Genomic DNA, 115,343 nt, shown 5'->3' on the forward strand with positions numbered 1-115,343 from the left:
GAACCCGGAATCTCGAGATTCCGGGTTCGGCTCTTCGAGCCGCCCCGGAATGACGGGAGAAAGTCCGGCGCCTTTTTCAATGACGCGCCAGCGCGGGCGCGTCAACCGCGAGGCTGCTCTGCGCAATCTGACACGCAAGCTCGGCGACGCGCTGCACCGCCACGACGTCGGGCGAGGCGAGCCAGCTCGCCGTGAATGTCAGCGGCGCAATCTCCAGGTCGGTGTCGAGCAATTGCAGCCGGCCGTCGGCGAGTTCGTTCTCGACGATGGCGTCGGGGATCACGGCGATGCCGAGGCCTTCCACCGCCATGTGGATGACGGTGGCGAGCGAAGCCGATGCATGGAGACGGATCGGCGGCAACTCCGGCCGGTCGAACACCTCGCGCACCACCTCATAAGGCCTGGTCTTGCGCGGGAAGGTGATGATCGGAAACCGCGCGATATCGGCTGAAGTCACCGGGCCATGGCCGAGCCCCAGGGACGGGCTCGCGAGAAAGCCGATCGGATAGTCGGCGAGCTTGCGATTGTGCACGCCCGAGGCCGAGAGGGGGCCGACCACGAAAGCCAGCTCGATCTCCTGCGCGAGCAATCGCGCGGTGAGGTTCGGCGTGATGTCGACCTCGATCTCCAGCGACAGGTTCGGATAGATCTCGTTGACGCTCTTCACCAGCCGCGGCAGCCAGGTATGCACGATGGTCTCGGCGACGCCGAGCCGCATCACACCGCGCATCGCCGAGCGATCGCCGATCTCGGCCATCATCGCGGCGCGCAGGCCGATCAGCTTCTCGGCGTAGACCATCATCTGCCGGCCGCTCGGGGTCGGTGACGCCACACGATGATCGCGGTTCAGAAGCTTCACGCCCATCTCGCGCTCGAGCTGGGCGATGCGCTGGGAGATTGCCGGCTGGGTCGTATTGAGCCGCGCCGCGGCGCCTCGGAAGCTGCCAAGCTTCACAACCCAGAGGAAGGTTTCGATCGACCTGAAGTCCAGCATTGGAAGGTTTTTCCCGATCGATAAAGTGATTTTATCGATATCGATTAAAAAGGACGATTAGACTTTATAGTATGCTTGATGTTGGCTGGGCTTGTCGAGTTCATAGGCAGGTCGATGAAATGACTGTTTTGGTGGCAGCGCAGCAAACTGAAACGCCGCACACGCTCCCGAGCCGCCAGGCGCGGCTTGCCTATCGCGGCGGTGAGGTCGGTTCGACCGCGGGGGTCGCGCCCGGTTTCGTCCAGGGCAACCTGGCGATCCTGCCGGCCGAATATGCCGGCGCCTTCCACCGGTTCTGCCAGCTCAATCCGAAGCCGTGCCCGATCATCAGCATGTCCGATGTCGGCAGCCCCTACATCCCCTCGCTTGGCGCCGATCTCGACATCCGCACCGACGTGCCGCGCTACCGCGTCTGGCGCGACGGCGAGGTCGTCGATGAGCCGACCGATGTGACCAATCATTGGCGCGACGATCTCGTGACCTTCGTGCTCGGCTGCTCGTTCTCGTTCGAGGAGGCGCTGCTCGACGAGGGCATGCCGATCCGTCATATCGAAGAGAATGTGCGCGTGCCGATGTACCGCACCAACATCGCCTGCGGCGTGTCAGGTCCGTTCGCGGGGCCGATGGTGGTCTCGATGCGTCCGTTCAAGCCGGCCGATGCGATCCGCGCGGTGCAGATCACCTCGCGCTATCCGGCGGTGCACGGTGCGCCCGTGCATCTCGGCCACCCGCATCTGATCGGCATCAAGGACATCGCCAAGCCCGACTATGGTGATCCCGTGCCTGTCGCCGATGACGAGATCCCGGTGTTCTGGGCCTGCGGCGTGACGCCGCAATCGGTGATCAACGCCGCCAAGGTACCTTTCGCAATTACGCATTCGCCCGGCCTGATGCTGGTGACGGATTTGAAGAACAGGAACATGGCCGTGATTTAGTGCAGCGCTTGCCATTTCTTCGGGCTTTACCGCGTGCAACATTCGCTCCATTCGATAACAACTATTCCTGGGAAGGGGATTGAGATGACGATGAACCGCCGCGAACTGATGCTGGGTGCAACGGCTGCTGCCGCGTTGATGCCGATCGCGGCGCGCGCGCAGACGAGCGAGGTGGTGATCGGCCTGACCTATCCGATGTCCGGCGCCAGTGCGCAGATCGGCGTCGATGCGCAACGCGCGTTCGAGACTGCGGTCGATATCATCAACAACGATCAGGATTTCGATCTGCCGCTCGCCAAGGGCACCGGCCTGCCAGGCCTCGGTGGCGCCAAGATCCGCCTCGTCATGGCGGACCATCAGGGCGATCCGCAGAAGGGCCGCGCCGAAGCCGAGCGCCTGATTACGCAGGAAAAGGTCTGCGCCATCCTCGGCACCTATCAGAGCGCCGTGGCGGTGACCGTCAGCCAGACTTGCGAACGCTACGGGATACCATTTATGTCGGCGGACAATTCCTCGCCGAGCCTGCATCGCCGTGGCCTGAAATTCTATTTCCGCGCCGCGCCGCACGACGAGATGTTCTCCGGCGCGATGTTCGACTTCCTCGATGCGATGAAGAAGAAGGGCGCCAAGGCCAACACGCTGGCGCTGTTCCACGAGGATACGATCTTCGGCACCGACTCCGCCAACGCCCAGATCAAGCTCGCCAACGATCGCGGATACAAGATCGTCGCCGACATCAAGTACCGCGCGAATTCACCGTCGCTGTCGGCCGAGGTCCAGCAGCTCAAGGCCGCCAATGCCGACGTGCTGATGCCCTCGAGCTACACCACCGACGGCATTCTCCTCATCAAGACCATGGCCGAGCTCGGCTACAAGCCGAACGCGATCGTGGCTCAGGCCGCCGGCTTCTCCGAGAAGGCACTCTATGATGCGGTCGGCGACAAGCTCGACGGCGTCATCACCCGCGGCAGCTTCTCGCTCGATCTCGCCGCCAAGCGACCGATGGTCGGCAAGATCAACGATCTGTTCAAGGCCAAGGCCGGCAAGGACCTCAACGACAACACCTCGCGCGAGTTCTCGACGATGATCGTGATGGCCGACGCCATCAATCGCGCCAAGTCGACGGACGGCGAAAAGATCCGTGCTGCGCTTGCTGCGACCGACATGCCGGGCGAGCAGACCATTATGCCGTGGAAGCGCGTCAAGTTCGACGATATGGGCCAGAACAACGACGCCGATCCGGTGCTGCTGCAGTATATCGGCGGCAAGTTCGTCACCATCTTCCCGTCGCAGGCCGCGGTGGCCGAAGCCGTCTGGCCGATGAAGTGAGGATGGAATCGGGAGCTCCGACAGCTCCCGGTCCCGATCCTGCGAAGTAAGACGGGGCCCGCGTCGGGACAGACGAGGGCGGGCTCGTCCTATGCGATGCGCGTTCGATGACGCTCCTCGGGCTGAGGGCTTTTTCTGGGGGACAAGTTGCTGACAGTCGAAACAATTGTCCAAAGTCTTGCGAGCGGCCTCTTGATGGGGCTGCTCTACGGACTGATCGCCGCTGGCCTTGCGTTGATCTTCGGCCTGATGGACGTGGTCAACTTCGCCCACGGCGAATTCCTGATGATCGCGATGTACGTGACGTTCTTCCTGTTCACGTTCTTCGCGATCGATCCATTGCTTGCGGCGCCGCTGGTGGCCGCGGCCCTGTTCGTGTTCGGGGCCGTGGTCTATCTCGTGGTGGTCAGGTTTGCGATGCGTGCCAAGGCCAATATCGGCATGGTGCAGATCTTTGCGACTTTTGGACTCGCGATCGTCATGCGCGGCCTGGCGCAGCTGTTCTTCACGCCGGATTATCGCAGCGTTCCCCACTCCTGGCTCGGTAGCAAGACAGTGTCGCTCGGCGGCATCTTCCTCCCGGAGCCGCAACTGGTCGGCGCGCTGGTGTCGATCGCCGCGTTCGGCGCGCTCTATCTCTTCATCAACCGCACCGATTTCGGCCGCGCGCTGGAAGCAACCCGTGAGGATCCCGGTGCAGTGGCTCTCGTCGGTATCGACAAGAACCGCGTGTTCGCGCTGGGCTGGGGCCTCGGTGCCGCACTGGTCGGGCTTGCCGGCGCCATCATGGCGATCTTCTTCTACATCTATCCCGATGTCGGCGCGTCCTTTGCGCTGATCGCCTACGTCACGGTGGCGCTCGGCGGCTTCGGCAGCGTGTTCGGCGCCTTCGCCGGCGGCATCATTGTCGGTCTGGTCGAAGCCTCCACCGCGCTGATCCTGCCGCCGTCGCTGAAGTCGGTCGGCATCTACGCGGTCTATCTTCTGGTCGTCTTCATCCGGCCGCGCGGCCTGTTCGGATCGATGTGATGGACAAGAATTTCATCGAGCGGCGCCGCCGCGACCTCATCACCGCCGCCGGCCTTGCCGCCGTCGCCGCCGTCGTGCCGCTGTTCGTGAAGGACGTCTACGTCCAGAACATCATGGTGCTGACGCTGATGTACGCTGCGTTGTCGCAGAGCTGGAACATCCTGTCCGGCTATTGCGGGCAGATCTCGCTCGGTCACGCGCTGTATTTCGGGCTCGGTGCGTATACGACGGCGCTGCTGTTCACGAAGTTCGGCGTGCTGCCCTGGTTCGGAATGATCGCCGGCGGAGTGCTCGCAGCCGCCATCGCGATGGCGCTCGGCTATCCGTTCTTCCGGCTCGGCGGCCATTATTTTGCGATTGCCACCATCGTGATCGCCGAGATCGGCCTGTTGCTGATTCAGAATTGGGACTGGGCGGGCGCGGCGCTCGGCATCGACATTCCCGTACGCGGCGACAGCTGGCTGAAATTCCAGTTCGCGCGCTCCAAGCTGCCATACTTCTACTTCGCGCTGGTGCTGGCCTGCGTCGCCTGGTTCGTCACCTGGTGGCTGGAGGATTCCAAATGGGGTTTCTGGTGGCGTGCGGTGAAAGACAATCCGGAGGCGGCCGAGAGTCTGGGCGTCGTCGTGTTCAACTCCAAGATGGGCGCCGCCGCGGTCTCCGCCTTCCTCGTCGCAGTCGGTGGCAGTTTTTACGCGCAGTTCGTCTCGTACATCGATCCTGAAAGCGTCATGGGCTTCCAGTTCTCGCTCTTGATGGCGCTACCGGCGGTGCTCGGCGGCATCGGCACACTGTGGGGGCCGCTGCTCGGCGCGGTCATCCTGATCCCGCTCACCGAGCTGACACGCTCTTATATCGGCGGCTCCGGCCGTGGTGTCGACCTGATCGTCTACGGCACGCTGATCATGCTGATCGCGCTGGCGCGGCCAGAGGGCCTGATCGGCTTGTTCTCGCGCCGCAAGGAGGCCGCGCGATGACCGCGCTCCTTGAAACCCGCGGCGTGTGGCAGCGCTTCGGCGGCCTCGTCGCCAACTCCGATGTCTCGATCTCGGTCGGTCGCGGCGAGATCGTCGGCCTGATCGGTCCGAACGGCGCCGGCAAATCGACGTTGTTCAATTTGATCGCCGGCGTGCTGCCGCCGACGCAGGGCTCGATCTGGTTTGACGGAGAGGATGTCACCAAGCTCCCGGCGGCCGAGCGCTGTCAGCGCGGGGTTGGGCGCACCTTCCAGGTGGTCAAGAGTTTTGAGACCATGACTGTCATCGATAACGTCATCGTCGGCGCGCTCGTCCGCAACACCGTGATGAACGAAGCGCGCCGCAAGGCGCATGAGGTGCTGGAGTTCACCGGCCTTGCCGCGCGCGCTGATGTGCGCGCAAGCGACCTCGTGCCAGCCGAGAAGCGCCGCCTCGAAGTCGCGCGTGCGCTCGCGACCGAACCGAAGCTGCTGCTGCTCGACGAGGTTCTCACCGGCCTCACGCCGACCGAGGCGCAGACCGGCGTCGCGCTGGTGCGCAAGGTGCGCGATGCCGGCATTACCGTGCTGATGGTCGAGCATGTCATGGAGATCGTGATGCCGCTGGTCGATCGCGCCATCGTGCTCGATCTCGGCAAGGTGCTGGTCGAGGGCAAGCCTGCCGACGTGGTCCGGGATCCCAAGGTGATCAAGGCATATCTGGGAGATCGTCATGCTCAGCGTGCATGAAGTCACGACCGCCTATCAGGGCCTGGTTGCGATCTCCGCGGTCAGCATCGAGGTCACCAAGGGCGAGATCGTCTGCGTCGCCGGCGCCAACGGCGCCGGCAAGTCGACGCTGCTGAAGTCGATCGCCGGTGCCGAGCGTCCGCGCTCGGGCACCGTGACCTTCGACGGCAAGCGGCTCAATGGCATGGCGCAGCATCACATCACGGCGGCCGGCATCGCATATGTGCCGGAGAACCGCCGCCTGTTCCCGCGCCTGTCGGTGCGCGACAATCTTCGCCTCGGTAGCTATCTCTATCGCGGCGAGGCGGATCGCGAGGCACCGCTCGAGCTCGTCTTCAAGCTGTTTCCGCGCCTCGCCGAACGCCTCGAGCAGCGCGCCGAGACGCTGTCAGGCGGCGAGCAGCAGATGCTCGCGATCGGCCGTGCCCTGATGACGCGCCCGCGGCTGTTGATGCTGGACGAACCCTCGCAAGGCATCATGCCAAAACTGGTCGACGAGATCTTTCAGGCCGTGAAGCTCATCCGGGACTCCGGCATGACTGTGCTGATCGTCGAGCAACGCATGGCCGAATGCCTGGAGATCGCCGACCGCGCCTACATCCTGCAAACCGGTCGCGTGCAGATGCAGGGCCCGGCAGCGGAGATCAGCGGCAATCCGGACGTGCGGAAAGCGTATCTGGGGCTGTAGTTACGAAGTGTCGGGCAGGCTCGCATAACACACTCTGTGTCATCGCCCGACTTGATCGGGCGATCCAGTACTCCGAGACGTCAGAGAATAAGGATAGGCCGCGGCGTACTGGATTCCCCGCCTTCGCGAGGAATGACAGCGGAGGGAGCCCTAGGGCCCGTGCCCATGCTCGGGCAGCGTCACCCCGAACACCTTCACCAGGTCGTTCACCTGCTCCGGCGAGAGATGCCGCGGATTCATCCCGCGCAACAGCAGATACAGCTTCGCCGTCTCCTCGAGCTCTTCCGTCGCGAACACCGCGGCTTCCAGCGTGTCGCCGGCGACGACGGGACCGTGATTGGCAAGCAGCACGGATGAATACTTCCCCGCCAGCCCCTTGATCGCGTCAGCGACCGCGGAATCGCCTGGGCGGTAATAGGGGACGAGCGCGGTGGCGCCGCATTTCATGAGATAGTAGGCCGTCATCGGAGGCAGCACGGCCTGCGGGTCGATCTCGGGCAGCATCGAGAGCGCGACCGAATGCGTCGAATGCAGATGCACGATCGCGCGGGCGCTGCCGCGCGTGTCGTAGAGCGCGGTGTGCAGCGGAACTTCCTTGGTCGGGGCGTCACCCGAGACCAGGCGCCTCTGGTCGTCCAGCCGCGACAGTCTTGCCGGATCGAGGAAGCCGAGCGAGGCGTTGGTCGGTGTCACCAGCCAGCCGCCGCCGTCCAGGCGGACGCTGATATTGCCTGACGATCCAGGCGTCAGCCCGCGTTCGAACAACGAGCGTCCGAACCGGCAGATATCCTCACGCAGCCTTGTCTCGTTGCTGGGTTCAGTTTTCATGGCCGTCATGCCCGCTTGTCTCACGCTTTGGCAGCGCGGCCAAGCCGTGTTATTCGAGATCACGAGCCGTCGCAAAGGCTGGCCGTCCGGGAAACGTTCGCAAGGGTTAGTTGCATGTCCGCCTCTCCATCGCAAAACCAGCGCATCGCCGTCATCGGGCTTGGCTCGATGGGATACGGCATGGCGACTTCGCTGAAGCGCGCCGGCCACACTGTGACCGGCTGCGACGTTTCGGCCGATGCGGTCGCGCGCTTCGTGAAGGACGGTGGCGCCGGGGCCGCGACGCCGGCCGAGGCGGCCAAGGGCGCGGACATCGTCGTCAGTGTCGTCGTCAATGCGGCGCAGACCGAAGCGATCCTGTTCGGCAAGGACGGCGTCGCCGAGACCTTGCCGAAGGACAGCGTCTTCATTTCCTCAGCGACCATGGATCCGGACGTCGCGCGTCGCCTCGCCAAGCAATTGGAGGCGACCGGCCGGTATTATCTGGATGCGCCGATCTCCGGCGGTGCGCAGCGCGCCGCGCAAGGTGAGCTGACGATCCTCGCCTCCGGGAGTGCGGCCGCCTTCGCGAAGGCGCGCCCCGCGCTCGATGCCATGGCGGCCAAGCTGTACGAGCTTGGCGATGCCGCAGGGCAGGGCGCGGCCTTCAAGATGATCAACCAGCTTCTCGCCGGTGTGCACATCGCGGCGGCCTCGGAAGCGATGGCGTTTGCGGCCAAGCAAGGCCTCGACATCCGCAAGGTCTATGAGGTGATCACGGCATCCGCCGGCAATTCCTGGATGTTCGAGAACCGCATGCCGCACGTCCTCGACGGCGATTACACGCCGCGCAGTGCGGTGGAGATTTTCGTGAAGGACCTCGGCATCATCCAGGACATGGCGCGCAATGCCAGGTTTCCGGTGCCGGTCTCGGCCGCAGCGCTGCAGATGTTCCTGATGACATCGGCCGCCGGCATGGGCCGCGACGACGACGCCTCGGTGGCGCGGATGTACGCGCAGGTCACCGGCGTCAAGCTTCCGGGCGACAAGTAGAAGAGGATCTCCAATGCCCCGTTTCGCCGCCAACCTCTCGATGATGTTCACCGAAGTGCCGTTCCTCGATCGCTTCGATGCGGCCGCGCAGGCCGGATTCGCCGCCGTCGAATTTCTCTTTCCCTATGACCATCCGGTCGAAGCGGTCGGCGAGCGGCTCAAGCGCAACGGTTTAACGCAGGCGCTGTTCAACCTGCCGCCGGGCGACTGGAATGCCGGCGAGAAGGGCTTTGCGGCGCTCCCCTCTCGCTTCAATGATCTCAAGGCGAGCCTGGAGACGGCGCTGCCTTACGCCAAGGCCACCGGCGTCAAGCGCCTGCATTTGATGGCGGGAATCGCCAACCGAGGCGAACGCGTCGCGATCGAGGCCTTCTACAAATCGGTGGCGTGGGCCGCGGAATTCTTCGCAGCCCACGGCATCGATATCGTTCTCGAACCGATCAATCCGCGCAACGTGCCCGGCTACTTCCTCAACGATTTCGGCTTCGCGCGCGATCTGATCCAGGAGCTCAGGCTTCCGAACCTGAAGCTCCAGTTCGACATCTATCACTGCCAGATCATCCATGGCGACGTCACCATGCGGCTGCGCGAGATGATGCCGATCATCGGCCATATCCAGATCGCCAGCATTCCCTCGCGCAACGAGCCCGACGGCGAGGAGCTGAATTATCCGTTCCTGTTCGACGAGCTCGACCGTCTCGGCTATGCCGGCTTCGTCGGCTGCGAATATAATCCACGCGGCAAGACCACCGATGGCCTCGCCTGGTTCAAGCCCTATGCCGGAGCGAAACCGTGACACTTGCGCTGGGATGCATCGCCGACGACTACACCGGCGCCTCCGATCTCGCCAACACGCTGACGCGCGCCGGCTTGCGCACTGTGCAGACCATCGGTGTGCCCGCCGATGATCTGAAGCTGCCCGAGGTCGACGCCGTCGTGGTGTCGCTGAAGAGCCGCTCGATCGAGGCGGGGCTTGCGGTATCGCGCTCGCGCGCGGCGGAAAAATGGCTGCGCGGGCGTGGTGCGAGCCACGTGCTGTTCAAGATCTGCTCGACCTTCGATTCCACCGATGCCGGGAATATCGGCCCCGTGATGGACGCGCTGCGCGCCGATTGCGGCGAGGCCGTCGTGCTGGTGACGCCGGCTTTCCCCGAGAACGGCCGCACCGTCTATCAAGGCAATCTGTTCGTCGGTGCTGTGCCGCTGAACGAGAGTCCGCTGAAGGACCACCCGCTCAACCCGATGCACGATTCCAATTTGGTGCGCGTGCTGGCGCGGCAGAGCAAGACGCAAATCGGCCTTGTCGATCTCGCGACCTTGACGCGCGGGGCGGAAGCCGTCCGGGCCCGGCTTGCCGAATTCTCGGGCAAGGGCATTGGAGCTGCGATCATCGACGCCGTCTTCGACCGTGACCTCGAGACCATCGGCCTTGTCGCGGCGAAGCACCGGCTCTCGGTCGGCGCCTCGGGCATCGGCCTCGGGCTCGCTCGTGCGCTGGTATCGACCGGCAAGGTCAAGCCGGCTGGCGCCAGCAGCGGGCAGGGGGCGACCGTCGGCGGACAGGTGGCGTGCCTCGCCGGAAGCTGCTCGCAAGCCACCTTGCAGCAAATCGCCAATGCCGAACGTGTCATGCCCGTGTTACATGTCGACACTGACCGTATTCTTACGGGTGCTAATGAAGCGCAGCGCGCATTGGATTGGGCGAAGCCGCGACTGGCCGAGGGGCCGGTGCTGATTGCATCGAGCGCGACACCGGCGGAGGTCGCTGCGCTCCAGGCGCGTCACGGCCGCGACGTCGCAGGGCACGCGATCGAGCAGACGATGGCCGACATCGCCGAAAATCTAGTCAAATCAGGCGTGCGGCGACTGATCGTCGCGGGCGGCGAGACCTCAGGGGCGGTCGTTGATCGGCTGAAGATTCCCGGATTTCTCGTGGGAGCGGAGATCGCCGCGGGCGTGCCGGTGCTGCGTGCGGTGGGAGCCGCAGCAGGAGACATGCTCCTTGCACTGAAATCCGGCAATTTCGGCGGGCCGGAGTTTTTCTCGGATGCGATGAGGCTCATGCGCTGAGCGCAGGGCATTTTTAGTTCCTCATTCATTTGTTTGCGGTTCCGTGCTGGTACGGAGTCGCAGTTACAACAGTCGCTTTGTTGTTGGGCGTCGGCGCCGCTCCTTTTGGTTGACCACGATTTAGGACGCGCGACCGCGCCAACGCAAAGAGACCCGTTATGCTCGCCAAGATCTCCATCCGCGCCAAGATCATCAGTGTCGTGGCGTTCCTGCTGGTCGCGATGGCCGGCATGGGTCTGCTCGCCGTCATGAAGATGCGGTCGATGAATGCCAACACCACCGACATCACGACGAGCTGGATGCCGAGCGTGCGCGTGCTCGGCGACCTTCGTGCCGGCGTGATCACTTACCGCAACGTCATCCGGGAGCACATGCTGGCGGAGACGCTGGAGGAGAAACTGGCAGCCGAAAAGATTCTTTCAACCGTGGTTGAGGCGAACACCAAGTTCCGCAGGTCCTATGAAGGCATGATCACCTCGCCCCAGGAGCGAGCTCTGTACAGCGAGTGGTCCCAGAAATGGGAGGAATATAAAAAGGGCACCCAGGAAGTCATGGCGCTGTCGCGCCGGGATGCGAACAAGATCCCGCATGACGCCCATGAGCTGAACAGCAAGACGGTGAACAAGATTGGGCTCGAAGCCGATGCCATTTTGGCCAAGGACATAGAACTCAACACCAAGGGGGGCGATCAGGCCTCCGCTGATGCCTCCGAGACCTATTCTTACGCGTTCATGCTCGTGGCGATCATCCTCGGTGCGGCCGTCATCGCCGGCATCGGCATCAGCTTCTATCTGGTCAAGGACGTCTCCAGCGCCATCGATTCGATCACCCAGCCGATGCAGGCGCTGGGTCGCGGCGACCTCTCCGCCGAGGTCCCGCACCAGGGCGAGAAGACCGAGATCGGCGCCATGGCCGACGTGCTTCAGGTCTTCAAGGAGGCATTGGTCGCCAAGAAGGCTGCCGACGAGGCCGCTGCGGCCGACGCCGAAGCCAAGATCGAGCGCGGCCGCCGTGTCGACAACATCACCCGCGAGTTCGAGACGATGATCGGCGAGATCGTCCAGACCGTGTCGTCGGCGTCGACCCAGTTGGAGGCCTCCGCCTCGACACTGACCTCGACCGCCGACCGCTCGCAGCGGATGGCCACGACCGTTGCGGCTGCCTCGGAAGAAGCCTCCACCAACGTCCAGTCGGTGGCTTCGGCGACCGAAGAGATGGCTTCGTCGGTCGGCGAGATCAGCCGCCAGGTGCAGGAATCGGCGCGGATGGCGGGCGACGCCGTCGGCCAGGCCCGTGCCACCACCGACCGCGTCAGCGAGCTGTCCAAGGCTGCCTCGCGCATCGGCGATGTCGTCGAGCTGATCAATACCATTGCCGGCCAGACCAACCTCCTGGCGCTCAACGCCACGATCGAGGCGGCGCGCGCCGGTGAAGCCGGCCGCGGTTTCGCGGTCGTCGCCTCCGAGGTGAAGGCGCTCGCCGAGCAGACCGCCAAGGCGACCGGCGAGATCGGCCAGCAGATTTCCGGCATCCAGGCAGCGACCAACGACTCGGTCGGCGCGATCAAGGAGATCTCCTCGACCATCGAGCGTCTCTCGGAAATCTCCTCCGCCATCGCAGCCGCGGTGGAAGAGCAGGGCGCTGCGACCCAGGAAATCGCCCGCAACGTGCAGCAGGCGGCCCAAGGCACCCAGCAGGTCTCCTCCAACATCACCGATGTGCAGCGCGGCGCCAGCGACACCGGCACGGCCTCCTCTCAGGTGCTCTCGGCGGCGCAGATGCTGTCCAACGATTCGAGCCGGCTGAAGACCGAGGTCGGCAAATTCCTGACCAACGTCCGCGCGGCGTAATCGCGAAGACGAAGACCATCTCGGACAGCGGCGCTTTCGGGCGCCGCCTGCATATCTGGAATGCGATTCCGCGGTGCAATAGCTGTGAAGTGACCGCCCGTGAGACGCTGTCGTTGGCCATTTCGGCGGTGTTCGGGTAAATCAGCGATAGGAACCGTGGGGCGCGTTCCCTTTCGCCCCGTATTTGGATTTGCCTGACGAATGATTGCTCTGGTCCGTATTGCCCTGAGCCGGCCCTACACGTTTGTCGTGCTGGCGCTTCTGCTTCTGATCGTCGGACCGCTGGCGGCGCTGCGGACGCCAACCGACATCTTTCCGGACATCCGCATTCCCGTGATCGGCGTGGTCTGGCAGTACACGGGCCTGCCGCCGGACCAGATGTCGGGCCGCATCACCACGCCTTTCCAGCGGGCGCTCACCACGACCGTCAACGACATCGAGCACATCACCGCCAATTCCTATAACGGCTTTGGCATCATCAAGATCTTCTTCCAGCCCAATGTCGACATCCGCACCGCCAATGCGCAGGTGACCGCGATCTCGCAGACGCTGATCAAGCAGATGCCGCCGGGCGCGACGCCGCCCTTGATTCTGAACTACTCCGCCTCGACCGTGCCGATCGTCCAGGTGGCGCTGTCGGGCGACGGCCTGACCGAGCAGAACCTCGCCGACATCGGCATCAACCAGCTTCGCACCCCGCTGGTCACGGTGCCGGGCGCTGCGATTCCGTATCCGTTCGGCGGCAAGCAGCGCCAGGTAACGATTGATCTCGACCCGACCGCGCTCCAGGCCCGCGGGCTATCGGGCCAGGACGTCGCCAATGCGCTCGCCGCGCAAAACCTGATCACGCCGGTCGGCACCCAGAAGATCGGCCAGTTCGAATACAACATCCAGCTCAACAACTCGCCGCTCAAGATCGAAGAGCTGGGCAATCTGCCGATCAGGACCGTCAACGGCGCGATGGTCTATGTGCGCGACGTCGCGACCGTGCGCGACGGCAATCCGCCGCAGACCAATATCGTCCATGTCGACGGCAACCGTTCGGTGCTGATGATGGTGCTGAAGGCGGGCGCGACCTCGACGCTCGACATCATCGCCGGCATCAAGCAGAAGGTGATCGACGTCAAGGATCAGCTGCCGGATGCGCTGAAGATCGGCTTCATCGGCGACCAGTCGGTGTTCGTCCGTGGCGCGATCGAGGGCGTCGCCTTCGAAGGCGTCATCGCCGCGCTGCTCACCAGCGTCATGATCCTGCTGTTCCTCGGCAGCTGGCGCTCGACGGTCATCATCGCGGTCTCGATCCCGCTGTCGGTGCTGGGTGCCATCGTCATGCTGTCGGCGATCGGCGAGACGCTGAACATCATGACACTTGGCGGTCTTGCGCTTGCGGTCGGCATCCTCGTCGACGACGCCACGGTGACAATCGAGAACATCAATTACCATCTCGAGCAGGGCAAGCCGGTCGAGCAGTCGATTCTCGACGGCGCCAACCAGATCGTGACGCCGGCTTTCGTCTCGCTGCTCTGTATCTGCATCGTGTTCGTGCCGATGTTCTTCCTCACCGGCGTCGCACGCTTCCTGTTCGTGCCGATGGCCGAAGCCGTGATGTTTGCGATGATCTGGTCGTTCATCCTGTCGCGCACTCTAGTGCCGACCATGGCGAACTATCTGTTGCAGGCGCATGTCCATCACGAGGGCGAACCGCCGAAGTCGCGCAATCCTCTCGTCTGGTTCCAGCGCGGTTTCGAGGCCCGGTTCGAACGCATTCGCGGCGGGTACCGCGGGCTGCTCGGCCTGGCGCTGGCGCATCGCGCGGTGTTCGTGATCGGCTTTCTTTGCGTGGTCGGCGCGTCCTTTGCGCTCGTGCCGTTCCTTGGACGCAACTTCTTCCCTGCGGTGGACGCCGGCAACATCTTGATGCATGTCCGCACGCAAGTAGGTACCCGCGTCGAGGAGACGGCCAACCAGCTCGCCGACGTGCAGAAGGCCGTCCGCAAGCTGATTCCCGGCGAGATCGAGACCATGACCGACAACATCGGCATGCCGATCTCCGGCATCAACATGACCTACAACAACACCGGCGTGATCGGCCCGCAGGACGGCGATATCCAGATCAAGCTGAAAGAAGGCCACAAGCCGACCGAAGAACATGTGAAAGCGCTGCGTGAGCAGCTGCCGCGGCTTTTTCCGGGCGTGAGCTTCGCCTTCCTGCCGGCCGACATCGTCAGCCAGATCCTGAACTTCGGTGCGCCGGCGCCGATCGACCTGCAAATTCGCGGCGCCAATCTCGCCGCCAACTTCGCCTATGCCAATAGTCTGCTGGCCAAGGTCCGGCGGATCCCGGGCGTGGCTGATGCACGTATCCAGCAATCGCCAAACGGTCCGACTTTCAACATCGATGTCGATCGCACCCGCGCGCAATATGTCGGCCTGACCGAGCGCGACGTCACCAACAGCCTCGTGGTCAATCTCGCCGGCTCCTCCCAGGTCGCGCCGACCTACTTTCTCAATCCCGATAACGGCGTGTCCTATTCGATCGTGATGCAGACGCCGCAATACCAGATCGACTCGCTGAGCGCGTTGCAGACGCTGCCGATCACGGCATCAGGCAATTCGCAGTCGCCGATCCTCGGCGGCATCGCCGACATCAAGCGCTCGACCTCGAGCGCGGTGGTGTCGCAATACGACATCCAGTCGATGGTGCAGATCTTTGCGACGACCTCGGGCCGCGATCTCGGTGCCGTCTCCAACGACATCCGCCAGCTGATCGCCGACACCGCCAAGGAGGTGCCGAAAGGCTCGTCCGTGGTGCTGCTCGGTCAGGTGCAGACCATGAACAGTGCCTTCGCGGGCCTGTTGTTCGGCCTGCTTGGCGCCGTCGTCCTGATCTATTTCCTGATCGTGGTGAACTTCCAGTCCTGGTCCGATCCATTCGTGATCATCACGGCGCTGCCGGCCGCGCTCGCCGGCATCGTCTGGATGCTGTTCACGACCCAGACCACGTTGTCGGTGCCGGCGCTGACCGGCGCCATCATGTGCATGGGCGTCGCCACCGCCAACAGCGTGCTCGTGATTTCTTTTGCCCGCGAGCGCTATGAGGAACTCGGTGACCCCATGGCGGCCGCGCTCGAGGCTGGCTTCGTCCGGTTCCGTCCGGTGCTGATGACCGCGCTCGCCATGATCATCGGCATGGCGCCGATGGCGTTGGGGTTAGGGGAGGGTGGCGAGCAGAATGCGCCGCTCGGCCGCGCCGTGATCGGCGGGCTTATTTTCGCAACTTTCGCCACGCTGATGTTTGTTCCCGTGGTGTTCAGTATGGTACACAAGAAACAAGGCGCCAAAGCCGCCGCCCCCCTGGAGACTCCGCATGTCGCCCACTGAACCCCGCTCCCCGGTATCGCACCGGAAACTGGGCATTTTCGGCGTGGTGGCGCTGATTGCGGCGGGTCTCGTCGTCGGCACCGGCATCCGGGCCCGCGAGGACCAGGGCTCGAAGCTGAAGGAATGGACCGACGACCAGGCTATTCCGAGCGTTGCCGTGACGCTGCCAAACGCCAAGGCGCTCAGCTCCACCCTCGATCTGCCCGGCCGGCTCGAGGCCTATTATCGCGCGCCGATCTTCGCGCGCGTCTCCGGCTATCTCAAGAGCTGGAGCGCCGACATCGGCGCCCGCGTCAAGGCAGGACAGGTGATCGCCGAGATCGAGGCGCCTGACCTCGACCAGCAGCTTCTGCAGGCCCGCGCGGACCTCGCCAGCCAGCAGGCCAGCGCCAGGCTGTCGGAGGCAACCCTGAACCGGCGCAAGACGCTGGTTGCCTCCAACTTCGTCTCCGCGCAGGAGATCGACGAGCGCACCGCCGACCTCTCCAACAAGAACGCGGCGGTCAAGTCCGGCCAGGCCAATGTCGAGCGGCTCGAGGCGCTCGCCGGCTACAAGAAGATCACGGTGCCGTTCGATGGCGTGGTGACCTCGCGCGACACCGACGTCGGTGCGCTGATCAACGCAGGCGGCGGTTCGGGGCCGGCGATGTTCGTGGTCTCCGACATCACCAAGCTGCGCGTGTACGTCAACGTGCCCCAGAATTACGTTCCGGCCATCAAGATCGGCGCCAAGGCCACCATCTTGTTGCCGGAATATCCGAACCGGACCTTCCAGGCCACGGTGGAGGCATCTTCGCAGGCCGTCGACGTCGCCTCGGGGACCACGCGCATGCAGCTCGGCCTCGACAATTCCTCCGGTGAGTTGATGCCCGGCGGCTATGCCAGCGTGAAGCTGAGCCTGCAGCGCGATTCCGCGCCGCTCAGCATTCCCGCCAGCGCTCTCATTTTCAACGGCAGCGGCCTGCGCGTCGCGACAGTCGGTGCGGACGACAAGGTGAAGTTCAAGACCGTCACCATCGCCCGCGATCTCGGCAAAGAAATCGAACTCGCCTCGGGCATCGCGCCCGACGACCGCGTCATCACGGCCCCGCCGGACGGCCTCTCCGACGGCGACCAAGTGCGTGTGGTCGGTGCCGGCGGCAAGCCGGCGACGGCGTCGGAGAAGCAGCCGCCGAAGGGCTGAGGACTGTCTCGTGCTGCGGACGTGGTCTCGTAGGGTGGGCAAAGCGAAGCGTGCCCACGATCTCGTCTAATCGGAAAAGAATGGTGGGCACGGCGCAAGTGCGCCTTTGCCCACCCTACAATATCACGCCACCCGCCACTCCGGCACGCCATCCGCGGCCATCGCGATCTCGCCAAGCGAGCCGATCGGCGTGCGGTCCATATCGAGCAGATGCGCCAATGTCGCACTGTCGCTCGCCGGAACGCGCGCCAACGTGCGCCTGACATCCTCCGTACGCAGCATCACCACGCCATGCTCGGCGTCGCCACCACGGCCGTAGAGAACCGTAAAGCTCTCCACCTTGCCTTTGCCCGAGGGCTCGGTGACGAACTCCGGCACCGCGCGTTTGCTGCGGTCGGCTTCCCCTTGCACGCTCGTCTCCTGCGCCAGCGCCTCGCGCGGCGGCGCCTTCGAGACGACCAGCGCGTGATGCTTGGTGACGAAGCCGCCTTGGCCGTAGAGCAGGCCGAGCTTGTCGCCGCGGCGGACCCGACGGACCATCGCGCAGGCTGCATGCGTCATGTAGGTGTTGAGCGGTGCGCCGAAGAAGGTGAGGCCGCCGGTCACGGTGGGCTGCACGTCGGCGGAGAGGCCGAGCGTCCGCCGCGCCATTTTCGGCACGCAGGGAAAGCAGCTGTAGAGCTCGATGGCGTCGAACCTTCTGCCGTCGCCGCCGGCGAGGTCCATCGCGGCCTTCAGCACCGCGTTCTGCGGATGGCTCTCGAAAAACTGGTCGCGCAGGAGATAGTCGGGCGGTTCCTCGGCTGAGGCGCCGCCCAGCGGATAGACCAGCTTTTCTTCCGCGATGCCGAGCGCGCGCGCCTTGGCGAGGCTGGTGAGCAGCAGCGCGCCGCCCATGTTGACGCTGGGGTTGGCGACCATCAGTTTGTTGTAGGGCCACGCGATCAGCCGGTTGTCGGCCGTCGGCGTCGTGATCTCCGCCGGCGCATAGCGCCGCTTCAGCCAGGCGTTGGGATTTTGCGCGGCCGCCTCCGAATAGCGCGACCACAACGTGCCGGATTCGGCCATCGCCTCGCGTGGCGTCTGGCCCCAATGCGCGGAGGAGGCGGCCTCATAAAATGGGTAGACCGTGACTGGGCGAAACACGCCGAGCTTGATCGCGAGCGGCTTCTGGAACGCCGCGCCGCGCTTGGGCTCTGCGACATCGTGAGCAAACGGCGTCCATGGCAGCTTGATGCCGGCGCGATCGGCTTTCGTCGCTGTCGATTGCGCTTCGGCGCCACAGACAGCGGCCACCATGCATTCACCGCGCACGATGCGCTTTGCCGCCTCGTGGATGTAGCGGATCGGGCTCTCGCCGCCGACAGGGCCGTAATAGCAATGCGCCGGCGAGATGCCGAGGCGCTCCGCCAGCAGCTTCTCCGGATCGCGATAGCGCCAGCTCAGGAAGTTGACGACGTCGAGCGACTGCACCTCGCCAAGCAGCTTCGCGCCGGCATCGGCCTCAGCGCGGCGTAGTGCCTGTTCGAGCAGGTCTAGCGGCTCGAGGCCCGCGGTAATCTCCTTGGGGCGGTCGACGATCTCGCCGATGCCGACGATGACGGGGATGAGGTGTTCGGGGATGTTCGAGTTGGACATTCTTTTCTTGCTTCACGTTTTAAGTCTTGGGCACGCCGTCGCCCTTCGAGGGCCGCTGAAGAAGCGGCCACCTCAGGGTGACGGCTACGGGGAAAGCGTCATCCTGAGGTGCGAGCCGTGCGGCGCGAAGCGGCGCATGGGGAGCCTCGAAGGATGAGTAGCGGGCGCTACTCTGGCCGCGTAGACCATCACTCCGCCACCAGCGCATTCATGTGCTCGACGGCTTCGGCAAACTCTTCCTTGAACTCCTGCACCACGGCGCCCGCCGATTTCACGCTGTCGATCAGGCCGACGCCCTGGCCGACGAAATAGCTGACGAGGTCGCGCGCCCTAGCGTTTCCGGCGGCAGCAGCCCGGTCAATCGCATTGAAGGCGTCGCGGCTGATGATGCTTTGCAGCGGCATCGGCAGCGCGCCCGGACTTTCCGGCGCGCGGTCCCAGGCGTCGGTCCAGACCGAGCGAAGCTGCCGCGCCGGCTTGCCGGTGCGGCCTTTCGAGCGGATCGCATCGCGCGAGGAAGCCGCGATCATCTTCGCGCGAAAGATCTCGCTGGTTTCGGATTCGACGGTCGCCAGCCACACCGAGCCGGTCCAGGCGCCGGCTGCACCCATCGCCATGCAGGCCGCCATCTGCCGTCCCGTCATGATGCCACCGGCCGCCAGCACCGGCACGTCGCGGATGGGCTTGATCGCCTTGATCACCTCCGGGACCAGCACCATGGTCGAAACCTCGCCGCAATGACCGCCGGCCTCGGTGCCCTGCACCACGAGAATGTCGACGCCGGCCGCGACCTGGCGCAGCGCGTGCTCCTTGGCGCCGACGAGGGCGGCAACTGGCACGTTGTACTTCCTGCCCATCTCGATCATCGCTTTCGGCGGCACGCCGAGCGCATTGGCGATCAGCCGAATCGGATGATTGAACGAGACTCTTAGCAGTTCGAGCGCGGTCTCGGCGTCGAAGGGTTGCGGCTGGTGGTCGTCCACCTCTGATGTCGCCAGCTCGATGTCGTATTTCTTCAGGAGATCTCGGGTGTATTTGTGGTGCTCCACCGGCACGCGCGCTTCCAGGCTCTTCCAGGTGACGTTCTTCTCGCCTGATGTGGAGATGTTTTCCGGAATCAGCACGTCGATGCCATAGGGCTTGCCGTCGACATGGTCGTCGATCCATTTCAGCTCGCGCTCGAGCGTGTCGGGCGTGTGCACGGTGGCACCAAGCACGCCGAAGCCGCCGGCGCGGCTCACGGCGGCAACGACGTCGCGGCAATGGCTGAAGGCGAGTAGCGGAAACTCGATGCCCAGCATGTCGCAAATCGGCGATTTCATGGATCTTCTCCCGGCGGCCTTTACGATGAGGCTGAGCCCATCATCATGTGCGATGCCATGCCGGAATCCCATGCGCATCTTGCGTGCAGGCGTCAGCTCGTACGATGGCGCATTCCGCCCGCCACCATGCAACGCCGGTTGACCGGATGCATGGCCCTGGTCTGAGGTGCGCGTGGGGCGCAGAGCCGGCGGGGCTTGCCATCAGCCGCCCGCGGGCTAATTAATGCAGGCGCATCTTTTCGCCGGAGCCCTCGCATGACCGACGCCCCCTACGTGCCGCCCAAAGTCTGGACCTGGAACAAGGAGAATGGCGGTCAGTTCGCCAGCATCAACCGGCCCATCGCCGGCCCCACCCATGACAAGGAGCTGCCGGTCGGCAAGCATCCCTTCCAGCTCTACTCCCTGGCGACGCCAAACGGGGTGAAGGTCACGGTGATGCTTGAGGAGCTGCTGGCGCTCGGCCACAAGGGCGCCGAATATGACGCCTGGCTGATCAAGATCGGCAACGGCGACCAGTTCGGCAGCGGCTTTGTCGACATCAACCCGAATTCGAAGATTCCGGCGCTGATGGACCGCTCCGGCCCTGAACCGATCCGTATCTTCGAATCCGGCTCGATCCTGTTCTACCTCGCCGAAAAGTTCGGCGCCTTCCTGCCGAAGGACATCAAGGCGCGCACCGAGGCGATGTCGTGGCTGTTCTGGCAGATGGGCAGCGCGCCCTATCTCGGCGGCGGCTTCGGCCATTTCTACGCCTACGCACCGTTCAAGATCGAATACGCCATCGATCGCTTCGCGATGGAGGTCAAGCGTCAGCTCGACGTGCTCGACCGCCGCCTTGCCGACAATGAATACCTCGCGGGCGAGGAGTATACGATCGCCGACATGGCCGTGTGGCCGTGGTACGGCGCGCTCGCCAAGGGGCTGGTCTACGGCGCCGGCGAATTCCTGTCCGTGCAGGACTACAAGAACGTGCAGCGCTGGACTGATGAGATCGCCAAGCGCCCCGCGGTGAAGCGCGGCCGCATGGTCAACCGCGTCTCCGGCGATCCCGCCAGCCAGCTCCACGAGCGCCACGACGCATCCGATTTCGAGACCAAGACGCAGGACAAGGTCGCGCCGGCGACGTAGGTCTCGTCCTTCACCTCGCCCCGCAAGCGGGGCGAGGGCGTACGATCAATCCGGCAACATCTCGCCGGACCCGCCGAGTTCCGCCGGCAGATCGGCGTATTTCGGCAAGCCATCCCTGACCGACACCATCTTGCTCGCGTAGTTCGCATGCAGGGTCGGGTGGTGCTTGTAGCCCTTCAGCAGGTTGGCATAGACGTCGATCAGCCGCATCCGCGGGTGTTCGGTCATGACATGACCGCCGCATGTCCTGCAGAATTTGCGATAGGAGTGCTCGGTCTTGTTGAAAGACCCAAGCTCCGCCTCGCCCTTGATGACGCGCACGCTGTCAGACTTCCATAAACTGAAGGCGTTCATCGGCGCGGCCGACCAGGCCTGGCAATCGGCACAATGGCAATAGCCGGCGAATACCGGCTTGCCCGTCACCTCGACTTCGACGGCTCCGCAAAAGCAGCCGGCCCGATAGGTCGCGAGCGGCTCCGCATGGGTGCTCTCGCCCTCGGCAAGTAGATCGTTATATCCGGGGTTCTTGCTCAGGAAATTGCGGATGAAGTCGCACTCGACGAACAGCCTTCGTTCCTGTCCGCGTACCGCGTCCAGCGTGGCGCGGCCGAGCTTTGAACCGATACCGCGGCCGCCGAGCTCGGGCGGCACCTCGGTGTGTACCAGCGTGATGACGCCGTCGGCCTTGCGATAGGTGACGAAGGCGACCACTCCGTCGACATCGAGCTCGAACCGGCTGCGCTCGTCATTGTCGCGAAAGGCTTCCGGCATCGTCTCTCTCCACGGTGCGGTTACTTGCTCTTCGCGCCTTCAGCCGCGGGAAACACCACGCGGTCATCGGTGCGGCAGTAGCGGTCGGCGAACATGCGGCCGATCGGGTGATAGCGCTCCATATGCACCCGCATCGCCTTGTCGTCCCAGAGTTCGTCGCGGATGTGGAAGTGAATGCCTTCGCCCATGATCAGACGGCGATCGTCGTTGACGTCGATCATCTTCCAGAGCTTGCATTCCATCGCCCAGGGGGTGTCGGCCAGGCGCGGCACGGCGATCTTCGTGGAAGGCGCGAGCTTCAGCCCGAGATAATCGGGCTCGCCGATTTCAGGCGGAAAATCGCCGCTGGACTCATGCATGGCGCGCGCCAGCGGCTCGTCGGCGAGGTTGACCACGAACTCGCCGGTTCGCTGGATGTTGAGGAAGGTGTCCTTGTCCTGTCCGTTCGGCTTGCGGTTCGCCGCGAACATGCAGAGCGGCGGATCCTCGCAAAACGCATTGAAAAAGCTGAAAGGGGCAGCGTTGACGATGCCGGATGGCCCCACAGACGTCACCCACGCGATCGGCCGCGGCAAGATGAAAGACGTCAGCACCTTGTAGCGCTCGCGTGGCGTCAGGTCGCTGGCGGCGTAGTCCATTGACTTCCTTTCCGTCTTGCGATCTCGCTCACCCCAACCCTCTCTCCGCAAGAACGGGGAGAGGGAGAGGAGGACCTTTCACGCCATGCTCAGCTCGTGGCGGCCGACCACCATCCAGTGCACTTCGTCCGGACCGTCGGCGAAGCGGAGGTGGCGGACGTCCTGGTACATTTCGGCGAGCGGGGTCCAGTGCGAGATGCCTGTGGCGCCGTGCATCTGGATCGACTGGTCGATGATCTTGCAGGCACGCTCGGGCACCATGGCCTTGACCATGGAGACCCAGACGCGGGCCTCCTTGTTGCCGAGCACGTCCATCGCTTTGGCGGCCTTCAGCACCATCAACCGCATCGCCTCGATCTCGCAGCGGGCTTGCGCGATGATCTGCATGTTGCCGCCGAGATGGGCGATCTTCTTGCCGAAGGCTTCGCGGGTGAGGCCACGCTGCACCATCAGGTCCAGCGCCTTCTCGGCCTTGCCGATCGTGCGCATGCAGTGATGGATGCGGCCCGGCCCCAAGCGGAGCTGCGAGATCTCGAAGCCGCGGCCTTCACCGAGCAGCATGTTCGCCTTCGGCACGCGCACATTGTTGAAGCGCATGTGCATGTGGCCGCGCGGCGCATGGTCCTGGCCGAACACGTACATGGGCCCGAGCACCTCGACGCCGGGCGTGTCGCGCGGCACCAGGATCTGCGACTGCTGCTTGCTTGGCGCCGCATCCGGATTGGTCTTCACCATCACGATGAGAATCTTGCAGCGGGGGTCGCCGAGGCCGGAGATGTAATACTTCTCGCCGTTGATGACCCATTCGTCGCCGACGAGCTTTGCGGTGGTCGAGATGTTCTTGGCGTCGGAGGAGGCGACGTTCGGCTCGGTCATGACATAGGCCGAGCGGATCTCGCCGTTCATCAGCGGCTTCAGCCACTTCTCCTTCTGCTCCTTGGTGCCGACGCGCTCCAGCACCTCCATGTTGCCGGTGTCGGGCGCCGAGCAGTTCATGGTCTCGGACGCCAGCGGGCTCTTGCCGAGTTCGGAGGCGATATAGGCGTAGTCGAGGTTCTTCAGGCCCTGGCCGGTCTCGTCATCGGGCAGGAAGAAATTCCAGAGGCCTTCCTTCTTGGCCTTGTTCTTGGCGACCTCGAGCACCTCGAGCTGCTTCGGCGTGAAGCTCCAGCGATCCTCCTTGCCTTCGCCGGCCTTGGCGAACTCGATCGACATCGGCTCGACCGTCTCGCGGATGAACTTCTTGACGTGATCGTAGAGCGGCCGGACCTGGTCCGACATCCTGAGGTCATTGAGCTCATCGCCGGGATTGAGCGTGTAGTTGGTGGTGCGGGGAATGTAGCTGTGCTTTGTCATTGTTCCTCCCGGGAGCGCTGAGATCATATTGGCCGGGAGAATAGTCGCAGCGCCACGAAAGTGCGAGCGCGTATTTTCTCGCGCAAGCCATGCCATGCCATGGAATTTTCGCGGGGCGTTTGAAATGTTGTTTGAATGGGGGCGCGGACGTGACGTGGATAGAGTACGGACCCGTGCCCAGGATTCCGTCATTGCGAGCGCAGTGAAGCAATCCAGAATCTTACCGCCGCGACAGTCTGGATTGCTTCGTCGCAAGAGCTCCTCGCAATGACGAGGAGAGATCGGCATTCCTCAGCTCGGCATCCGATGCATCGCACAGATCTTGTTGCCGTCGGGATCGCGCAAATAGGCGAGATAAAGCTTGTTCCCCGCGCCCTCGCGGATGCCGGGCGGGTTTTCGATCGGCGTACCGCCAGCGGCGACGCCGGCGGCGTGCCATTTGTCGACCTGCTCAGGCGAGTTGGCGGCAAAGCCGATGGTGCCGCCGTTGGCGCAGGTCGCCGGCTCGCCGTTGATCGGCTTCGTCACCGAGAACACACCGGTCTTGGTGAAATAGAAGATGCGATAGCCGTCGACCTTGGCGGGGCGCACCTCGAGCGTGCTCAGCAGTTGGTCGTAGAACGTCTTGGCCTTGTCGAGGTCGTTGGTGCCGATCATGATGTGCGAAAACATTTGCCTTCCCCCTCTGCGCTACAAATTTGGAATCCGTAGGGTGGGCAAAAGCGCAGCGTGCCCACCACATGGAATTGGTGGGCACGGCGCAAGAGCGCCTTTGCCCACCCTACGAGATCTCAAAACGCCGTATAGCCGCCGTCGATCACGAACGTATCGGCCGTGTGATACGACGAGGCCTTGCTCATCAGATACACGGCGATGCCGCCGAAATCGCTGGCCTCGCCGAAGCGCCGCATCGGAATCCGCGGCATCACGTTGGCGACGAACTTTTCGTTGGCCATGATGCCCGCGGTCATGTCGCTCTTGATCCAGCCGGGCAGGATCGCATTCGCGGTGACGCCATGGCGCGCGAGCTCGACGCCGAGGGCGCGCACCAGCGCGTTGATGGCGGCTTTGGTCGCGGCGTAGTGCTCGTTGCGCGCGGTGCCGAAGATCGAGGCGAGGCTCGAGGTCGCGACCAGCCGGCCGAACGGATCACCCGCATTGGCCCGATCGGTCATATGCTTCGCCGCGGCCTGGAACGCGTGAAATACGCCGTCGAGATTGGTCGCAAACATCGTGCGCCATTCCTCCTCGGTGCGCTCGATGAACGACCTGCGGCCGCCGCCGCCGATGCCGGCATTGGCGAAACAGCCGTCGACCCGGCCGAAGGTGTCAAGTGTCGCCTTCATCGCCGCATTGACGGAAGCGGGATCAGTGACGTCGCAGACGCGGGTGTCGATCTTGCCTGAAAGCCCCGCCATGCTCGCGGCAGCAGCTTTGTTCTTGTCAGCATTGCGGCCCCAGATCGAGACGTTGCAACCCTGGCCGGCCAGCGCCTGTGCGATGCCGAGCCCGATACCGCCATTGCCGCCGGTGATCACGGCGACACGGCCGGTGAGATCGAAAAGGTTCATGGCGCGTTTCCTGTATTCTTGGCGGGTTTCTTGGCGTGATGCGCATCAGCCGGTGCGCGCAAGATCGTGCGATATGACGGTGGGGTATGCTTTGGCCACCATGGACAAGACGGCGCCAAAAATCAAATATGCGTTCCGGCAAAAGCTAATTCCGGTCTGCGAAACATAGGCAGGCCGTAACTGACGAGGAAACGATGCAGTTCAAACACGTCACGCTCGAATTCGATGGTTCGGTCGCGATCCTCAAGCTCGACCATCAGGAGGTGATGAACGCGGTCTCCGTGGACATGCTGGGTGGCCTCTCCGATGCGCTCGATGCGATCGAGGAAAAAAGGGACGAGGTGCGCTGCGTCGTGCTGACCGGCGCTGGACGTGCGTTCTGCACGGGGGCGAATCTTCAGGGCCGCAACAACCAGTCGAAGAAGAGCAAGGCGGGCCTGACGCTGGAAACCGGCTTTCATCCGTTCCTGCGCCGCATCCGCAATCTGCATTGCCCGATCGTAACGGCGGTCAACGGCCCCGCCGCCGGCGCCGGCATGAGCTTCGCGCTGCTTGGCGATATGATCTTGTGCGCGCGTTCCTCCTACTTCCTCCAGGCCTTCCGTCGCATCGGCCTCGTGCCGGATTGCGGCTCGACCTGGCTGTTGCCGCGTCTGATCGGCAAGGCGCGCTCGGTCGAGCTGTCACTGATGGGCGAGCGCCTGCCGGCCGAGAAGGCGCTGGAATGGGGGCTCGTCAATCGCGTCTATGACGACGGCGTTTTGATGGAGGAGGCGATGAAGCTCGCGCACGATCTCGCCAGCGGGCCGACGATCGCGCTGTCGCTGATCCGCAAGCTCTATTGGGACAGCCCGGAGAATTCGTTCGAGGAGCAGCTCAATCTCGAATTCCAGTGCCAGCTCCGTGCCGGCGATACGCAGGATTTTCGCGAAGGTGTCGGCGCATTCCTCGAGAAGCGCCCCGCGCAGTTCAAAGGCAAATGATCGAGGCGGAGCTCTCCCGCAGCGTCCGGCGCTGGTGTCCAGGTGCGACCGGCGCGACCTCCGCGGCAAAGCTGTCGGGTGGCGCCAGTCAGGAGACCTGGCGCTTCGATATCGTCCATCCCGATGGGCCGATCGGTGCGATCCTGCGGCGCTCGCCGAAGGGCTATGGGGCGGCGCCGACGCGTGCAGCGGGGCTCGCGGCCGAAGCGCAGCTGATGCAGCTCGCTTACGAGGCCGGCGTGCCGTCGCCGCGCGTGATGCATGTGCTGGCGCCGGAGGACGATCTCGGCACCGGCTTCATCATGCAGCGGGTCGAGGGCGAGACCATCGCCCGCAAGATCCTTCGTGACGATGAATTCGCTGCGGCGCGGCCGCTGCTGGCGCGGCAGATTGGCGGCATCCTTGCTGGCTTGCATCGGCTCCCGCAGGATAAATTGCCCGAGCTGCGCAGCAGGTCGGCGACGCAGGAGATCTCCGAGTTCGACCGAGACTATCGCAGTCTGAACTGGCCAAAGCCGGTTTTCGAGCTCGCGCTGCGCTGGCTGCGCGACCACGATCCCGGCCCCTCGACTGAGGTGACGCTGGTGCACGGCGATTTCCGCAACGGCAATCTCATCATCGGCCCCGACGGCGTGCGCGCCGTGCTCGACTGGGAGCTCGCCCATCTCGGCGATCCCATGGAGGATCTCGGCTGGGTCTGCGTCAACTCCTGGCGTTTCGGCGAGATCGACAAGCCCGTCGGCGGCTTTGGCTCGCGCGAGGAGCTGTTCGCCGGCTATGAGGCGGCAGGCCGCAAGGTCGATCCGGTACGGGTGAAATTCTGGGAAGTCATGGGCACGCTACGTTGGGGCATCATGTGCGGCGGGATGATGCAGCGGTTCCGCGAGGGGCCCGATCATTCCATGGAACGCGCCATGATCGGGCGCCGCGCCTCGGAGACCGAGATCGATCTCTTGCGGCTGCTCGCGCCGCGGGAAGGATAGGCCATGCAGGACGAACCGAACCCGATCGAGCTGACCAAGGCGGTCGCCGATTTCCTCCGCAATGACATCACGCCGTTGATATCAGGCCATCAGGGCTTCAAGCTGCGCGTTGCCATCAACATCCTCGACCTCGTCACGCGCCAACTGACGCAGGAGGAGGGCAGCGATGCGAAGGAAGTCGAGCGGTTGCGTGCGCTGCTTGGTGTCGACGGCTCAGTTACTGACCTTAATCGTGCACTCGCCGAGCGTATCGCCAAGGGTGAGGTCGATCTGACAACGCCGGGGCTTGCAGAGCATCTGTGGGCGACCACGATGGAGAAGCTCGCCGTCGATCAGCCGAACTATGCGTCCTACAAGCGGGAACTTGGGAGGTAGGCGGGCTACGCCCGCTCTCTCCCCGTCATTGCGAGGAGCGAAGCGACGAAGCAACCCAGACTGTTTCCGGGGAGCGATTCTGGATTGCTTCTACGCTCGCAATGACGGCGGAGAAACCTTTACTTCCCCACCCATTTCGGCGGCCGCTTCTCCGAGAACGCCTTCGGGCCCTCGATGTAATCCTGCGAGGCCACCATCGCCTTCACCGCCGGGTACTCCCGCTGCTCCTCGATCGCCTGCTCCAGCGACACGGCGAGTCCTTTCCGGATGGTCTGCTTCGAGGCCCGGATCGACATCGGCGAGTTCTTGGTGATCATCTCTGCCCAGCGCAGCGCGCCGGCGAGGGCCTCGCCCTGCGGCACCACCTCGTTGACGAAGCCGAGCTCATGACCCTCCTTGGCGCTGACATGGCGCGCGGTGAGGATCATGCCCATGGCGCGCTTCAGGCCGATCTGCCGTGGCAGCCGGTGCAGGCCACCGGCGAGCGCGGCGAGGCCGACGCGTGGCTCAGGCAGGGCGAAGGTCGCGTTCTCCGATGCGATGATCAGATCGCAGGCCAGCGCGATTTCGAAACCGCCACCCATGGCGACGCCGTTGACCGCAGCGATGATCGGCTTGTCGCAGTCGAATCGCGCAGTGAGGCCGGCAAAGCCGCCCTTGTCCCATCCGCGCTTGCCGCCGGCCGCCTGCCACTTCAGATCATTGCCGGCGCAGAATGCCTTGTCGCCGGCGCCGGTGACGACCGCGACCCATTGCGCGGGGTCCGCGGCGAAATCGTCGAAGACCTTGTTGAGCTCGAAATGCGCATCGATGTGCAGCGCGTTATAGACCTCGGGCCGTGACAGCGTGACGATCGTGATCGGTCCCTTGCGTTCCACCTTCGAAAACTTCAGCTCCATCGCGCGCTCCCGCAGTTTCTCATGAATATTGGCGTCATACTACCGCGCGTCAGCGCCGCCGCACCATTGAATTGCGCGGGTGCGCCTTGCGCGCTTCACACGCGTCGGCTTGCTTGACTTGCGCGCGCTCTTCTCACCTTAATCGTGCGAAGCAAAGACGCGACTAGCGCCTTAACGCAAAACGATAAAACCAATCCGGGAGAGAATCTGTGGATTTCTCATTGCCTGCCGATCTCGTCGCCTATCTCGGAGAGCTCGACCGTTTCATCGAGCGCGAGATCAAGCCGCTGGAACAGGCCGACGACAACATCCGCTTCTTCGATCATCGCCGCGAATGGGCGCGCACCGATTTCGAGAATGGCGGCCTGCCGCGGCATGAATGGGAAGGGCTGCTGCGCAAGGCGAAGGACCTCGCGGATGCCGCCGGCCACTTACGCTTTCCGGTGCCGAAGCAATATGGCGGCAAGGACGGCTCCAATCTCTGGATGGCCGTGATCCGCGAGCATTTTGCCGCGAAGGGTCTCGGCCTGCACAATGACCTGCAGAACGAGCACTCCATCGTCGGCAATTTCCCTGTCGTCACCATGCTCGACCGCTACGGCCGCGACGACCAGAAGGCGATGATCGACGGCTCGATCAAGGGCAAGTACCGCATCACGTTTGGTTTGACGGAGCCGCATCACGGCTCGGACGCCACGCACATGGAAACGCGCGCGGTGCCGGCTGTCAGAGACAACGTCAAGGGCTGGATCATCAACGGCGAGAAGATGTGGACGACGGGAATGCATGTCGCCACGCATTGCGCGCTGTTCGCGCGCACGTCGGGTAATGACGGCGATGCCCGCGGCATCACCTGCCTCCTGGTGCCGGCCAAGAGCCATGGTGTGAAGGTCGAGGAATACATGTGGACCTTCAACATGCCGACCGACCATCCCCGTGTCAGCTTTACGGATGTGTTCGTGCCTGAAGACGCGCAGTTCGGCGAGGTCGGCCGCGGCCTGTCGCTGGCGCAATGCTTCGTGCACCAGAACCGCATTCGCCAAGCGGCAAGCTCGCTCGGCGCTGCAGTCTACTGCATCAACGAGAGCGTTAAGTATGCGCGCGAGCGAAAGCCGTTCGGCAAGGCGCTTGCGGAGAACCAGGCGATCCAGTTCCCGCTGGTCGAACTCGCGACGCAGGCCGAGATGCTGCGTCTGTTGATCCGCAAGACCGCCTGGGAGATGGACCAGCTCACCGAGGAGCAGGTCGAGCGCACGCTCTCCGACCGCGTCTCGATGTGCAACTACTGGGCAAATCGCCTTTGTTGTGAATCGGCCGACCGGGCCATGCAGGTCCATGGCGGCATGGGCTATTCACGCCACAAGCCGTTCGAGCACATCTATCGCCATCACCGTCGCTACCGCATCACCGAAGGCAGCGAAGAGATCCAGATGCGCAAGGTGGCGGGGTTCTTGTTCGGCTATATGGGGCCGGGGAAACATTGAGGCTCCCACCGGTTTGGTAGGGTGGGTTAGCCAGGCAGATGCGCGAAGCGGATCTGCTCGGTGTAACCCACCAACTTCCATCCGCGCGGGTAGTAAAGAGGTGGGTTACGCCTGCGGCTAACCCACCCTACGGCACCACGCTCAATTCACCCGCCGGTCCTTCCCCGCCCAATACGGCTCGCGCAACTGTCGCCGCAAGATCTTGCCACTCGGATTCCTCGGCAACGCCGGCAGGAACTCCACGCTCTTCGGCGTCTTGAAGCCGGCGATGCGCTCGCGGGTGAAGTTGATGATGTCGGTCGCGGTGGCCTGCTTGCCGGGCTTCATCACCACGACGGCTTTGACGGCTTCGCCCCATTTCTCGTCGGGCACGCCGATCACCGCGGCTTCCGCGACATCAGGGTGATCGCACAGTGCGCTCTCGACCTCGGCCGGGTAGATGTTCTCGCCGCCCGAGATGATCATGTCCTTGATGCGGTCGTGAATGTAGAGATAGCCGTCCTCGTCCATGTAGCCGGCATCGCCCGTGCGCAGCCAGCCGTCGCTGCGCAGCGTCGAGGCGGTGGCCTCAGGCAAATTCCAGTAGCCGGCCATGTTGGAGCCCGAGCGCGTCGCGATCTCGCCGACCTGGCGCGGTGGCAGCGGTTTGCCGTCCGCATCCAGGATCGCGATCTCCACGCCCGGCAGCGCCTTCCCGGCAGAGCGCATCCGCTCTAGGCCCTCGACGTGGTCCTCCGGCGGCAGCGCGACGATGGTGCCTGTCGTCTCCGTCATGCCGTACATCTGCACGAAGCCGCATTTGAAAACCTCGATGCATTCCTTCAGCAGCGCGGCCGGAATGGGGGAGGCGCCGTACAGCATGTATTTCAATCTTGAGAAGTCGACCGTCCTGGCGCGCGGCTGCCGCACCACAAACTGCATTGCCGCCGGCACCATGAACAGTTTCGTGATGCCCGACTGCTCGAAGAAATCCAGCACCTTGGTCGGGTCGAACTCGCGCGCTATCACGCCGCGAGCGCCGTGATAGAGGCCCATCACGCCCCAGCCGGAGCCGCCGATATGAAAGATTGGCATCGCGACCAGCGAGACATCATCGGTCGACCATCGGTTCCATTCCGGCTTGTCCTCGGCATTGCCTGTCTGCACCAGGTTGAGGAAATTCGCGTGGCTGAGCATCGCGCCCTTCGGCTTGCCCGTAGTGCCCGATGTGTAGAGTTGGATCGCGATATCGCGGGTGTCGATCGGCACCTTCGGATCATTGCCGCTCTGCGCATCGCGCCACGCGGCAAAGTCCTGCCATTCCGGTGCGCCGCCCTCGGTCGTGATGACGGTGCGCACGCTCGGCAGCTGATCCTCGATCTGGCGGACTTGCGTGATGAACTCCGGTCCGACGAACAGAACCGGCGCCTTGCAATCGGCAACAATAAACGCGACTTCGGGGCCCGCGAGCCGCCAGTTCACCGGCGCCATCACGACGCCGGCCTTGATCGCGCCCATCAGCAGCTCGAAGTAGAGATCGCTGTTCTTGCCGAGATAGGCGATGCGGTCGCCCTTCTTCACGCCCATCGCGATCAGGGCATTGGCAACCTTGTTGGTGCTGATGTCGAACTCGGCAAAGCTGGTGACACGACCCTCGAACTCATAGGCGATGGCGTTGCCGCGGCTTTTCGCGCGCTCGCGCACCATGTCGGCGAGGTTCGCCAGTTTCGGTGATGCGGACATGTCTCTCCCGTTGGCGTTTTGTTTTTATACCAGGGAGTGTGGCGTCATCTGCGGGGGAAGACAAGGTGGGGTGATTGAAGCGACGTACTCTGAATGCGTCGTCCCGGCGAAGGCCGGGACCCATAACCACTAAACGCAATTTGGCGAAGACTGGTCATGACCAATCTTCGCCAAACCAAATTCGGTGGCTATGGGTCCCGGCCTTCGCCGGGACGACGGTGGAGCGTGGAGCAACCTTCGCGCTTCTCACTACGGAGGAGGTATCACCCCCGCTTCGCGCGGTCCTTTTCGTTCTGGGCCATGATGCTCTCGCGCGCGGTCTTCCAGTCGTCGTCGCTCCAGTCGCGGAGCTGGTAGAAATTGCCGCCCATGGCGAGCGCCTGCGCGCCGTCCATCGCAATGGTCTCGCCGTTGATCCAGTCGCAGCCGCCGGAGATCAGGAACACCGCGAGGTTCTGCAATTCCTCCATGGTGCCGACGCGGCCCATCGGGTTCATCGCCTTGGTGCGCGCGCCGGCTTCGTCACCGGGCTTGATGCGCTTGCTCATGCCTTCAGTCGGGATCTCGCCTGGCGCGATGGTGTTGAGGCGGATGCCGTGGCGGCCCCATTCGGTCGCGAGCGACATGGTCATGGCGTGGATCGCCGACTTGCTCATCGCCGAGGGCACGACGTAGGGCGAGCCGTTGCGCACCCAGGTCACGGTGATCGAGACGACGTTGCCGGGCTGCTTCAAGGCGATCCAGCGCTTGCCGACCGCTTGCGTCACGTAGAACGTGCCGTGCATGACGATGTTGGCAACGGCATCGAAGCCGCGCGGCGAGAGCTCTTCCGTGCGCGAGATGAAATTGCCTGCGGCATTGTTGATGAGATCGGTCAGCGGCGCATCGCGAAAGATGGTCTCGATCATTTCCTCGACCGCGAGCGCGTTGCGGATGTCGACACCGTGGCTGGTGACGCGGCCGCCATACTCGCTCATCAGCTCGATCGCAGTCTCGTCGCAAACGATCTTGCGCCGACCGCAGATGTGCACCTCGGCGCCGAGCTGAAGGAAGCGCGCCGCCATGGACTTGCCGAGCCCTGTGCCGCCGCCGGTCACGAGAATGCGCCGCCCAGCCAGAAGATTTTCCTTGAACATGGCTGTTTCTCCCGTACGTATCGTCAGTTAATTGGTCGATTGACTAAATCCGGCCGTCAGCTTTCTGTAAAGCGGCACCGAACAAGAACAGGGAGAATTCATCCATGGAAGAGCGCGTCTCGATCTCGATCTCGGAAGGCGTTGCCGACGTGCGCCTGGTGCGTGCGGACAAGATGAATGCGCTCGATCAGGCCATGTTCGAGGCGCTTGTCGCGGCAACGGAGCGGCTTTCGAAGGAAAAAGGCGTGCGCGTCGTCGTGCTGTCAGGTGAGGGCCGCGCCTTCTGCGCCGGTCTCGACATGGGGCGTTTTGCCGCCATGAAGGAGAAGGGCGGCAACGGAATTCCGGGTGGCGAAAATCGCGATCTCACCAAGCGTACGCACGGGCTGGCGAACTTTCCGCAACAGGCGGTATGGGGATGGCGCCAGCTTCCGGTTCCTGTGATCGCGGCGGTACATGGCGTCGCCTTCGGCGGCGGCTTCCAGCTCTCGCTCGGCGCCGACATGCGTTTCCTGAGCCCCGACGCGCGGATGTCGATCATGGAAATCAAATGGGGCCTCGTTCCTGACATGGCGGGAACGCCGATCCTGGCTTCGCTGGTGCGCGACGACATCTTGCGCGATCTCACCTACACCGGCCGCATCTTCTCGGCGCAGGAGGCGATGGCTTACGGCCTCGCCACGCGCATCTGTGATGATCCGCGCGCTGCCGCGCTTGAAGTGGCGCGGGAGATCGCGGGCAGGAGCCCCGATGCGATCCGCGCGGCGAAGCGGCTGCTCAACAATCTCTCGGTCGATCCTGGCCCGGCGCTGCTCGCGGAGTCGGTGGAACAGCAAAAGCTGATCGGTAGCGCGAACCAGACGGAAGCGGTCCGCTCCAATCTGGAGAAGCGCGCGGCGAAGTATGCGGACTAACCGTCTATCGTTCCGGGACGGTCCGAAGGACCAGACCCGGAACCTCGAGATTCCGGGCTCGATGCTTCGCATCGCCCCGGAATGACAGTCGCTAACGACAACAAAGAAAAACAAGCATGAGCGAAACGTCCAACTTCCTTGGCATCGTCTCCGGCGATCGACACCGTTCTCACGCCGACGTCGCGGCCCGCGCTGATCGCATCGCGTCCGGTCTCGCCAGGATCGGCGTCAGGCAAGGTGATTGCGTCTGCATGCTGATGCGCAACGACATCGCCTTCCTCGAGGCCGCCTACGCCGCGATGCGGCTGGGCGCCTATGGCGTGCCGATCAACTGGCACTTCAAGCCCGAGGAGATCAACTACATCCTGGGCGATACCGGCACATCCGTGCTGATCGGGCATGCCGACATGCTACACGCCTTGCGCGATGCCATACCGAAAGGTGTCACCGTTCTCAGCGTGCCGACGCCGCCGGAGATATTGTCCAATTACAAGATCGATCCCGATCACCTGAAGACGCCGGACTTCGCGATCGACTTCGAATCCTGGCTCGCGCAACTCGAGCCCTATGACGGCCCGGTCGTGCCGCAGCCGATGAACATGATCTACACGTCGGGCACGACAGGCCACCCCAAGGGGGTGCGGCGCAATGCGCCAACGCCGGAGCAGCAGGCGGCCGGCGAGCGAATGCGCGCGATGATCTATGGCCTCAAGCCCGGTGCCCGCGCGATCCTGCCGGGCCCGCTCTATCATTCCGCGCCGAACTCGTTCGGCATCCGCGCTGGCAAGCTCGGCGGCGCGCTCGTGCTGATGCCGCGCTTCGAGGCGGAAGAATTTCTGCAGCTGATCGAGCGCTACAGAATCGACACCATCTTCATGGTGCCGACCATGTTCATCCGCCTGATGAAACTGCCGGAGGAGGTCCGTAAAAAATACGACGTCTCCTCGCTTCGCCACATCATCCACGCCGCCGCGCCCTGTCCGGCCGACGTCAAGCGCGCGATGATCGAGTGGTGGGGCCCGGTGATCTACGAATTCTACGGCTCGACCGAATCCAGCGCCGTGACCTTCGCGACTTCAGAGGATGCGCTGAAGAAGCCCGGCACGGTCGGCAAGGTCTCGCCCGGCGCCGAGTTGCGCTTCATCGGCGACGACGGACGCGTGCTCGGCGTCGGTGAGATCGGCGAGATCTATTCCCGCGTGCTAGACATGGCCGACTTCACCTATCACAACAAGCCGGAGAAGCGGGCCGAGATCGACCGCGACGGCTTCATCACCTCGGGCGACGTCGGCTATATCGACGACGATGGTTACGTCTTCATCTGCGATCGCAAGCGCGACATGGTGATCTCGGGCGGCGTCAATATCTATCCGGCTGAAATCGAGTCGGTGCTGCACGCCGTCCCGGGCGTGCATGACTGCGCCGTGTTCGGCATCCCCGACGCCGAGTTCGGCGAGGCGCTGATGGCGGTAGTCGAGCCGCAACCTGATGTCACGCTCGGTGTCGCCGACATCCGTGCGCGACTGAAGAGCTCGCTCGCCGACTACAAGGTGCCGAAGCATATCGAGATCCGCACGGGCCTGCCGCGCGAAGATTCCGGAAAAATCTTCAAGCGGCGCCTGCGCGATCCCTATTGGGAGCAGGCAGGGCGGAAGATCTGACGGCTGTCACGTTCGTTGGCGTGCGCCTAGACCAGCTCGCCGCCGACGAACAGCAGGAACGAGCGGCCCGGCACCTTGTAGACGCTGTCGAACTCGAACCGGGCGCCGGATGCGCCGTCGGCGGCATTGGTGTCGAGCAGCAGCGACCAGCACGGTCCGGCCGTGGTCTGCGGCAGCTTGAAATCGACCTCGCCCTCATAAGCGTTGAGGATGATCAGCACGCTGTCGTCCTCGCCATGGCGCGGGATGGCCGTTTTGCGTGCGCGGCCGTCGAGCATGGCGCCGAAGCATTTCAGCCAGCCGCTTTCCCACTCGGCGCTCGACATCTCGCTGCCATTGGCATTGATCCAGACGACATCGCGGATGTCGAGCTGCGCATCGTGCACGCCGGTGAGGAAGCGGCTGCGGCGCAGGATCGGATAGTCGCGCCGGAGCTGGATCACACGCTTGGTGAACGCGAGCAGCTTTTGCGCATCCTCGCCCATGGTCCAGTCGAACCAGGAGATGTCGCTGTCCTGGCAGTAGGCGTTGTTGTTGCCCTGCTGGGTCCTGCCAAATTCGTCGCCGCCGAGCAGCATCGGCGTTCCCTGCGAGAGCAGCAGGGTGGCCAGCATGTTACGCTTTTGCCGCTCGCGCAGCGCAATGACATCCTTGTTGTCGGTCGGGCCTTCGACGCCGCAGTTCCAGGAGCGGTTGCTGGAATTGCCGTCGCGGTTGCCCTCGCCATTGGCTTCGTTGTGCTTGTCGTTATAGCTCGCCCAATCGTTCAGCGTGAAACCGTCATGAGCCGTGATGAAGTTGACGCTCGCCCATGAGCGCCGTCCGCCCCAGCGGCCGAAGATGTCGCCGGAGCCCAGCAGCCGCGCGGCGAGCGCGGATGGCGGCGCTTCGCCGCGCCAATAATCGCGTGCCGTGTCGCGATATTTGTCGTTCCACTCGGCCCAGCCGGGCGGGAAGCCGCCGACCTGGTAACCACCGGGTCCGCAGTCCCAGGGTTCGGCGATCAGCTTGACGGTCGAGAGCAGCGGATCCTGGTCCATCGCCTTCAGAAATCCGCTCTGCTCGTCGAAGCCGTAGACCTCGCGCGCGAGAATGGTGCCGAGATCGAAGCGAAAGCCGTCGATATGCATATGGCCGGCCCAATAGCGCAAACTGTCCATCACCATCTGGATCACGCGCGGATGCGACAGGTTGACGGTGTTTCCGGTGCCGGTGTCGTTGATGTAGTAGCGCTTGCGGTCGGGCAGGAGGCGATAATAGCTCGCATTGTCGATGCCCTTGAAGGACAGTGTCGGCCCGAGCTCGTTGCCTTCGGCGGTGTGGTTGTAGACGACGTCGAGGAACACCTCGAGCCCGGCGCCGTGCAGTTTCGAGACCATCTCCTTGAACTCGCGCAGGGAGTTCGGCACGTCGGAGGCGTAGCGCGGGTCGGGCGCGAAGAAGCCGATGGTGTTGTAGCCCCAATAATTGACCAGGTTCTTCTTCAGAAGATTGTCGTCGTTGATGAAGGAATGCACCGGCAACAGCTCGATCGAGGTCACGCCGAGCGAGGTCAGGTGCGCGATCATCTCGGGCGCGGCAAAGCCGGCATAAGTGCCGCGCAGGTTCTCCGGCACCGCGGGATGCTTCTTTGTAAAGCCCTTGACGTGGGTCTCGTAGACGATGGTCTCGTCCCAATGAACATTCTGACGGGCCGCCTCGGCCTGCCAGTCGAAATCAGGATCGACCACGACGCATTTCGGCATGAACGGCGCGCTGTCGCGCTCGTCGAAGGTGGTGTCGTCGCCCGTCTCCATGATGTAGCCGAACACGGCGGGATTCCAGGTCAGGCTTCCCGCATGCGCGCGGGCATAGGGATCGAGCACCAGCTTGTTGGGGTTGAAGCGATGCCCTGCATCGGGCTGATAGGGCCCGTAGACGCGGTAGCCGTAAAAGGTGCCGGGACCGACGCCGGCGATGTACCCGTGGAAGACCTGGTCGGTATATTCCGGCAGCTCGAAGCGGTGCGTCTCGCGATCGCCGTCGTACAGGCAGACCACCACCTTGGTGGCATTGGCTGAAAACACCGCGAAGTTGGTGCCGTTGCCGCTCCAATGGGCACCCAGCGGATAAGGCAGGCCTTCCTCGATGACGAAATCGGACATGTGAATCCCCCTGGGGCCCCGATGGCCGCGACCGGCAACGCCATTGCGCCCTGAATGTTTCAAGCGCCTTGCCATTCTGGGCGCTGCGTACGTCAATTCAATGAACAGCGAACGGCGGACGCTATTTCAGGCAATCACGTAAGGCGGGCCGGCGGCGTCTTCGCACCGACGGGTTTAGCACCTATATAGGCGGGGTCATCGACCCGCGGATAAAGCCATGTCCCCCGTTTCCATCCTGCTCAACCTGATCTGGATTCTCATCGGCGGCGCCTGGATGGCGTTCGGCTGGCTGGTGGCCTCGGTCATCATGGCCATCACCATCATCGGCCTGCCCTGGGCGCGGGCGGCGTTCAACATCGCTATTTACACGCTGCTGCCGTTCGGCTCGCGTGCGGTCAATCGCGACGAGGTTACCGGCATGAGCGACATCGGTACCGGCGCCCTCGGTGTGATCGGCAATATCATCTGGCTCGTGCTGGCCGGCTGGTGGCTGGCGCTCGGCCACCTCCTGACGGCCGTGCTCTTTGCCATCACCATTATCGGCCTTCCCTTCGCCTGGGCCCATCTGAAGCTCGCGGGCATCGCGCTCTGGCCGATCGGCAAGGTGATTGTGCCGGCGTAAAATCCGCTTCGGAGGCTTCGGCCTGCGAGACCAAGCGGCGTTGCCGCGCACCTCCGGCGAACCACTTTCCACCCGGCGGACCAGCCGCTACGATGAGCCCGGACAGAACGTCGGAGGTGCCTGAAATGAGGCGTCGCGAGTTCGTGGCCCTTGTCGGCAGTTCACTGGCGGCGTTGCCCCTGATGGCGCGCGCTCAGCAACACAAAGTCGTGCACATTGGATATCTGATGGACCGCTCCGGACCACCGGGCGTGCTCGATCAGGGCTTTTTCGATGGCCTTCGCGAGCACGGGTATGTCCTGGGCCAGAATGCCGAGATCGAGTATCGGTGGACCGAAGGCAAGACCGAACGGCTTCTTGCCCTCGCGCGCGAGCTGGTCACAAGCAAGGTCGACATTATCGTCGTCGCTGGCGCGGATTCGACGAAGGCCGCAAAGCAGGCGACCGCGACCATCCCGATTGTCATGGCAAGCAGCCAAGATGCCGTTGGCGACGGCCTTGTCGCGAGCTTGGCACATCCCGGTGGCAACGTGACCGGGCGGTCCGTCTATGCGCCCGAACTGACATCCAAGCGGATCGAAATTCTCAAGGAAATGGTCCCAAACCTGACCAAGCTCGGGGTGCTCTGGAACAGGGACAATGTCGGAGCTGCGGGTCAGTTGCAGGAAGCAAGAATGGCCGGACAAGCGCTCGGCATCTCGATCGAATCGCTACCTGCGCAAATTCCTGATGGTCTGGACGAGGTGATGGCGAGAGCGGCAGAGCTCGGCGCGGGTGCGATCCTCATCGTCTCCGACAGCTCGACAATAGGTAATCGCGCGAAGATCGGCAGCTCTGCTCTACAACGCCATCTGCCTACAATCTTCGCCAACAAAGCGTATCTCAGTGGTGGCGGCTTGATGAGTTACGGTCCTGATATCGTCGAGAGTTTTCGGTTGGCTGTCGTTCACGTCGACAAGATTCTGAGGGGCGCAAATCCTGCAAGCTTGCCAGTCGAGCAGCCCACGAAGTTCGAGTACGTGATCAACATGAAGACGGCGAAAGCGCTCGAAATCGCGATCTCACCGGCGTTGCAGGCGCGCGCCGATGAGGTGCTCGAATAGCTTTCATGCTGTGGGCATAAGTCCACGTAGCCCCGCAAGCGATGCCTCGCTCTACCCGGCGCGTACACTCCTATTGAAATCGGAAGGAAAGAAACATGTTGGCAAACGCGAGGGTAGCCACCCGTCTTCCGGCCAAGGATCTTGATCGCGCGCGAGCATTCTATTCGGAGAAACTCGGGCTCGACCCGGTCGAGCAACGAGACGGCGGACTGCGCTATGTCTGCGCCGGCGGTGAGTTTGCAATATTCCTTTCGGCCGGTGCGCAATCCGGCACGCACACGCAGATGGGCTGGGAAGTCGAAGACCTCGAAACCACCGTGCGCGAGCTTCGCGCGCGGGGCGTGAAGTTCGAGGAATATGATCTGCCCGGCTTGAAGACTGTTAACGGGATTGCCGACATTGCCGGAAATTACCCGAGCAAGGGTATTGCTGAGCGAGGTGCCTGGTTTCGCGACAGCGAAGGCAACCTTCTCGGAATAGGGCAGCCTGTCCGGTCCTGAGAGCGGGATGGATCGCGTCTGACGATGCCTCGCGCTGCGGGGCGTTGCGGCGCATCGGGCCACGAAGGCCGGTGTGCGCCGCCACCAAGTTCATCTTGCGCTGCGGTAGAAAAATATCGCACACTCGGCCGGCCGGGGAGCCATTGGGAGCTCTACAAGAGGAGCGAGCCATGTCCCTCCAGACCGTACCGTCCGACGTCGATCAACGCCCGAACCGGCCTGAGGACGTCCAGGCGCTCGAGGCTGACGCGCGGCTGCGCGACGATATTCGCCTGCTCGGGCGCATCCTGGGCGACACGGTGCGCGACCAGGAGGGGGCCGATGTGTTCGACCTGGTCGAGCGTATCAGGCAGACCTCGATCCGGTTCCACCGCGACGAGGACCGGGTGGCCCGCCGCGAGCTCGAGCAGATCCTCGACAGCATGTCGACCTCGGAGACGGTGCGGATCGTCCGCGCCTTCAGCTATTTTTCCCACCTCGCCAACATCGCCGAGGATCAGAACAACATCCGCCAGATGCGCACCCGCAGCGCCGCCAGCGGCACCAGCGTGCTGGCGGAAACATTGGCCAACGCCAAGGCTGCCGGCATCGGCGCTGACGCGCTGCGCAGCTTCTTCAAGACCGCGCTGGTGAGCCCGGTGCTCACAGCGCATCCGACCGAAGTCCGCCGCAAGAGCACGATGGACCGCGAGATGGAGGTCGCAAGCCTCCTCGATCGCCGCGAGCGGGTCGCGCTGACCGCCGACGAGGCCGCCGCCAGCGACGAGCAGCTTCGCCGCGAGGTGCTGACGCTGTGGCAGACCAATCTGCTCCGCCGCACCAAGCTCACCGTACTCGATGAGGTCGCCAACGGCCTGTCGTTCTACGACTACACCTTCCTGCGCGAGGTGCCGCGGCTGGCCAACGCACTGGAAGACCGGCTGGAGGAGGGCGGCGTGCAAGCTGCCAGCGAGCTCGCTTCGTTCCTGAGGATGGGAAGCTGGATCGGCGGCGACCGCGACGGCAATCCCTTCGTCACCGCCGACGTGATGCGCGGCACGCTGCGGCTGCAGTCGAGCCGCGTGATGCAATTCTATCTGAACGAGTTGCACGTGCTCGGCTCGGAGCTGTCGATCGCGGCGCATCTCGCCGATGTCTCGGAGGAGCTGCGGACCCTGGCGGAGCGCTCGCCCGACACCTCGCCGCACCGGAGCGGCGAGCCCTACCGCCTCGCGGTCTCAGGCATCTATGCGCGCCTGACCGCGACCGCCGAAAAGCTCGAGGTCGAGATCACCCGCCGGCCGGTTGGCAAGGGCGCACCCTATGACAGCGTCAAGGAGCTGCAAGCCGATCTCGACGTGCTGCATCGCTCGCTGATCTCCAACAACGCCCGCGTCATCGCACGCGGGCGCTTACGGCTGCTCCGGCGCGCGGTGGATTGCTTTGGCTTCCATCTGGCGCGACTCGACATCCGCCAGAACTCGGCGGTGCACGAACGCACCATCGCCGAGCTGATGGACGCCGCCAATCCCGGCATGTCCTATCTCGCGCTCGGCGAAGACGCGCGTATCTCGCTGCTCACCAACGAATTGCGCTCGACGCGCGCGCTGGTGTCGCCCTTCGTCAAATACAGCGATGAGACCATGGGCGAGCTCAACGTCTTCCATGCGGCCGCGGAGGCGCATGCGAAGTTCGGCTCGGACGCCATTCCCCAATGCATCATCTCGATGTGCAAGGGCATGTCCGACATGCTCGAGGTCGCGGTGCTGCTCAAGGAGGTCGGCCTCGTTCATCCCTCCGGGCGCAGCGCCATCAACATCGTGCCGTTGTTCGAGACCATCGAGGACTTGCAGGCCTCTTCCGGCATCATGGATCGCATGCTGTCGCTGCACGATTACCGCCGCCTCGTCGACAGCCGCGGCAGCGTGCAGGAAGTCATGCTCGGCTATTCCGACAGCAACAAGGATGGCGGCTTCGTCACCTCGGGCTGGGAGCTCTACAAGGCCGAGATCGGGCTCGTCGACGTGTTCGAGCGTCATCACGTGCGGCTGCGGCTTTTCCACGGCCGCGGCGGCTCGGTCGGCCGCGGAGGCGGACCAAGCTATGACGCCATCGTCGCCCAGCCGGGCGGCGCCGTGAACGGCCAGATCCGCATCACCGAGCAAGGCGAGATCATCTCGTCGAAATATTCCAACGCCGAAGTCGGTCGTAACAATCTGGAGATCCTGGCCGCGGCGACGCTGGATGCGAGCCTGTTGCGGCCGCGCGAGAGCGCGCCGCGCCGCGAATATCTGATCGCGATGGACGAGCTTTCAAATCTCGCCTTCAAGGCCTATCGCGGCCTCGTCTACGAGACCGAGGGCTTCGTCGATTATTTCTGGTCGTCGACCGTAATCAACGAGATCGCGACGCTGAACATCGGCAGCCGTCCGGCCTCGCGCAAGAAGACCCGCGCGATTGAGGACCTTCGCGCGATTCCGTGGGTGTTCTCGTGGGCGCAGTGCCGGCTGATGCTGCCGGGCTGGTACGGCTTTGGCAGCGCGGTCGAGCAGTGGATCACCGAGCATCCCGACAAGGGCATGCCGTTCCTCAAAGAGCTCTACAAGCAGTGGCCGTTCTTCCGCATGTTGCTGTCGAACATGGACATGGTGCTCGCCAAGAGCTCGATCGCGATCGCCTCGCGCTATGCCGAGCTGGTGCCGGACGAGGCGTTGCGCGAAAAGATCTTCGGCCGCATCCGCCGCGAATGGCATTCCTGCATCGAGACGCTGCTCGACATCATGGGGCAGGACCGCCTGCTGCAGGGCAACCCGCTGCTCGAACGCTCCGTACGCCACCGCTTCCCCTATCTCGATCCGCTCAACCACGTCCAGGTCGAGCTGCTCAGGGCACATCGCGCGCAGAACCCGGATGAGCAGGTGTTGCGCGGAATTCAGCTGACGATCAATGGAATATCGGCGGGGCTGAGAAATACGGGGTAGGGAGTCATTCCGGGGCGATGCGAAGCATCGAACTATGGTGCGCAATTGCGCACCTGAGAATCTCGAGATTCCGGGTTCGGCTCTTCGAGCCGCCCCGGAATGACAACGAAAAGAATCAGCGCGACCTCACACCGGATCCCACGGGAAGATATCGGCGGAACGGTCGAGCTTGTAGAACGAGCCCTTCAACGCGGGCATGCCGTGCTCCGCGATCGACTGCGGGGTCCAGCCTTCGCTGCGATGAACCGAGCGCAACGGGCGGTTCTGGCTGAACAGGAACAGCTCGTTCATGCGCGCGCCGAAGATCTGGCCTGAGACATCCTTGGCGGCATCGGAGAGCAGATAGGCGCAGATCGGCGCGATCTTCTCGGGGCCCATCTGCTTGATCTTCTCGACCCGCGCCTTCTCGGCTTCAGTCTCGGTCGGGATGGTGCCGATCATGCGGGTCCAGGCAAACGGCGAGACGCAGTTGGAGCGCACGTTGAAGCGGCCCATGTCGAGAGCGATCGACTTGGAGAGGCCGACGATGCCGAGCTTGGCCGCGGCGTAGTTGGCCTGCCCGAAATTGCCGATCAGGCCGGAGGTCGACGTGAAGTGCACGAAAGAGCCGCTCTCCTGCTCACGGAAGATGCGCGCGGCGGCATGGCTGACGTAGAACGAGCCCATCAGATGCACCTTGATGACGGCCTCGAACGCTTCCACGCTCATCTTGTGGAAGATCATGTCGCGCAGGATGCCGGCATTGTTGACGACGCCATCCAGCTTGCCGAAGGCATCGGTCGCAGTCTTCACGATCTTGCTGGCGGGGATCGCTTCCGCGACCGACTCGAAATTGGCGACCGCCGTGCCGCCGCGCTTCTTGATCTCCTCGACCACCTCCTCGGCGGGCGTGGCGCTCGAACCGGCGCCATCGGCGGCCGCGCCGGGATCGTTGACGACGACCTTGGCGCCTTCGGCCGCGCAGAGCAGCGCGATCTCGCGCCCGATGCCGCGCCCGGCGCCGGTGACGATGATGACCTTGTCCTGCAGTGATTTGCTCATGTGGGTTCTCCTGTTGTCTCTGTCATTCCGGGGCGTGCGAAGCACGAACCTGGAATCTCGAGGTTCCGGGTCTGGTCCTTCGGACCATCCCGGAACGACGAGGAATTACCTCTCGTTCGTAAACACGATCGTACCCGACGCGGCGAACATGCCGCCGACGCCGTGGCACACCGAAATCTTCGCGTTCGGCACCTGTGCCGGCGCGATGCCGCGCATCTGCCGCACGCTCTCCTGGAGCGCGTACATGCCGTACATGCCCGAATGCATGTAGGAGAGGCCGCCGCCATTGGTGTTGAGCGGCAGCTTGCCGCCGGGCCGCGTGTTGCCGTCCGCGATGAATTTGCCGGTCTCCTCGTGCGGCATGAAGCCGAGATCGCCCAGGCCGAACAGCGGCAGATGCGCAAAGGCGTCATAGATCATGAGATGATCGACGTCCTTGTGGGCGATGCCCGCTTCCCTGAAGGCGAGGGGGCCAGCGGTCTTGAACGCGCGCGAGGAGTTGAACGTCTCCATCTGGCTGACCATCGGCGTTTCCACGCTCTCGCCGGTGCCCATGATGTAGACGGGCTTGCGGGGAAAATCCCTGGCGCGGTCGGCCGAGGTGAGGATCAGCGCGCCGCCGCCGTCGGTGACGAGGCAGCACTGCAGCAGCCGGAACGGGTAGGCGATCATGCGCGAGTTGAGCACGTCGGCGACGGTGATCGGATCCTTCATCATCGCCCGCGGATTCCTCGCCGCCCATTCGCGCTGCACGACGGCGACCGAGGCGAGCTGTTCATGGGTGATGCCGTAGGTCTTCATGAAGCGCAGCACCGGGATCGGGAACATGCTGGGCGGGCCGTAGACGCCATAGGGCGCCTCGAACTGGCCTTGCAGGCTGTCCGCGGGGATCGAGCGCGGCGCCTTGCCGATCATCGACTTACCGCTCTCGGCATGCGTGATCAGCACGGTCTTGCACAGCCCGGCCTCGATCGCTGCAGCGGCATGGCGAACATGCAGCATGAAGGAGCAGCCGCCGACCGAGGTGCCATCCACCCAGGTCGGCTTGATGCCGAGATAGTGGCAGACCTGCTGCGGCGTTTCGACGGCGGTCGCAAAGCCGTCGATGTCGGAGAGCTTCAGCCCGGCATCGGCGATGGCATTGAGGGCTGCATCGGCGTGGAGCTGCAACTGCGAGGCGTTGGGGATGACACCGAGCTCGGTGGTCTCGGCCGCACCGACGACGGCAACCTGGTTCTTGCGCATGGCCTACCCCTTCGCCGGACGGAACACGGGGAGAGTGATCTTGTCGTCCAGCTCCTGGAACGCGACTTCGAGCTTCATGTCGAGTTCGAGCGCTTCGGGCGTTTGCGGACAATTGATGATGCTGCTCATCATCCGCGGTCCTTCGTCAAGCTCGACTACGGCAATCGCGTAAGGCGGCGTGAAGCCCGGCGCGGCGGGCCGGTGGTTGATCACGTAGCTGTAGAGGAAACCCTTACCGCTCGCCTTGAAGACGGAGACCTTGCGCGAGGCGCAGGACGGGCAGAACGGGCGCGGCGGAAAGTAAACCTGCGCACACGCATCGCAGCGTTGCAAACGCAGTTCGCCGGCTTTGGTGCCATCCCAGAAATGCTGGGTTTCCGGCGTCGGTTTCGGTCGTGCGCGCTGCGGTTCGGCCATGTCGGCAGCTCCTCCCAAAGGCGAGCACTTGATGCTCGTCCGTTTCAATCTTGATGCGCCAATTGACTATCGCGCGTCAACGGTCCAGCACAGAGCTCTGCACGCCATGTATTCCACCATGCGCACAATTGCGGTTGGCGTGCTTGTGTGCCAGTAAGTCGGCAAGGTACATAAGTGCCGAGACAAGAAGAGATCGGGAGGATTCCATGTTGAGATCACTAGGCGTTGCGCTGGTTGCAGGTCTGACCTTCGCTGCACCGGCCCTTGCTGCGGACGCGCCGGCCGAGATCAAGATCGGCACGCTCTACGCGTCGAGCGGACGCTATGCCTCGATCTCGATGCCGGTTCACTATGGACTGAAGCTGTGGGTCGAACAGAAGAACGCCGAGGGCGGCGTCTATGTGAAGGCGTTCGACAAGAAGATCCCGATCAAGCTCGTCGCCTATGACGACCAGAGCAATACGGCGACCGCGGCGACCCTGTACAATCAGCTCATCACCCAGGACAAGGTCGACCTTTTAGTTGCCGATTCCGGCTCGGTGCTGACCGCGCCTGCGGTCGCGATTGCCCGCGACCACAAGATGTTCCTGTTCGACCAGACCGGCACGGGCGCCAGCTTCTTCTCCAAGGACAATCCCTACATCGCCCTGATGGCCGACCCCGTCTCGACCATCTGGCCGAAGCCGGTTGCCGATTTCGTCTCGCATGATGGACCCGGTCTCGGCATCAAGAAGATCGCGATCCTCTATGCGACCAACGAGTTCACGGGCACGCAGGCCAACGCTTTCCGAAAGTTCGTCAAGGAGTCGGGCGCGCCAATCGAGATCGTCTACGATCAGGGCGTTCCGACCGAGACGACCAACTACACCGTCATCATCAACAACATCGCCAACACCAACCCGGACGCGGTGATTCACTTCGGCTATGCGCCGAACGACATCGCTTTCCTGCGCAACGTCCAGGACGTCGGCGCCAATTTCAAGATGCTGTTTTCGATCTATGCAGGTCTGGAGACAGAGCTGCTCGAGAAGAACGTCGGCGCGAAGGGACTGGAGCACGTCTTCACCTACGTTCCGCCGCAGGAGCTGAAATATCCCGTGAACTTCGGGATGAACATGGACGAGTACAAGGCGGCCTGGGACAAGAAATACCCCGACGGCAAGGTCGAGTTCGGCTTCAACTCGGTGGCCGGTTACACCTCGGCTCTGGTGATCGAGAAGACCCTGTCGGTCGCGACCAGCCTTGATCAGCTCGAGTTGCGCAAGGCGACCTTCAGCCTGTCCAATCAGCTGCAAACGCTCGACGGGACGTTCGCGCTCGACGAGATGGGCGGCCAGATCGGCGAACTCACGCCGCTCGGCCAGCTCGAGCTGAACGATCACGGCCACATCAAGTTCATCTCGATCTATCCGCACGAGACGGCGACCGGAAAGCCGGTCTATCCGCGTCCATGACAGGAAACCCTGAGAAGCGAGTCCTGGGAGTCGGCTGCTGATGTTGACCTACGCGTTGGTCGCCGGCGTCCTGTTCGGGCTGTATTTCAGCCTGGTCGGTGTGGGGCTCAACCTCGTCTTCGGCGTCATGCGCATCGTCAATCTTGCGCATGGCGACGTCATGATGCTCGGCGCCTTCGTGGCGCTGGGTGTCGTCACCCTGGCCGGAATCGACCCGCTGTTTGCGGTGCCGCTGGCCTTCGTGGTGTTTCTGCTGGTCGGCACGCTGCTCTATTGGGTGCTGGTGCCGCGGCTGCAGGGATCCGCAAATCCGGAGATGCTGTCGATCATCCTGTTCTTCGGCCTGTCGCAGGTGGTCGAAGCCATCACCACGATCTTTGCCGGCACCAGCGAGCGCTCGATCCAGAGCCGGCTGCTCGGCACGGTTTTCTCGACCATCAAGGTCCGGCTGTTCGGCGGCAAGCCGGAGGCCGGTCCCATCCGCATCCTCGGCCAGGGATTTCCCGCGCCCTGGGTGATTGCCGCAGGAACCAGCCTGGTCGCGATCGGTCTTGTGTACGTCTATCTCTATCGCACCCGGCTCGGCACCTTGACCCGGGCCGTGATGTCGCGACGCGACGAAGCGCTGGCCTCGGGCATCGACGTCGATCGCGTCTCGGCCGCGGCCTTTGGAATCGGGCTCGGTCTCGCCGCGGTTGCGGGCGTGTTCGCCCCGTTCATGTTCGGCTCGATTACGCCGGCCTTCGGTGCGGACGCGACGGTAACGTCGTTTGCGATCGTCGTGCTGGGCTCGCTCGGCAATCCGCTCGGCACCGCTCTCGGCGGCGTCGTCTACGGTGTCTGCTACATGCTGGTGCAGACCTATCTCAGCTCATGGGCGGACCTTCTGCCCTATGTGCTGCTGATCCTGATCCTCTTGCTACGTCCGAGCGGCCTGCTTGGAAGGCAGGTGCGCGTTGCCTAATGCCGTCAAGCATGTGCTGTTCATTCTGGTGCCGCTGATCGCAGTGTTTGCGGTGCTGCCGGGCGTCTATCAAAACCATCTGTTGCTGTTCAATTTCGTCACGTTCCTGATCCTCGCGCAGGGCGTCAACATCATCTACGGCTTCACCGGCTATTTGCCATTCGGCTATGTCGGCTTCTTCGGAGCCGGTGCCTATGGCTTTGCGGTGCTGGTGATGCACTATCAGTCGCCGGCGCTCGTGGCGGTGCTGGCGGCGGGGCTGGTCGGCGTGCTGCTCGGCCTGCTGCTGACGCCGTTGTTGCGGCTCTCGGGCGCCTATTTTGCCATCGCCAATCTCGCCGCGTCACTGGCTGTGCTGCATCTGGTCGCCAATCCCGCCTTGGAGGGCATCACCAAGGGGCCGTATGGCGTGTCGCTGACCGGGACGTTCAACCCGTCGCACGCCTATTATGCGGCGCTGGCGGTGCTGGCGTTGACGGTGGGCGGTGTCGTCTTCCTGAAGAACTCGAGCTTCGGGCTTGCGCTGCAGGCTGTTCGCGAGGATGCGGTGAGCGCGTCGATGGCGGGGGTCAACGTCGTCAAGATGCGCATCGCGGCCTGGCTGGCGTCGGCACTAGTTGCGGGGCTCGCGGGCGGCATCTATGCCTGGTACGTCTCCGTGTTCTATCCCGACAACGTCTTCAGTGGCGATTTCAGCATCTTCGCGATCGTCTTCGCGCTGTTCGGCGGTGTTGCGACCATCTCCGGTCCGATCATCGGCGTCCTGATCCTGTACGGCGTCTACAATCTGATCGGGTTCACGACCCCGCAATATTTCCAGCTCATCTACGGTCTTCTCATCATGGGGTTGGTGTTGTTCCTCCCGGCGGGACTGGTCTCGCTGGCGACGCGGAGGGGCTGGCATGTCCCCTGAGACAAAACCCATTCTCAGCGTCCGCAAGCTGGTGAAACGCTTTGGCGGCTTCGTGGCGCTGGATGGCTTGACCTTTCATGCCGCGCCCGGCGAGGTGCTGGGGCTGGTCGGTCCGAACGGTTCGGGCAAGACCACGGCCATCAACGTGATTTCGGGTCTCTACGCACCCGACGGCGGAGAGGTCGTGTTCGACGACGTCTCCATTGGCGGCACTGCGTCCCACAAACTCGTCCATCGCGGTATCAACCGGACCTTCCAGGTGCCGAAGCCGTTCATGTCGCTGACCGTGCGCGAGAACGTCAGGGTCGCCTTGGCCTATGGCCATATCGGGGGAACGCCACCGGCGCTCGATGCGCTGCTCGACGAATATCGTTTGGCTGCCGTCGCGGATCGGCCGGCAGCCGATCTCAACAGTGCGCAGCAGAAGATGCTGGACCTGGTCCGCGCCCTGGCGACGCGGCCGCGCCTGTTGCTGCTCGACGAGCTCGCTGCCGGGCTCAATCCCGCCGAGCTCGACTGGATTGCCGGGCGGATCAAGCAGCTCGCGGCAGGCGGCATGTCGATCATCGTCGTCGAGCATCTGATGGGCTTCATCGAGCACATCACCGACCGCGTCATCGTCCTCAATGCGGGCCGGGAGATCTTCGAGGGCAAGCTCGCCGCGGCCGTGCAGGAACCGCAGGTGATCGAGGTGTTCTTGGGAGGCGAGCATGCCGCCTGAAGCAATGCCTCTTATCCAGGCGCAAGGCGTCGATGCGGGCTACGGCACCATGCAGGTGCTTTGGGGCGTCGATCTCGACGTCAGGCCCGGCGAGACGGTCCTGCTGCTCGGCGCCAACGGGGCCGGCAAGACCACGTTCCTGAAATCGCTGGTCGGCCTGGTCGAGGCCCGTCACGGCAGTATTGCGCTAGCGGGGCAGGATATCGCGCATATGCGCTCCAGCGACCGCATGAAGCTGGGCATGACCTACATGTCCGAGCTTGCGGTGTTCCCCGACCTGTCCATCGAAGAAAACATCCTGGTAGGGGCTCAGGCGCTGGGACATGCCAACCCCCGCCGGCGCCTCGACGAGCTCTATGGCCTGTTTCCCGTCCTGCGCGACAAGCGCCGCGACGCCGCCTCCAGCCTGTCAGGCGGGCAGCGCAAGATGCTCGGGATCGCCAAGGCGCTCGCGGCCGAGCCGAAGCTTCTCGTCATGGACGAGCCTTCGGCCGGGCTGTCGCCGCTCTTCGTCAAGGAGGTGATCCGCATCCTGAACGGCCTGCAGGGGCGCGGTATCGCGCTTTTGATCGCGGAGCAGAATATCGGTTTCCTTGAAGTGGCAACCCGCGTATTTGTTCTGGAAGGCGGGCGCATTCGCTTTTCCGGCACGGTTGCCGAGATGACCGACAACGAGGCGCTGCGGCGCGCCTATTTTGGATTGAAATAGCGCGGCAGCGTGTTGGCCGCGCTCCACGCAGGCGAACCAGATATGCCGAACGCCCCGACCCTCGCCACATTGGCCGACGATCTCGAAAGCGGCCGCACCACCTCCCGAAAACTTGTCGAGGCGTGCATCGCCAGGATCGCCGATCCCGCGGGCGAAGGGCAGCGCACCTTCATCCATGTCGACAAGGACGCTGCGCTCGTCACTGCGGACGCGATGGATGCACTGCGCAAGGTCAAGGCCGCCCCATCGCGCTATGCCGGCATTCCGGTTTCGATCAAGGATCTGTTCGACATCAAGGGCCAGGTGACGCGCGCCGGCTCGCGCGCGCTCGACGATTCCTCGCCGGCCGAGCAGGACGCGGCCACGGTGGCGCGGCTGCGCAAGGCCGGCTTCGTCGTGATCGGGCGCACCAACATGACCGAGTTCGCCTATTCCGGCATCGGCATCAATCCGCATTACGGCACGCCGAAGGGCGCCTGGAACCGGGCCGAGGGGCACGTGCCCGGCGGCTCGTCCTCGGGCGCTGCGGTCTCCGTGCTCGACGGCATGGCGCACGGCGCGCTCGGCACCGACACCGGCGGGTCCTGCCGCATTCCGGCGGCCTATAACGGCATCGTCGGCTACAAGCCGACACAGCGCCGCGTGCCGCTCGACGGCTCGGTGCCGCTGTCGTTCTCGCTCGACAGCATCGGTCCCCTGGCGCGATCGGTCAGCTGCTGTGCCATACTCGACGCCGTGCTCGCGAACGAGCCGATCGTTCCGCTGAGGCCGCGCCCTGTGAAGGGCATGCGGCTCGCCGTGCCGACCACGATCGCGCTCGACGATCTCGACGCAGAAGTGGCCTCGACCTTCGAGCGCGCGCTGAAATCGCTCGCCGATCACGGCGCCATCATCGAGCGCATCGAGATGGCGGAATTCCACGACATCGGCCCGATGAATGCCAAGGGTGGCTTTGCGGCGTCCGAGAGCTATGCCTGGCATCGCTATCTCATCACCTCCAAGGGCGACGTCTACGATCCGCGCGTCTCCGTCCGCATCATGCGCGGCGAGGCGCAGAGCGCGGCCGACTATATCGACCTTCTCAACGAGCGCCGCTCGCTGATCGCCCGCGTCAACGCCCGCATCGCGCCCTACGACGCCCTGGTGCTGCCGACCACCGCCAACACGCCGCCGAAGATCGCGGATCTCGCCGACGACAAGGCGTTCACCACGCAAAACCTGCGCGCACTGCGCAATTGCACGCTGATCAACATGATCGACGGCTGCGCTATCTCGTTGCCGGCGCATCGCGAGGGCGAGGTTCCCGTCGGCCTGATGCTTGCAGGGGCGGGCGGATCGGACCGCCGTATCTTTGAACTTGCTGCCGGCATGGAGGCCGTCATCCGTGTTTGATCTCACTTTCACCGTCGACGCCCAGGACACCACGACGCCGCTGACCTTGGCGATCGACCAGATGGTCATCGCCGGCTGGACCGGCCGCGACCCGGTTGCGCGGGACAAGCACATCAAAGAGCTGCAGGAGATGGGCATCGCCCCGCCGGCATCGACGCCGATCTACTACCGCGCCTCGGCGCGCCGGCTGACCCAGCAAGACGGCATCGAGTGCTGCGGCGGGGACTCGTCCGGTGAGGTCGAGTTCGTGCTGATCGGCTGGCAGGGCCGTATCTTCGTCGGCTGCGGTTCCGACCACACCGACCGCAAGGTCGAGGCCTATAACGTTACCGTCTCCAAGCAGATGTGCGACAAGCCGATCGCATCCACGCTGTGGGAGCTCGAGGACGTCATCGGCCATTGGGACAAGATGATCCTGCGCTCCTACGCGACGATCAAGGGCGAGCGCGTGCTCTACCAGGAGGGCACGCTCGACGCGATGCTGCCGGTCGCGGACCTCATCGCCCGGGGCTTCGAGGGCGGCAAGTTCCCCGACGGCTGCGCCATGTTCGGCGGCACCTTCGCCGCCAAGGGCGGCATTCGCCCCGCCGACCGCTTCGACTTCGAGCTGGAGGATCCCGTGCTGAAACGCACGATCAGGCACGGCTACGACGTGGTGACGCTGCCGGTGCGGGGCTGATCTCCCTCATTCATCATTGTCGGGCACAGCTCTCTCCACGTCATTGCGAGCGCAGCGAAGCAATCCAGAATCTCTACGCGGAACCAGTCTGGATTGCTTCGTCGCAAGGGCTCCTTGCAATGACGAGGAGAGAGACATCGGAAATCGGGTGGCGGGGGTGAACGCTGGCCTGCAAAGATGATTGTCATGACAATGATCGCTCGCAAATCGCCCCATACGCCGCCCGCCGACCTCACCACTCACGTCGACACCCTCGACTGGCCCCAAATCACCGCCGAGCTCGACACCCAGGGCTGCGCCGTCTTGAAAGGCTTGCTCACGCCCGAACAGTGCCGCGCCGTCGCCGCGCTCTATCCCCACGACGCCCACTTCCGCAGCCGCATCGTCATGGGCCGCCACGGCTTTGGCCGCGGCGAGTACAAGTACTTCTCTTACCCGCTGCCCGACCTGATCGCGGAGCTGCGCCCGGCGCTCTATGGGCGCCTGCAGGGCGTCGCCAACCGCTGGAACGAGGCGATGGGGATCGACATCCGTTACCCCGCCGCGCATGCGGCGTTCCTCAAGCGCTGCCATGAGGCGGGGCAGGCGCGGCCGACGCCGTTGCTGCTGCAATACGAAGCCGGTGACTTCAACTGCCTGCATCAGGACCTCTATGGCGAGCACGTGTTCCCGATTCAGGTTGCGATTTTGCTGTCCGAACCGGGGCGCGATTTCACCGGCGGCGAGTTCGTGCTGACGGAACAGCGCCCGCGCATGCAGTCCCGCGCCGAGGTGGTTCCGCTGGCGCAGGGCGATGCGGTTGCCTTCGCTGTGCATCACCGGCCGGTGCAGGGGACACGCGGCACCTACCGCGTTAATCTCCGCCACGGCGTCAGCCGGATCAGGTCCGGCCAGCGCCATACGGTGGGTGTGATCTTTCACGATGCGAAATGAGCGGAGCCATTGACGGCCGATTTGTTCGACAGCGTTGCGGAGGCGCAGCCGTCGCGCGAGGAGATCGCCGACGGCGCCGTGCTGTTGCGCGGCTTCGTCAGGTCGATCGAGGACGAGCTGATCGAAGCGGTGCGCGCCATCGTCGCGCAATCGCCCTTCCGCCGCATGACGACGCCCGGCGGCCATCTGATGTCGGTCGCGATGACCAACTGCGGCGAGCGCGGCTGGATCACCGATCATACCGGCTACCGCTACGATCCCATCGATCCGCGCACCGGCGCGCCGTGGCCCGCGATGCCGCCGGTGCTGCGCGATCTCGCCCGCCGTGCGGCGGAGCAGGGCGGCTTTCAAAATTTCGCGCCCGATGCCTGCCTGGTCAACCGCTACGAGCCCCGGACGCGGCTGTCGCTGCATCAGGACAAGGACGAGCTCGACTATTCAGCGCCGATCGTCTCGGTCTCGCTCGGGCTGCCCGCGACCTTCCTGTTCGGTGGCCTCGCGCGCAGCGACAAGCCGCGGCGCTATCGGCTCGTTCATGGTGACGTCGTCGTTTGGGGCGGGCCGTCGAGGCTGGCCTATCACGGCGTCGCGCCGCTCGCCGACGGCGAGCATGCGCTGCTGGGCCGCAAGCGGATCAATCTGACGTTCCGCCGGACGCGGTGAGGGGCTCGTCATTCCGGGGCGCGCGTTAGCGCGAACCCGGAATCTCGAGGTTCCGGGTTCGGCTCTGCGAGCCGCCCCGGAACGACGTCAAGGCTTCGGCGGGTGAATAAACGCCCACGGGCTCGCTTCGGAATCCCGCGTCACCTCCACCGAGATCAGATACGGCCCGCCATGCGCGAGCGCCTTCTCCATGGCGGCCTTGAACTGATCCGGCGCGGTCACGCGCGCAGATGCGACGCCGAAGGACTCCGCCAGCTTGACGAAATCAGGATTGACCAGGTCCGACGCCACCACACGGCCGTCAAAGCGTTCGCGCTGATCACGGCGGACATTGCCGTAGGCGTTGTTGTTGAACACCAGCGTCACCACGCCGATGTTGAACTGCACGGCGGTGGCGAGCTCCTGCACGCCGAACATGAAGCCGCCGTCGCCGGTGATCGCCACCACCGGCTTGTCGGGGTTGGCGACCTTGGCCCCCAATGCGGTCGGGAAGCCCGAGCCGAGCGTGCCCTGATAGCCCGACGTGATGAAGGTGCGCGGCTCGTAGATCGGAAAGCCGTACCAGGACGCGAAGCCGAACTGCGACAATTCATCTGTCACGATCGCGTTCGCCGGCAGCACCTCGCGCAGGATGTTGAGATAGGCCATCTGCGGCTGAATGCGTTGGATCTCGGCCAGGGCGCTCGCGCTGGCGTCGCGGATCGCGGCCCGGCGGCCGGTCGTCTTGCTGTAGCCGGCCCTGCTGACGGCAGAGGCGAGATCGGCGGTCGCTGCCTTGGCATCGGCAACGATCGCGGCGTCCGAGATGAAGCGCCGCATCTCGACCGGATCGATGTCGATGCGGATGCTCTTCAAGCCGTCCGGCCGATACGGCCAGCGCGACATGGTCGGCAGCTCCAGCCGGGTGCCGATTCCGATCATCAGATCGGTCTTGGCCCATAGCTTGTAGGCCGCGGCCATTGTGAGGCCGAGCTCATGCGCGTTGGAGACGATGCCGCGGCCGCTGCGGAAAGCGACGACGGGCGCATCGATCATCTCGGCGAGTTCGAGGATTTCCTCGCGTGCCTCGATCGCACCGCTGCCGACGAAGATCATCGGCGCCTTGCTGGCCTTGATCAGCGCAGCCGCCTGCTTGATGGCATCGGGATCGGGGGGCGGCGCGGGCAGGGGTTCCAGCACCTGCGCAGCGGCGGTATCCGCGCGCTGGGTAAAGATGTCCCAGGGCATCTCGACCGAGGCGGGACCACGCCGTCCCGAGATCATCTCCTGGAACGCACGCGCCACGGTGGTCGGCGCATTGCCGGGATGTTCGATGCGATCAGCCCATTTCACATAGCTGCGCAAGGTCGCGAGCTGGTCCGGCATCTCATGCAGATGACCGCGGCCCTTGCCCAAAAACTGCGTCGGCACCTGGCCGGTGACGCACAGCACCGGCTCGTTGCAGCCGTAAGCGGTGAGCAGCGCCGCGCTGGCGTTGAGCACGCCGGGGCCGGGCACGACGCTGAACACGCCGGGCTTGCCACTGGAACGCGCATAGCCGAACGCCATGTAGCCGCAGGCCTGCTCGTGCCGCGCGCCGATCACCTTGAGCTGGGCCTGGTGGAAGGCGTCGAACAGGCCGTAGACCTGCGCGCCCGGCAGGCCGAACACGGTGTCGACGCCATGGGCGACGAGCCCGCTTACGATCGCTTCGCCGCCGGTGAGGGTGGTCATTGCATCATTCCAATCGTGTTGTTGTTCAGGCTTCGTCGACGACGCCGTTGCGCAAAGTGCCGATGCCTTCGGCCGCGACCTCGATGACGTCACCAGGCTTCAGGTAGCGCGGCGGATCGAACCGCGCACCTGCGCCGGTCGGCGTGCCCGTGACGATGATGTCGCCGGGCACGAGCGTGGCGAAGGTCGAGATATAGCTGATGAGGTAGCGGAACGAAAACATCAGCCGGCTGGTGCGGTCGTCCTGCCTGAGCTCACCATTGACATGCGTGGTCAGCCTGATGTCGGCGATCTGCGCTTCCCTGATGTAGGGCACGAGCCACGGTCCGAGGCTTCCGCTGGAATCAAAGTTCTTGCCTTGCGTGACGTTGAATTTGGCGTGGCGCAGCCAGTCGCGCACCGAGCCTTCGTTGCACAGCGTCAGCGCCGCGATGTGGTCGAGCGCAGCACTCTCCTTGATGTGCCGGCCGGGCTTGCCGATCACCAGCACGATCTCGCCTTCGTAGTCGAGCTGCTCGGATGCGCGCGGGCGCACCAGCGGCGTGTCATGGCCGACGAAGGAACGGGGCGAGCGCATGAACATGCTCGGATATTTCGGCGCGTCCTGGCCGTCCTTGTACTCGGCATTGCGATCAGGATAGTTCACGCCGATGCAGATGATCTTTTCCGGTGCGGGCACCGGCGGCAGCCATGTGATCTCGTCGAGTGCATAAACCGGCGTGCGGCCGGCGGCCTCTTCGGCGAGGCTCACCAGCTTTCCGGCCGCAATAACCTCTCGCAGCGTCGGATAATCTTTGGCATAGCGCGCGGAGAGATCGACGATGCCGCCCTCCAGGACGGCGCCGTATCGGGTTTCACCCTTGACGGAGTAGGTGGCGAGGCGAGGGATTTTCATGATTTAGTCCGCCACCAGCACGTCGGCCACAAATTTCGGCTCGCGCACGGCTTGCCCTGAGAACGGCGAGCCCTGCTCGAACCAGGAGCGCGGCGCGGGCGCGCCCCACAGCGTCTGGCGGCGTGGGTCGCGCAGCGACCAGCGCAGCGGTTCATGGTCGTGATCCCCGGTGAAGTAATCGCTGGTATAGAGCTCGAGACGATGCCCGTCGGGATCGCGCACGTAAAGGAAGAACGCGTTCGAGATGCCGTGGCGGCCGGGGCCGCGCTCGATATTCTTCACAAAGCCCTGCGAGGCCATGACGTCGCAGAGATGGATGATGTTCATCGCCGTCGGTGTCCAGTAGGCGAAGTGATGCAGCCGCGGGCCCTTGCCGTTGGTGATGGCGAAATCGTGCACGTTGCCCTTGCGATGCATCCAGGCCGCCGCGATGCGGCCGTTCGGCCCATCTTCCTCGGCGTACTCGGTCAGGCGGAAGCCGAGCCGCGCATAGAAGTCGACGGTGTCCTGCACTTCGGCCGCGAACACGTTGAAATGGTCGAGCCGCTGCGGGTGGCATCCGCGGTAGAGGTCATAGCGGCGGAGCAGGTGCGGGCGCCGCTCCATCGACGCGCAGAGCTCGATCTGGAAGCCGAACGGATCGGTGAATTGCAGCGTGCGGCCCTGGAACGGCTGATCGGCGAAGACGTAGGCGAGGCCGTTCTCGGAGAGAAACTTTGCGGCCTTGTCGAGATCGCCGTCATTGCCGACCTTGAAGCCGAGTCTGGCGCAGGCCGGCACTGCTGCTTTGCGCAGCACCAGCGAGTGATGCTGATGTTCTTCGGCCGCGCGCAAATACACGAATTTGTCGTCGGCATCCTCGACATGCAGGCCGACAATGGTCTCGTAGAACTCGCGGCTCAGCTTCAGGTCCGTCACGTCGAGCACGACGTGGCTGGAGCGGATGATGTTGAACGGCGGCTCGAAGATATGTTGCGGTACCGGCATTGGCGTTTCCCCCTCGGTCCTGTCATTCCAGCGCGGCTCGTAGAGCCGAACCCGGAATCTCGAGGTTCCGGGCTCTCCGGGCAGCGCTTGCGCGGTCCCGTCGCCCCGGAACGACGGTGGCTTTAGATTCCCAGCTTCTGAATTTTGTGCGTGCCCCGCGCCAGCGAGACGTGCTTGGTTTCCATGTAGAAATCGAACGAGTAATCGCCGCCGTCGCGGCCGATTCCTGACGCCTTCATGCCGCCGAACGGCGTCGGCAGATGGCGCACGTTTTCCGAGTTCAGCCAGATCATGCCGGCCTCGAGCGCGTCGGCGACGCGAAGTGCGCGACCCACATCGTTGGTCCAGACATAGCCGGTGAGGCCATAGCGGATGTCGTTGGCGATCGCGATCGCGTCCGCCTCGTCCTTGAAGGGCAGCACGGTGAGGAAGGGACCGAACACCTCTTCCTGCGCCACACGCATCTTGCCATGCGCGCCTGTGACCAGCGTCGGCTCGACATAATGCCCGCCGCCTGGGCCGTCGTGAGCTTTGCCGCCGACGGCGATGGTCGCGCCGTCCTGGCGTGCAACGTCGAAGTACGAGCAGACCTTGGCCAGATGCCGCTCGTGGATCAGCGGTCCGATCTCGGTGGCGGGATCGAGGGGGTGGCCGACCTTCAGCGCCTTCACGCGCGCGGTCAGCTTATCCACGAATTTTTCGGCGATGTTCGCCTGGATGAGCAGCCGGCTCGACGATGTGCAACGCTCGCCGTTGAGCGAGTAGATCATGAACACGACGGCATCGAGCGCGCGATCGAGATCGGCATCGTCGAACACGACGACGGGATTTTTGCCGCCGAGCTCGAAATGCACGCGCTTCAAGGTCGGGGCGCCCTGAACCATGATGGCCGAGCCCGTCGCGCTCTCGCCGACGAAGCCGATCGCCTTGATGGCGGGATGCTCCGTCAGTGCCTTGCCGGCCTCCTCGCCAAAACCGTGGACAGTGTTGAGCACGCCGTCGGGCACTCCGGCTTCCTTGACCAGCCGCGCCAGAATGGCAGCAGTCACCGGTGACCACTCCGCCGGCTTGTGCACGACGGTGCAGCCGGCGGCGAGGGCCGGGGCGATCTTCCAGGTCGAGAGCATGAACGGCGTGTTCCACGGCGTGATCACGCCGACGGGGCCGATCGGCACGCGGGTCGAGATATTCCAGTGCTCATCGCTCGGCGTGTTGAGGCCGTCGCGTGCCTCCCCGCATTTGTCGGCGAAGAAGCGGAAGTTCTCGGCGGCGCGGATCGCGGCCTTGGCCATGAAGCGATAGGCTTGGCCGGTGTCGATGCATTCGAGCACCGCGATGTCTTCGGCATTGTCCTCGATCGCGTCGGCGACACGATGAAGCAGCTTCTTCCGCATCGCCGGTCCCATATCGCGCCAGGACTTGAAGGCGAGGGCGGCGGAGGTGGCCGCGGCGTCGATGTCCTCGGCATTGCCGCGCGCGACGCTTGCGAGCGTCGCCCCATCGACCGGCGACTTGGTCTCGAACGTCTGGCTCGAGATCGACGGCACGATCTTGCCATCGATGAAGTGGCCGATGCCCTCGGCGCCGAGCTTTTTCAGCAGCGGCGCGACGCGGTCCCGGTTGGCCTGGAACACATCGACTTTCGGCGTGGGCTTATCCATGGGCAGCCTCCACTTTCAGGGCGTCGTGCATGTTGTTGCGCTTCCAGCTGGTGTCCTTGTCGTTGATCTGCATGTCGAACGACAAAGCGAATTTGCTGGCGGCGAAGACGGGATCGAGATGTCTCGAGAGTGCCTGAAAGACGTGCTCGCCGGCTTTCTGGCGGGTCGCGAGGTCGCGGCCTTCGCCGATGCGCAGCACCATGTCGAGGAAGCCGTAATCGTGCCTGTTATCGGCGATCGCATAATGCTCGCACCTGATGGCGCGCACGCGGATGCCGCCGAGCGGGAAGATACCGGTTTCGACCGCCGCCTTGCGCACCACCTCGCAGACCGCGCCGATGTCGAGGCGGCCATCGAGATTGGCCGAATATTCGATCGTGAAATGCGGCATGGCGGTTTCACTCCCTGTGTCGTCTTATTGCTGTCTTAAGCGAAGTAGCAGCTAACCGAGCCGTAGGCGCCATAATCGGCTTGAATTGTGTCGCCCTTGCGGGTCTCGATCGGACGGATGAAGGAGCCGGCGAGCACGATTTGGCCGGGCTCGAGCGCAAGTCCCAGCGGCGCGATCTTGTTGGCGAGCCAGGCCACCGCGGTTGCGGGATGATTTAGCACGCCGGCGGCAAGGCCGGTCTCTTCCAACTGGCCGTTCCTGAAGCAGAGCGCACCGATCCAGCGCAAATCCGCATCTAACGGGCGGATCGGCCGTCCGCCGAGTACGATGCCGGCATTCGCCGCGTTGTCGGCGATGGTGTCGTAGATCTTTCGCGTGGCCTTGGTCGCGGGATCGACGCGCTCGATGCGTGTGTCCAGGATCTCCAGCGCCGGCACGACGAAGTCGGTGGCATTGAGCACGTCGAATAGCGTGCAATCCGGCCCTTCGAGACGCTTGTTCATGACAAAGGCGAGCTCGGCCTCGACGCGCGTGGCGATGAAGCGCTCGGGCGGAATGATCCCGCCATCGGCGAAGAACATGTCATCGAGCAGCACGCCGGAATCCGGCTCGTCGATGTTGAGCGCGCTCTGCATCGCTTTCGAGGTCAGGCCGATCTTGTGGCCTTTGACCATGCGTCCCTCGGCGATCTTGATGTCGACCCACGCCTTCTGAATCGCGTAGGCATCGGCGATGGTGATCGCGGGGAAATCCTGCGAGAGCTGCCGGATCTGCACGCGGGTCTTCTCCGCCTGGTGCAGACGCCTCGCGCAAGCTTGGATATCGTCGTTGGAAAGCGCCATGGATGATCTACGTATCAGTGGTGCCCGAGATACTTAACATGTTAAGTGAATGCGTCAAACAGATTCTGGCTTGCTGCACTGCAAACGTTTGTGGTCCGAACGGGCGGCCTTGAAAGGGCGATATGGCAAAGAGACCGGCTGACCCAACCAACGCAGCTGCACCCGCCGCCCGCCAGGTGCCGATGCGCGATTTCTCGCGCTCGCTGCCGATGTCGCTGCTGCGGGCACGCGAGGCGGTGATGCGGCAATTTCGCCCCAAGCTGCGCGAGCACGGTCTGACCGAGCAGCAATGGCGCATCCTGCGCGCGCTCGCCGCCATCGAGGCCGCCGAGGTCACGGAACTCGCGCGCACCGCCTTTCTCCTGGGGCCAAGCCTGTCGCGCATCCTGCGCGATCTCGAGGCGCGCAATCTGATCGAGCGCAGGACGGCGAAGTCGGACCAGCGCCGCAGCATGGTCTCGATCTCGAAAGACGGTGTGAAGCTGATGGCCTCGGTCGCGCCGTCGTCGGAGGCGATCTATGCCGAGATCACGCAGCGCTTCGGCGCGCGCAAGCTTGGCGAGTTGCAGGAGATGCTTGGAGAGCTCGAGCAGAGCCTCGCAGGGCTCGGTGCCGGCGACGAGGCAAGTGCCGAGGAGTGAACCCAGATATGCGCTTGGACGCAGCGAGAAACCATGGACATTGCTGCGTTTTTTGGCTCAAAGTGCCGCCCAAGCTGATCCGTCCACCGGCACCCGGAAGCGGGATCGCGCTGTCGCGGCGCGTCGTCATGGCGACGAAGGCTCAAACAACAAAGAAGGAAGGCAACGTGGCGAACAAGGTCAAGGAAATCTGGAAGTCGGGCAAGGCCGTGGTCAACGCGTGGCTCGCTATTCCCTCCGGCTTCTCGGCTGAGATGATCGCGCAATGCGGCTTCGACAGCGTCACCGTCGACATGCAGCACGGCGTGCAGGACTATCTGTCGATGGTGCAGTGCTTCCAGGCCATGGACAAGCACCCTGTCACCCCGATGGTCCGCGTGCCCTGGAACGAGCCCGGCATCATCGGCAAGGTGCTCGACGGCGGCGCCTATGGTGTGATCTGCCCGATGGTCAACACGCCGCAAGAGGCCAGGAACCTCGTTTCTTACTCGAAGTATCCGCCGAAAGGCGTCCGCTCCAACGGCCCGATCCGGGCAGGCATGTACGGCACGGCCGGCTCCTACCAGAAGACGGCCAACGATGACATCGTGCTGTTGCCGATGATGGAGACGAAGACTGCGGTCGAGAACATGGAAGCGATCCTCGACGTCGAAGGCCTCAACGGGGTCTATATCGGCCCGTCCGACCTCGGCTTCTCCTACGGCCTCGAGCCCAAGCTCGACCGGTCCGAGCCCGAGATCCTCGCGATCTACGAGAAGATCATCAAGGAATGCGACAAGCGTGGGCTCTTCCCCGGCATCCATTGCAGCGGCGCCGAAGGCGCTGCGCGCGCCATCAACATGGGCTTCAAGCTGGTGACGCTCTCGAACGAGGTCGGCATGATGACGACCTATGCCAAGATGCAGGTCAACGCCACCCGCAAGGAGTCCGGCGGCAAGGCCTAAGTTTTCTCTCCTTTCCCTCTCCCCGTTCTTACGGGGAGAGGGTTAGGGTGAGGGGCCTCTCTCAACACGAATGAAACTCACGATCGAGCGCGCGGCTTGCCCCTCACCCGGCTCGCTTCGCGATCCGACCTCTCCCCGTAAGAACGGGGAGAGGTGAAGTAAGAGACCTAAGGAGACTTCCATGACCATCAGCCCCGTCATCCGCCTGCACCCCGATGATGGCGTGCTGATCGCGCGCGCGAGCCTGCCGCCGGGAACGGTGGTGGCCGACGGCGTGACCACGGTCGAACGTATTCCCTCCGGCCACAAGGTTGCGATCAAGCCGATCGCCGTGGGCGAACCTGTCGTCCGCTACGGCCAGATCATCGGCTTTGCGACCCAGGCCATTGCGCCGGGCCAGCACGTACATGTCCAGAACATCGGCATGGGCGACTTCGCCAAGGACTACGCCTATTGCGCCGACGTCAAGCCGACGCCGAATTTCGATCTGCCGGCGACTTTCGAAGGCATCCGCCGTCCGGACGGCCGCGTCGCCACGCGCAACTATATCGGCATCCTCACCTCGGTGAATTGCAGCGCGCATGTCGCAAGCCTCGTCGCCGATGTCTTCAAGAAGAATCCCTTCACCGGCGACAATCCGCTGGCCGAGTTTTCCAATGTCGACGGTGTCGTTGCGCTGACGCACAAGACCGGCTGCGGCATGACGCAGAACGAGCCGCTTGCGCTGCTCCGCCGCACCCTCGGCGGCTATGCGCGGCACGTCAATTTCTCCCATGTCATCGTGCTCGGCCTCGGCTGTGAGGTGAACCAGATCGGCGGCCTGATGGAAGAGCAGAAGCTCGCCGGCCGCCTCCGCGCGATGGACATCCAGGAGGTCGGCGGCACCCGCAAGACGGTGGAAGCCGGCATTGCCTTTGTGCGCGAGGCGCTTGCCGACTCCAACAAGGTGAAGCGCGAGTCCGTGCCGGTGAGCGAGCTGACCGTGGCGCTGCAATGCGGCGGCTCGGATGGCTATTCCGGCGTGTCGGCCAATCCGGCCTTGGGCGCGGCCAGCGATCTCATCGTCCGCCACGGCGGGACCGTGATCCTGTCGGAGACGCCGGAGACCTACGGCGCCGAGCACCTGCTGACGCGCCGGGCCGTCAGCCGCGAGGTCGGCGAGAAGCTGGTCGACCTCATGCGCTGGTGGGACGAATACACGACGCGCGAAGGCGCAGAGATGAACGCCAATCCGAGTCCCGGCAACAAGGCCGGCGGCCTCACCACCATTCTGGAAAAGTCGCTCGGCGCGATGGCCAAGGCCGGCACCACCAATCTCGTCGAGGTGCTGCGCTACGCCGAGCCCGTCACCAAGAAGGGTTTTGTCTTCATGGACACGCCCGGCTACGACCCAGTCGCGGCCACGGGGCAGGTCGCCGGCGGCGCCAACCTCGTCTGCTTCACCACGGGCCGCGGCAGCGTGTTCGGCTGCAAGCCCGCGCCCTCTATCAAGCTCGCCACCAACACGCCCATGTACAAGCGCATGGAAGAGGACATGGACGTCAATTGCGGCACCATCCTCGAAGGCGAGGAGAGCGTGCAGGAGTGCGGCCAGCGCATCTTCGATCTGATCCTGAAGACCGCCTCGGGCCAGCCGACCAAGAGCGAAAGCTTCGATTTCGGCGGCGCCGAGTTCGCACCTTGGGTGCTGGGCGCGACGATGTGAGAGGGCGATTGGCGAATAGGGGTTAGCGAAGAGGGGAAGCCTTCGGCAATTCGCTACTCGCCATTCGCCCGTGCCGTAGGCACCCACTGCCCGTTGTTAATGCTTGATCGAGGTCACCAGCAGTGTTCTGCTCAAAAAAGCTGCTGGAGCACCGCACCCCGTGTCGATCTACGTCGCATTACACCACGTCACGCACTACAAATACGACCGCCCGATCGATCTGGGACCGCAGACTATTCGCCTGCGGCCGGCGCCGCATACGCGCACGCCAATCCTGAGCTATTCGCTCAAGGTCACGCCATCCAATCACTTCGTGAACTGGCAGCAGGACCCGCAGGGCAACTGGCTTGCCCGCTATGTCTTTCCGGAGAAGACGACCGAACTGAAATTCGAGGTCGACTTCACGGCGCAGATGACCACGGTCAATCCGTTCGACTTCTTCGTCGAGCCTTACGCCGACAGCTTTCCGTTCGAATATCCTAAGGACTTGAAGACCGAGCTCGCGCCCTATCTCGAGACCATCAAGCCCGATCCGGCCTTCGCGAAATATCTGGCCTCGCTCCCGCGCGAGGCGCCGAACACCGTCAATTACCTGGTCGATCTCAATCGCGAGCTCCAGAAGAAGATCAGCTACATCATCCGCATGGAGCCCGGCGTGCAGACGCCGGAGGAGACGCTGACCTCCTGCGCCGGCTCTTGCCGCGACTCCGCCTGGCTCCTGATCCAGACCTTCCGTCATCTCGGCCTCGCCGCGCGTTTCGTCTCCGGCTATCTGATCCAGATCCGCCCCGACATCGATCCGATCGAAGGGCCGCCCGAGGTCGAGAACGACTTCACGGATTTGCACGCCTGGGCCGAGGTCTATCTGCCGGGCGCGGGATGGATCGGGTTCGACGCGACGTCAGGCATGCTCGCAGGCGAGGGGCACATCCCGGTCGCCGCCACGCCGCATTATCGCTCGGCCGCGCCGATCTCGGGCGGCGCAGGTTTCGCCGAGGTCGAGTTCGCCTTCGACATGAGCGTGAAGCGGATCCGCGAGGCGCCGCGCATCACAAAGCCGTTCTCGGACGAATCCTGGGGGCGGCTCAACGATCTCGGCGAGCAGGTCGACGGCGACCTCGCCGCGCAAGACGTGCGCCTCACCATGGGCGGCGAGCCGACCTTCGTCTCGGTCGATGATCTCGAAGCGGCGGAGTGGAATACGGAAGCCGTCGGCCCGACCAAGCGCGCGCTCGGCGACGACCTGATCCGCCGCCTGCGCAATCGCTTCGCGCCGGGCGGCCTTTTGCATTACGGCCAGGGCAAATGGTATCCGGGCGAAAGCCTGCCGCGCTGGGCGTTCGGCCTCTACTGGCGCAAGGACGGCATGCCGATCTGGAAGAACGCCGACCTCATTGCAAAGATCGAGAATCCCAGGCGCGCCCACACCGAAGACGCCGAGGATTTCATGGAGGGCACGGCCGTGCGGCTCGGGCTCGATCCCGGCTACATCATTCCGGCCTATGAGGACACGGTCTACTGGCTCAAGAAGGAAGCCGAGCTTCCTGTCAACGTCGACCCGTCCGACTCCAAATTGTCCGATCCCGAGGCACGCGCGCGGATGGCGCGGGTGTTCAATCAGGGCCTCCGCGCGCCGCGCGGCTTCGTGTTGCCGGTGCAGCGCTGGAACGCGCCGCCGCGCTGGCGCAGCGAGCGCTGGCAACTCCGGCGCGGTCATCTGTTCCTGATGCCTGGGGATTCGCCGCTGGGTCTGCGCCTGCCGCTTGACTCGCTCGGCTATGTCCCGCCCAATCAATATCCTTACATCATCGAGCGGGATCCGATGGAGGCCCGCGGCAAGCTGCCGGTGTTCAGCCTCCCCGCGCGCCCGGAATCGCCGCCACCGCGGATCGCGCCCGAGCAACTCAACATGTCTGTCCCCGTCCGGACCGCGCTGTCGATCGAGGTCCGCGACGGCGTCATCTGCGCGTTCATGCCGCCGGTCGAGCGCATCGAGGATTATCTCGAAATGATCGCGGCGCTCGAAGCCACGGCCGAGGAGATGAAGCTCCAGGTCCATGTCGAGGGTTATCCGCCGCCATTCGATCCGCGCATCGAGGTCATCAAGGTGACGCCGGACCCAGGCGTCATCGAGGTCAACATCCAGCCGGCGCAGAGCTGGCGCGATGCGGTCGAGATTACCTCGGGTCTTTATGAGGACGCCGGCAAGGTCCGTCTCGGCGCTAACCGATTTCTGCTCGATGGCCGCCACACCGGCACTGGTGGTGGCAACCACGTCGTGATCGGCGGCTCCTCACCGCAGGATTCGCCGTTTCTGCGCCGGCCTGATCTCCTGAAGAGCCTCGTGCTCTACTGGCAGCGGCATCCGTCGCTGTCCTACTTCTTCTCCGGCCTGTTCATCGGCCCGACCAGCCAGGCGCCCCGCATCGACGAAGCCCGCCACGACAGCATCTACGAGCTCGAGATCGCGCTCGCGCAGGTGCCGCCGCCGGGCTACCAGGTGCCGCTGTGGCTGGTCGACCGGCTGTTCCGGCACCAGCTCGTCGACATCACCGGCAACACCCATCGCTCCGAGATCTGTATCGACAAGCTCTATTCGCCCGACGGTCCCACGGGGCGTCTCGGCCTCGTCGAATTCCGCGCGCTCGAAATGCCGCCGGATCCGCGGATGTCGCTGGCGCAGCAGCTCTTGATCCGCGCGCTGATCGCAAAGTTCTGGCGCGAGCCGCAACAAGGCAAGTTCGTGCGGTGGGGCACGGCGCTGCATGATCGCTTCATGCTGCCGCATTTCATCTGGGAAGATTTTCAGGACGTGCTCTCCGAGCTGAAAAGCTCCGGCTATGCGTTCGAGCCGGAATGGTATCTGGCTCAGCTCGAATTCCGCTTCCCCGCCTTCGGCCGCGTTCACCACGGCGGCGTGACGATGGAGCTGAGGCAGGCGCTGGAGCCCTGGCACGTCCTGGGCGAGGAGGGCTCGGCCGGCGGCACCGTGCGCTATGTCGATTCGTCCGTCGAACGGCTTCAGGTCAAGGCCGAGGGGTTCGTCGAAGGCCGTCACATCATTACCTGCAATGGTCGTCGCCTGCCGATGACCTCGACCGGCCGCTCGGCCGAAGCCGTGGCCGGCGTTCGCTTCAAGGCCTGGCAACCGGCCTCCGGCCTGCACCCGACCATCCCGGTCCATGCGCCGCTGACGTTTGACCTGATCGACAGCTGGAACGGCCGCTCGCTGGGCGGTTGCGTCTATCACGTCGCCCATCCCGGCGGCCGTAACTACGAGACCAAGCCTGTCAACACCTACGAGGCCGAGGCGCGGCGGCTGGCGCGCTTCCAGGACCACGGTCATACGCCGGGGCCGATGCTGCCGCCGCCCGAGGAACGCACAAATGAATTCCCGCTGACCCTCGACTTGCGGACCCCGCTCCTGCAATGAGTATGATGGTGGGGCAGGGAGAGGCGCATGGGCGAGGGCGCAGCCGAAGGCGACAGGACAGGTAAGGCGCAAGGACAGCGCGAAGGCCAGCGCCGCCTTGCGCAATGGGTCCGCGACTATCGCCGCCTGCCTGGCATCCCCGACGAATTCTTAGGCGCCGACGGTGCTCCGCGCCCGGTCTGGAGCCGCTTCTTCGACGCCTTCGGCGCGCTCGCGCCCGACGAGGTCGAGCGGCGCTTCGGCATGGCCGACCGTCACCTGCGCGAGGCCGGCGTCACCTACCGCGCCCCCGGCGACAGCGCCGACCGGCCTTGGATGCTGAGCCATCTGCCGCTCTTGATCGATGAAGCCGACTGGAAGCAGCTCTGCGCCGGCATCACCCAGCGCGCCGAGCTCCTGGAGCTCGTGCTGCGCGACATCTATGGTGAGGGCAAGCTGGTTGCGGAGGGCGCGCTGCCTGCCGGCGCGATCGCCGGCAGTCCCGAATATCTCCGCCCCGTCTGCGGCGTACCGCCGCCGGGCGGCCGCTACCTCTCGCTCTATGCCGCCGATGTCGGCCGCGGCCCCGACGGCCGCTGGTGGGTGCTTGGCGATCGCACGCAGGCGCCGTCGGGCGCGGGCTATGCGCTGGAGAACCGCCTGGTGCTCTCGCGCGCCTTCTCCGATCTCTACAAGTCGATGAACGTGCCGCGCGTCGCGCCGTTCTTCGAGGCGTTTCGCGACAGTCTTCGCGCGCGGGCCGATCGCGACGAGCCGCGCATCGGCGTGCTGACGCCGGGCAGTTTCAGCGAGACCTATTTCGAGCACGCGACCTTGGCGCGCTATCTCGGTTTCCTCCTGGTCGAGGGCGACGATCTCGCCGTCAGCGACAATCGCATCCACATCCGCACTGTTGCTGGGCTGAAGCGGCTCGACGTGCTGTTGCGCCGCGTCGATTCCAATTCGCTCGATCCACTCGAGCTCGATGCCTCCTCGCATCTCGGCGTGCCCGGCCTGATCGACGTGCTGCGCAAGGACGGCGTCGTCGTCGCCAACATGCCGGGCTCGGGCGTCCTTGAGGCGCGGGCGCTGCTCGGCTTCCTGCCGGCGCTGAGCCGCCGCCTGCTCGGCGAAGAGCTGAAGATGCCGCATATCGCGACCTGGTGGTGCGGCCAGAAATCGGCGTGCGACGAGGTGTTGTCACGGCTCGACGAGGTCGCGATCGAAGGTGCTTACAGGCGCGGCGTGCCGGGCTTCGACAGTAACGGCCCGGTGCTGGCGAGTGAGCTCAATGCGGCGGGGCGTCAGCGCCTGATCGATGCCATCGGCGCGCGCGGCATGGATTATGTCGGCCAAGAGGTGGTGCGCCTCTCCACCATGCCGGTGTGGGAGCAGGGCCAGTTGACCCCGCGGCCCTTCGTGCTGCGCGTGTTTGCGGCCGCAACGCCCGATGGCTGGGCCATCATGCCCGGCGGCTTCTGCCGCATCGCCGAGCAGGCGGACGCGCGCGCGGTGTCGATGGGCGATGGTGCCCGTGCCGCCGACGTCTGGGTTGTCTCCGAGAAGAAGGTCGCGACCGCATCTCTGCTGCCGGCAACCGACAAGGTGCGCATCCGCCGCATTGCCGGCGTGCTGCCGAGCCGCGCCGCCGACAATCTGTTCTGGCTCGGCCGCTATCTCGAACGCGCCGAAGCGACGCTGCGGCTGGTGCGCGCGCTGGGCTCGCCGAGCGGGCCCAACAAGGGCACCGCGGCCTCGCTGCAATCGGCCGAACGGATCCAGCGCCTGCTGGTGACCTGGGGGGCGATCTCGCAGACCTCGCGCGCGGCACCGGGGCGCATCGTCGCCGAAGCCTTGCAAAGCGAGGCGCGTTTCGGCTCGGCGCTGTCGCTGGTGCGCTCGGCGCTGCGCACGGCCACCTCCTTGCGCGAACGGCTGTCGCCCGATGCCTGGCAGGTCATCACTGAGATGGCTGACCGTCTCTCCTACGAGGTCGAGGACGACGACAGCGTGCTGAGCGCAGCCGAGCTGACCCTGCAGGAGCTCGCGAGCTTCGCAGGGCTTGCGCAGGAGAACATGAACCGCGCCGCCGGCTGGCGCTTCCTCGATATCGGACGCCGCACCGAGCGCGCCATCAACACCACGCGCTTTGCGCGGCAGTTCGCCTATGACGAGGCCGGCGACGAGGATCTCGACATCCTGCTGACGCTGGTGGATTCCCAGATCACCTACCGCTCGCGCTATCTGCTGGCCCCGATCCTGGCGCCGGTGCGCGACCTCGCGGTGCTCGACAGCTACAATCCGCGTTCGGTCGCGTTCCAGGTCGCGACCTTGAACGAGCATATCGCGGCGTTGCCAACCCTGAAGGAGCACGGCCTGATCGAAAAGCCGCAGCGGCTTGCGGTGGCGGTGCAGGCGATGCTGGCGACCGCGGAGGCTGAGAAGCTCGAGGTCAAGGCGCTGTTTACGCTGGAACAGGATCTGCTCGGCCTCGCCGAGGCGATCGGGCTGCACTACTTCCCGCACGGTCCGAATGCGAGCCGGCCGGAAAAGTTGACGGGGCTGGCGTGATCTACGACATCCGGCACGTTACCACCTACGAATATGAGAGCCCGGTCAGCTTCGCCCGCTGCACATTGCGGCTCGAGCCGAACAGCGGTCATGGTCAGGAGCTGATCTCGCACAAGGTCGAGATCCGCCCGCGCCCGTCCGAGCGGAACGTCCGCCGCGACTTCTTCGGCACGCTGACCGAGAGCATCGTGATCGAGGCCGCGCACCGCAATTTGCGCATCGACTCGCGCTCGCGTGTTTCAGTCGATCGCAAGCCGCCGGCGCGCGATGCCGCGAGTCCGTCCTGGGAGAGCATCCGCGACGTTGCCTTCGAGGCCACGAGCCTCGGGCCGTCCTCGCCGGTCGGCTACGTCTTTGCAAGCCCGCTGGTGCCTGTGCTGCGTCCCGTCAGCGCCTATGCCGCCGAGAGCTTCAGGCCCGAGACCGGTATCCTCGCCGGCGCGGTTGATCTCATGCACCGCATCCGCGCCGAGTTTCGTTACGACCCCAAGGCCACCGCGATCTCGACGCCGCTCGACGAGGTGTTCGACAAGCGCCATGGCGTCTGCCAGGATTTTGCTCACGTCATGATCGCCGGCCTGCGCGGGCTCGGCCTGCCTGCCGCCTATGTCAGCGGTTACTTGCGCACCATTCCGCCGCTGGGCCAGGCGCGCTTGCAAGGTGCGGACGCAACCCATGCCTGGGTATCGCTCTGGTGCGGGGCAGAGCTCGGCTGGATTGATTTCGATCCGACCAACGATCTCCTGGTCGCCAACGATCACATCGTGCTGGCGATGGGCCGCGACTTCTCCGATGTGTCCCCGGTCGACGGTATCATCGTCGGCTCGCCGAAGCAGAAGCTCGGCGTCGCCGTGGACGTGCTGCTGGTGGAGTGACCGTCGTTTCACCGACCCCCGGATGTGACCGAATGCGTCCAGCCGCGGGAAATTTGTTTCACCGTATTTCCTTGACGTGCCGAACGGCGGTTCATTAACACGCTGTTAACGCTACCCCGCGACACATTGGCTCACTTTCAACGCTGCTGAAGCCGAACCGATGGTCGAGGGACTTGCATTGCTGACAGAGGCCGCCGAGCAGGTGGCGCTGTCGCGGATACTGCGAAATTTCAGGCCTGATCTGGCGATCTGGGCCGTGTCCGGGATCGAAGAGCTACGCAGCATCGATGCCTCGGCCCTCCGCAACACCAGGCTGGTCGCGTTCGCCTCCGGCGTCATTGTGCCGGCCGACCTGCTCGCACGCTTTGGCCACGGTGCCTACAATTTCCATCCGGGGCCACCGAACTATCCGGGCTGGGCTCCCGCCCATTTCGCGCTCTATGACCGCGCGGAGACATTCGGCGTGACCTTTCACGCCATGGCGGAAAAAGTCGATACCGGCGCGATCCTCGACGTGGTGTCGTTTCCGATTCCGCCGGGCAGCACGCTCATGCGCCTCGGCGAGCTCGGCTATGCGCATCTGCTGCAGATGTTCGAGGTGTGGGCCGAACCGCTGGCGCAGGAGTCCTCGCTGATGCCGCGCTGCGCGCAGTCCTGGAGCGGTCGCACCAACACGCGTCGTAGCTACAAGCAAGCTTGCGACATTCCGCTCGACATCTCCAGCGATGAGCTGTGGCGCCGCATGCGTGCCTTCGGCGGCAATCATTACGGCATCGCGCCGGCGATCAATCTGCATGGTGTCACCTTCAGGGCGTCACCTCCGGAGTCTTCATGACGTCACCATCGATGGCCCTTGCGCTGCCTGCCGCCGGCGCGCCAAGCATCGCCGATCTGCTGCACACGGGGCGCGAGCACTACCGGCGTGGTGAGATCAGGCCCGCGATCGCGGTATTTCAGGCCGGGCTCGCGCTTGCGGCCACGGCGTCGATGGGTGTCGTCGTCGATGGCATTGCCGACCTCCACGCAGCGCTCGCCAATGCGTTCATGCTCTGCGACGACATCGGTTCTGCGGCCGAGAACTACAAGGCGGCCTTGCGCATCGCGCCGCATCTCGTCGCCTGCTGGTGCAATCTCGGCATCGTCCATCAGCGCAGCGGCATGATGCAGGATGCGATTTCGCTTTACCTGGAGGCGCTCAGGCGCAATCCGGGCCATCGGCCGTCGCGCACGAATCTGGTCCAGGCATTGATGGCGACGCGGCAGTTCGCGATCGCAAAGACCTTGCTGCTGGAATTGATCGAGGAGACGCCCGACGACGCCGATCTCCACAGCCAGCTTGGCAAGGTCTGCTTCGAGCTCGGCGAGACCGGGGAGGCGGTAGCGCAGTTCGAGCGTGCCGTGGCACTCGCGCCGGGGCAGGCCGAGAATTTCTACTGGGTCGGTGCGATCCGTCAGGCGCGCGGCGAAAAGGACGAGGCCGAGGCCGCCTACGCCCGCGCCGCGAAAGTACATCCCATCCTGCGCAGGCAAGCCAACCAATCGCCGCCTGCGTTTCGAGCGCTGGCGCTGTTTGCCCCTTTCTTCGGCAACACGCCGGTCGAATTCCTCTTCAAGGATTGCGCCTACCAGACCAGCATCCTGTCGCTCCTGCCCGGTCGCCAGCCTGATATCGCGCTGTTGGCGCAGGAGGCCGATGTGGTCGTCAATCTCGTCTCCGATGCCGACCAGGGCGCGGAGGTGCTTCCTCTTGCCATGGCCATCGCACGAAGCCTCGGCAAGCCTGTCGTCAACGATCCCGCAAAGATCCAGAACACGACGCGCGACGCTACGGCTCTGGCCCTCGCCGATCTCGACGGCTGCCGCGTTCCGCGCACGGTCCGCATCGCGGCCGGCGAGGGGCTACCCGATGGCCTCGCGCTCGCCTTTCCGCTGCTGGCGCGCCCGGCCGGTATGCACGGTGGCGATCTCTTCGAGAAGCTCGAGGATGTCGCCGCGCTGATCTCGTTCCTTGCGGCACATGCGGCGCATGACCGCTACGTGATCGACTATATCGACTATCGTTCCGCAGACGGCTACTTCCGCAAGTACAGGTTCTTGTTCGTGGGCGAGGAAATTCTACCCTATCATCTGGCCATTGGCGAGGACTGGAAGCTCCATCGCGATGCGACGGAGATGGGCAGTCACGCCTGGATGCAGGCCGAGGAGGAGCACTTCCTGCAGGCGCCCGAGCAGGTCTTTAGCCCGCGGCACATCGCGGCGTTGCGAGTCATTCGCGATCGCATCGGTCTCGACTATTTCGGCATCGATTGCGGATTGGACCTTGACGGCTGTCTGGTCGTGTTCGAGGTCAACGCCTCCATGTTGGTGCACGACCAGAATCCGGAATTTCCCTACAAGGACCCGTATATCCACGGGATCAAGGTCGCGTTCGACGCGATGCTTGCGCGCCTCGCGCGAGGGAATTGACGCGACCGTCCGCAGTCTGGCGCAGGCGGCCCTGGCTGCGCCGCAGCGATCCCCCGGACCTATATGGCCTTCCTCGCGAGATGAACGCTCGGCCATTGGACATGCTGGGAAGCGTACGCGCGCGGCCTGGCTGTGGGATGCATCGGACAGCGACCGCAACCGCAATACGGCGCGGCGGTGGAGTAACATATTTACGTATTTTTGTTTCGGGATTTGGTCAGCCGCCCCAGATTGGGCTATGCTGGACCCTGCGTCGAGGACAAGAATGAGGCGTCGGGAGTTGCCGTGGGACACCACCGACAGACGGGGCTGCATCCATGATGACGTTACCGCGACTGGCGGCTGAATCCCTGGAGAAGTTGCTAGGCTCGTTCATGCGTCGCAGGTACGACGAGACCTATGCCAGGGTCGTGGAAGCCTCGACGCGTACCGCGATGGAATGCATCGGCAACAGCGATGCGCTCTATCACAATATCGAGCATACCATGCTGGTGACGCTGGCGGCCCAGGCGATCATGCTGGGCCGCAATCTCCATGCCCACATCGATGCCGACGATTACATTCACGTTCTGATCGCCTGCCTGGCGCACGATATCGGCTATGTCCGCGGGCTGTTTCCCGAAGATGACGAAGATGGTTTCATCATCGACGAGGCCGGCACCAAGGTGTCATTGCCGCGCGGCGCATCCGATGCCAGTCTGATGATGTATCACGTTGACCGGTCGAAGCTTTTCGTGCGGCGGCGGTTGCCGCCGATCCGTGGCGTTGACAGTGAGCGGGTTGCCCGCGCCATCGAAGGGACACGCTTTCCGGCTCGCCAGGGTCAGGAATATGACGACGAGGCCTCGATCCTGCGCGCCGCCGATTTCATCGGGCAGCTCGGCGATCCCAACTATCTGCGCAAGGCCAACGCGCTCTATTATGAGTTCGAGGAAGTCGGCATGAACCGCCAACTCGGCTACGACTCTCCTGCCGACATCGTGAACCGCTATCCGCAGTTCTACTGGAACAGCGTCGCACCCCACATCCAGACCGAGATCGGCTACCTCAACAAGACCGAGATCGGCCGGCAGTGGATCGCCAACCTCTACAGCAACGTGTTCCGCGCCGAACGCGACATCTCGCTGTCCGGGCCGCAGAAATAGCCGCGGAAGGTTTGGGCTTCCGGGTGATCCAAGTGCACTGCCCGCGCGTTGAGAGAACGTTGCGCAGCAGTTTTGGATAGCCCACACATGCAGTCATTTGGCAGGCTCGCGGCATTTGTTGCCGCAACTGTCGGGATCGGGATCGCGATCGGGACGATCAACCTTCCTGGCGAATGGTACGCCGCCTTGCACAAGCCGCCGTTCAATCCGCCGAACTGGATCTTTGCTCCGGTCTGGTCGGTGATTTACGTCTTGATTGCCGTGGCCGGCTGGCGAACCTGGGAAAGGGCGCCACGCGGCGTTGGCATGGCGCTGTGGAGCGCACAGATGCTGCTCAACTTCACCTGGTCGCCGGTGTTCTTCTCGGCGCACCGCGTCGACCTCGCCCTTGCGGTGATCGTTGGCCTGCTCGTCACGATTGTCGGCTTCATTGCCGTTCGTTGGCGCGCCGATCGTGCTGCGGCGGTGCTGTTCCTGCCCTATGCAGCGTGGGTGGCGTTCGCCACGCTGCTCAATGCGAGCATCTGGCTGCTCAATTGAGCGGCTCAACCGGTCTGCGCGACTGCATCATTGGTCCCGGCTTTCAGGCAATCGCGCCGGACCGAGTCCAGGGTGCGCCGCAGCCAGGTCTTGATGGTGCCGACGGGTACGCCGAAGCGCTTTGCCAGCATCAAGCGGCTTTCGCCATCGAGATAGGCCCGCGACAGCAACAGTCGGCGTTGATCTGAAAGCCGCTGGATGGCGCGGGCTGCGATGGGTTGAACGAGATCGTAGTCGAATGCGTCTTCGGTGCCGGCGGCGTCGGGCACCGACAGCGCTTCGTCCAAGTCCGCTATCGGCACCTGCTTGAGCCGCGCCGCGTCGATCGCGGTGTGGCGCATGATGGCACACATCCAGGTGATCGGCGACGAACGGGCAGGATCGAACCGCGCTGCATGTTTCCAGATTTTCAAATAAGCATCCTGGACCAGGTCATCGAGATCCGCGTCGGATGGCGCAATCGGGCGAGCTGTCATGCGCAGCTTGTTGCGCGTCGCGGCAAAGAGTTCGGCGAAGGCGCGCTGGTCGCCGCGCCCGACACGGGCGAGAAGATCGCTCAAGCGCTCGATCATCGGGTCCCGTGCCGTCCGTCTGCCGCAGCTCATTGCCTCATCCTCCCGCATTGCCTGCCAGGAGAACGACGCCGCGGCGCGGCTGGATCACATCATGGCGTTCAAAGCCGCACGAAGGGCGAGATCAACCGGCCAAGCCAGCCGTGCATCTGCAAGTCGCCGCTCATGGCCACAAGGCACAGGCACGGCGTGTCGCCGCCGACGATCGGCTGATGATCGACCTCGCCGTCGCCGAAGTCGAAATCGCCTGGCCTGAAATCGCCGCCCTGATGGCTGAAGCTGCCTTTGAGCACCAGGGTCAGTTCGGTCCCGGTATGCGAATGCTCCAGCATGCGCGTTCCGGGCGCGGACCACAGCAGGAACGCGCGCGACTTGTCCGCGCCGGGCAGGACGATCGGCTGCATCTTGACGCCCGGTGCCACGCGGCGGCTCCTGGCGAACTGGCATTTGCGCAGCATCTCGGGCAGGTCGTCGTCAAGCAGCGGCACTGGCTGCGAAGCGGCCGGCGCCCGCGCCGATGCCGTGTCGGGCTCGTCGATCGCAGCCATGATGGTCGCGAACGCGTCGTCCGCCATGGCGACCGGCGCGGCTTGTTCGAGCGCGGCCCCCGCAAGCTGCTCGATCGCGGCGATGAAACGCTGGCAGCGCGGGCATTGCGCGGCATGGACGCCGATGACGAGGCGATCGGCCTCGTCGAGCCGGCCTGCGGCAAAATCCGCCAGCAGATCTTCAGGGGGATGATGGTTGATGGTCATGTCAATCGTCCAAGAGGTCCCTGAGCCGCGCCATCGCAAGCCTGATGCGAGACTTGACCGTTCCGAGCGGAAGCCCGAGCTTTGCCGCGATCTCGCCGTGTGGCTGCTCATCGATAAACGACATCCGGATCACCGTGGATTGCTCCTCCGTCAATCGCTCGAGCGCTGCGGCCACGCGCGAGACGTCGTCGCGCCTTGTCATCATGGTCTCCGGCGAGTCCATAACATCGGGCGTCTGATGCTGTTCTGCGCTAACCGCGGCCTTGGCCTGCCGCGCCGCAGCCCTGGCGGAATCGATCCGCAGATTGCGCGCGATGGTGAAGATCCATGCAGCCGCACCTGCCGTCGCCGGGTCGAATTGGGCCGCCTTCCGCCACACCGCCAGCAGCGTCATCTGCGCGATTTCCTCCGCGGCGTCGGCGTTCATCCCGGTCTTGACCAGGAATCCCTTCACGCGCGGAGCAAAATGCTCGAACAAAAGCTTGAACGCGCCCCGATCGCCATGGGCCGCGACGCGTCCGATCAATTCAGCCCATTCCACGATCGCCTTGGGCCTTTCGCCTGAAAACCTTCGAGGCCGGTCCCGCCGGAGAGCCGCCGCAGGCTTGCTATGCCACAAGGGCCTGCTCACAGCGTGAAGACCGGTCGTCATGCAGCCTCGGTTGACATGTCCCATCCATAACGACAGGCGCAGCCATCCGGATCACTCCATGAGTCCCTCGTTTTAAGTGCCCGGCCGGCCTGCGACAAGCGGGGGTATCATGCGACCAAAGTTCCCGCTCGCAACAAAGCTGCCGCCATCACCAACCGTTTCTTTATCGTGTAGACCGCCCGCTCTGACGGATTTCGCCTGCTTATACCGGCGCTTAATGCTGCACATGGCTGGATCGATCGCCGAGCAAACGCAGGCGGGGCGGCGTTCACGCGCCGCTAACCCTGTCTGGACGTCAGCTGATCCGATCGCGTCTCTGCCTCGTATCTGCTCTGTACGGGAGAAAAATTTCGCATGTGGCAAGCCCTGACCTGTCTGCCCGCCCAACACGACCTGCGCTACGTCGCGGTCGCGGTGCTGGTCTGTGTGCTTGGGTCGCTGCTGGCCATGCGGTTGCTCGCGCGCGTCCGGCGCAACAGTGGCGCGCGGCGCTTTAACCTGCTGTTCCTGTCCGGCCTGGTGGCCGGCGGCACCGTGTGGACCACGCATTTTGCGGCGACGCTCGGCTACAACGCGCAAGCCGCGCGCGCCTTCGAGCCCGGGCTGACCTTCGCCTCGTTGATGATCACGGTCATCTTTGCCTGGGTCGGCTTCTACACCACCACCCGCACGCGGCTGGGACCCGCGATCGAGGGCGGCGGCGCGATCTTCGGTCTGGGCATCGCCGCGATGCATTACGCCGGCATGGCGGCGTTCGAAATTCCCGGCGTGCTTGGCTGGAATTATCCGCTCGTCGCGCTCTCCGTCGTATTCGCGGCCGGTTTCGGCGCGGTGGCCGCCAATCGCATCGCGCGGCCGATCACGCGCTTCTGCAAATATGGCGGCGCGCTGGCGATGGTTTTGGCGATCCTGTCGCTGCACTTCGTCGGCATGGCTGCGGTAACAGTGTATCCGGTGTTCGACGTGGCCGTGCCGCCGCAAACGCTGTCGGACACCTTCATGATCACCAGCGTGATCGTCGGCGTCAGCCTGATGATGGCGATGGCGGCCTCTGCATACGCGATCGACCTGCAGGCCGCCAACGAGGCCACCGAGAGCTTCAGGCATCTGGCGATGCATGATCCGCTGACGGGCCTTCCGAACCGCAACGGCTTGGTGCAGCGCCTGCATAATCTGCTTGCCGGACGCGGCGACGACACTGCACGCGTGGTCGTTCTGGCGATCGATCTCGACCGCTTCAAGGACATCAACGATGTCCATGGCCATGTCGGCGGCGACCATCTGTTGCAGCAGATCGCCCAGCGCATCGCCGGACAATTGCAGCCGGGCGAATTTCTCGCGCGCACCGGCGGCGATGAGTTCGTCGCCGTGAAAAACGACGTATTTGCCCGCGGTGAGGCGGTCAAATTCGCCGAGCGCCTGCGCAACACCGTGCTGGACCCGGTCGAGTGGCAGCATCAGACGCTCGCGGTCGGCTGCAGCATCGGCGTTGCGCTGTTTCCCGAGCACGGACAGGCGGGCGATGAGCTCACCCGGCGCGCTGATCTGGCGATGTATCGGGCCAAGAGCCTCGGCCGTGGCAAGATCTGCACGTATGAACCGTCGATGGACGAAGCGAGCCGCATCCGCGCCGAGCTCGCGATCGACCTCAAGCGCGCGCTCGCTGGCAACGAGCTCGAGCTGCACTACCAGGTACAGAACGACACCAACACCGGCGGCATCGTCGGTTTCGAAGCCTTGATCCGCTGGAATCATCCGCAGAAGGGCCGCATACCACCCGACGCCTTCATTCCGATCGCGGAGGAGACAGGCCTGATCATCGAGATCGGCGACTGGGTGATGCGGACGGCCTGCACCACCGCGGCGCAATGGCGCCTGCCGTTCAAGGTCGCCGTCAACGTCGCGCCGATGCAGCTCAATCACGATCTGCCGCGGCGTGTGGCCGAGATATTGAAGGAGACCGGACTGGCGCCCTCGCGGCTCGAGGTCGAGCTGACTGAGAGTGGCATCATCGCCGACCGCCAGCACGCGCTCCAGGTCGTGCTGGCGTTGAAAGGGATTGGAGTCACCGTTGCCATGGACGATTTCGGCACTGGTTATTCCTCGTTGTCGACGCTGCAGGCGTTTCCGTTCGACAAGATCAAGGTCGACAAGAGCTTCATACAGGCGGTCGAGACTAGCGTGCACGCGGCTGCGATCGTCAAGGCGACCCTGCTACTCGGCCGCAGTCTCAACATCCCCGTGCTGGCAGAGGGCGTCGAGACCACGCGCCATCTCGACTTCCTGCGCGAGGAAGGCTGCGACAGCGTCCAGGGCTATCTGTTCGGCAGGCCGATGCCGGTCGAGATCGTGAACCGCATGATCGACGACGCGAAGGCATCGCGGCTGCTCGAGGCAGATCCGCGCATGGCGCCCATGCCGGTCGAGGCCGCCTGAGGCGGCCGGCTCAAACCTCCCGGCCGTGCAATTTCCAGAGCGCGTACACAATGTACCAGGCCGGAATGTTGTCGCAGGTGTAGCCGAACACTTTGCCGGCCCCAAGGTTGCGAAAGTTCTTCATGGCCTTGAGGTGTGCGCCGCTCGCGACGAATTCGCGCATGCTGGCGGGATCCGACCATGCCGTCAGCGTGTGATATGTTCCGTCGACGATCCTGGCCTGGACCAAAACGACTCCGGGCGCACGACGCGCCTGCGCCAGCGACTGGAGCGTTCGCCACCAAAATCGCGGCAACTGCGCGATGCCGCGTGGGCGGAAGCCGGTCATGGAGACATAGACCATATGCAGCACCTCGACTGTGATGCGGCAGCAACGATGCGCAAAAGCAGTTGGATCACCGACGGGTGCGAGTTAGGCTCTGCCGCGGGATCGAGTGGGCAGCATGCAGTACAAATCCGTCACGACTGACGTTCTGGAGATCGCCTATCTCGACTACGGCGCGCTCGATGGCTGGCCCTGCATCATGGGGCACGGCTTTCCCTATGACGTGAACGCCTATGCCGAGGCCGCGCCGCTGATCGCGCAAGCCGGCGCGCGGGTGCTGGTGCCGTGGCTGCGCGGCTATGGGCCGACGCGGTTCCGCTCGGCTCAGACACTGCGTTCCGGCGAACAGGCGGCGCTCGGCGCCGATCTGCTGGCCTTCATGGATGCGCTCGATATTCGGCGCGCGGTCGTCGGCGGTTATGATTGGGGCGGCCGCGCGGCCTGCATCGCCTCGGTGCTGCACCCCGAGCGCGTCGTCGGGCTCGTCTCCGGCAATTCCTACAACATCCAGAACATCGCGCGCGCGATGGAGCCGGCTTCGCCATCGGAGGAGGCGGCGCTCTGGTATCAATACCTCTTCCACAACGAGCGCGGCCGCCGCGCGCTGGAGCGCAACCGGCGCGGCTTTGCCCGCCAGCTCTGGGCGATGTGGTCGCCGACATGGCCATTCGACGACGCTACCTTCGAGAAAAGCGCGGTGTCGTTCGACAATCCTGACTTCGTCGATGTCGTGATCCATTCCTATCGCCACCGCTATGGGCTGGTCGAAGGCGATCTCGCCTATGCCGCGATCGAGGCGAGGCTCGCGGCGCAGCCACAGGTCCGCGTCCCCACCATCGCAATCGACGGCGACAGCGACGGCGTCAACCCGGGCACAGCCCACCACGCGAAGAAGTTCGAGGGCTTTTTCGAGCGGCGCGTCTTCGCCGGTGCCGGCCACAATCTGCCGCAGGAACGGCCGGCCGAATGGGCGCAGGCGGTGCTGGACGTGCGCAAGGCGACGTCCTGATTTTCACGATCGGGGGAACTTTTCGTCGCCGGCGCCGTCCAAATCCTGAGCTGCGTGTTGAGCCGCCAGGGAGACGACGCCATGACCGAGGACAAAAAGCCGAGCGGACCTGATCTGACCAAGGGCGTTTCGCTCTCCGACTTCAAGGACGGAAAATTGCTCGGCCATGTCGGCGAGGAGGACGTCCTGCTGGTGCAGGCCGGCAGCGAGATCTTTGCGATCGAGCCGCTTTGCAGCCACTATCACGGGCCGCTCGCCGAAGGGCTGGTGGTTGGCGACACCATCCGCTGCCCCTGGCATCACGCCTGCTTCGCCGTGCGCACGGGCGAAGCCACACGGCCGCCGGCGCTGAGCGCGCTGGCGGTGTGGGACGTCGCGCGGGATGGCGAAAGGATCGTCGTTCAGCGCAAGCGTGAGGCGCCGAAACCATCAACGGCTCATCGCAGCGCGCCGACGGGCGAGAAATTCGTCATCGTCGGCGGCGGTGCGGCCGGCTTTGCGGCGGCCGAGACGCTTCGCCGCGAGGGCTTTGCCGGCGCCATCACCATGCTCAACAGCGACGGCGCGATGCCGGTCGACCGACCCAATCTGTCCAAGGATTATCTTGCCGGCAACGCGCCGGAGGACTGGCTGCCGCTGCGCGGCGAGGACTATTATCGGGACGCCGGCATCGACCTGCGTCTCGACACCAATGTCTCGGCGATCGATCCGAAGACGCGCAGCGTCATGCTCGGCAATGGCGACAAGCTGCCGTTCGACCGGCTGCTGCTCGCGACCGGCGCGGAGCCGGTCAGGCTGCAGATACCGGGTGCCGACCAGCCGCATGTCCACACCTTGCGCTCCGTCGCCGATAGCCGCGCGATCATCAAGGCATCAGGCAGTGCCAAACGCGCGCTGGTGATCGGCGCCAGCTTCATCGGGCTCGAGGTCGCGGCCTCCTTGCGGGCGCGCAAGATCGAGGTTCACGTGGTCGCGCCCGAGGAGCGGCCGATGCAGAAGGTGCTCGGCTCCGAGATGGGCGACTTCATTCGCGCACTGCATGAAGAGAACGGCGTCGTCTTTCATCTGAAGGATGCCGTGGAGAAGATCGACGGTATCAGTGCGAGGCTGAAGAGCGGCGGCGTGATCGAGGCCGATCTCGTCGTAGCGGGCATCGGCGTCAAGCCACGCCTTGCGCTGGCGGAGCAGGCGGGGCTGGCCGTCGATCACGGCGTCAGCGTGAGCGAATATCTGGAGACCAGCGTCGCCGGAATCTTCGCGGCCGGCGATATCGCGCGCTGGCCCGATCCGCATTCCCGGCAGACCATCCGCGTCGAGCACTGGGTGGTGGCGGAGCGGCAGGGCCAGACCGCGGCGCGCAACATGCTCGGCAGGCGCGAGCGTTTCGACGCCGTGCCGTTCTTCTGGAGCCAGCACTATGACGTGTCGATCAACTATGTCGGCCACGCCGAGGGTTTTGACGACATCGCGATCGACGGCAGCATCAAGGACAGGGATTGCCTGTTGAAATACCGCAAGGGCGGCCGGGTGCTCGCGGTTGCCTCAATTTATCGCGATCTCGATAACCTCAAGGCCGAGCTCGACATGGAACGTTTCCACGCTTGATCTGCGTCAACGCTGGAGGCCGCCGGGCTGCTCTGCTGGCTGTGGTCCCGGAATTGTGCTATCCTGAGATGTGCTCTCGGGCATCACATGCAGGAGGTGCGTCATGACGTCTGCTTCGGATACCTCATCCCATTTGGGCCTCGGCTCCGGCATCGCGGCGCTGCACGGCAAATGGGGCTGGATCGTTGCCCTCGGCGTTGTCTACCTGATCGCCGGCTTCGTCGCGCTCGGCAGCGTCGTGATGGCGACAGTGGCGAGCGTGCTCGTGGTCGGCGTCATGATGATCGTCGCCGGTGTCGCCGAGGTCATCGGCGCCTTCCAGATGAAGAGCTGGGGCAAGTTCCTGATCTGGGTGCTGCTCGGCGTGCTCTATGTCATCGCCGGCTTGCTCACTTTCGACAATCCGCTGTTTGCGGCAGTCCTGTTGACGCTGTTTCTCGGCGCATCGCTGATCGCCTCCGGCGCCGTCAGGCTGTTTCTCGCCTTCAGCATGAAGCGCGAAAGCCCGTGGGTGTGGGTCGCTCTCTCCGGCGCCATCACGCTGCTGCTCGGTCTGTTGATCGTGGCGCGCTGGCCGGTCAACAGCGTCTACATCCTCGGCCTGTTTCTCGGCATCGACCTGATCATGGCCGGTGCCGGGTGGGTCAGCCTTGGCCTCAGCCTGCGGCAGCGGCGCTAGGCGGCAGCGTCATGCGTTGGCTCTACACGGCCGTCATCGTGCTGTTCGTCGCCGCGACAGTGATCTTCGCCGCGCAGAATTTCGAAACGGTCACGATCTCGTTCTTCAGGATGAATCTCAGCCTGCCGCTCGCGGTCCAGACCCTGGTCGTCTATCTGCTGGGCGCTGCCACCGGCGGCAGCCTGTACGCTCTGCTGCGGCGTTCCTACGCCGGCTCGAAGCGAAGCGTCGAGTGAACAGCAACTCGACGCAAGACCATCTGGCGGAACTCCGCTGAGCTGACGCGCTGGTGGCGAGCGATCTGCTCAAGGGGACGCGAGGGGCGGGACTCCATCCGCGAGCTCGGTATCGTAGGGTGGGCAAAGGCGCTCTTGCGCCGTGCCCACCACCTCCTCGATACGGAAACAGATGTGTGGGCACGCTTCGCTTTCCCCACCCTGCGAGACTGGCGCGAAGATCGGCGAGCGGGAGAATCAAAATGGACTTTCAACACTCCACCCGTTCGCTGGAGCTGCAGGCGCGTGTCCGCCGGTTCATGCGCGAGCATGTCGAGCCGGTCGAGGAGCTCTATTACGAGCAGGTCAAGCCGGAAGCCGCGCGCTACAGGACGCCGGCCGTCTTGCAGAACCTCAAGCAGCTAGCGCGGGAGCAGGGGCTCTGGAATCTGTTCCTGTCAGGCGAGCACGGTCCGGGCCTGACCAATCTCGAATATGCGCCGGTGAAGGAGATCATGGGCCGCATCCTCTGGGCGCCGGAGGTTTTCAATTGCTCGGCGCCCGATGTCGGCAACATGGAGGTGCTTAGCCATTACGGCACGAAAGCACAGCAGGAGCGCTGGCTGAAGCCGCTGCTGGAGGGGCGCATCCGCTCCGGCTTCTCGATGACCGAGCCGCAGGTCGCCTCCAGCGATGCCACCAACATCCAGTGTGCGATCAGGCGCGACGGCGACGACTACGTCATCAACGGCCGCAAATGGTTCACCTCAGGCGCGATGAACGAGGATTGCGAGATCCTGATCGTGATGGGCAAGACCGCGCCCGATGATTCCGATCGTCACCGTCAGCAATCCATGATCCTGGTGCCCAGGAATACGCCCGGTGTCCGCATCGTCAGGGACATGCTCACCTACGGCTACGACGACGCGCCGGTCGGCCACCCCGAGATCGTCTACGAGAACGTCCGCGTGCCCGCAGAGAACATGCTGCTCGGGGAGGGACGCGGCTTCGAGATCGCGCAAGGTAGGCTCGGTCCCGGCCGCATCCACCACTGCATGCGGCTGATCGGCTGCGCCCAGCGCGCGCTGGAATTGATGTGCCAGCGCTCCGTCTCGCGCATTGCCTTCGGCAAGCCGCTCGCCGAGCAGGGCTCGGTGCGCGAGGACATCGCGCATTCCTTCTGCGAGATCGCGCAGGCCCGACTGCTCACGTTGCAGGCCGCCGACAAGATGGATCGCGAGGGCAACAAGGCCGCGCGCGACCTGATCGCCGCCGCCAAGATCGTGGTGCCGAGCATGGCCGCCCGCGTGATCGACCGTGCCATCCAGATCCACGGTGCTGCCGGCGTCTCGCAGGATACATTCCTCGCGCGCGCCTATGTCTATGCCCGCTTCATCCGCATCGGTGACGGCCCGGATCAGGTGCATCTCGCCGCGATCGGCAAGGAACTGATCAAGCGCGGCGGAACGATCGGAGGCTAGGGCCTCCTGTTCCAAACGACGATCTGGTTCCGCGGCAGTGCGGCTTTCACGGGGGTGTTGCGCGATTTCCTCTCCGCTGAGTGCGTAAGACTCCGGGGGGCGACCGCGCAGGTCATGTTGCTGACTCATTCCCTGTCTTAGACGGCGATAACGAAAACACGTGGGAGCCGCTCAGGCTCTCGCAACGGTTCCTCAAAGCCGGGGGTTGGCGCGAATTCGCAAGAGACTGGCGCAAGTTCAAGAACGCTGACGCGTTCGCTTGGCCATGTTCTGCGGATCCGGAACCGCACGAAAAATCGAAGGAGAAGTAATGGTGTTCCGCTCGAGCGCCGCGATTTGCGGCGCCCTGGTTGCGCTTGCCGTTTCTGTCAATGTTGCGCGTAGTGAAACAGTTGGGGTTCAATCAAGTGCCGTGGTCGAAGCCGCCTGTGAGAAGGCGATCGTCGGCGCGGCATCCACCTATAACCCGTTCAAGCCCGGCAAGGAGGAGGGCGGCCCGACAACAGCTTCCGGCGAACGTTACGATCCCGAGAGATGGACAGCCGCGATCAAAACGAGCCTGCGCGAGAAGTTCGGCGGGGTCCAATTCGGGGCGCGACCGAAATTTGCGCTCGTCGAGGCCGTCGGCAAGAAGGTCATCGTCAGGATCAACGACGTGGGGCCGCTCAGGCCCGGCCGCGTCATCGACCTCAACGAGCGAACGATGCGCCATTTCGATCCGAGCATGGAGCTTGGCGTCATTCCCGACGTCACGGTCAGGCCGCTGTCTGGGGATGACTGGACGCCGGGGCCGGTCGGCTGAACATTCGTTGCTGACTCAAGTCAATGTTCGAACGAGCATTTTGGCACAAACTGCACAGACGCGCGATATTATCATAGGTTAATTTCGGGCATGGGCAGCGAGTTGATCATACGAGTCGTTGTTGTTGCGGCCGGTGCTTTCACGGTGGCTGCCGTCTCCGCGCTCATATTCGGCTATTGATCTATCTCAATCCACGCACTGCGTCCGGGCATTTCCTGTCATCGGCAGCACATGCGGACGGGGTGCAACGATGCAGCCGTGGGCTTTGCATTCGCTGGTCTGGGGGCTGACGGCGATCGGTTTGATTGCCATGGCCTCCATGCTGCTCTGAAGCCGTTTGCGACCGGGACCATTGCAGGTCCAGCTGCGCCGGTGGATGATGATGCATGACAGGCAAACCCATGCTCATCGTCTTCGGCGGCCTTCCCGCCACCGGGAAGACTACGCTCTCGCGCGAACTGACGCGACGGTGTGCGGCGAGCTATCTCCGCGTCGATGCGATCGAGCAGTCTTTGCGCGCGGCGGGGCATGAATTCGGCGCGCTGGGTTACGTCATCGCCAACGCGCTGGCGGCCGAAAACCTGCGGCTCGGTCGCGTGGTCGTCGCCGATTGCGTCAATCCGGTGCTGGCCAGCCGCGAGGGCTGGCGGCAGACGGCGCGACATGCGTCAGTCCCCATCGCCGAGATCGAAGTGATCTGCAGCGATCCGGCTTTGCACCGGCAGCGGGCGGAGTTGCGCAGCTCAGACATTCCCGGTCTCCGACTGCCGACCTGGCAGGACATCGTCACCAGGCACTACGAACCCTGGGATCGCGACCATCTGATGCTCGATACCGCCAATGATTCGATCGATCATCTGCTCGAACGGGTCGAACGCTATCTTCGCGATGCGATGGAGTGAGTTCCGACCGGCGCGACATTTTGTCGGTAGCGAACTTCGTCATCATCTGTTCAAAATTCGCAGCTAGTGTCCCCTCGACGATTGGTTCGCCGGATGTACGCGAGCTGGATCGCAAGCCTCGGCCCGCGTGCCGGGGCTTTTCGTTGTCGAAGCAATCTCTGCCCGGGGTCCCGCAATAGCGACCTGTCGCGCCCTGCGATTCGCGGGCGCTGCTCAGGTCTTGTTCACGCGCCTCGAGTTCACGCGTTCACCTCGGAGATGATCTGCAGGCGACGAGGCGGCGTCCTTCGCCGAGCGGATCGGCCGAGTGCGATTGCCAGGGCGACGCCGATCAGCCACAGCAGCCCGCCGCCTGCCAGGTCGATGACGTAATGGCCCCCGATCGGAACAGTCGATATCAGCACCAGCGCATTCCAGGCGGTGAGGGTCCAGAACAGCCAGCGGATTCCGGCCGCTGCGAATATCGTCATGAGCGCGAGGCAGCAATGAAACGATGGAAAGGTCACGACGCCTTGCAGACTGGTGAACGAGATCACCGGTGACGAAGCATTCCTGAAGTAGTCGAACTTCGCGAGATGATACGTGCCTGAGCCGGGAGGCAGTTTTTCGAGAATATCGGGCGAATAATCGAAATGAGCGAAAGCACCGATCGCGGGCCACACGATCGAAAACGCGGCGGCGACAACGATTGTCAGACTGCAAACGAAGACCAGTTCCCAAAGCTTGTCTTCGCGACGCAGAACCGCGAGAAGCACGACAAGTCCGAACAACTGCACGAAGGAGCTCGCGTAGGCAATCCAGAGCAGATTCGACAGCGCCGGGTGATCCGCGAACCATACCATGGTCGATGGGAGATCAATCGCCAGGAAGCGATCCATCTCTGCAAGCGTGCCGTCAATCAAGGGGAAACGGCATCGCAGCCCTGCAAGGCTCATAATTCCAGCCATCCCGATCGAAAGGAAAAGGACGGCCACTGCGCCGGATATGTTCGAGAGAATGGGCGCCGGGCGATACCTGCCATAGAAAACGTAGATGAAGATGAAAAATGCGGTCAGCGCTATGGATGCGCCAAGGCTGTCAGTTTCGATCCCGACGCCCAGTGCCAGGATCAGGAATGCCGCGACACTGCACGCCGCGATGCCGATCAACCAGCAGCATCTCTCGGTCCACCGGTGGAACGTTCCGCTGTTTCCCAGCGCGTTTAAATCGGCTTTGTGCAGCTCTTCCGATAACCCAATGCGATTGGGCGATTCCGCGGCTCGCACGCACGTCAACGCACTGAACATTCCAAACTTCCAAATGTAGCGGCGAACGTGTATCGTCGCGTCGCCTCAACTAGAAGGTATCACGTGGTTCTACGGGGTTGTATATGTGTTTTGTACAACTATGTCTGGTGGTGAACAGATTGTTTCCAAATGTTCTCAACTGCGCTTTCCGGGAACGGCCGGCTCAACGTCGTCCACGTCGATACTTATCTGTTGAGTTCATTCCCGTTCGATTGGCTAGCCTGGGCCAATTCGGATCGCGAACTGAAGGCGGAACTCAGCCGCTATCGCGAGGTCGAGGATGTCGGCCGCGTCAGGATCTTTGTCGATCAGTCCGGAAGCTCGCGGTAACGGCGGCAAGTCAAAGCGGGATCAGCAACTGACGAAGTCCGCGCGGCGAGATTCAACTTGGCGAGACCTCGTCGAGCGGCCAGATGGGACGGCGGACTTTTCGGTAGGAAAGCTTGCTGTGGTCGTTGGTGGCGAGGCCGCCGCTATCGGCCAGGATCACCTCCTTGGCCATCGGCCCGAAGGCGGCCCGGAAGTGGTGCGCTGACTTGACTGCGACGATCCGGAATTGAGCCGGTTCTGCTCCGACGATCCGGAACATTTCCTGATCGTAGGTCTGCAGCGTGTTGGTCGAAATCGCGATGGAGATGCCGTTGACTTCGAGCAAGGCCGTGGGCCCGAGCGTCATGGGCTGACCGGCGTTCATCGGCCCCTCGCATACGAAGGCGCCGTCCGACAGGCCGGTCACCCGACCGGTGAGCGTGAGCGGAGGTCCGTAGCTTTCAGGATGGCGCTTGGCGCCGACAACGACATCCAGGCTGGCTCCAAGGCCGGCGGCATGGCAGCGCGCCGCGGCTTCGCCGTCGCCGAGGACGCCGAACAGCACGCTTCGGATTTCAGCCTGCAGCAACGCCTCCAGCAGGCGGACACCGTCGCCGTAGGCGCCCGAACCCGGGTTGTCGCTGAAGTCGGCGATCACCAGGGGACGGGTATCCGTGACATCGACGGCGGCTGCGGCGGCAAGCCTCATCGCGGTCGTCAAGTCGAGCGGCGTGACGGTGACCTCGGCGCGCCGGCGGATCATCTCGTCCTGGAGTGCGGAGGCGGCCTGCCGCGCGGCGGCTTCGGCGGCGTTGTGGGAGGCGTCAAAGGTGACCTGAACGCTGGGACCGACCTCGGCAATATCAGCGCGGCTGAAGCCCGCGCAGACATCGACGGACAAAAGGCCAGGCGTCTGCGCCTGCATGTCCGCGGCGCGCGCCAGCAGGTCGCTCATCACCCCGCCCTGGGTCCGTCCGTGATTGCATCCGTCGAGCAGAGGTCCCTGCAGGCGGAAGACCCTCGGGCGGATCGTGCCATCCATCGCCGACCGCAGCAGTTCAGCGGCGCGGAACGCCGTCTCATACTGGTCGATGTGAGGGTAGGTGCGGTAGGGCAGCATGATGCTGGCGAGCCGGCCCATGCGTTCGGTGACGTTGGCATGCAGATCGAGCGTTATGGCAATCGGGATCGTTTCGCCGAGCCGCTTGCGCAAGCCTTCGAGCAGCGCCCCCTCGGCGTCGTCGTCGGTCTCGGTCACCATCGCGCCGTGCAACGCGAGGATGACGCCGTCGAACGGCCCCGTTTCACAGGCATCAAAGACCAGGCGCTGCAGTTCGGCCCAGCACTCGGCCGTCACCTTTCCGGACGGGGTGGCTGCGGCGGCGACCGGCTGCACCAGGGTCCAGCCGTAATGTTTGGCTGCGGCCAGATGCGCGGCTATCTCCATCCGTGTCGCGGCCAGCGCCGCGGCGATCTCGGCATCACGCAGAAACAGCCGCCTGCGATAGTCCTCCAGCGTCGTCGGAACGATCGAGAAAGTGTTGGTCTCGTGGGCAATTTGCGCCGAGAGAACGCGCCGCGTCTTGCTCATGGGATTTCCCTTTTTGGTCTTGTTTTTGGGCAATGTGACGAAAGATCAACCCTGCGCCAGATGCAATAGGCTTGCCGCTATCGGCCGCGCCGACCAAGCTCAGGACTCATGGAAATGTGAATCGCTGCATCGCGCGGCTATGCGTCGGTACTTTCGGGGGAAGCTTCACAAGGCCATGGTGACATCATGCCAGTGTTTTGCCTGACGCGACAAATTAAAATTTGCAAAATCCGCATTCAACCAAAGGGCGCGGTCAAGCCATTGATCAGGCTGGCTCTGCCTACTGTGCATGGGGTTGTTTTCAGGACTTTGTCGGACAGGTCTACCGCCGTCGTCGCAGACGGCGGCCGCGCCGTCATCCCGCCTTGGCGATGTGGCTGTCCGACCGCAAATTCTGGAAGAACTTCTCCACCTCGCGCGACAGCGTGTCCGCGGTCGCGGTCAGGCCGCTTGCAGCCGTCAGCACCGAGGAGGCCGCCGTGTCGGTCTCGCCGATGGCGTCGCGCAGCGAGGTGATGTTGGCGACCAGCGTCTCGTTGCCCTGGGCTGCGCTCTGCGCGTTGGAGGAGATCTCGCGCGTGGCCTGGTCCTGCTGGCCGACGGCACCTGCGATCGCCGAGGTGACCTCGTTGATTTCGCGCACCGCGCCGCCGATCTCGCGCACCGCGTCGACCGCGTTGCGGGTGGAAGACTGGATCATCGCAACGTTCTCGCTGATATCGGCGGTCGCCTTCGCAGTCTGTCCGGCCAGCGCTTTCACTTCATGCGCGACCACGGCAAAGCCGCGGCCGGCATCGCCGGCGCGGGCGGCCTCGATGGTGGCGTTGAGCGCGAGCAGGTTGGTTTGCTCGGCGATAGTCTGGATGAGGGTCAGCACGCCGTCGATGCGCTGCGTGGCGGCAGCGAGGCTTTCGATCTCGGCGATCGATTTCTCGGTGCGCTGGCCGGTCTGCTCGACCGCGCTCGCGCTCTGCCGCACCTGGCGGCCGATCTCTTCCACCGACGCCGACAGCTCCTCGGCCGCACCGGCGACCGCGGTGACGTTGTGCGAGGCCTGCTCGGTGGCATTTGCGGCGGTGCCGGCGCGGCTGCTCGCATCCGCGGTGACGCGGGTGATGGTCTGCGCGGTCTCGCGCATGACCGAGGCATTATCGCTGAGCCCGCGCATGATCGCGCCGATCGCTTCGCGGAACGCTTCGACTGACTGTTCGATGTGATGCGCGCGCTCTTCGCGGGCCGCGGCATCCTGGGAGACCTGCGAGGCGAGGTTGCGGTTGCGCCCCATCGCGTCCTGGAACACTTCGATGGCGCGGGCGAGCGCACCGATCTCGTCGGCGCGGCCCGCGTGCGGCACCACGACATTCTCGGCACCGTCGGCGACCTGCTTGATGGTCGCGGTGATCGCGGCGAGCGGCCGGGCGATCGAGCGGGCGATGATGATGATGCCGATCACGACCAGCGCCAGCGCCACGCCGCCGAGGCAGGTCAGCACGAACGACAGCATGCGGTTGGTCTCGGTCTCACGCGAGATCTGCCTGGCGCGTTCGGCATAGACCTTGGAGAGCGCTTCGAGATCCTTGTTCAACGCCGATCGCACCGCGCGGTTGGCGTCGTTGTCGCCCCATTCGCGCCCCGCCGCCGCATTGATCTCGACGCCGCGGCGGACCAGCTCCTTGCGGAACTCGACGAATTGCTCGATGCGCTTCTTGAAGGTTGCGAACTGCTCGGCATCGTCGGCCTTGACGATGCCCTCCCAGCCTTTGACCACGCCCAGGATCTTATCGTTGAACTTCAGCAGCCCGTCGCCGAACTTCTTCACGACCTTCGGGTCCGTCGACATGTAGACGCCGCGCGATTCCATCACGACCGCATAGACCAGCGAGTTGACGCGCTCGACGTTCAGCGCGGCCGCATTCGCCGTCTCGATCGCGCTGGTCAGCTCGGCGCCGCGACGGCTGTTGTAGTCGGACAGCGTCGCGATCGCCGCGGTCAGCAGGGCGAACAGCGCGAAGATCGCATAGAGCTTGGTGGCAAGCGAGAAACGGCCTGCCAGGCCGGCAGCATTCCCAGATCGATCGATTTGCATGGTGTTTGGGCCCAGATGGCCAGGATCGGCCGGTGGTGTGCGGTCGTATAAAATTGACGTAAAATTATGCAGAATGAAGATGGACGCGGCGTTAACGCGCAAGTCGGGGATGTGCGCCGAAGGTCGTAGGATATACGAGCTATGTCAGTGAGATGGGGATATCCTATCGGCTTCCGGCAGGCCGGCGTCGGGGATCGTCGGGAGTGTCCCGAACATCGGTGTGCAAATAAGCTGCCGAGCGCGGATTCCCTGACGCCAGCGCCGCCTTCAGGACCGACGGGAGTCGGTCACTGGCCGACGATTTCAGGAGGGGCTTTTGGTCTACCGCCACGCCATCGACGCCACGACCTACACCTTTCCTGATCTGCGCGACCTCCTGGCCAAGGCAACGCCCCCGCGCTCCGGCGACCGGTTGGCCGGCATTGCCGCCGGCAGTGCCGAGCAGATGATCGCCGCGCGGATGGCGTTGGCAGACGTTCCGCTTGGTCAATTCCTCAACGAAGCGGTCATTCCCTACGAGGCCGACGAGGTCACCCGCCTCGTCATCGACAGCCACGACGTCAGGGCGTTCGCGCCGGTGGCCTCGCTGACGGTCGGCGCCTTCCGCGATTGGCTGCTGTCCGACGCCGCGACGCCCGAGGTCTTGCGCAAGCTCGCGCCGGGCATCACGCCGGAAATGGCGGCCGCGGTCTCGAAACTGATGCGCAACCAGGACCTGATCCTGGCGGCGCGGAAGTGCGAGGTCGTGACCACCTTCCGCAACACCGTCGGCCTGAAGGGCCGGATGAGCACGCGGCTGCAGCCCAATCATCCCTTGGACGATGCCCGGGGGATCACTGCCTCTATCCTCGACGGGCTGCTGCTCGGAGCCGGTGACGCCTGTATCGGCATCAACCCGGCGAGCGACGATCCGGCCGTGATCGGCCAATTGCTGCGATTGCTGGACGAGATCATCGCGCGGCTGAAGATCCCGACGCAGGGCTGCGTGCTGACCCATGTCACGACGACGCTGTCGCTGATCGGGCAGGGCGTGCCTGTCGATCTCGTCTTCCAGTCGGTCGCCGGCACCGAGGCCGCCAACCGCAGCTTTGGCATCGACCTCGCGCTGCTGAAGGAGGCGCATGCGGCCGGGCTGTCGCAGAAGCGCGGAACGATCGGCGACAACGTCATGTATTTCGAAACCGGCCAGGGCTCGGCATTGTCGGCGGGCGCCCATCACGGCGTCGACCAGCAGACCTGCGAGGCGCGCGCCTATGCGGTGGCCCGTGGCTATGCCCCGCTGCTGGTCAACAGCGTGGTCGGCTTCATCGGTCCGGAATATCTGTACGACGGCAAGGAGATCATCCGGGCAGGGCTGGAGGATCATTTCTGCGGCAAGCTGCTCGGCCTGCCGCTCGGCATCGACATCTGCTACACCAACCATGCCGAGGCGGACCAGGACGACATGGATAATCTCCTGACGCTGCTTGCAGCGGCCGGCGTCACCTTCATCATGGGGGTGCCCGGCGCCGACGACGTCATGCTCAACTACCAGTCCACCTCCTTCCATGACGCGCTTTATGTCCGCGACGTCTTCGGTCTGGCCCGCGCGCCTGAGTTCGACGACTGGCTGGTGCGATCAGGCATTGCCGGGGCGGACTTCCGCCTTGCCGGCGATGCAGGCCTCTTGCCCGATTTTGCCTCGCGGCTGATCGCCTGACGCGGGAAAACCCGGCCAAAAGCCTCCCGAGCCGGCGTGAACCCGGGAAACCCTTGGCGCGTCTCAAGAATTAGTTCGCTGCCACAATATTGAGGAATTCCGGTCGCAGCGTTACGCTATGTTTCTGGAGACCTCGTCAGGACCGTCAGTGGAACGTGGTTGGGGGAAGTTCGATGCGCGCTGAAAGCAACGGAACGAGCCGGCAAATTCTCTGCGTCTTTCCGCGTTACACGTCGTCCTTCGGCACCTTCGAGCACGCTTACCCGCTGACCGATGGCGTCCGCGCCTTCATGCCGCCGCAGGGCCTGTTGCTGCTCGCGGCCTACCTGCCTAGGGAATGGCAGGTCAAATTCGTCGACGAGAACCTCCGCCGTGCTACGAAGGAAGAGTTCGAATGGGCGGAGGCCGTCTTCGTCAGCGGCATGCACATCCAGCGCCAGCAGATGAACGACATCTGCCGCCGTGCCCATGAGTTCGACCTGCCGGTCGCGCTCGGCGGTCCCTCCGTCAGCGCCTGCCCGGACTATTATCCATCGTTCGACTATCTCCACGTCGGCGAGCTCGGCGACGCCACCAATCAGCTGATCGAGATTCTATCGCGCGACACCGCACGCCCCGAGAATCAGGTGGTGCTCACCACCAAGGACCGCGTGCCGATGACGGAGTTTCCGATCCCGGCCTATGAGCTCGCCGACGTGAAGCGCTATTTCCTCGGCAGCATCCAGTATTCCAGCGGCTGTCCGTATGAGTGCGAGTTCTGCGACATCCCCGGCCTCTACGGCCGCAATCCGCGTATCAAGTCGCCGGAACAGATCATCGCGGAGCTCAATCGCCTCCGCGAATGCGGCATGACCGACACCGTCTATTTCGTCGATGACAATTTCATCGGCAATCGCAAGGCCGCGATGGATCTCCTGCCGCATCTGATCGAGTGGCAAAAGAAGACGGGCTACGTGGTGCGGCTTGCTTGCGAGGCAACGCTCAACATCGCCAAGCGGCCGGAGATCCTCAAGAAGATGCGCGATGCCTATTTCATCACCATCTTCTGCGGCATCGAGACGCCGGACCCGGACGCGCTCAAGGCCATGCACAAGGACCACAACATGATGGTCCCGATCCTCGAGGGCGTGCGCACCATCAATTCCTACGGGATGGAGGTGGTCTCGGGCATCATCATGGGGCTCGACACCGACAAGCCGAACACATCCGAGGCGCTGCTCGCCTTCGTCGAGGAATCCAGGATTCCGCTGCTCACCATCAACCTGCTTCAGGCCCTGCCGAAGACGCCGCTCTGGGACCGTCTCGAGCGCGAGGGGCGCCTGGTCGAGGATGAGGGGCGCGATTCCAACGTCGACTTCCTGCTGCCTTATGACGAGGTCGTCGCGTCCTGGAAGCACGCCATGAGTGTCGCCTATGAGCCCGAGAAGGTCTACGAGCGCTTCCAGTATCAATGCGACAACGTCTATGTGCATCGCCTCAAGATGCCGGTGCCGGACGAGATGAAGACCTGGGCCAATATCCGGCGCGGCCTCGTCATGCTGCGCAACATCTTCTGGAAGGTCGGCGTGCTCGGCGATTACAGGCGCGTGTTCTGGAAATTCGCGCTCGGACGCATCAAGCGCGGCGACATGGAGGGCCTGATCGGCTGCACCATGATCGCGCATCATCTCATCACCTTTGCGCGGGCCGCCACCAGCGGCAGGCAGAACGCCTCGAACTATTCGATCCGGCTGCGCGAAGCCTCCGTTCCTGCCGAATGAGCGACGAGCCCGTTCCGGCACGCCCGATCATCGATCTCAAATCGTTCACGCCCGCGCGTGTTGCGCTCGGGCGTAGCGGCGTGAGCCTGCCGACCAGGCCGCTGCTCGATTTCACGCTGGCGCACGCCCGCGCCCGCGATGCCGTGCATGCCGCCTTCGACGCGCCGGGTTTGATTGCCGGGCTGAGGGCGCTCGGCCTTGGTGCCATCGAGGTCCACAGCCGCGCCGCCGATCGCGGAGACTATCTGCGCCGGCCGGATCTCGGACGGCAGCTCGATGCCGGTTCCGTCGCGGCGCTGGAAGAGACTGCCGCAGCACCGTCCCAGCTTGCGATCGTCATCGGTGACGGATTGTCGGCTGCAGCGGTCCATGTCCATGCGATCGCGCTGCTGCAAAGCCTGTTGCCGCGGCTTGGCGAGGGGGATGCTGTCACGATCGGCCAGATCATCGTCGCCTCAGGCGCGCGGGTTGCTCTTGGCGACGAGATCGGTGCCATCATCGGCGCCCGCATGGTCCTGATGCTGATCGGCGAGCGACCGGGCCTGTCGGCGCCCGACAGCCTCGGGGCCTATCTCACCTTCGCACCGAAACCGGGCCTGAGCGATGCCGCGCGCAATTGCGTGTCGAACATTCACAAGGCCGGCTTGGACTATGACGAGGCGGCCCACAAGATCGCCTGGCTCATCCGCGAGGGGCTGGCGCGTCGAGTCACAGGCGTGGCGCTCAAGGACGAGAGCGCCGACCGCGCCCCGCGTCGAATCGGCACGGCTGTGCCAGAATGACGGGCATTCCGGCAAAATCGCCGCATCTTGATCGATTTGGAAGTCCCCGCCGTGCTTGCGAGAAGGGCACTTGACCTGCTAAACCGCTGCCGGCGATTTTCCGCGCATTTTCAAAGGGCAAGCCTCCCATTGGTATGGCGTTTTCAAGCCGTTCGCGGGGCGCAATAAGCTCACAGCTAGAGCCGATTTAGGAACTGGACAAGGCATGCTCGAAAAGCACCGCGAGAATGAGGTTCATGTCGACAAGGTCGAGCAGGGGCCTGCGTCCTCAATTGCCTTCGGGCTTGAGCGTATCGGGCTGATCGCGGTCCGGGCGCCGATCGTCTCCTGCATCATTCTGGTCGCGCTGATCGTCGCCGCCGTGTTCGGCATCGAGCGGATCAAGATCGACGATTCGCTGTCGCAGCTGTTCCGCTCCAACACCCGCGAATTCCGCCAGTACGAAGAGGTCACCAAGAAGTTCCCGGCCGAGGAATTCGACGTCCTCGTCGTGGTCGAGGGCCAGAAACTCCTGGCGCGAAACAATCTCGAGAAGCTGCGCGACTTCGTCACGGACCTGCAACTGGTCGAGGGCACGCGCGGCCTGGTCTCGCTGTTCTCGGCGCGCCAGGCGCCGGCGCCGGGCAAGCTGCCGGCCGCGCTGTTCCCGGCCGAGCTGCCGGAGGGGGCAGCCTACGACCAGTTCATCGAAACCGTCAAGAACAACGAGATCATCCGCGGCAAGCTCTTGTCGGAAGACGGCACGCTGGCGCTGATCGTGCTGTCGCTCGATCCGGAGGTGGTTGCCTCCAGCAAGCTGACCAAGACCGTCGGTGACATCCGCGCGCTGATGAAGGAGGATCTCGGCGACACCGGGCTCAGCGTGCAGCTCTCCGGCGTGCCGGTGATGCAGCTCGAGATCCGCAACGCGGTCGAGCGCGACGGCCTCACCTACAACATTCTCGGCATTCTCGCCGGCTGTATCATCGCCATCATCTTCTTCCGCAAGATATCGTTCATGGTGGTGGCTGCCTTCCCGCCGATGATCGCGATCCTGATCGCGCTCGGCGCGCTCGGCTGGGCCAATTTCAATCTGAACATGTTCCTGAACGTGATGACCCCGCTCATCATGGTGATCTCGTTCTCGGACTCGATGCAGCTGACCTTCGCCGCGCGCGACCGCCTGATCGCAGGACAGGACAAGTTCACCGCGTTCAGGAACGCGGTGCTGGTGGTCGGCCCGGCCTGCGTGCTGACGCACGGTACCGCCGGCATTTCGTTCATCGCGCTCCAGTTCTCCGATTCCGACCTGATCCGTAAATTCGGCGAGGCGGGCCTTGCCGCCACCATCATCGCGCTGGTGACGGTGCTGTCGCTGGTGCCGGTGTTCGGCGTGCTGTTCGTGCGCAACGAGAAGGTCTTTGCGGTCAAGTTCCAGAGCGCCGATGCCGGCGTGCAGGCGCTGCGCAATTTCTGCTACTGGATCGCGGTGCGCATGGTCGGCCGGCCCGGCCTGTTCAGCCTGATCGCGCTGCTGTTCGTTGCCAGCCTCGGCGTCATCTACGCCAATCTGCAGCCGCGCTACCGCCTCGCCGACCAGGTGCCGGACAAGCGCCAGGCGGTCGCCGCCAGCAACCGGCTCGATGCCAAGCTGACCGGCGCGAACCCGGTCAACGTGCTGATCACGTTCCCCAAGGGTGAGACGCTCTACTCGCCGGAAACGCTGCAAACCATCGCCGATGTCCACGAGACCGTGGAGAAGGCGGCCGGCGTCGGCAATGTCTGGTCGCTGGAAACGCTGCGCCGCTGGCTGGCCGAAAAGGCCGGCAGCAGTGATGTTGCGACCCTCAAGGAATATGTGGGCGTTATCCCCGAGCATCTGGTGCGGCGCTTCATCGACGCCAAGCAGGACGCGGTAGTCGTGGCCGGCCGTGTGCCGGACAAGGACTCCAGCCAGCTCCTGCCGATCGTCGACAAGCTGGATTCCGAGCTCGACGCCGTCCGCAAGAAGCATCCCGGCTACGAGGTCGCCGTGACAGGTCTTGCCGCCATTGCCGCGCGCAACTCGGCCGGCATGATCGAGAAGCTGAACCGCGGCCTCACCGTCGAATTCGCGCTGGTCGCGATCTTCATCGGTCTGGCCTTCCGCTCATGGGTCGTGATGTTCGCCTGCATCCTGCCGGGCATCTTCCCGGTGGTGATGTCGGGTACGGTGCTGTGGGCGATGGGCGAGGGCTTGCAATTCGCCAGCGTCGTCGCACTCACCGTCTCGTTCGGCCTTGGCCTGTCCGCAACCATCCACTTCCTCAATCGCCTGCGATTGGAGAGCAAGCCGGGGGTCGGCTCCGCGCTCGCAGTGGAGCGCGCGACCGTGCTGGTTGGACCTGCGCTGATTCTGACCACGGTGGTGTTGGCCTGCGGTCTCGTCGTCACGGTCTTCTCGGACTTGCCTTCGCTGCGACTGTTCGGCTGGCTCAGCGCCTTCTCGATGGTGGCGGCGCTGGTCGCCGACCTCTTCATCTTGCGGCCGACGGCGATGTGGCTGATCAATCTGCACGCCAGGCTTCACGGTCCCGACAAGTCGGCGATCTGACCGGGGTCATCACGCGGCCAACGAATCGCAGCATGCTGCTTGCGGTTCGGAGGTCTCATGCGCGACATCAGGCACGACAGCGCGATCACGGCGTTTCAGCAGAAGCGGGGCCGCGACGCGGCCACGTTCTTCGTGCCGTTCCTCATTCCCGGCATGAGGCTGCTCGACATCGGCTGCGGCCCGGGAACGATCACGGCTGCGCTTGCGGAGATCGTCGGCACCGCGATCGGCGTTGATATCGATCCGGACGCGATCGCGTCGGCCCGGCAGCTTGCCGCGCATGCGGGCCCGGCCAGGCCGTGCTTTGTCGAAGCCGACATGACCGCACTTCCGTTCGATGACGATGCGTTCGACGCCGTATTCTTCCATGCGGTGCTCTATCATCAGAGCCAGGCGAAGCTGGCGAACGCACTGGCCGAAGCGCGACGTGTGTTGAGGCCGGGCGGCGTGCTCGGCACGCGTGACGCCGATGTCGGCGGCAACATTCTCCATCCCGAGCTTGATGGCGTGCGTCTCGCGCTCGATCTCTGGCAGCGCTGGTATGAGCACGACGACCGCGAAGCACTGCGCTTCGGCCGCTGGCAGAGCTCTGTTCTTCGCGCCCACGGCTTCACCCCGGTCTGGGCCGGCGCGAGCTACGTCAACCACAGCGCCGATGCGGTAAGCCGCGCTGAGGCCGTTGCGGACGCAAGGCAGAGCCTGCTCGGCCTCGGGCCGCAACTTGTAGGCAAGGCGCTCGCGACCCCAGACGAGATCGAGGCGGCGCTTGCCGGCTGGGACGCCTGGGGGCGCGACCCGGATGCAGTCTATTTCAGATGCCGCTGCGAATGCGTCGCGCGCAAGTAAAAGCCCCCGGCTCGCGAAAACCGGGGGCGCGATCCTTGATCCGAACGGGGGAGGGCGATCAGCCCTTCGTCATCGTGATATTCACGCCGCGGATCTCACCCTTGGACGAGATCTGAACCGTCTGCTTGGTGCCGTTGGTGCGCAGTGTCAGATTGGCGGCAAAGCCGTTGGCCTCGACGAACACGTCGATCTGGCCGCCGCCGGCGGTGCCCTGCAGATTGCCGAAGATGTTGCGGCTGGCCTCGCTCCAGTTGCCCGAGATGCGGTCGCCCTGGCTGGTCACGTCGCTGGTGAGGTCGAACTTGTAGCTGTCGGACGCGCAGTGCAGCGCCTGCTTGAGGTTGAGGCCGGTGCCGGCGACCTTGTAGTCCGCCTTGCAGCGGATGCGTTCGGTCGAGCCGTCGGACAGCGACACCGTGCCTGTGCCGGTCCACGCGCCGTCGAAGCCGGCGAACGGGCCAGACGACTGAGCGTGGCTTGCCGCAACCGAGAACAGCAGCGCGGCACCGATGCCGGCTACCTTGAGTGCCAGTTCGGATCGCCCAAAAAATTTCATCATCAATATCCCGTTTTGGAACGACGCCCGCTTGCTCGCAGGTCGTCTCGCCACATCGAAGGTTTAGTGTTGCGAGCCTGTGTCAGGTTCAAGCTTCTGTGCCGGATAAGCCGGGTCATCTCCGGCTCGCGAAGCGGTCTTGCTGCGGTCCGGCCCCGGTTTCCTTCTGTTTCCGTATGTTTCCGCCCCAAATGGTCGCTTCGACAGATGCAGCTCTGCAACAGGTATGCATTAAAGCGCCGCGTGCCAGAATTATGACGTAGTATCAAGCTCTTACATCTGCCAATGAAGGCCGAGGGAAGACCTGATTTGGTGAGCGTGGCGCCAATTTGGCCGCATTTACCAGCGCTTGTGCCTTCTCCGGTGCCGCACTCTCCGTGGCAACTTGCCATCAGAACAATCCGTTCCCGTCGTCCGCCCTGTGCTGTCCGGGATTGGTGCGATTCTGCCGTCAGAATGAAGGAATACAATGCGTAAGCTTCTAGTCGCTCTCACCGTGCTGTCGGCAACCCTGTCCACGGCTGCGTTCGCCCAGCAGGGGGGACGTGGTACGGACGCCGAGCAGAAGGCCTGCACGCGCGATGTGCAGAAGTTCTGCCGCCCGGTTATCGACCAGGGCGATTTCACCGTCCTGGCCTGCCTCAAGGAGAACCGCGCCAAGATCTCGCAGGCCTGCGACCAGGTCCTGAAGGACCACAACCAGTAAGCTCGGCCACTGGCCCATAAAGGCGGCCGTGGGGCCGCCTTTTCAGGCCGGATCCGGCAGGGCTGCCATCGCGAGACAGGATTGGTTTTGCGGCCGTATTCCCCTATATGGGGGCCGCGGCGGCGTCGCCGGCATGAGCCCGCGCGAACGCAAAAGCCCTTTCTGTCCAAACGATTGTTGAATCAGCCCTCGATGACCTCTGCGAGCGAATTGCGATCCGGCAAGGGTGACCGCGACGAGAATTTTCCCGTCGCGTCCTGGATCATTCATCCGCGTCATCGCGCGCTGATCCTGGCCTATTACAATTTCGTCCGGACTGCCGACGACATTGCCGACCACGCCACCCTGCCGGCGGACGAGAAGCTGCGCTATCTCGACCTGCTCGAGGCGGAACTGCTCGGCAAGGGCGAGACCCAGGCCGAGGCCGTCGCTTTGCGGCGTGCGCTCGCCGAGCGCGGCATGACGCCGCGGCACGCGCTCGACGTGCTGATCGCGTTCCGCATGGACGTGACCAAGCTGCGCTACGAGACCTGGGACGAGGTCATCCACTATTGCCGTTATTCGGCCATGCCGGTCGGCCGCTTCATGCTCGACGTCCATGGCGAGAGCACCTCGACCTGGGCCGCCTCGGACGCGCTCTGCGCGGGCCTGCAGATCAACAATCACCTCCAGGATTGCGGCAAGGATTATCGCGAGCTCAACCGCGTCTATCTGCCGCGCGACGCGCTCGCCGCGAGCGGCGCCTCGGTCGAGCAGCTCGGCCTTTCGCAGTCGCCGCCGGCGATGCTGGCCTGTCTTCAGGGGCTCGCAGTGCGCAACGAAGCGCTGCTGGGCGAGGGCCGGTCGCTGGCTGCCGAGATCAGGGATGTCCGCCTCGGCGTCGACGTCGCGGTGATCCAGGCCTATGCCGACCGCATCGTGCGCCTCCTCAAGGTGCGCGATCCGCTGCGCGAGCGCGTGCATCTGAACAAGTTCGAACTGCTCGCCTTCAGCCTTGCCGGCATCGCCGGTGAACTCGGCCGCCGTGCGATCGGACGCAAGGCCATCAGCAATCCGGGGACTGCCCATGACGCTTGAGGCGACCGCGCCCAGCGCCAATTATGGCTCGTCCGCATCGAACAGCTCCTTCTACGCTGCGATGCGGATCCTGCCGCGCGACCAGCGCGAGGCGATGTTCCAGATCTACAGCTTCTGCCGCCAGGTCGACGACATCGCCGATTCCGACGGCCCGCGCGATCAGCGGCTCGCCGCGCTGCAGGAATGGCGCAACGATATCGACGCGCTCTACCAGGGTAATCCGCCGCCGAGGCTGAAGGACTACGTCGCCTCGGTGAAGACCTTCGCCCTGAAGCGCGAGGATTTCCTCGCCATCGTCGACGGCATGGAGATGGACGTGCCGCAGGACATCCGCGCGCCTGATATGGCGACGCTGGATTTGTACTGCGACCGTGTCGCCAGCGCCGTGGGGCGGCTGTCGGTGCGGGTGTTCGGCCTGCCGGAAGAGGACGGCATCCTGCTTGCCTATCACCTCGGCCGCGCGCTCCAGCTCACCAATATCCTGCGCGACATCGACGAGGATGCGGGCCTCGGCCGGCTCTATCTGCCGCGCGAGGCGCTGCTGCATGCCGGCATCACCTCTGACGATCCGAACCGCGTGATCGCCGAGCGCGCGCTGCCAAAGGTCTGCCTGCCGCTGGCGCAGCGCGCGAAAGCGCATTTCGAGAAATCGGACGAGATCATGAACCGCAACAGGCGTCGCACGGTGCGCGCGCCGCGGATCATGTCGAAATACTACCATTCCATTCTGGACCTCCTGATCGCGCGCGGCTTCAACGCGCCGCGCGGTCAGGTGCGTGTGTCGAAGGTCACACGCATCCTGATCCTGCTCCGCTACGCTTTCATCTGATGCAAAACACAGCTCACATCATCGGCGCTGGAATTTCCGGCCTCTCCGCCGCTGTGCGGCTCGCCAACGCCGGCTACAAGGTCGCCGTGCACGAGGCGACGCACCAGGCCGGCGGCCGCTGCCGCTCCTATTTCGACGGCGCCACCAATCTCACCATCGACAACGGCAATCATCTGCTGCTGTCCGGCAACAGCCACGCGCGCGCCTATGCACGCTCGATCGGCACCGAGGCGGGCCTGGTCGGGCCTGAAAGCGCGCAGTTTCCCTTCGTCGACATCAAGACCGGGCAGCGCTGGCAGATCGATCTCGGCAATGGTCGTCTGCCGACTTGGGTGCTCGATGAGAGCCGCCGCGTGCCCGACACCGGCCTCACCGATTATCTCAAGCTGGCGCCGCTGATCTGGGCGTCTGAACAGACGCTGGTCGGCAAGTCCATTCCCTGCGAAGGCACGCTCTATCATCGCCTGGTGCAGCCGCTGCTGCTTGCCGCGCTCAATGTCGATCCGCCCGAAGGCTCGGCCGGGCTTGCCGGCGCGATCGTGCGCGAGACGCTGCTGGCGGGCGGGCAGGCCTGCCGTCCGCTGATCGCGCGCGACGGCCTCAGCGCGGTGCTGATCGAGCCCGCGGTGAAGTATTTGCAGGAGCGCGGCCACAGCGTTCAGCTCGGCCATGAGCTGCGCTCCTTCGTCACCGCTGACGGCAAGGTGAGCGCGCTGAATTTCGGCGGCGAGGATGTGGTCCAGCTTGGCGCGGGCGACGTCATCGTGATGGCCGTGCCGCCGCGCGCGGCGACGAGCCTGCTGCCGGGCCTGACCGCGCCGACCGAATTCCGCGCCATCGTGAACGCGCATTTCCGCTTCGAGCCGCCGCCGGGCGCAGCGCCGATCCTCGGCGTGATCGGCGGCGTCGTGGAATGGCTGTTTGCGTTCCCGAACCGGCTCTCCGTCACCATCAGCAATGGCGACCGCCTGGTCGACATGCCGCGCGAGGAACTCGCGCAGACGATCTGGAACGATGTCTGCGCCGCCGGTGGCGTCTGCGGCGAGCTGCCGCCCTGGCAGATCGTGCGTGAGCGCCGTGCCACATTTGCGGCAACGCCGGCCCAGAATGCCCTGCGTCCGGGGCCAGTCACGCCGCTGAAAAACCTGTTCCTTGCCGGCGACTGGACTGCTACGGGATTGCCAGCAACGATCGAGGGATCGGTCCGGTCGGGTGATCGCGCCGCCGATCTGGTTTTGGCTGCAAAGCGGCCCTGACGGGCCATGTGTCCGTCGTTTTCAATCGACGTCAGGAGCAATCGAGCGACATGGATTCCGTGACCGCGAGCAGCCGCGAAGCTTTGGAATCGAGCATTGCATCGGCCACGCAGGGCGTGCTCGGCTTCCAGCAATCCGACGGTCATTGGGTGTTCGAGCTCGAGGCCGACTGCACCATTCCGGCCGAATATATCCTGCTGCGCCATTATCTCGCCGAGCCGGTCGACACCGCGCTCGAGGCCAAGATCGCCAACTATCTGCGCCGCGTCCAGGGCGCCCATGGCGGCTGGCCGCTGGTGCATGACGGCGAGTTCGACATGAGCGCCAGCGTGAAGGCTTACTTCGCGCTGAAGATGATCGGCGATTCCGTGGACGCGCCGCACATGGTGCGAGCGCGCGAGGCGATCCACGCCCGCGGTGGTGCGATCAACAGCAACGTCTTCACCCGCTTCCTGCTCGCAACCTTCGGCGTCGTGACCTGGCGCGCGGTGCCGGTGCTGCCGATCGAGATCGTGCTGCTGCCGTTCTGGTCGCCGTTCCATCTCAACAAGATCTCCTACTGGGCCCGCACCACCATGGTGCCGCTGATGGTGATCGCGGCGCTGAAGCCGCGCGCGAAGAATCCCAAAGGCGTCGGCATCGACGAGCTCTTCCTGCAGGATCCGCGCTCGATCGGCATGACCGCGAAAGCGCCGCACCAGAGCATGGCCTGGTTCGTGCTGTTCCGCGCGCTCGACGGCATCTTGCGCGTGGTCGAGCCGCTGTTTCCGAAGAGCCTGCGCAAGCGCGCGATCGACGCCGCGCTCGCCTTCATCGAAGAGCGGCTCAATGGCGAGGACGGCATGGGTGCGATCTATCCGCCCATGGCCAACATCGTCATGATGTATGAGGCGCTCGGCAAGGACGAGACCTTCCCGCCGCGTGCGATCACGCGCCGGGGCATCGACAAGCTGCTCGTGATCAATGGCGAGGAGGCCTATTGCCAGCCCTGCGTCTCGCCGGTGTGGGACACCACGCTGACGGCGCATGCGCTGCTGGAAGCCGGCGGCGACAAGGCGGTGCCTGCGGCAAAGCAGGGCCTCGACTGGCTGATCCCGAAGCAGGAGCTTGCCGTGAAAGGCGACTGGGCGGTGAAGCGGCCCGACGTGCGTCCGGGCGGCTGGGCCTTCCAGTACAACAACGCGCACTACCCCGATCTCGACGACACCGCCGTGGTGGTGATGTCGATGGACCGCATGCGCCGGGAGCACGGTGCCACCGGCTATGATGCCGCGATCGACCGCGCCCGGGAGTGGATCGAGGGCATGCAGAGCGACGACGGCGGCTGGGCGGCCTTCGACGTCAACAACCTCGAATATTACCTGAACAACATCCCGTTCTCCGACCACGGTGCGCTGCTCGATCCTCCGACCGAGGATGTCACCGCGCGCTGCATCTCGATGCTGGCCCAGCTCGGCGAGACCGAGAAGACCAGCAAGCACGTCGCCGATGGCGTCGCTTACTTGCGCAAGACCCAGCACCCTGAGGGGTCCTGGTACGGCCGCTGGGGCATGAACTTCATTTACGGAACCTGGTCGGTGCTGTGTGCCCTCAACATGGCCGGCCTCCGCCACGACGATCCCATGGTCCGGAAGGCGGCTGGCTGGCTGGCCTCGATCCAGAACAAGGACGGCGGCTGGGGCGAGGACGCGGTCAGCTACCGGCTGGATTACCGGGGATGGGAACCCGCCCCCTCGACCGCCTCGCAAACGGCATGGGCCTTGCTTGCCTTGATGGCTGCTGGCGAGGTTGATCACCCGGCCGTCGCCCGCGGGGTGGAGTACCTGATTGCAACACAAAACGAAAAAGGACTGTGGGACGAGCAGCGGTATACCGCCACAGGCTTCCCCCGCGTGTTCTATCTGCGGTATCATGGTTACCCGAAGTTCTTCCCGCTGTGGGCGCTGGCGCGATATCGGAACTTGCGGAACACCAACAGCAGGGTGGTAGGGGTCGGAATGTGACGACGGGGACGGGGGACTATTTTACCGCGGGCAATGCCATTGATCCGCGGCCGATCTTGATCGTGACCGGACTGGTCCAGGAGGCCCGCATCGCGGCTGGCCCCGGGATGGCGGTCATTTGCTCGTCCAGCAGCCCGGCCCAGTTGCGCGCGCTCCTGACGGTGGTCGATCCCGAAACGATTCGCGGCGTGATCTCGTTCGGCGTGGCCGGCGGGCTTGACCCGAGCCTGCGCTCCGGCGACGTCGTGGTGGCGACCGAGGTGCTTTCGGGCGATGACCGCTGGGGTGCCGGCCTGTCGCTCAGCGACGACCTCATCGACAAGCTGACCTCCGGCCGTCGCCGCGTCGTGCGCGGCAGCCTCGCCGGTGCCGAGGAAGTGGTCACCGGCTCATCCTGCAAGGCGGCGCTGCATTCGGAAACCGGCGCCTCCGCCGTCGACATGGAAAGCCACATCGCGGCCGCCTACGCCACTGAAGCCGGCCTGCCGTTCGCCGCGGTGCGCGTCATCAGCGACCCCGCCCACCGCGCGCTGCCGGCGCTCGCCCGTGCCGCCATCAAGCCGAACGGTCAGATCGACCTCGCCGCCGTCCTGCGCGGCATCGTCCGCAATCCGACAACCCTCCACGCGCTGGTCTCGACCGGCCTCGACTTCAACCGCGCGCTCCGCTCGCTTCGCGGCTGCCGCGATTTCCTGATCGGGACGGAGCTGCTGGACAGCGAGGCGCTGATGGCGGAGACGATCTGAGCGGGGTTGTCGCGCTGATCAAACCAAAGGGCCCGGTCGAGCGACCCGGCCTTTTTGTTTTATGCGTAGCTTCGATTGCCTGCGCTCCATCCGAAGGAGGAATGCTATCTCGCCGTCATTTGCGAGGAGCTCCTAGAATGGGGTTGAGCCCTTGCGAAACCCAACGCTGCTCCATCATCGCTCTCCGCCGTCGCGGCCATCGCCTGGCCGACTGCGCGCCAAATCGGCTGCGCGATCTTGGTGGGTAGAGCGAAGCTATTTTGCGCCGATGTGACGAAGCAATCCAGATTCATTCGCAGTGACAACCTGGATTGCTGAGCATCCGACGATGTGGAGGCCGTGCGCGCTCTCTCAAGCGAATTGAACACCTCCTTAGCCCGCATGATGGTATTCCCGTAATCTCGTTAGGGTTGCGTCGAAGCAGCGATGCACTAGAATGTTGCGCGGCTGGCTATTTTGGGGTCCGCGCCTGCTGCGCTGACTGAGGCGTCGTCTCGAATATTGATTGCACTGTTGCGCGCTGAGGTCGTCCGATGCGACTTGGCTCGACGACCTTAGCGAGTTCTTGGCGGCCTAGGTCGTGAATCGATAGATTTGCCGGGAGACCGGATGCAATGAGGCCGCCCATGGAAATTTCGATTGCAGACAAGAACTCCAGCTTGAAAGGCTTGGTGTCGCTATTCGGGAAGAGTCTGGCACCCCAGTATATCTCGCACTCCGAGCTACAAGGATATCGCGCTGTGCGGCCCGGAAAATGGGCGAAGAATATCGAGTACGTGCTGGCGAAGGAGATTGGCGCAAGGCTGAAGCAGCCGCGGCGTAAATTGCCAATCGGAAGGAATTGGAGCGGAGTAATTGAGGCTTACGAAGGTCGACGCCTTGTCGGCCTTGCGCTCATTACGATGTCACGCAGCGCGGCGGTGCCATTTGGCGTGATCGAAGACATCGTCATTGACAAGAAGCTGCGCGATGGTGGGCGAGGAGAATTGATCATGGATTGGATCAAGAGCCAGATGCTCGCCGCAGGCATCAAGCGATTGTTCCTGGAAAGCGGAATCCAGAACGATCGGGCGCATCATCTGTTTGAGCGAATGGGATTTAGGCCTGTCTCGGTGGTCATGATGCAAGATCTAAGAAAGACGTAGGCGGTTGATTGGCCGCGTATGAGTTTGTCGTAAGTCGTGGTGTTGGGAATTTTGAGCAGAAGGAATAGCACATTTTAATCGCTGCCGGAGGCGCGCATTATGTTTGGTTCAATTGCAGAGCATTTCACTCAGCATTCTGAGGCCGCAGCAACTTTACTCCTCGGCTTCCTTGGAGTCGTGACGTATCTTTACACTTGGTCCCACGACAGGAAGCATCGCAAGCGCGACAATTATCTCGCGCTCGAATTCCAGTCGATGCGGGTGTTTCAGGCGTGCGTCGAGAATCCGGAGATCCCGCTCTATCTCGATGGCAAGGATGTTGAACCCACCGACCGACAGCACATCAAAGAGAAAACCTACTGGCAAATTTGCCAGATCCTGAATCTGTTCGAGATCATCATCTCCTATCGCAAGGAGGTCCCTGATGAAGTGTTCGCAACCTGGGTATCCTGGTTTCACGAACTCGGAACGGCTCCGCGCTTCGAGGAGTTCTGGAGAGGCGAGGAGCTACGCTCGCACTACAAGGGCGATCTCCAGAAGATAATGAACACGGCGTTGCAGCTCTATAAGACGCGATCGGCGGACTTCGAGACGGATGACCACGATTATGAGAACGAGTTGAAGGCTTTCTACGATCAGATTGCGATCATCATGGATGATAAATCAATCTGGAAGCATTTGGATATTTCTCGCGGGCTCAACGAGCAGGTTGCTTAGGCCCTCGTCCTCGTGCCGGTGAGCCATTGCGCTTCTACTGTGCATGGGGTTGTTTTTCATTTTTGTCGGAATGCGAGGAGGAGAGGGAGCCCAGCCCGCGCATCGTCGAACAAAACAAAAGGCCCGGTCGCCATCAGCGACCGGGCCTTGTTTATTCGGATCGACCGGCGCTGCTTACGCAGCCGTCGAGGCCTTCCGTGCCGCCTTCGCCGCCGCAGCCTCGGCTTCGTCCTTGCGGATATCCGACAGCTTCTTCTGGACCTGCTCGGAGAAGATGTACTGCGCCGGGCGCTGCTTCGACATGTCGATCTCCGGCGCCATCGGGCCGGTGGTCTTGATGCCGCGCAGCGACACCCACATCGCCTTGATCGGGTTGTTCAGCGCGGCGGTCGCGGCCGTCGGCTCGTAGCCGCAATGGGCCATACAGTCGGCGCACTTCTCGTACTTGCCGGTGCCGTAGGTCTCCCAGTCCGTGGTGTCCATCAGCTCCTTGAAGGTCTTGGCGTAGCCTTCACCCAGGAGGTAGCAGGGCTTCTGCCAACCGAAGATGTTGCGCGCGGGCATGCCCCACGGCGTGCACTCGTATTCCTGGTTGCCGGCGAGGAAGTCGAGGAACAGGCCGGAATGCATGAAGTTCCACTTCTTGCCCTTGCCCATCGCAAAGACGTCGCGGAACAGCTTCTTGGTCTTGGTGCGGTTGAGGAAGTGCTCCTGGTCCGGCGCGCGCTCATAGGCGTAGCCGGGCGACATCGAGACGCCGACGCCGAGCTCGACGGTGAGGTCGAGGAACTTCGCGATCTCCTCGGCCGGATGGCCGTCGAAGATGGTGGCGTTGACGTTGACGGTGAAGCCGCGCGCCTTGGCCGCTTTGATCGCGGAGACGGCGCGGTCGAACACGCCCTGCTGCGATACGGCCTTGTCGTGATGGTCCTTCAGGCCGTCGAGATGGACGGAGAAGAACAGGTAGGGCGAGGGCTCGAACAGATCGAGCTTCTTCTCGAGCAACAGCGCGTTGGTGCAGAGCGAGACAAACTTCTTGCGCGCGACGAGGCCGCGCACGATCTCGCCGATCTCCTTGTGGATCAGCGGCTCGCCGCCGGGGATCGCCACCATCGGCGCGCCGCACTCGTCGGCCGCGTCCCAGCACTCCTGGGCGGTCATGCGGCGGTTGAGGATCGCATCCGGATAGTCGATCTTGCCGCAACCGACGCAGGCGAGGTTGCAGCGGAACAGCGGCTCGAGCATCAGCACGAGCGGATAGCGTTTGCGGCCAAGCAGTTTCTGCTTGAGCAAATAGCCGCCGATACGCATTTCCTTGAAGAAGGGGATTGCCATTACACGTTTCTTTCTGGGCTTGAAATTCGGTAGGTCAGCTTGCAGCCAGCTCGGCCGGAAGCCTGAATTCGATGTTTTCCTCGCGGCCCGGGAGCACCGAGACCGTCACCGGTCCGATCCGCCGCAGCGCTTCGATCACGTCATCCACCAGCACCTCGGGCGCCGAGGCGCCGGCCGTGAGGCCGACTGACTTGGCACCTTTCAACCACTCCGGATTGAGCTCACTGCCGTCGGCGATCAGATAACTCGCGACGCCGGCCTCAGTGCCGATTTCGCGGAGCCTGTTCGAGTTCGAGCTATTGGCAGCGCCCACCACCAAGATCACGTCGACCAGCTTGCTCAAGTCCCATACCGCAGATTGGCGGTTCTGTGTCGCATAGCAGATATCCCGGATGTCTGGGCCTTGAATATCTGTAAATTTGGCTTGAAGGGCTTCAATAATGCCCTTGGTGTCGTCGACCGACAGGGTGGTCTGGGTGATGTAGGCCACTGGCCTATCCGGGGGCAGCATCAGGGCCTTGGCCTCTTCGACGCTCTGAACCAGCAGAACCGGGCCGGGAACCTGGCCCATCGTACCCTCGACCTCGGGGTGGCCGGCATGGCCGATCAGGATCAGGGTACGGCCCTTGGTGATGTAGCGCTTCCCCTGATTGTGAACTTTCGTGACCAGGGGGCAGGTGGCATTCAGCACCGGAAGGTCGCGCGCGGCGGCCTCTTCCTCGACGCTGCGGGCGACGCCATGGGCGCTGAAAACGGTCACGGCCTTCGGCGGAACTTCGGACAGCTCCTCGACGAAGACCGCCCCTTTGGCTTTCAGGCTTTCGACCACGTATTTGTTGTGCACGATCTCGTGGCGCACGTAGACCGGCGGGCCGTATTTCTCCAGCGCCCGCTCGACGATCTCGATCGCGCGCACCACGCCCGCACAAAAGCCGCGCGGCTGCGCTAGATAAACTTCCATTGGACGTCCATCACGCAAGTTGCACCAATCCGCTTCATTGTCCCCGGCGGCACCCCGACATCGGCCAATGCTGCAATATCCGCACCATTGGTGTCGCAACCGCGGTAACCGCCCACCCATTTGGGCCCCGGCGCATGCAGGCACAGCATTTTGTGTCAAAAAATCGGCAATAAGGGAAGGTCGGCGTGAGCCGCGGGCTCCAGGTGGCGCCAGTTGAAGGTATTATAGTAGTTGGTTTGATGAGGGCAAGGCGGTGACGTTTGTGCTCACTCCTTCGTCACTTTGCCGCCTCAAGTCTCCGGCTATACCGGCCGTCCCGCATGATTTTGCCATGGTCTCCCGACGTTCACACTGAACCTTGTTCCGTCGGGAACCACTCAAAACAGCAATAGGTTTCGTTCCGGAACTCCGATAAACAGCGGGCGTTTTCGGCAAGCTGTTAAAACCAGAAAGAAAATACGTGCTGCAAAGCGTAGTCGTTGCCATCGTCAGGGCCTGTACCCGGTTTGCCTCCCTCGTCGTCGTTCTCGGGCTCCTGCTGGCGGTGGGGGCGGGCTATTACACGTCCCGACACTTCGCCATCAACACTGACATCAATTCGCTGATTGCCCAGAATCTGGACTGGCGCCAGCGCGATCAGCAGTTCGACCGTGCCTTCGATCGCGACGCCACGATTCTCGCGGTCGTCGAGGCCTCGACACCGGAGATGGCGACCGCGGCCTCGGACGCACTGTTTGCCAAGCTCAAGGACAACAAGACCGAATTCCAGTCGATGCAGCAGCTCGGCACCGGTGAGTTCTTCGAGAAGAACGGCCTGTTGTTCCTGCCGACCGAGGAAGTCGGCAAGATCACCAGCCAGTTCGAATCCGCAGCGCCCCTGATCGAGATCATGGCCGGCGATCCCTCGATCCGCGGCCTGACCGGCGCGCTGGAGACCGGGCTTGCGGGCGTCAAGCGAGGCGAGGTCAAGCTCGACAGCACCGAGCGACCGTTCAACCAGATCGCAGACACGGTCGAGACTGTGCTCAACAAGGGCAATCCGATCTTCTCCTGGCGCGAGTTCGTCAGCGACAAGCCGCTGTCCGACTCGGACAAGCGAGCCTTCATCGAGTTCAAGCCGATCCTCGACTACAACGCGCTGGAGCCCGGCAAGGGAGCGACCGACGCGATCCGCAAGGCTGCGGTCGATCTCGATTTCGCGACGAAATACCAGGCGCGGGTGCGGCTGACGGGCCCGGTCCCGATCGCCAACGAGGAATACGCCACTGTCCAGGAAGGCGCCGTCGTCAACGGCGTCGGCACCGTGCTTGTCGTGCTCTTCATCCTGTGGCTGGCGCTGCATTCGGCGAAGATCATCTTCGCGGTGTTCGTCAATCTCTTCGTCGGCCTCGCGATCACCACCGCCGCGGGCCTGATGATGGTCGGCTCGCTCAATCTGCTGTCGATCGCGTTTGCGGTGCTGTTCGTCGGCCTCGGCGTCGATTTCGGCATCCAGTACAGCGTCCGCTACCGTTCGGAGCGTTACAAGGTCAATGATCTCGGCAAGGCGCTGGTGCTTGCGGCCAAGCGCTCCGCGATCCCGCTGTCGCTCGCGGCGATGGCCACCGCGGCCGGCTTTCTCTGCTTCATCCCGACGGACTACAAGGGCATCGCCGAACTCGGCCAGATCGCCGGCGTGGGCATGCTGGTGGCGTTCATCTCCTCGATCACCATCCTGCCGGCGCTGTTGAAGCTGTTGAATCCGCCCGGCGAGAAGGAGCCGGTCGGCTACGCCTTCCTGGCGCCGCTTGATCATTTCCTCGAGAAGCATCGCGTGCTGGTCGTCGGCGGCACGCTGCTGCTCGCGCTCGCGGGCCTGCCGCTGCTCTACTTCATGAAGTTCGACTTCAACCCGATGAACCTGCGCAACCCGAGGGCCGAATCGATCGCAACCTTCCTCGACCTGCGCAAGGACCCTAACACCGGCGCCAATGCCATCAACGTGATGACCACATCGGAAGAGCAGGCCAAGCAGGTCGAGGCGAAGCTCGAAAAGGTCCCGGAGGTGCTGCGGGTGATGTCGCTAGACAGTTTCGTGCCTGATGACCAACAGCCGAAGCTGAAGCTGATCGCGCAGGGCGCCAAGATCCTGAATCCCGCGCTCAACCCGGACCAGATCGATGCGGCGCCGTCGGATCAGGAGAACGTCGAGTCGCTGAAATCCTCGGTCGACAATCTGCGCCGCACTGCAGGCGACGCCAAGGGCCCGGGCGCGGTCGCCTCGCGCCGGCTCGCGGATGCGCTGGAGAAGCTTGCCAACTCGGATGAGGCGACGCGCAACAAGGCGCAGGACGTGTTCGTCACGCCGATGAAGATCGTGTTCGACCAGCTCAGAAACGCGATGCAGGCAGGTCCCGTCACCCTGAACTCACTGCCGCCCGACCTCGTCAATGCCTGGAAGAGCAAGGATGGCATCATCCGCGTCGAGGCTCAGCCCAAGGGCGATCCGAATGACAATGATACGCTGCGCAAGTTTGCGGCGGCTGTGCTCGATGCCGAGCCGACCGCGATTGGCGGACCGGTCTCGATCCTGAAATCCGGCGACACCGTGGTGAGAGCGTTCATCCATGCCGGCATCTATGCGCTGCTGGTGATCGGCCTGTTGCTGTGGATCACGTTGCGTCGTCTGGTCGACGTTGCGATGACCCTGGTGCCGCTGCTGGTTGCGGGCGCAGTCACGCTCGAGATCTGCGTGTTGATCGGCCTGCCGCTCAACTTCGCCAATATCGTCGCGTTTCCGCTGCTGCTCGGCGTCGGCGTCGCGTTCAAGATCTATTATGTCGTCGCGTGGCGGTCCGGCAGGACAAACCTGCTTCAGACCAGCCTGACGCGGGCGATCTTTTTCAGCGCACTGACGACGGCGACGGCGTTCGGCAGCTTGTGGCTGTCGAGCCATCCGGGCACGTCCAGCATGGGCAAGCTGCTCGCCTTGTCGCTGGTGACGACGCTTGCCGCAGTGCTGCTGTTCCAGCCGGCCCTAATGGGCAAACCCCGCAATCTCAGGGAGTAGGCAGATGTCGCCGACGGGATCGGCGGCACCTTTCTGACCCGGCTTGGCTGCGGCACTCTTCGGAGCCGTCGGCGCAGGTGCCACGGCAGCCTGTGCCGGTGCAGATTTGGGCGCCGCACCGGTGGTTTTTGGCGCGCCCTTGGCCATGGCGTTGGCGGTGCTCGGGGGGATCGGCGGGCCGACGCGGGTCCAGGTCTCGCCACCGCACAGGAAGCCCAGCACGCAGCCCTTGATCTCGAGTTGGTCGGTGCCAGCAGGCGTGATGGTCGCACTATACATCTGACCATCCTTGGCGTTGTAGACCTGACCTTCCCACTGTTCGGCGCCGGGCGTCTTCTTCATGTTGATCAGGGTCGCCATGCCCAATGTCGGCCTGTTCTTTTTTGAGACATCCGGGTTGTTCTCGTCGCGGCCGCCGGGCTGCTTTTCCCAGGAAACCGCGCCCCACATGCTGCCATTGCATTGGGCGACACGGATATTGGCGACGCCGTCGGCGACTCGCCAGTCGCCGGTCGGATCGGTAGCAAGCGCTGGTGTCAGGCCGGCGTAACCAGCTGTCAGTATTATTCCGGTGTAAATGGCCAAACGCATATGTGTTCCTCGGCAGTGCAACATGGTCTAAAGCTGTGCTTGCGAAGATGGTCCGAAAAAGGGCAAAAGGCCGCACAGACCCTTTTCCGTTCGCTGGCCGTTTTCAGTTGACGAAGCGGCCCTCAACCGAAGTATGTAGCGGATGAACAGTCCAATTCCAGACATGTCTCAGTTGTTCGCGGACCGTCAGGCCCAGCGCAGCACCCTGCATAACAGGTACCTGAACGAGCAGTTCGTCCGGGTTCTCAAGACCATCGGCTACGACGTCGGCTTCCAGAAGGGGCAGGGGCAGTACCTTTACGATCGCGAGGGGGCTCGTTACCTCGACCTCTTGTCCGGCTTTGGCGTGTTCGCGATCGGGCGCAATCATCCTGTCATGCGCGAGGCGCTGAAAAGCGTGCTCGACGCCGATCTGCCCAATCTCGTTCAATTCGACGTCTCGGTGCTGGCCGGCGTGCTCGCCGAGCGGCTGTTGAAATATGTTCCCTATCTCGACAAGGCGTTCTTCGCCAATTCCGGCGCCGAATGCGTCGAGGCCGCGATCAAGTTCGCGCGCGGCGCGACGGGGCGTCCCGGCATCGTCTATTGCGCCCACGGCTATCATGGCCTGACCTATGGCGCGCTGTCGCTGACCGGTGATTCGAACTTCCGCACCGGCTTCGAGCCGCTGTTGCCGGGTTGCACCTCGGTTCCGTTCAACGATCTCGCCGCGCTCGAGAAGGCGCTGGCCTCGCGCGAGGTCGCTGCCTTCGTCGTCGAGCCGATTCAGGGCAAGGGCGTGAACATGCCCTCCGACGAGTTCCTGCCGGGCGCGGCCGCGCTCTGCAAGAAGTACGGCACGCTGTTCGTTGCCGACGAGATCCAGACCGGCATGGGCCGCACCGGCCGCTTCCTCGCGGTCGAGCACTGGAACGTCGAGCCCGACATGGTGCTGTTGTCGAAGTCGCTCTCCGGCGGCCACGTGCCCGTAGGCGCCGTGCTGACGCGCAAGAGCATCTTCGACAAGATCTTCAATCAGATGGACCGCGCCGTGGTGCACGGTTCGACCTTCTCCAAGAACGATCTCGCGATGGCCGCGGGCATCGCCACGCTCGACGTGATGGAATCGGAGAAGCTGATCGAGGCTGCCGCCAAGCGTGGCGCCGAGCTTCGCCT

General features: G+C 64.0%; 99 protein-coding genes (1 of these 99 running past the window's edge). 66 read left to right on the forward strand and 33 right to left on the reverse strand.

What is annotated here, in order from left to right:
* Positions 1 to 76 precede the first annotated feature (76 nt).
* A complete protein-coding gene (locus Q0687_RS19390; RefSeq protein WP_298879938.1) occupies positions 77 to 994 on the reverse strand; it encodes a LysR family transcriptional regulator in 918 nt (305 codons plus the stop codon).
* A gap of 119 nt (positions 995 to 1,113) precedes the next feature.
* On the opposite strand from Q0687_RS19390, the gene Q0687_RS19395 reads away from it, so the two are divergent.
* From Q0687_RS19395 to Q0687_RS19420, 6 genes are all read left to right on the forward strand, one after another.
* The gene (locus Q0687_RS19395; protein WP_298879941.1) at positions 1,114 to 1,929 is read left to right on the forward strand and encodes a putative hydro-lyase; all 816 of its coding nucleotides are present in this window, start codon (positions 1,114 to 1,116) and stop codon (positions 1,927 to 1,929) included.
* An 84-nt stretch (positions 1,930 to 2,013) separates the two neighbouring features.
* Positions 2,014 to 3,258, forward strand: a complete 1,245-nt coding sequence (locus tag Q0687_RS19400) for an ABC transporter substrate-binding protein (RefSeq protein ID WP_298879943.1) — start codon at positions 2,014 to 2,016, stop codon at positions 3,256 to 3,258.
* Between the two features lie 150 nt (positions 3,259 to 3,408).
* Complete coding sequence (locus tag Q0687_RS19405; RefSeq protein WP_298880264.1) at positions 3,409 to 4,287, forward strand: branched-chain amino acid ABC transporter permease; 879 nt, start codon at positions 3,409 to 3,411, stop codon at positions 4,285 to 4,287.
* Positions 4,287 to 5,264 carry a branched-chain amino acid ABC transporter permease gene (locus Q0687_RS19410; RefSeq protein ID WP_298879944.1) on the forward strand — a complete coding sequence of 326 codons (978 nt, stop codon included), beginning with the start codon at positions 4,287 to 4,289 and terminating at the stop codon, positions 5,262 to 5,264. Before Q0687_RS19405 ends, Q0687_RS19410 begins: the two co-directional genes overlap by 1 nt.
* The gene (locus Q0687_RS19415; RefSeq protein WP_298879945.1) at positions 5,261 to 5,992 is read left to right on the forward strand and encodes an ABC transporter ATP-binding protein; all 732 of its coding nucleotides are present in this window, start codon (positions 5,261 to 5,263) and stop codon (positions 5,990 to 5,992) included. The genes Q0687_RS19410 and Q0687_RS19415 overlap by 4 nt, the downstream gene beginning before the upstream one ends.
* The gene (locus Q0687_RS19420) at positions 5,976 to 6,680 is read left to right on the forward strand and encodes an ABC transporter ATP-binding protein (protein ID WP_298879946.1); all 705 of its coding nucleotides are present in this window, start codon (positions 5,976 to 5,978) and stop codon (positions 6,678 to 6,680) included. Before Q0687_RS19415 ends, Q0687_RS19420 begins: the two co-directional genes overlap by 17 nt.
* Positions 6,681 to 6,830: 150 nt before the next feature.
* On the opposite strand, the gene Q0687_RS19425 is transcribed toward Q0687_RS19420, so the two are convergent.
* The gene (locus Q0687_RS19425; RefSeq protein WP_298879947.1) at positions 6,831 to 7,517 is read right to left on the reverse strand and encodes an aldolase; all 687 of its coding nucleotides are present in this window, start codon (positions 7,515 to 7,517) and stop codon (positions 6,831 to 6,833) included.
* A gap of 69 nt (positions 7,518 to 7,586) precedes the next feature.
* Between Q0687_RS19425 and ltnD the strand changes: the two genes are divergently transcribed.
* From ltnD to Q0687_RS19455, 6 genes are all read left to right on the forward strand, one after another.
* Positions 7,587 to 8,540, forward strand: a complete 954-nt coding sequence (gene ltnD / locus Q0687_RS19430; RefSeq protein ID WP_363323965.1) for an L-threonate dehydrogenase — start codon at positions 7,587 to 7,589, stop codon at positions 8,538 to 8,540.
* Between the two features lie 13 nt (positions 8,541 to 8,553).
* Entirely contained in the window at positions 8,554 to 9,336 is a 783-nt protein-coding gene (gene otnI, locus Q0687_RS19435; protein ID WP_298879949.1) for a 2-oxo-tetronate isomerase, read from the forward strand.
* Positions 9,333 to 10,610, forward strand: a complete 1,278-nt coding sequence (gene otnK, locus Q0687_RS19440; protein ID WP_298879950.1) for a 3-oxo-tetronate kinase — start codon at positions 9,333 to 9,335, stop codon at positions 10,608 to 10,610. Before otnI ends, otnK begins: the two co-directional genes overlap by 4 nt.
* A gap of 158 nt (positions 10,611 to 10,768) precedes the next feature.
* The gene (locus Q0687_RS19445) at positions 10,769 to 12,460 is read left to right on the forward strand and encodes a methyl-accepting chemotaxis protein (RefSeq protein ID WP_298879951.1); all 1,692 of its coding nucleotides are present in this window, start codon (positions 10,769 to 10,771) and stop codon (positions 12,458 to 12,460) included.
* Positions 12,461 to 12,661: 201 nt separating this feature from the next.
* Entirely contained in the window at positions 12,662 to 15,841 is a 3,180-nt protein-coding gene (locus Q0687_RS19450; protein WP_298879952.1) for an efflux RND transporter permease subunit, read from the forward strand.
* Positions 15,828 to 17,024, forward strand: coding sequence for an efflux RND transporter periplasmic adaptor subunit (locus Q0687_RS19455; RefSeq protein ID WP_298879953.1), 1,197 nt, complete (start codon positions 15,828 to 15,830; stop codon positions 17,022 to 17,024). Before Q0687_RS19450 ends, Q0687_RS19455 begins: the two co-directional genes overlap by 14 nt.
* A gap of 123 nt (positions 17,025 to 17,147) precedes the next feature.
* On the opposite strand, the gene Q0687_RS19460 is transcribed toward Q0687_RS19455, so the two are convergent.
* Positions 17,148 to 18,662, reverse strand: a complete 1,515-nt coding sequence (locus tag Q0687_RS19460) for an acetyl-CoA acetyltransferase (protein WP_298879954.1) — start codon at positions 18,660 to 18,662, stop codon at positions 17,148 to 17,150.
* Between the two features lie 188 nt (positions 18,663 to 18,850).
* Positions 18,851 to 19,984 (reverse strand): nitronate monooxygenase, encoded by a 1,134-nt coding sequence (locus tag Q0687_RS19465; RefSeq protein WP_298879955.1) that lies wholly within the window; start codon positions 19,982 to 19,984, stop codon positions 18,851 to 18,853.
* A gap of 255 nt (positions 19,985 to 20,239) precedes the next feature.
* Between Q0687_RS19465 and yghU the strand changes: the two genes are divergently transcribed.
* Positions 20,240 to 21,112 (forward strand): glutathione-dependent disulfide-bond oxidoreductase, encoded by an 873-nt coding sequence (gene yghU / locus Q0687_RS19470; protein ID WP_298879957.1) that lies wholly within the window; start codon positions 20,240 to 20,242, stop codon positions 21,110 to 21,112.
* 45 nt (positions 21,113 to 21,157) lie between these two features.
* On the opposite strand, the gene Q0687_RS35840 is transcribed toward yghU, so the two are convergent.
* The 5 genes from Q0687_RS35840 to Q0687_RS19500 form a co-directional block, all read right to left on the reverse strand.
* On the reverse strand, positions 21,158 to 21,883 hold the full coding sequence (locus Q0687_RS35840) for an N-acetyltransferase (protein WP_363323962.1): 726 nt from the start codon (positions 21,881 to 21,883) through the stop codon (positions 21,158 to 21,160).
* A gap of 20 nt (positions 21,884 to 21,903) precedes the next feature.
* Positions 21,904 to 22,521, reverse strand: a complete 618-nt coding sequence (locus tag Q0687_RS19485) for a flavin reductase family protein (RefSeq protein ID WP_298879959.1) — start codon at positions 22,519 to 22,521, stop codon at positions 21,904 to 21,906.
* A 78-nt stretch (positions 22,522 to 22,599) separates the two neighbouring features.
* A complete protein-coding gene (locus tag Q0687_RS19490) occupies positions 22,600 to 23,877 on the reverse strand; it encodes an acyl-CoA dehydrogenase family protein (RefSeq protein WP_298879960.1) in 1,278 nt (425 codons plus the stop codon).
* Between the two features lie 291 nt (positions 23,878 to 24,168).
* Complete coding sequence (locus Q0687_RS19495; protein ID WP_298879961.1) at positions 24,169 to 24,549, reverse strand: VOC family protein; 381 nt, start codon at positions 24,547 to 24,549, stop codon at positions 24,169 to 24,171.
* Positions 24,550 to 24,668: 119 nt separating this feature from the next.
* Positions 24,669 to 25,448, reverse strand: coding sequence for an SDR family oxidoreductase (locus Q0687_RS19500; RefSeq protein WP_298879962.1), 780 nt, complete (start codon positions 25,446 to 25,448; stop codon positions 24,669 to 24,671).
* A gap of 194 nt (positions 25,449 to 25,642) precedes the next feature.
* On the opposite strand from Q0687_RS19500, the gene Q0687_RS19505 reads away from it, so the two are divergent.
* From Q0687_RS19505 to Q0687_RS19515, 3 genes are read left to right on the forward strand one after another with little or no spacing between them, the layout of a single operon-like run.
* Positions 25,643 to 26,431 (forward strand): enoyl-CoA hydratase/isomerase, encoded by a 789-nt coding sequence (locus Q0687_RS19505; RefSeq protein ID WP_298879963.1) that lies wholly within the window; start codon positions 25,643 to 25,645, stop codon positions 26,429 to 26,431.
* Positions 26,428 to 27,414 (forward strand): phosphotransferase family protein, encoded by a 987-nt coding sequence (locus tag Q0687_RS19510; protein ID WP_298879964.1) that lies wholly within the window; start codon positions 26,428 to 26,430, stop codon positions 27,412 to 27,414. Before Q0687_RS19505 ends, Q0687_RS19510 begins: the two co-directional genes overlap by 4 nt.
* A 3-nt stretch (positions 27,415 to 27,417) precedes the next feature.
* Complete coding sequence (locus Q0687_RS19515) at positions 27,418 to 27,789, forward strand: DUF6285 domain-containing protein (protein WP_298879965.1); 372 nt, start codon at positions 27,418 to 27,420, stop codon at positions 27,787 to 27,789.
* 119 nt (positions 27,790 to 27,908) lie between these two features.
* Here the strand turns inward: Q0687_RS19515 and Q0687_RS19520 are convergent, their stop codons facing one another.
* Positions 27,909 to 28,688, reverse strand: a complete 780-nt coding sequence (locus Q0687_RS19520; protein WP_298879966.1) for an enoyl-CoA hydratase-related protein — start codon at positions 28,686 to 28,688, stop codon at positions 27,909 to 27,911.
* 209 nt (positions 28,689 to 28,897) lie between these two features.
* Here Q0687_RS19520 and Q0687_RS19525 point away from each other — a divergent pair, with 209 nt between their 5' ends.
* A complete protein-coding gene (locus Q0687_RS19525; protein ID WP_298879967.1) occupies positions 28,898 to 30,172 on the forward strand; it encodes an acyl-CoA dehydrogenase family protein in 1,275 nt (424 codons plus the stop codon).
* A gap of 141 nt (positions 30,173 to 30,313) precedes the next feature.
* Here the strand turns inward: Q0687_RS19525 and Q0687_RS19530 are convergent, their stop codons facing one another.
* Both Q0687_RS19530 and Q0687_RS19535 read right to left on the reverse strand, forming a co-directional pair.
* Complete coding sequence (locus tag Q0687_RS19530; protein ID WP_298879968.1) at positions 30,314 to 31,894, reverse strand: fatty acid--CoA ligase; 1,581 nt, start codon at positions 31,892 to 31,894, stop codon at positions 30,314 to 30,316.
* Between the two features lie 263 nt (positions 31,895 to 32,157).
* Positions 32,158 to 33,030 carry an SDR family oxidoreductase gene (locus tag Q0687_RS19535; protein WP_298879970.1) on the reverse strand — a complete coding sequence of 291 codons (873 nt, stop codon included), beginning with the start codon at positions 33,028 to 33,030 and terminating at the stop codon, positions 32,158 to 32,160.
* A 104-nt stretch (positions 33,031 to 33,134) separates the two neighbouring features.
* Between Q0687_RS19535 and Q0687_RS19540 the strand changes: the two genes are divergently transcribed.
* Positions 33,135 to 33,944, forward strand: coding sequence for a crotonase/enoyl-CoA hydratase family protein (locus tag Q0687_RS19540; RefSeq protein WP_298879972.1), 810 nt, complete (start codon positions 33,135 to 33,137; stop codon positions 33,942 to 33,944).
* A gap of 116 nt (positions 33,945 to 34,060) precedes the next feature.
* Entirely contained in the window at positions 34,061 to 35,605 is a 1,545-nt protein-coding gene (locus Q0687_RS19545) for an acyl-CoA synthetase (protein WP_298879973.1), read from the forward strand.
* A gap of 26 nt (positions 35,606 to 35,631) precedes the next feature.
* On the opposite strand, the gene glgX is transcribed toward Q0687_RS19545, so the two are convergent.
* Positions 35,632 to 37,749 (reverse strand): glycogen debranching protein GlgX, encoded by a 2,118-nt coding sequence (glgX, locus tag Q0687_RS19550; protein ID WP_298879974.1) that lies wholly within the window; start codon positions 37,747 to 37,749, stop codon positions 35,632 to 35,634.
* A 217-nt stretch (positions 37,750 to 37,966) separates the two neighbouring features.
* Between glgX and Q0687_RS19555 the strand changes: the two genes are divergently transcribed.
* From Q0687_RS19555 to ppc, 4 genes are all read left to right on the forward strand, one after another.
* Positions 37,967 to 38,371: a YccF domain-containing protein gene (locus Q0687_RS19555; protein ID WP_254130048.1), complete on the forward strand. Its 405-nt coding sequence runs from the start codon at positions 37,967 to 37,969 to the stop codon at positions 38,369 to 38,371.
* A 125-nt stretch (positions 38,372 to 38,496) separates the two neighbouring features.
* Positions 38,497 to 39,474, forward strand: a complete 978-nt coding sequence (locus Q0687_RS19560; protein WP_298879981.1) for an ABC transporter substrate-binding protein — start codon at positions 38,497 to 38,499, stop codon at positions 39,472 to 39,474.
* A gap of 95 nt (positions 39,475 to 39,569) precedes the next feature.
* The gene (locus tag Q0687_RS19565; protein ID WP_298879984.1) at positions 39,570 to 39,974 is read left to right on the forward strand and encodes a VOC family protein; all 405 of its coding nucleotides are present in this window, start codon (positions 39,570 to 39,572) and stop codon (positions 39,972 to 39,974) included.
* A 170-nt stretch (positions 39,975 to 40,144) separates the two neighbouring features.
* Positions 40,145 to 42,934: a phosphoenolpyruvate carboxylase gene (ppc, locus tag Q0687_RS19570; protein WP_298879985.1), complete on the forward strand. Its 2,790-nt coding sequence runs from the start codon at positions 40,145 to 40,147 to the stop codon at positions 42,932 to 42,934.
* A 126-nt stretch (positions 42,935 to 43,060) separates the two neighbouring features.
* Here the strand turns inward: ppc and Q0687_RS19575 are convergent, their stop codons facing one another.
* The 3 genes from Q0687_RS19575 to Q0687_RS19585 all read right to left on the reverse strand — a co-directional run bounded on the left by Q0687_RS19575 (position 43,061) and on the right by Q0687_RS19585 (position 45,637).
* The gene (locus tag Q0687_RS19575; protein WP_298879987.1) at positions 43,061 to 43,975 is read right to left on the reverse strand and encodes an SDR family oxidoreductase; all 915 of its coding nucleotides are present in this window, start codon (positions 43,973 to 43,975) and stop codon (positions 43,061 to 43,063) included.
* Between the two features lie 105 nt (positions 43,976 to 44,080).
* Complete coding sequence (locus Q0687_RS19580) at positions 44,081 to 45,220, reverse strand: thiolase (protein WP_298879990.1); 1,140 nt, start codon at positions 45,218 to 45,220, stop codon at positions 44,081 to 44,083.
* Positions 45,221 to 45,223: 3 nt separating this feature from the next.
* Positions 45,224 to 45,637, reverse strand: a complete 414-nt coding sequence (locus Q0687_RS19585) for an OB-fold domain-containing protein (protein ID WP_298879992.1) — start codon at positions 45,635 to 45,637, stop codon at positions 45,224 to 45,226.
* Positions 45,638 to 45,843: 206 nt separating this feature from the next.
* Between Q0687_RS19585 and Q0687_RS19590 the strand changes: the two genes are divergently transcribed.
* From Q0687_RS19590 to alkB, 9 genes are all read left to right on the forward strand, one after another.
* Positions 45,844 to 47,091 (forward strand): amino acid ABC transporter substrate-binding protein, encoded by a 1,248-nt coding sequence (locus tag Q0687_RS19590; RefSeq protein WP_298879995.1) that lies wholly within the window; start codon positions 45,844 to 45,846, stop codon positions 47,089 to 47,091.
* Positions 47,092 to 47,131: 40 nt separating this feature from the next.
* Positions 47,132 to 48,055, forward strand: a complete 924-nt coding sequence (locus Q0687_RS19595) for a branched-chain amino acid ABC transporter permease (protein ID WP_298879998.1) — start codon at positions 47,132 to 47,134, stop codon at positions 48,053 to 48,055.
* A complete protein-coding gene (locus tag Q0687_RS19600; protein ID WP_298880000.1) occupies positions 48,048 to 48,968 on the forward strand; it encodes a branched-chain amino acid ABC transporter permease in 921 nt (306 codons plus the stop codon). The genes Q0687_RS19595 and Q0687_RS19600 overlap by 8 nt, the downstream gene beginning before the upstream one ends.
* A complete protein-coding gene (locus Q0687_RS19605) occupies positions 48,958 to 49,689 on the forward strand; it encodes an ABC transporter ATP-binding protein (RefSeq protein WP_298880002.1) in 732 nt (243 codons plus the stop codon). The genes Q0687_RS19600 and Q0687_RS19605 overlap by 11 nt, the downstream gene beginning before the upstream one ends.
* A complete protein-coding gene (locus Q0687_RS19610) occupies positions 49,679 to 50,398 on the forward strand; it encodes an ABC transporter ATP-binding protein (protein ID WP_298880005.1) in 720 nt (239 codons plus the stop codon). Before Q0687_RS19605 ends, Q0687_RS19610 begins: the two co-directional genes overlap by 11 nt.
* Positions 50,399 to 50,440: 42 nt before the next feature.
* The gene (locus Q0687_RS19615) at positions 50,441 to 51,790 is read left to right on the forward strand and encodes an amidase (RefSeq protein ID WP_298880007.1); all 1,350 of its coding nucleotides are present in this window, start codon (positions 50,441 to 50,443) and stop codon (positions 51,788 to 51,790) included.
* A complete protein-coding gene (locus Q0687_RS19620; protein ID WP_298880009.1) occupies positions 51,783 to 52,469 on the forward strand; it encodes a DUF2848 domain-containing protein in 687 nt (228 codons plus the stop codon). Before Q0687_RS19615 ends, Q0687_RS19620 begins: the two co-directional genes overlap by 8 nt.
* Before the next feature lie 186 nt (positions 52,470 to 52,655).
* A complete protein-coding gene (locus Q0687_RS19625; RefSeq protein WP_298880011.1) occupies positions 52,656 to 53,402 on the forward strand; it encodes a 2OG-Fe(II) oxygenase in 747 nt (248 codons plus the stop codon).
* Positions 53,403 to 53,411: 9 nt separating this feature from the next.
* Entirely contained in the window at positions 53,412 to 54,065 is a 654-nt protein-coding gene (gene alkB / locus Q0687_RS19630; protein WP_298880014.1) for a DNA oxidative demethylase AlkB, read from the forward strand.
* A gap of 87 nt (positions 54,066 to 54,152) precedes the next feature.
* Here alkB and Q0687_RS19635 read toward each other — a convergent pair whose 3' ends face one another.
* The 6 genes from Q0687_RS19635 to hpaH all read right to left on the reverse strand — a co-directional run bounded on the left by Q0687_RS19635 (position 54,153) and on the right by hpaH (position 60,554).
* A complete protein-coding gene (locus Q0687_RS19635; RefSeq protein WP_298880016.1) occupies positions 54,153 to 55,778 on the reverse strand; it encodes a thiamine pyrophosphate-dependent enzyme in 1,626 nt (541 codons plus the stop codon).
* A 25-nt stretch (positions 55,779 to 55,803) separates the two neighbouring features.
* Positions 55,804 to 56,673: a fumarylacetoacetate hydrolase family protein gene (locus tag Q0687_RS19640; RefSeq protein ID WP_298880020.1), complete on the reverse strand. Its 870-nt coding sequence runs from the start codon at positions 56,671 to 56,673 to the stop codon at positions 55,804 to 55,806.
* 3 nt (positions 56,674 to 56,676) lie between these two features.
* Positions 56,677 to 57,660, reverse strand: a complete 984-nt coding sequence (gene hpaD, locus Q0687_RS19645) for a 3,4-dihydroxyphenylacetate 2,3-dioxygenase (RefSeq protein WP_298880022.1) — start codon at positions 57,658 to 57,660, stop codon at positions 56,677 to 56,679.
* Between the two features lie 122 nt (positions 57,661 to 57,782).
* Positions 57,783 to 59,321, reverse strand: coding sequence for a 5-carboxymethyl-2-hydroxymuconate semialdehyde dehydrogenase (gene hpaE, locus Q0687_RS19650; protein WP_298880025.1), 1,539 nt, complete (start codon positions 59,319 to 59,321; stop codon positions 57,783 to 57,785).
* Entirely contained in the window at positions 59,314 to 59,712 is a 399-nt protein-coding gene (locus Q0687_RS19655; protein WP_298880028.1) for a 5-carboxymethyl-2-hydroxymuconate Delta-isomerase, read from the reverse strand. Before Q0687_RS19655 ends, hpaE begins: the two co-directional genes overlap by 8 nt.
* A 35-nt stretch (positions 59,713 to 59,747) precedes the next feature.
* A complete protein-coding gene (gene hpaH / locus Q0687_RS19660) occupies positions 59,748 to 60,554 on the reverse strand; it encodes a 2-oxo-hept-4-ene-1,7-dioate hydratase (protein WP_298880030.1) in 807 nt (268 codons plus the stop codon).
* Positions 60,555 to 60,676: 122 nt separating this feature from the next.
* Between hpaH and hpaR the strand changes: the two genes are divergently transcribed.
* From hpaR to Q0687_RS19710, 10 genes are all read left to right on the forward strand, one after another.
* Complete coding sequence (gene hpaR, locus Q0687_RS19665) at positions 60,677 to 61,195, forward strand: homoprotocatechuate degradation operon regulator HpaR (RefSeq protein WP_298880032.1); 519 nt, start codon at positions 60,677 to 60,679, stop codon at positions 61,193 to 61,195.
* A gap of 167 nt (positions 61,196 to 61,362) precedes the next feature.
* Complete coding sequence (locus Q0687_RS19670) at positions 61,363 to 62,139, forward strand: aldolase/citrate lyase family protein (protein ID WP_298880034.1); 777 nt, start codon at positions 61,363 to 61,365, stop codon at positions 62,137 to 62,139.
* A gap of 181 nt (positions 62,140 to 62,320) precedes the next feature.
* Entirely contained in the window at positions 62,321 to 63,844 is a 1,524-nt protein-coding gene (locus Q0687_RS19675; protein ID WP_298880037.1) for an altronate dehydratase family protein, read from the forward strand.
* Positions 63,845 to 64,004: 160 nt separating this feature from the next.
* Entirely contained in the window at positions 64,005 to 67,277 is a 3,273-nt protein-coding gene (locus tag Q0687_RS19680; RefSeq protein WP_298880040.1) for a transglutaminase family protein, read from the forward strand.
* A gap of 27 nt (positions 67,278 to 67,304) precedes the next feature.
* On the forward strand, positions 67,305 to 69,827 hold the full coding sequence (locus Q0687_RS19685) for a circularly permuted type 2 ATP-grasp protein (protein ID WP_298880043.1): 2,523 nt from the start codon (positions 67,305 to 67,307) through the stop codon (positions 69,825 to 69,827).
* Entirely contained in the window at positions 69,824 to 70,702 is an 879-nt protein-coding gene (locus tag Q0687_RS19690; RefSeq protein WP_298880048.1) for a transglutaminase family protein, read from the forward strand. The genes Q0687_RS19685 and Q0687_RS19690 overlap by 4 nt, the downstream gene beginning before the upstream one ends.
* Positions 70,703 to 70,862: 160 nt before the next feature.
* Positions 70,863 to 71,537 carry a formyltransferase family protein gene (locus Q0687_RS19695; RefSeq protein ID WP_298880051.1) on the forward strand — a complete coding sequence of 225 codons (675 nt, stop codon included), beginning with the start codon at positions 70,863 to 70,865 and terminating at the stop codon, positions 71,535 to 71,537.
* On the forward strand, positions 71,534 to 73,168 hold the full coding sequence (locus Q0687_RS19700) for a tetratricopeptide repeat protein (protein ID WP_298880054.1): 1,635 nt from the start codon (positions 71,534 to 71,536) through the stop codon (positions 73,166 to 73,168). The genes Q0687_RS19695 and Q0687_RS19700 overlap by 4 nt, the downstream gene beginning before the upstream one ends.
* Positions 73,169 to 73,485: 317 nt before the next feature.
* The gene (locus tag Q0687_RS19705) at positions 73,486 to 74,313 is read left to right on the forward strand and encodes an HD domain-containing protein (protein WP_298880056.1); all 828 of its coding nucleotides are present in this window, start codon (positions 73,486 to 73,488) and stop codon (positions 74,311 to 74,313) included.
* 87 nt (positions 74,314 to 74,400) lie between these two features.
* Positions 74,401 to 74,853 (forward strand): TspO/MBR family protein, encoded by a 453-nt coding sequence (locus tag Q0687_RS19710; RefSeq protein WP_298880059.1) that lies wholly within the window; start codon positions 74,401 to 74,403, stop codon positions 74,851 to 74,853.
* A gap of 5 nt (positions 74,854 to 74,858) precedes the next feature.
* Here the strand turns inward: Q0687_RS19710 and Q0687_RS19715 are convergent, their stop codons facing one another.
* The 3 genes from Q0687_RS19715 to Q0687_RS19725 all read right to left on the reverse strand — a co-directional run bounded on the left by Q0687_RS19715 (position 74,859) and on the right by Q0687_RS19725 (position 76,721).
* On the reverse strand, positions 74,859 to 75,425 hold the full coding sequence (locus Q0687_RS19715) for a sigma-70 family RNA polymerase sigma factor (RefSeq protein ID WP_298880060.1): 567 nt from the start codon (positions 75,423 to 75,425) through the stop codon (positions 74,859 to 74,861).
* Between the two features lie 101 nt (positions 75,426 to 75,526).
* Positions 75,527 to 76,180 carry a ChrR family anti-sigma-E factor gene (locus Q0687_RS19720; protein ID WP_298880063.1) on the reverse strand — a complete coding sequence of 218 codons (654 nt, stop codon included), beginning with the start codon at positions 76,178 to 76,180 and terminating at the stop codon, positions 75,527 to 75,529.
* 1 nt (position 76,181) lies between these two features.
* Positions 76,182 to 76,721, reverse strand: coding sequence for a sigma-70 family RNA polymerase sigma factor (locus tag Q0687_RS19725; RefSeq protein WP_363323963.1), 540 nt, complete (start codon positions 76,719 to 76,721; stop codon positions 76,182 to 76,184).
* Between the two features lie 465 nt (positions 76,722 to 77,186).
* Here Q0687_RS19725 and Q0687_RS19730 point away from each other — a divergent pair, with 465 nt between their 5' ends.
* A complete protein-coding gene (locus tag Q0687_RS19730; protein ID WP_298880068.1) occupies positions 77,187 to 79,268 on the forward strand; it encodes an EAL domain-containing protein in 2,082 nt (693 codons plus the stop codon).
* Between the two features lie 10 nt (positions 79,269 to 79,278).
* Here Q0687_RS19730 and Q0687_RS19735 read toward each other — a convergent pair whose 3' ends face one another.
* On the reverse strand, positions 79,279 to 79,596 hold the full coding sequence (locus Q0687_RS19735) for a hypothetical protein (protein WP_298880070.1): 318 nt from the start codon (positions 79,594 to 79,596) through the stop codon (positions 79,279 to 79,281).
* Positions 79,597 to 79,711: 115 nt separating this feature from the next.
* On the opposite strand from Q0687_RS19735, the gene Q0687_RS19740 reads away from it, so the two are divergent.
* The 7 genes from Q0687_RS19740 to Q0687_RS19770 all read left to right on the forward strand — a co-directional run bounded on the left by Q0687_RS19740 (position 79,712) and on the right by Q0687_RS19770 (position 86,286).
* The gene (locus Q0687_RS19740; RefSeq protein WP_298880073.1) at positions 79,712 to 80,602 is read left to right on the forward strand and encodes an alpha/beta hydrolase; all 891 of its coding nucleotides are present in this window, start codon (positions 79,712 to 79,714) and stop codon (positions 80,600 to 80,602) included.
* Positions 80,603 to 80,683: 81 nt separating this feature from the next.
* Positions 80,684 to 82,207, forward strand: coding sequence for an FAD-dependent oxidoreductase (locus tag Q0687_RS19745; protein ID WP_298880076.1), 1,524 nt, complete (start codon positions 80,684 to 80,686; stop codon positions 82,205 to 82,207).
* A gap of 103 nt (positions 82,208 to 82,310) precedes the next feature.
* Positions 82,311 to 82,886 (forward strand): HdeD family acid-resistance protein, encoded by a 576-nt coding sequence (locus Q0687_RS19750; RefSeq protein WP_298880078.1) that lies wholly within the window; start codon positions 82,311 to 82,313, stop codon positions 82,884 to 82,886.
* 11 nt (positions 82,887 to 82,897) lie between these two features.
* Positions 82,898 to 83,122 (forward strand): hypothetical protein, encoded by a 225-nt coding sequence (locus tag Q0687_RS19755; RefSeq protein WP_298880081.1) that lies wholly within the window; start codon positions 82,898 to 82,900, stop codon positions 83,120 to 83,122.
* Between the two features lie 242 nt (positions 83,123 to 83,364).
* A complete protein-coding gene (locus tag Q0687_RS19760) occupies positions 83,365 to 84,582 on the forward strand; it encodes an acyl-CoA dehydrogenase family protein (protein WP_298880084.1) in 1,218 nt (405 codons plus the stop codon).
* A 310-nt stretch (positions 84,583 to 84,892) separates the two neighbouring features.
* Positions 84,893 to 85,384 carry a septal ring lytic transglycosylase RlpA family protein gene (locus tag Q0687_RS19765; protein WP_363323966.1) on the forward strand — a complete coding sequence of 164 codons (492 nt, stop codon included), beginning with the start codon at positions 84,893 to 84,895 and terminating at the stop codon, positions 85,382 to 85,384.
* Between the two features lie 386 nt (positions 85,385 to 85,770).
* Positions 85,771 to 86,286 carry an AAA family ATPase gene (locus tag Q0687_RS19770; protein ID WP_298880085.1) on the forward strand — a complete coding sequence of 172 codons (516 nt, stop codon included), beginning with the start codon at positions 85,771 to 85,773 and terminating at the stop codon, positions 86,284 to 86,286.
* Positions 86,287 to 86,525: 239 nt separating this feature from the next.
* Here the strand turns inward: Q0687_RS19770 and Q0687_RS19775 are convergent, their stop codons facing one another.
* Positions 86,526 to 87,572 carry a phosphatase PAP2 family protein gene (locus Q0687_RS19775; protein WP_298880086.1) on the reverse strand — a complete coding sequence of 349 codons (1,047 nt, stop codon included), beginning with the start codon at positions 87,570 to 87,572 and terminating at the stop codon, positions 86,526 to 86,528.
* 129 nt (positions 87,573 to 87,701) lie between these two features.
* On the opposite strand from Q0687_RS19775, the gene Q0687_RS19780 reads away from it, so the two are divergent.
* Positions 87,702 to 87,902, forward strand: coding sequence for a hypothetical protein (locus Q0687_RS19780; RefSeq protein ID WP_298880087.1), 201 nt, complete (start codon positions 87,702 to 87,704; stop codon positions 87,900 to 87,902).
* Between the two features lie 52 nt (positions 87,903 to 87,954).
* Here Q0687_RS19780 and Q0687_RS19785 read toward each other — a convergent pair whose 3' ends face one another.
* Positions 87,955 to 89,472, reverse strand: a complete 1,518-nt coding sequence (locus tag Q0687_RS19785; protein ID WP_298880090.1) for a M81 family metallopeptidase — start codon at positions 89,470 to 89,472, stop codon at positions 87,955 to 87,957.
* Between the two features lie 355 nt (positions 89,473 to 89,827).
* A complete protein-coding gene (locus Q0687_RS19790; protein ID WP_298880092.1) occupies positions 89,828 to 91,558 on the reverse strand; it encodes a HAMP domain-containing methyl-accepting chemotaxis protein in 1,731 nt (576 codons plus the stop codon).
* Between the two features lie 316 nt (positions 91,559 to 91,874).
* Here Q0687_RS19790 and Q0687_RS19795 point away from each other — a divergent pair, with 316 nt between their 5' ends.
* From Q0687_RS19795 to Q0687_RS19815, 5 genes are all read left to right on the forward strand, one after another.
* Positions 91,875 to 93,257: an ethanolamine ammonia-lyase subunit EutB gene (locus tag Q0687_RS19795; protein WP_298880095.1), complete on the forward strand. Its 1,383-nt coding sequence runs from the start codon at positions 91,875 to 91,877 to the stop codon at positions 93,255 to 93,257.
* 173 nt (positions 93,258 to 93,430) lie between these two features.
* Positions 93,431 to 95,017 carry a B12-binding domain-containing radical SAM protein gene (locus Q0687_RS19800; protein WP_298880097.1) on the forward strand — a complete coding sequence of 529 codons (1,587 nt, stop codon included), beginning with the start codon at positions 93,431 to 93,433 and terminating at the stop codon, positions 95,015 to 95,017.
* Positions 95,014 to 95,799 carry an ethanolamine ammonia-lyase subunit EutC gene (eutC, locus tag Q0687_RS19805; RefSeq protein ID WP_298880100.1) on the forward strand — a complete coding sequence of 262 codons (786 nt, stop codon included), beginning with the start codon at positions 95,014 to 95,016 and terminating at the stop codon, positions 95,797 to 95,799. The genes Q0687_RS19800 and eutC overlap by 4 nt, the downstream gene beginning before the upstream one ends.
* 205 nt (positions 95,800 to 96,004) lie before the next feature.
* Positions 96,005 to 98,371 (forward strand): MMPL family transporter, encoded by a 2,367-nt coding sequence (locus Q0687_RS19810; protein ID WP_298880103.1) that lies wholly within the window; start codon positions 96,005 to 96,007, stop codon positions 98,369 to 98,371.
* Positions 98,372 to 98,428: 57 nt separating this feature from the next.
* Positions 98,429 to 99,217, forward strand: a complete 789-nt coding sequence (locus Q0687_RS19815) for a class I SAM-dependent methyltransferase (protein WP_298880106.1) — start codon at positions 98,429 to 98,431, stop codon at positions 99,215 to 99,217.
* A 58-nt stretch (positions 99,218 to 99,275) separates the two neighbouring features.
* Here Q0687_RS19815 and Q0687_RS19820 read toward each other — a convergent pair whose 3' ends face one another.
* Positions 99,276 to 99,773, reverse strand: coding sequence for a hypothetical protein (locus Q0687_RS19820; RefSeq protein ID WP_298880272.1), 498 nt, complete (start codon positions 99,771 to 99,773; stop codon positions 99,276 to 99,278).
* A gap of 469 nt (positions 99,774 to 100,242) precedes the next feature.
* Here Q0687_RS19820 and Q0687_RS19825 point away from each other — a divergent pair, with 469 nt between their 5' ends.
* From Q0687_RS19825 to Q0687_RS19860, 8 genes are all read left to right on the forward strand, one after another.
* A complete protein-coding gene (locus Q0687_RS19825) occupies positions 100,243 to 100,479 on the forward strand; it encodes a hypothetical protein (protein ID WP_298880109.1) in 237 nt (78 codons plus the stop codon).
* A gap of 192 nt (positions 100,480 to 100,671) precedes the next feature.
* Positions 100,672 to 101,556: a squalene synthase HpnC gene (hpnC, locus tag Q0687_RS19830; RefSeq protein WP_298880112.1), complete on the forward strand. Its 885-nt coding sequence runs from the start codon at positions 100,672 to 100,674 to the stop codon at positions 101,554 to 101,556.
* The gene (gene hpnD / locus Q0687_RS19835) at positions 101,546 to 102,385 is read left to right on the forward strand and encodes a presqualene diphosphate synthase HpnD (protein ID WP_298880114.1); all 840 of its coding nucleotides are present in this window, start codon (positions 101,546 to 101,548) and stop codon (positions 102,383 to 102,385) included. Before hpnC ends, hpnD begins: the two co-directional genes overlap by 11 nt.
* Entirely contained in the window at positions 102,385 to 103,641 is a 1,257-nt protein-coding gene (gene hpnE / locus Q0687_RS19840; RefSeq protein WP_298880116.1) for a hydroxysqualene dehydroxylase HpnE, read from the forward strand. The genes hpnD and hpnE overlap by 1 nt, the downstream gene beginning before the upstream one ends.
* A gap of 50 nt (positions 103,642 to 103,691) precedes the next feature.
* Positions 103,692 to 105,644 (forward strand): squalene--hopene cyclase, encoded by a 1,953-nt coding sequence (gene shc, locus Q0687_RS19845; protein WP_298880119.1) that lies wholly within the window; start codon positions 103,692 to 103,694, stop codon positions 105,642 to 105,644.
* The gene (locus Q0687_RS19850; RefSeq protein WP_298880121.1) at positions 105,641 to 106,390 is read left to right on the forward strand and encodes a phosphorylase; all 750 of its coding nucleotides are present in this window, start codon (positions 105,641 to 105,643) and stop codon (positions 106,388 to 106,390) included. The genes shc and Q0687_RS19850 overlap by 4 nt, the downstream gene beginning before the upstream one ends.
* Before the next feature lie 626 nt (positions 106,391 to 107,016).
* Positions 107,017 to 107,535 (forward strand): GNAT family N-acetyltransferase, encoded by a 519-nt coding sequence (locus Q0687_RS19855; RefSeq protein ID WP_298880123.1) that lies wholly within the window; start codon positions 107,017 to 107,019, stop codon positions 107,533 to 107,535.
* A gap of 99 nt (positions 107,536 to 107,634) precedes the next feature.
* Entirely contained in the window at positions 107,635 to 108,252 is a 618-nt protein-coding gene (locus Q0687_RS19860; protein WP_298880126.1) for a hypothetical protein, read from the forward strand.
* 174 nt (positions 108,253 to 108,426) lie between these two features.
* Here the strand turns inward: Q0687_RS19860 and hpnH are convergent, their stop codons facing one another.
* Together hpnH and ispH are read right to left on the reverse strand one after the other, a co-directional pair.
* Positions 108,427 to 109,587 (reverse strand): adenosyl-hopene transferase HpnH, encoded by a 1,161-nt coding sequence (gene hpnH / locus Q0687_RS19865; protein WP_298880128.1) that lies wholly within the window; start codon positions 109,585 to 109,587, stop codon positions 108,427 to 108,429.
* 34 nt (positions 109,588 to 109,621) lie between these two features.
* The gene (gene ispH / locus Q0687_RS19870) at positions 109,622 to 110,548 is read right to left on the reverse strand and encodes a 4-hydroxy-3-methylbut-2-enyl diphosphate reductase (protein WP_298880275.1); all 927 of its coding nucleotides are present in this window, start codon (positions 110,546 to 110,548) and stop codon (positions 109,622 to 109,624) included.
* Between the two features lie 460 nt (positions 110,549 to 111,008).
* Here ispH and Q0687_RS19875 point away from each other — a divergent pair, with 460 nt between their 5' ends.
* Positions 111,009 to 113,597, forward strand: coding sequence for an MMPL family transporter (locus Q0687_RS19875; protein WP_298880132.1), 2,589 nt, complete (start codon positions 111,009 to 111,011; stop codon positions 113,595 to 113,597).
* On the opposite strand, the gene Q0687_RS19880 is transcribed toward Q0687_RS19875, so the two are convergent.
* Entirely contained in the window at positions 113,565 to 114,188 is a 624-nt protein-coding gene (locus Q0687_RS19880; protein WP_298880134.1) for a DUF2147 domain-containing protein, read from the reverse strand. The genes Q0687_RS19875 and Q0687_RS19880 overlap by 33 nt on opposite strands.
* A 142-nt stretch (positions 114,189 to 114,330) precedes the next feature.
* Here Q0687_RS19880 and hpnO point away from each other — a divergent pair, with 142 nt between their 5' ends.
* Positions 114,331 to 115,343 carry the 5' portion of an aminobacteriohopanetriol synthase HpnO gene (gene hpnO, locus Q0687_RS19885; RefSeq protein ID WP_298880136.1) on the forward strand. Its footprint extends 379 nt past the window's final position, so 1,013 of the gene's 1,392 nt are visible here — the first part of the coding sequence; the start codon lies at positions 114,331 to 114,333; the stop codon falls past the right edge of the window.

Source organism: uncultured Bradyrhizobium sp., assembly GCF_936928535.1.
Lineage (GTDB): Bacteria > Pseudomonadota > Alphaproteobacteria > Rhizobiales > Xanthobacteraceae > Bradyrhizobium.

Coding starts and splice junctions, on each gene's coding strand:
- Q0687_RS19450 (WP_298879952.1), top strand. CDS start 12,662: ATGATTGCTCTGGTCCGTATTGCCCTGAGCCGGCCCTACACGTTTGTC.
- Q0687_RS19685 (WP_298880043.1), top strand. CDS start 67,305: ATGGGCGAGGGCGCAGCCGAAGGCGACAGGACAGGTAAGGCGCAAGGA.
- Q0687_RS19605 (WP_298880002.1), top strand. CDS start 48,958: ATGTCCCCTGAGACAAAACCCATTCTCAGCGTCCGCAAGCTGGTGAAA.
- hpnH (WP_298880128.1), bottom strand. CDS start 109,587: ATGGCAATCCCCTTCTTCAAGGAAATGCGTATCGGCGGCTATTTGCTC.
- Q0687_RS19625 (WP_298880011.1), top strand. CDS start 52,656: ATGACAATGATCGCTCGCAAATCGCCCCATACGCCGCCCGCCGACCTC.
- Q0687_RS19790 (WP_298880092.1), bottom strand. CDS start 91,558: ATGCAAATCGATCGATCTGGGAATGCTGCCGGCCTGGCAGGCCGTTTC.
- Q0687_RS19515 (WP_298879965.1), top strand. CDS start 27,418: ATGCAGGACGAACCGAACCCGATCGAGCTGACCAAGGCGGTCGCCGAT.
- hpnC (WP_298880112.1), top strand. CDS start 100,672: ATGACCTCTGCGAGCGAATTGCGATCCGGCAAGGGTGACCGCGACGAG.
- hpaR (WP_298880032.1), top strand. CDS start 60,677: ATGGCAAAGAGACCGGCTGACCCAACCAACGCAGCTGCACCCGCCGCC.
- Q0687_RS19390 (WP_298879938.1), bottom strand. CDS start 994: ATGCTGGACTTCAGGTCGATCGAAACCTTCCTCTGGGTTGTGAAGCTT.
- Q0687_RS19500 (WP_298879962.1), bottom strand. CDS start 25,448: ATGAACCTTTTCGATCTCACCGGCCGTGTCGCCGTGATCACCGGCGGC.
- Q0687_RS19740 (WP_298880073.1), top strand. CDS start 79,712: ATGCAGTACAAATCCGTCACGACTGACGTTCTGGAGATCGCCTATCTC.
- Q0687_RS19610 (WP_298880005.1), top strand. CDS start 49,679: ATGCCGCCTGAAGCAATGCCTCTTATCCAGGCGCAAGGCGTCGATGCG.
- Q0687_RS19530 (WP_298879968.1), bottom strand. CDS start 31,894: ATGTCCGCATCACCGAAACTGGCGAACCTCGCCGACATGGTGCGCGAG.
- Q0687_RS19810 (WP_298880103.1), top strand. CDS start 96,005: ATGCTCGAAAAGCACCGCGAGAATGAGGTTCATGTCGACAAGGTCGAG.
- Q0687_RS19465 (WP_298879955.1), bottom strand. CDS start 19,984: ATGAAATCGCCGATTTGCGACATGCTGGGCATCGAGTTTCCGCTACTC.
- Q0687_RS19535 (WP_298879970.1), bottom strand. CDS start 33,030: ATGTTCAAGGAAAATCTTCTGGCTGGGCGGCGCATTCTCGTGACCGGC.
- Q0687_RS19710 (WP_298880059.1), top strand. CDS start 74,401: ATGCAGTCATTTGGCAGGCTCGCGGCATTTGTTGCCGCAACTGTCGGG.
- Q0687_RS19420 (WP_298879946.1), top strand. CDS start 5,976: ATGCTCAGCGTGCATGAAGTCACGACCGCCTATCAGGGCCTGGTTGCG.
- Q0687_RS35840 (WP_363323962.1), bottom strand. CDS start 21,883: ATGCCGGAAGCCTTTCGCGACAATGACGAGCGCAGCCGGTTCGAGCTC.
- hpaE (WP_298880025.1), bottom strand. CDS start 59,321: ATGGATAAGCCCACGCCGAAAGTCGATGTGTTCCAGGCCAACCGGGAC.
- Q0687_RS19635 (WP_298880016.1), bottom strand. CDS start 55,778: ATGACCACCCTCACCGGCGGCGAAGCGATCGTAAGCGGGCTCGTCGCC.
- Q0687_RS19730 (WP_298880068.1), top strand. CDS start 77,187: ATGTGGCAAGCCCTGACCTGTCTGCCCGCCCAACACGACCTGCGCTAC.
- Q0687_RS19395 (WP_298879941.1), top strand. CDS start 1,114: ATGACTGTTTTGGTGGCAGCGCAGCAAACTGAAACGCCGCACACGCTC.
- hpnD (WP_298880114.1), top strand. CDS start 101,546: ATGACGCTTGAGGCGACCGCGCCCAGCGCCAATTATGGCTCGTCCGCA.
- Q0687_RS19505 (WP_298879963.1), top strand. CDS start 25,643: ATGCAGTTCAAACACGTCACGCTCGAATTCGATGGTTCGGTCGCGATC.
- Q0687_RS19485 (WP_298879959.1), bottom strand. CDS start 22,521: ATGGACTACGCCGCCAGCGACCTGACGCCACGCGAGCGCTACAAGGTG.
- Q0687_RS19745 (WP_298880076.1), top strand. CDS start 80,684: ATGACCGAGGACAAAAAGCCGAGCGGACCTGATCTGACCAAGGGCGTT.
- Q0687_RS19860 (WP_298880126.1), top strand. CDS start 107,635: ATGTTTGGTTCAATTGCAGAGCATTTCACTCAGCATTCTGAGGCCGCA.
- Q0687_RS19700 (WP_298880054.1), top strand. CDS start 71,534: ATGACGTCACCATCGATGGCCCTTGCGCTGCCTGCCGCCGGCGCGCCA.
- ispH (WP_298880275.1), bottom strand. CDS start 110,548: ATGGAAGTTTATCTAGCGCAGCCGCGCGGCTTTTGTGCGGGCGTGGTG.
- Q0687_RS19565 (WP_298879984.1), top strand. CDS start 39,570: ATGTTGGCAAACGCGAGGGTAGCCACCCGTCTTCCGGCCAAGGATCTT.
- Q0687_RS19575 (WP_298879987.1), bottom strand. CDS start 43,975: ATGAGCAAATCACTGCAGGACAAGGTCATCATCGTCACCGGCGCCGGG.
- Q0687_RS19825 (WP_298880109.1), top strand. CDS start 100,243: ATGCGTAAGCTTCTAGTCGCTCTCACCGTGCTGTCGGCAACCCTGTCC.
- Q0687_RS19775 (WP_298880086.1), bottom strand. CDS start 87,572: ATGTTCAGTGCGTTGACGTGCGTGCGAGCCGCGGAATCGCCCAATCGC.
- shc (WP_298880119.1), top strand. CDS start 103,692: ATGGATTCCGTGACCGCGAGCAGCCGCGAAGCTTTGGAATCGAGCATT.
- Q0687_RS19545 (WP_298879973.1), top strand. CDS start 34,061: ATGAGCGAAACGTCCAACTTCCTTGGCATCGTCTCCGGCGATCGACAC.
- Q0687_RS19720 (WP_298880063.1), bottom strand. CDS start 76,180: ATGACCATCAACCATCATCCCCCTGAAGATCTGCTGGCGGATTTTGCC.
- Q0687_RS19615 (WP_298880007.1), top strand. CDS start 50,441: ATGCCGAACGCCCCGACCCTCGCCACATTGGCCGACGATCTCGAAAGC.
- Q0687_RS19410 (WP_298879944.1), top strand. CDS start 4,287: ATGGACAAGAATTTCATCGAGCGGCGCCGCCGCGACCTCATCACCGCC.
- Q0687_RS19560 (WP_298879981.1), top strand. CDS start 38,497: ATGAGGCGTCGCGAGTTCGTGGCCCTTGTCGGCAGTTCACTGGCGGCG.
- Q0687_RS19675 (WP_298880037.1), top strand. CDS start 62,321: ATGACCATCAGCCCCGTCATCCGCCTGCACCCCGATGATGGCGTGCTG.
- Q0687_RS19495 (WP_298879961.1), bottom strand. CDS start 24,549: ATGTTTTCGCACATCATGATCGGCACCAACGACCTCGACAAGGCCAAG.
- Q0687_RS19760 (WP_298880084.1), top strand. CDS start 83,365: ATGGACTTTCAACACTCCACCCGTTCGCTGGAGCTGCAGGCGCGTGTC.
- ppc (WP_298879985.1), top strand. CDS start 40,145: ATGTCCCTCCAGACCGTACCGTCCGACGTCGATCAACGCCCGAACCGG.
- otnI (WP_298879949.1), top strand. CDS start 8,554: ATGCCCCGTTTCGCCGCCAACCTCTCGATGATGTTCACCGAAGTGCCG.
- Q0687_RS19785 (WP_298880090.1), bottom strand. CDS start 89,472: ATGAGCAAGACGCGGCGCGTTCTCTCGGCGCAAATTGCCCACGAGACC.
- Q0687_RS19400 (WP_298879943.1), top strand. CDS start 2,014: ATGACGATGAACCGCCGCGAACTGATGCTGGGTGCAACGGCTGCTGCC.
- glgX (WP_298879974.1), bottom strand. CDS start 37,749: ATGTCCGATTTCGTCATCGAGGAAGGCCTGCCTTATCCGCTGGGTGCC.
- Q0687_RS19595 (WP_298879998.1), top strand. CDS start 47,132: ATGTTGACCTACGCGTTGGTCGCCGGCGTCCTGTTCGGGCTGTATTTC.
- Q0687_RS19580 (WP_298879990.1), bottom strand. CDS start 45,220: ATGCGCAAGAACCAGGTTGCCGTCGTCGGTGCGGCCGAGACCACCGAG.
- Q0687_RS19820 (WP_298880272.1), bottom strand. CDS start 99,773: ATGAAATTTTTTGGGCGATCCGAACTGGCACTCAAGGTAGCCGGCATC.
- eutC (WP_298880100.1), top strand. CDS start 95,014: ATGAGCGACGAGCCCGTTCCGGCACGCCCGATCATCGATCTCAAATCG.
- Q0687_RS19695 (WP_298880051.1), top strand. CDS start 70,863: ATGGTCGAGGGACTTGCATTGCTGACAGAGGCCGCCGAGCAGGTGGCG.
- Q0687_RS19770 (WP_298880085.1), top strand. CDS start 85,771: ATGACAGGCAAACCCATGCTCATCGTCTTCGGCGGCCTTCCCGCCACC.
- Q0687_RS19755 (WP_298880081.1), top strand. CDS start 82,898: ATGCGTTGGCTCTACACGGCCGTCATCGTGCTGTTCGTCGCCGCGACA.
- Q0687_RS19855 (WP_298880123.1), top strand. CDS start 107,017: ATGGAAATTTCGATTGCAGACAAGAACTCCAGCTTGAAAGGCTTGGTG.
- Q0687_RS19490 (WP_298879960.1), bottom strand. CDS start 23,877: ATGACAAAGCACAGCTACATTCCCCGCACCACCAACTACACGCTCAAT.
- Q0687_RS19415 (WP_298879945.1), top strand. CDS start 5,261: ATGACCGCGCTCCTTGAAACCCGCGGCGTGTGGCAGCGCTTCGGCGGC.
- Q0687_RS19555 (WP_254130048.1), top strand. CDS start 37,967: ATGTCCCCCGTTTCCATCCTGCTCAACCTGATCTGGATTCTCATCGGC.
- hpaD (WP_298880022.1), bottom strand. CDS start 57,660: ATGCCGGTACCGCAACATATCTTCGAGCCGCCGTTCAACATCATCCGC.
- Q0687_RS19445 (WP_298879951.1), top strand. CDS start 10,769: ATGCTCGCCAAGATCTCCATCCGCGCCAAGATCATCAGTGTCGTGGCG.
- Q0687_RS19655 (WP_298880028.1), bottom strand. CDS start 59,712: ATGCCGCATTTCACGATCGAATATTCGGCCAATCTCGATGGCCGCCTC.
- Q0687_RS19590 (WP_298879995.1), top strand. CDS start 45,844: ATGTTGAGATCACTAGGCGTTGCGCTGGTTGCAGGTCTGACCTTCGCT.
- Q0687_RS19800 (WP_298880097.1), top strand. CDS start 93,431: ATGCGCGCTGAAAGCAACGGAACGAGCCGGCAAATTCTCTGCGTCTTT.
- Q0687_RS19640 (WP_298880020.1), bottom strand. CDS start 56,673: ATGAAAATCCCTCGCCTCGCCACCTACTCCGTCAAGGGTGAAACCCGA.
- Q0687_RS19780 (WP_298880087.1), top strand. CDS start 87,702: ATGTTCTCAACTGCGCTTTCCGGGAACGGCCGGCTCAACGTCGTCCAC.
- Q0687_RS19765 (WP_363323966.1), top strand. CDS start 84,893: ATGGTGTTCCGCTCGAGCGCCGCGATTTGCGGCGCCCTGGTTGCGCTT.
- Q0687_RS19460 (WP_298879954.1), bottom strand. CDS start 18,662: ATGTCCAACTCGAACATCCCCGAACACCTCATCCCCGTCATCGTCGGC.
- Q0687_RS19715 (WP_298880060.1), bottom strand. CDS start 75,425: ATGATCGAGCGCTTGAGCGATCTTCTCGCCCGTGTCGGGCGCGGCGAC.
- Q0687_RS19815 (WP_298880106.1), top strand. CDS start 98,429: ATGCGCGACATCAGGCACGACAGCGCGATCACGGCGTTTCAGCAGAAG.
- Q0687_RS19455 (WP_298879953.1), top strand. CDS start 15,828: ATGTCGCCCACTGAACCCCGCTCCCCGGTATCGCACCGGAAACTGGGC.
- Q0687_RS19520 (WP_298879966.1), bottom strand. CDS start 28,688: ATGGAGCTGAAGTTTTCGAAGGTGGAACGCAAGGGACCGATCACGATC.
- hpaH (WP_298880030.1), bottom strand. CDS start 60,554: ATGGCGCTTTCCAACGACGATATCCAAGCTTGCGCGAGGCGTCTGCAC.
- Q0687_RS19585 (WP_298879992.1), bottom strand. CDS start 45,637: ATGGCCGAACCGCAGCGCGCACGACCGAAACCGACGCCGGAAACCCAG.
- Q0687_RS19880 (WP_298880134.1), bottom strand. CDS start 114,188: ATGCGTTTGGCCATTTACACCGGAATAATACTGACAGCTGGTTACGCC.
- Q0687_RS19540 (WP_298879972.1), top strand. CDS start 33,135: ATGGAAGAGCGCGTCTCGATCTCGATCTCGGAAGGCGTTGCCGACGTG.
- Q0687_RS19705 (WP_298880056.1), top strand. CDS start 73,486: ATGATGACGTTACCGCGACTGGCGGCTGAATCCCTGGAGAAGTTGCTA.
- Q0687_RS19510 (WP_298879964.1), top strand. CDS start 26,428: ATGATCGAGGCGGAGCTCTCCCGCAGCGTCCGGCGCTGGTGTCCAGGT.
- Q0687_RS19750 (WP_298880078.1), top strand. CDS start 82,311: ATGACGTCTGCTTCGGATACCTCATCCCATTTGGGCCTCGGCTCCGGC.
- hpnE (WP_298880116.1), top strand. CDS start 102,385: ATGCAAAACACAGCTCACATCATCGGCGCTGGAATTTCCGGCCTCTCC.
- Q0687_RS19425 (WP_298879947.1), bottom strand. CDS start 7,517: ATGACGGCCATGAAAACTGAACCCAGCAACGAGACAAGGCTGCGTGAG.
- Q0687_RS19735 (WP_298880070.1), bottom strand. CDS start 79,596: ATGACCGGCTTCCGCCCACGCGGCATCGCGCAGTTGCCGCGATTTTGG.
- yghU (WP_298879957.1), top strand. CDS start 20,240: ATGACCGACGCCCCCTACGTGCCGCCCAAAGTCTGGACCTGGAACAAG.